Annotated in this window: 104 protein-coding genes and 1 tRNA gene (2 of these 105 running past the window's edge); 51 read left to right on the top strand and 54 right to left on the bottom strand. The window is 64.9% G+C overall.

The window, feature by feature from the left end; all coding sequences use genetic code 11:
• Positions 1-2,079: the 5' portion of a sodium-translocating pyrophosphatase gene (locus tag BLT03_RS01030; protein ID WP_092739435.1), read on the bottom strand. Its footprint begins 3 nt before the window's first position; the window shows 2,079 of its 2,082 coding nt (coding positions 1-2,079); its start codon is at positions 2,077-2,079; its stop codon lies beyond the left edge, outside the window.
• Positions 2,080-2,300: 221 nt separating this feature from the next.
• Between BLT03_RS01030 and ppa the strand changes: the two genes are divergently transcribed.
• The 4 genes from ppa (at position 2,301) to BLT03_RS01010 (ending at position 8,542) form a co-directional block, all read left to right on the top strand.
• Positions 2,301-2,828, top strand: coding sequence for an inorganic diphosphatase (ppa, locus tag BLT03_RS01025; RefSeq protein ID WP_092739433.1), 528 nt, complete (start codon positions 2,301-2,303; stop codon positions 2,826-2,828).
• Positions 2,829-3,034: 206 nt separating this feature from the next.
• The gene (gene imuA, locus BLT03_RS01020; protein WP_092739431.1) at positions 3,035-3,958 is read left to right on the top strand and encodes a translesion DNA synthesis-associated protein ImuA; all 924 of its coding nucleotides are present in this window, start codon (positions 3,035-3,037) and stop codon (positions 3,956-3,958) included.
• Positions 3,924-5,303 carry a DNA polymerase Y subunit UmuC family protein gene (locus tag BLT03_RS01015; protein ID WP_092739429.1) on the top strand — a complete coding sequence of 460 codons (1,380 nt, stop codon included), beginning with the start codon at positions 3,924-3,926 and terminating at the stop codon, positions 5,301-5,303. Before imuA ends, BLT03_RS01015 begins: the two co-directional genes overlap by 35 nt.
• Positions 5,300-8,542: an error-prone DNA polymerase gene (locus BLT03_RS01010; protein WP_092739427.1), complete on the top strand. Its 3,243-nt coding sequence runs from the start codon at positions 5,300-5,302 to the stop codon at positions 8,540-8,542. Before BLT03_RS01015 ends, BLT03_RS01010 begins: the two co-directional genes overlap by 4 nt.
• A gap of 153 nt (positions 8,543-8,695) precedes the next feature.
• Here the strand turns inward: BLT03_RS01010 and BLT03_RS01005 are convergent, their stop codons facing one another.
• Entirely contained in the window at positions 8,696-9,904 is a 1,209-nt protein-coding gene (locus BLT03_RS01005; RefSeq protein WP_092739425.1) for an FAD-dependent monooxygenase, read from the bottom strand.
• Positions 9,905-10,049: 145 nt separating this feature from the next.
• Positions 10,050-12,347, bottom strand: a complete 2,298-nt coding sequence (locus BLT03_RS01000) for an AsmA family protein (RefSeq protein WP_092740033.1) — start codon at positions 12,345-12,347, stop codon at positions 10,050-10,052.
• Between the two features lie 264 nt (positions 12,348-12,611).
• Between BLT03_RS01000 and BLT03_RS00995 the strand changes: the two genes are divergently transcribed.
• Together BLT03_RS00995 and BLT03_RS23675 are read left to right on the top strand one after the other, a co-directional pair.
• The gene (locus BLT03_RS00995) at positions 12,612-13,196 is read left to right on the top strand and encodes a hypothetical protein (protein WP_139160270.1); all 585 of its coding nucleotides are present in this window, start codon (positions 12,612-12,614) and stop codon (positions 13,194-13,196) included.
• 552 nt (positions 13,197-13,748) lie between these two features.
• Positions 13,749-14,261 carry a hypothetical protein gene (locus BLT03_RS23675; RefSeq protein WP_139160268.1) on the top strand — a complete coding sequence of 171 codons (513 nt, stop codon included), beginning with the start codon at positions 13,749-13,751 and terminating at the stop codon, positions 14,259-14,261.
• A gap of 119 nt (positions 14,262-14,380) precedes the next feature.
• Here the strand turns inward: BLT03_RS23675 and mobV are convergent, their stop codons facing one another.
• Both mobV and BLT03_RS23670 read right to left on the bottom strand, forming a co-directional pair.
• Entirely contained in the window at positions 14,381-15,376 is a 996-nt protein-coding gene (gene mobV, locus BLT03_RS00990; protein ID WP_092739421.1) for a MobV family relaxase, read from the bottom strand.
• Positions 15,377-15,757: 381 nt separating this feature from the next.
• The gene (locus BLT03_RS23670; protein WP_139160266.1) at positions 15,758-16,186 is read right to left on the bottom strand and encodes a hypothetical protein; all 429 of its coding nucleotides are present in this window, start codon (positions 16,184-16,186) and stop codon (positions 15,758-15,760) included.
• A gap of 161 nt (positions 16,187-16,347) precedes the next feature.
• On the opposite strand from BLT03_RS23670, the gene BLT03_RS00985 reads away from it, so the two are divergent.
• From BLT03_RS00985 to BLT03_RS23665, 3 genes are all read left to right on the top strand, one after another.
• The gene (locus tag BLT03_RS00985; protein ID WP_092739419.1) at positions 16,348-16,698 is read left to right on the top strand and encodes a helix-turn-helix domain-containing protein; all 351 of its coding nucleotides are present in this window, start codon (positions 16,348-16,350) and stop codon (positions 16,696-16,698) included.
• 71 nt (positions 16,699-16,769) lie between these two features.
• Positions 16,770-17,657 carry a peptidoglycan recognition protein family protein gene (locus BLT03_RS00980; protein WP_245711184.1) on the top strand — a complete coding sequence of 296 codons (888 nt, stop codon included), beginning with the start codon at positions 16,770-16,772 and terminating at the stop codon, positions 17,655-17,657.
• Positions 17,657-17,962 carry a hypothetical protein gene (locus BLT03_RS23665; RefSeq protein ID WP_139160265.1) on the top strand — a complete coding sequence of 102 codons (306 nt, stop codon included), beginning with the start codon at positions 17,657-17,659 and terminating at the stop codon, positions 17,960-17,962. Before BLT03_RS00980 ends, BLT03_RS23665 begins: the two co-directional genes overlap by 1 nt.
• A gap of 680 nt (positions 17,963-18,642) precedes the next feature.
• Here BLT03_RS23665 and BLT03_RS00975 read toward each other — a convergent pair.
• From BLT03_RS00975 to BLT03_RS00965, 3 genes are all read right to left on the bottom strand, one after another.
• Positions 18,643-19,956: a site-specific integrase gene (locus BLT03_RS00975; protein ID WP_139160263.1), complete on the bottom strand. Its 1,314-nt coding sequence runs from the start codon at positions 19,954-19,956 to the stop codon at positions 18,643-18,645.
• Between the two features lie 109 nt (positions 19,957-20,065).
• Positions 20,066-20,139 (bottom strand) — tRNA-Gly (locus tag BLT03_RS00970).
• A 32-nt stretch (positions 20,140-20,171) separates the two neighbouring features.
• A complete protein-coding gene (locus tag BLT03_RS00965) occupies positions 20,172-21,083 on the bottom strand; it encodes a pseudouridine synthase (protein ID WP_092739413.1) in 912 nt (303 codons plus the stop codon).
• Between the two features lie 107 nt (positions 21,084-21,190).
• Here BLT03_RS00965 and BLT03_RS00960 point away from each other — a divergent pair, with 107 nt between their 5' ends.
• Positions 21,191-22,243, top strand: a complete 1,053-nt coding sequence (locus BLT03_RS00960) for a sensor histidine kinase (protein WP_175537619.1) — start codon at positions 21,191-21,193, stop codon at positions 22,241-22,243.
• A 68-nt stretch (positions 22,244-22,311) separates the two neighbouring features.
• On the opposite strand, the gene BLT03_RS00955 is transcribed toward BLT03_RS00960, so the two are convergent.
• Together BLT03_RS00955 and BLT03_RS00950 are read right to left on the bottom strand one after the other, a co-directional pair.
• Positions 22,312-23,982 (bottom strand): rhodanese homology domain-containing protein, encoded by a 1,671-nt coding sequence (locus BLT03_RS00955; protein ID WP_092739409.1) that lies wholly within the window; start codon positions 23,980-23,982, stop codon positions 22,312-22,314.
• Positions 23,979-24,674, bottom strand: a complete 696-nt coding sequence (locus BLT03_RS00950; protein WP_092739407.1) for a cysteine dioxygenase family protein — start codon at positions 24,672-24,674, stop codon at positions 23,979-23,981. Before BLT03_RS00950 ends, BLT03_RS00955 begins: the two co-directional genes overlap by 4 nt.
• A gap of 198 nt (positions 24,675-24,872) precedes the next feature.
• On the opposite strand from BLT03_RS00950, the gene BLT03_RS00945 reads away from it, so the two are divergent.
• Positions 24,873-25,979, top strand: coding sequence for an LLM class flavin-dependent oxidoreductase (locus tag BLT03_RS00945; RefSeq protein WP_092739405.1), 1,107 nt, complete (start codon positions 24,873-24,875; stop codon positions 25,977-25,979).
• Between the two features lie 138 nt (positions 25,980-26,117).
• On the opposite strand, the gene BLT03_RS00940 is transcribed toward BLT03_RS00945, so the two are convergent.
• From BLT03_RS00940 to BLT03_RS00935, 3 genes are all read right to left on the bottom strand, one after another.
• On the bottom strand, positions 26,118-26,729 hold the full coding sequence (locus tag BLT03_RS00940) for a hypothetical protein (protein ID WP_092739403.1): 612 nt from the start codon (positions 26,727-26,729) through the stop codon (positions 26,118-26,120).
• Between the two features lie 425 nt (positions 26,730-27,154).
• Positions 27,155-27,607: a hypothetical protein gene (locus tag BLT03_RS23660; protein WP_139160261.1), complete on the bottom strand. Its 453-nt coding sequence runs from the start codon at positions 27,605-27,607 to the stop codon at positions 27,155-27,157.
• Between the two features lie 301 nt (positions 27,608-27,908).
• Entirely contained in the window at positions 27,909-28,871 is a 963-nt protein-coding gene (locus BLT03_RS00935) for a LysR family transcriptional regulator (RefSeq protein ID WP_092739401.1), read from the bottom strand.
• Positions 28,872-28,969: 98 nt separating this feature from the next.
• Here BLT03_RS00935 and BLT03_RS00930 point away from each other — a divergent pair, with 98 nt between their 5' ends.
• Positions 28,970-30,202 (top strand): MFS transporter, encoded by a 1,233-nt coding sequence (locus tag BLT03_RS00930; RefSeq protein WP_092739399.1) that lies wholly within the window; start codon positions 28,970-28,972, stop codon positions 30,200-30,202.
• 57 nt (positions 30,203-30,259) lie between these two features.
• Here the strand turns inward: BLT03_RS00930 and BLT03_RS00925 are convergent, their stop codons facing one another.
• A complete protein-coding gene (locus tag BLT03_RS00925) occupies positions 30,260-31,294 on the bottom strand; it encodes an ABC transporter substrate-binding protein (RefSeq protein WP_092739397.1) in 1,035 nt (344 codons plus the stop codon).
• Between the two features lie 257 nt (positions 31,295-31,551).
• Here BLT03_RS00925 and BLT03_RS00920 point away from each other — a divergent pair, with 257 nt between their 5' ends.
• From BLT03_RS00920 to BLT03_RS00900, 5 genes are all read left to right on the top strand, one after another.
• On the top strand, positions 31,552-32,367 hold the full coding sequence (locus tag BLT03_RS00920) for a class II aldolase/adducin family protein (RefSeq protein ID WP_092739395.1): 816 nt from the start codon (positions 31,552-31,554) through the stop codon (positions 32,365-32,367).
• Positions 32,364-33,521, top strand: a complete 1,158-nt coding sequence (locus tag BLT03_RS00915; RefSeq protein WP_092739393.1) for an acyl-CoA dehydrogenase family protein — start codon at positions 32,364-32,366, stop codon at positions 33,519-33,521. The genes BLT03_RS00920 and BLT03_RS00915 overlap by 4 nt, the downstream gene beginning before the upstream one ends.
• A gap of 120 nt (positions 33,522-33,641) precedes the next feature.
• A complete protein-coding gene (locus tag BLT03_RS00910; RefSeq protein WP_092739391.1) occupies positions 33,642-34,601 on the top strand; it encodes an ABC transporter substrate-binding protein in 960 nt (319 codons plus the stop codon).
• Between the two features lie 390 nt (positions 34,602-34,991).
• Positions 34,992-36,059, top strand: a complete 1,068-nt coding sequence (locus BLT03_RS00905; RefSeq protein ID WP_092739389.1) for a methionine ABC transporter ATP-binding protein — start codon at positions 34,992-34,994, stop codon at positions 36,057-36,059.
• Between the two features lie 3 nt (positions 36,060-36,062).
• Positions 36,063-36,728, top strand: coding sequence for a methionine ABC transporter permease (locus tag BLT03_RS00900; RefSeq protein WP_092739387.1), 666 nt, complete (start codon positions 36,063-36,065; stop codon positions 36,726-36,728).
• 66 nt (positions 36,729-36,794) lie between these two features.
• On the opposite strand, the gene BLT03_RS00895 is transcribed toward BLT03_RS00900, so the two are convergent.
• A complete protein-coding gene (locus BLT03_RS00895) occupies positions 36,795-37,589 on the bottom strand; it encodes a GNAT family N-acetyltransferase (RefSeq protein WP_092739385.1) in 795 nt (264 codons plus the stop codon).
• A gap of 128 nt (positions 37,590-37,717) precedes the next feature.
• Between BLT03_RS00895 and BLT03_RS00890 the strand changes: the two genes are divergently transcribed.
• The 7 genes from BLT03_RS00890 to BLT03_RS00860 all read left to right on the top strand — a co-directional run bounded on the left by BLT03_RS00890 (position 37,718) and on the right by BLT03_RS00860 (position 44,464).
• Complete coding sequence (locus BLT03_RS00890; RefSeq protein ID WP_092739383.1) at positions 37,718-38,515, top strand: MetQ/NlpA family ABC transporter substrate-binding protein; 798 nt, start codon at positions 37,718-37,720, stop codon at positions 38,513-38,515.
• 238 nt (positions 38,516-38,753) lie between these two features.
• Entirely contained in the window at positions 38,754-39,233 is a 480-nt protein-coding gene (locus BLT03_RS00885) for a rhodanese-like domain-containing protein (protein WP_092739381.1), read from the top strand.
• A 67-nt stretch (positions 39,234-39,300) separates the two neighbouring features.
• Positions 39,301-40,200, top strand: a complete 900-nt coding sequence (gene epsC / locus BLT03_RS00880) for a serine O-acetyltransferase EpsC (RefSeq protein ID WP_092739379.1) — start codon at positions 39,301-39,303, stop codon at positions 40,198-40,200.
• A 97-nt stretch (positions 40,201-40,297) separates the two neighbouring features.
• Positions 40,298-40,567, top strand: a complete 270-nt coding sequence (locus BLT03_RS00875) for a helix-turn-helix domain-containing protein (protein WP_092739378.1) — start codon at positions 40,298-40,300, stop codon at positions 40,565-40,567.
• Positions 40,568-40,627: 60 nt separating this feature from the next.
• Positions 40,628-41,560, top strand: coding sequence for a family 2A encapsulin nanocompartment shell protein (locus tag BLT03_RS00870; protein ID WP_092739376.1), 933 nt, complete (start codon positions 40,628-40,630; stop codon positions 41,558-41,560).
• A 16-nt stretch (positions 41,561-41,576) separates the two neighbouring features.
• Positions 41,577-43,640, top strand: a complete 2,064-nt coding sequence (locus BLT03_RS00865) for a family 2A encapsulin nanocompartment cargo protein cysteine desulfurase (protein ID WP_245711183.1) — start codon at positions 41,577-41,579, stop codon at positions 43,638-43,640.
• A 269-nt stretch (positions 43,641-43,909) separates the two neighbouring features.
• Positions 43,910-44,464 carry an NADPH-dependent FMN reductase gene (locus BLT03_RS00860; RefSeq protein ID WP_092739374.1) on the top strand — a complete coding sequence of 185 codons (555 nt, stop codon included), beginning with the start codon at positions 43,910-43,912 and terminating at the stop codon, positions 44,462-44,464.
• A 98-nt stretch (positions 44,465-44,562) separates the two neighbouring features.
• On the opposite strand, the gene BLT03_RS00855 is transcribed toward BLT03_RS00860, so the two are convergent.
• Positions 44,563-45,207 (bottom strand): FMN-dependent NADH-azoreductase, encoded by a 645-nt coding sequence (locus tag BLT03_RS00855; RefSeq protein ID WP_092739372.1) that lies wholly within the window; start codon positions 45,205-45,207, stop codon positions 44,563-44,565.
• A 132-nt stretch (positions 45,208-45,339) separates the two neighbouring features.
• Between BLT03_RS00855 and BLT03_RS00850 the strand changes: the two genes are divergently transcribed.
• The 7 genes from BLT03_RS00850 (at position 45,340) to BLT03_RS00820 (ending at position 51,972) form a co-directional block, all read left to right on the top strand.
• On the top strand, positions 45,340-46,323 hold the full coding sequence (locus BLT03_RS00850) for a LysR substrate-binding domain-containing protein (protein WP_092739370.1): 984 nt from the start codon (positions 45,340-45,342) through the stop codon (positions 46,321-46,323).
• A gap of 182 nt (positions 46,324-46,505) precedes the next feature.
• Positions 46,506-47,201 (top strand): RBBP9/YdeN family alpha/beta hydrolase, encoded by a 696-nt coding sequence (locus BLT03_RS00845; RefSeq protein ID WP_092739368.1) that lies wholly within the window; start codon positions 46,506-46,508, stop codon positions 47,199-47,201.
• 207 nt (positions 47,202-47,408) lie between these two features.
• The gene (locus BLT03_RS00840) at positions 47,409-48,419 is read left to right on the top strand and encodes a sulfate ABC transporter substrate-binding protein (RefSeq protein ID WP_092739366.1); all 1,011 of its coding nucleotides are present in this window, start codon (positions 47,409-47,411) and stop codon (positions 48,417-48,419) included.
• A 3-nt stretch (positions 48,420-48,422) separates the two neighbouring features.
• The gene (cysT, locus tag BLT03_RS00835; protein WP_092739364.1) at positions 48,423-49,310 is read left to right on the top strand and encodes a sulfate ABC transporter permease subunit CysT; all 888 of its coding nucleotides are present in this window, start codon (positions 48,423-48,425) and stop codon (positions 49,308-49,310) included.
• Entirely contained in the window at positions 49,307-50,251 is a 945-nt protein-coding gene (gene cysW / locus BLT03_RS00830; RefSeq protein WP_092739362.1) for a sulfate ABC transporter permease subunit CysW, read from the top strand. Before cysT ends, cysW begins: the two co-directional genes overlap by 4 nt.
• 13 nt (positions 50,252-50,264) lie before the next feature.
• Positions 50,265-51,389 carry a sulfate/molybdate ABC transporter ATP-binding protein gene (locus BLT03_RS00825; protein ID WP_092739360.1) on the top strand — a complete coding sequence of 375 codons (1,125 nt, stop codon included), beginning with the start codon at positions 50,265-50,267 and terminating at the stop codon, positions 51,387-51,389.
• A 49-nt stretch (positions 51,390-51,438) separates the two neighbouring features.
• Positions 51,439-51,972, top strand: coding sequence for a disulfide bond formation protein B (locus BLT03_RS00820; protein WP_092739358.1), 534 nt, complete (start codon positions 51,439-51,441; stop codon positions 51,970-51,972).
• Positions 51,973-52,034: 62 nt separating this feature from the next.
• Here BLT03_RS00820 and trhO read toward each other — a convergent pair whose 3' ends face one another.
• Together trhO and BLT03_RS00810 are read right to left on the bottom strand one after the other, a co-directional pair.
• On the bottom strand, positions 52,035-53,729 hold the full coding sequence (trhO, locus tag BLT03_RS25060) for an oxygen-dependent tRNA uridine(34) hydroxylase TrhO (protein WP_092739356.1): 1,695 nt from the start codon (positions 53,727-53,729) through the stop codon (positions 52,035-52,037).
• A gap of 63 nt (positions 53,730-53,792) precedes the next feature.
• A complete protein-coding gene (locus tag BLT03_RS00810; RefSeq protein ID WP_092739354.1) occupies positions 53,793-54,671 on the bottom strand; it encodes a LysR family transcriptional regulator in 879 nt (292 codons plus the stop codon).
• Between the two features lie 126 nt (positions 54,672-54,797).
• On the opposite strand from BLT03_RS00810, the gene bla reads away from it, so the two are divergent.
• On the top strand, positions 54,798-55,721 hold the full coding sequence (gene bla / locus BLT03_RS00805; RefSeq protein ID WP_092739352.1) for a class A beta-lactamase: 924 nt from the start codon (positions 54,798-54,800) through the stop codon (positions 55,719-55,721).
• A gap of 73 nt (positions 55,722-55,794) precedes the next feature.
• Here the strand turns inward: bla and argA are convergent, their stop codons facing one another.
• From argA to BLT03_RS00790, 3 genes are all read right to left on the bottom strand, one after another.
• Entirely contained in the window at positions 55,795-57,141 is a 1,347-nt protein-coding gene (argA, locus tag BLT03_RS00800) for an amino-acid N-acetyltransferase (protein ID WP_092739350.1), read from the bottom strand.
• A gap of 107 nt (positions 57,142-57,248) precedes the next feature.
• The gene (locus BLT03_RS00795; protein WP_092739348.1) at positions 57,249-59,231 is read right to left on the bottom strand and encodes an AAA family ATPase; all 1,983 of its coding nucleotides are present in this window, start codon (positions 59,229-59,231) and stop codon (positions 57,249-57,251) included.
• A gap of 17 nt (positions 59,232-59,248) precedes the next feature.
• Complete coding sequence (locus BLT03_RS00790) at positions 59,249-59,494, bottom strand: hypothetical protein (RefSeq protein WP_092739346.1); 246 nt, start codon at positions 59,492-59,494, stop codon at positions 59,249-59,251.
• Positions 59,495-59,830: 336 nt separating this feature from the next.
• Here BLT03_RS00790 and hrpA point away from each other — a divergent pair, with 336 nt between their 5' ends.
• Entirely contained in the window at positions 59,831-64,021 is a 4,191-nt protein-coding gene (hrpA, locus tag BLT03_RS00785; protein ID WP_245711181.1) for an ATP-dependent RNA helicase HrpA, read from the top strand.
• A gap of 306 nt (positions 64,022-64,327) precedes the next feature.
• On the opposite strand, the gene BLT03_RS23655 is transcribed toward hrpA, so the two are convergent.
• Entirely contained in the window at positions 64,328-64,936 is a 609-nt protein-coding gene (locus BLT03_RS23655) for a hypothetical protein (protein WP_139160259.1), read from the bottom strand.
• 144 nt (positions 64,937-65,080) lie between these two features.
• On the bottom strand, positions 65,081-65,755 hold the full coding sequence (gene lexA / locus BLT03_RS00780; protein ID WP_092739342.1) for a transcriptional repressor LexA: 675 nt from the start codon (positions 65,753-65,755) through the stop codon (positions 65,081-65,083).
• Between the two features lie 83 nt (positions 65,756-65,838).
• On the opposite strand from lexA, the gene BLT03_RS00775 reads away from it, so the two are divergent.
• Positions 65,839-66,816, top strand: a complete 978-nt coding sequence (locus tag BLT03_RS00775) for an asparaginase (RefSeq protein ID WP_092739340.1) — start codon at positions 65,839-65,841, stop codon at positions 66,814-66,816.
• Between the two features lie 77 nt (positions 66,817-66,893).
• On the opposite strand, the gene adk is transcribed toward BLT03_RS00775, so the two are convergent.
• The 6 genes from adk to BLT03_RS00745 form a co-directional block, all read right to left on the bottom strand.
• Complete coding sequence (gene adk / locus BLT03_RS00770) at positions 66,894-67,550, bottom strand: adenylate kinase (RefSeq protein WP_092739339.1); 657 nt, start codon at positions 67,548-67,550, stop codon at positions 66,894-66,896.
• 140 nt (positions 67,551-67,690) lie between these two features.
• Entirely contained in the window at positions 67,691-68,488 is a 798-nt protein-coding gene (kdsB, locus tag BLT03_RS00765) for a 3-deoxy-manno-octulosonate cytidylyltransferase (protein WP_092739337.1), read from the bottom strand.
• Positions 68,485-68,667: a Trm112 family protein gene (locus BLT03_RS00760; protein WP_092739335.1), complete on the bottom strand. Its 183-nt coding sequence runs from the start codon at positions 68,665-68,667 to the stop codon at positions 68,485-68,487. Before BLT03_RS00760 ends, kdsB begins: the two co-directional genes overlap by 4 nt.
• Before the next feature lie 20 nt (positions 68,668-68,687).
• Positions 68,688-69,770 (bottom strand): tetraacyldisaccharide 4'-kinase, encoded by a 1,083-nt coding sequence (lpxK, locus tag BLT03_RS00755; protein ID WP_092739333.1) that lies wholly within the window; start codon positions 69,768-69,770, stop codon positions 68,688-68,690.
• 5 nt (positions 69,771-69,775) lie between these two features.
• Positions 69,776-70,201: an ExbD/TolR family protein gene (locus tag BLT03_RS00750; protein ID WP_092739331.1), complete on the bottom strand. Its 426-nt coding sequence runs from the start codon at positions 70,199-70,201 to the stop codon at positions 69,776-69,778.
• A gap of 71 nt (positions 70,202-70,272) precedes the next feature.
• Positions 70,273-70,902 (bottom strand): MotA/TolQ/ExbB proton channel family protein, encoded by a 630-nt coding sequence (locus BLT03_RS00745; protein WP_092739329.1) that lies wholly within the window; start codon positions 70,900-70,902, stop codon positions 70,273-70,275.
• 93 nt (positions 70,903-70,995) lie between these two features.
• On the opposite strand from BLT03_RS00745, the gene BLT03_RS23650 reads away from it, so the two are divergent.
• The 3 genes from BLT03_RS23650 (at position 70,996) to BLT03_RS00735 (ending at position 73,320) form a co-directional block, all read left to right on the top strand.
• Positions 70,996-71,271 (top strand): hypothetical protein, encoded by a 276-nt coding sequence (locus BLT03_RS23650; protein WP_139160257.1) that lies wholly within the window; start codon positions 70,996-70,998, stop codon positions 71,269-71,271.
• A 16-nt stretch (positions 71,272-71,287) separates the two neighbouring features.
• A complete protein-coding gene (xseA, locus tag BLT03_RS00740) occupies positions 71,288-72,598 on the top strand; it encodes an exodeoxyribonuclease VII large subunit (RefSeq protein WP_245711180.1) in 1,311 nt (436 codons plus the stop codon).
• Positions 72,599-72,738: 140 nt separating this feature from the next.
• Positions 72,739-73,320, top strand: coding sequence for a Fe-Mn family superoxide dismutase (locus tag BLT03_RS00735; RefSeq protein WP_092739325.1), 582 nt, complete (start codon positions 72,739-72,741; stop codon positions 73,318-73,320).
• A gap of 89 nt (positions 73,321-73,409) precedes the next feature.
• Here the strand turns inward: BLT03_RS00735 and BLT03_RS00730 are convergent, their stop codons facing one another.
• On the bottom strand, positions 73,410-73,916 hold the full coding sequence (locus BLT03_RS00730) for a DUF192 domain-containing protein (protein WP_245711179.1): 507 nt from the start codon (positions 73,914-73,916) through the stop codon (positions 73,410-73,412).
• A 109-nt stretch (positions 73,917-74,025) separates the two neighbouring features.
• On the bottom strand, positions 74,026-74,253 hold the full coding sequence (locus tag BLT03_RS00725; RefSeq protein ID WP_092740027.1) for a hypothetical protein: 228 nt from the start codon (positions 74,251-74,253) through the stop codon (positions 74,026-74,028).
• A gap of 190 nt (positions 74,254-74,443) precedes the next feature.
• Here BLT03_RS00725 and icd point away from each other — a divergent pair, with 190 nt between their 5' ends.
• Positions 74,444-75,703 carry an NADP-dependent isocitrate dehydrogenase gene (gene icd, locus BLT03_RS00720; protein ID WP_092739323.1) on the top strand — a complete coding sequence of 420 codons (1,260 nt, stop codon included), beginning with the start codon at positions 74,444-74,446 and terminating at the stop codon, positions 75,701-75,703.
• Positions 75,704-75,812: 109 nt separating this feature from the next.
• Here the strand turns inward: icd and BLT03_RS00715 are convergent, their stop codons facing one another.
• From BLT03_RS00715 to BLT03_RS00670, 10 genes are all read right to left on the bottom strand, one after another.
• Positions 75,813-77,135, bottom strand: a complete 1,323-nt coding sequence (locus tag BLT03_RS00715; protein WP_092739321.1) for a S8 family serine peptidase — start codon at positions 77,133-77,135, stop codon at positions 75,813-75,815.
• Entirely contained in the window at positions 77,132-77,806 is a 675-nt protein-coding gene (locus tag BLT03_RS00710; RefSeq protein WP_092739319.1) for a hypothetical protein, read from the bottom strand. The genes BLT03_RS00715 and BLT03_RS00710 overlap by 4 nt, the downstream gene beginning before the upstream one ends.
• Before the next feature lie 9 nt (positions 77,807-77,815).
• Positions 77,816-78,394 carry an RNA polymerase sigma factor gene (locus tag BLT03_RS00705; RefSeq protein WP_092740025.1) on the bottom strand — a complete coding sequence of 193 codons (579 nt, stop codon included), beginning with the start codon at positions 78,392-78,394 and terminating at the stop codon, positions 77,816-77,818.
• Between the two features lie 83 nt (positions 78,395-78,477).
• On the bottom strand, positions 78,478-79,188 hold the full coding sequence (locus BLT03_RS00700; protein ID WP_139160255.1) for a TorF family putative porin: 711 nt from the start codon (positions 79,186-79,188) through the stop codon (positions 78,478-78,480).
• Positions 79,189-79,215: 27 nt separating this feature from the next.
• Positions 79,216-80,562 carry an enolase C-terminal domain-like protein gene (locus BLT03_RS00695; RefSeq protein ID WP_092739315.1) on the bottom strand — a complete coding sequence of 449 codons (1,347 nt, stop codon included), beginning with the start codon at positions 80,560-80,562 and terminating at the stop codon, positions 79,216-79,218.
• Positions 80,563-80,598: 36 nt separating this feature from the next.
• Complete coding sequence (locus tag BLT03_RS00690) at positions 80,599-81,558, bottom strand: 2-hydroxyacid dehydrogenase (RefSeq protein WP_092740023.1); 960 nt, start codon at positions 81,556-81,558, stop codon at positions 80,599-80,601.
• 81 nt (positions 81,559-81,639) lie between these two features.
• Positions 81,640-82,098, bottom strand: a complete 459-nt coding sequence (locus BLT03_RS00685) for a nuclear transport factor 2 family protein (RefSeq protein WP_092739313.1) — start codon at positions 82,096-82,098, stop codon at positions 81,640-81,642.
• A 112-nt stretch (positions 82,099-82,210) separates the two neighbouring features.
• Positions 82,211-83,122 (bottom strand): 5-dehydro-4-deoxyglucarate dehydratase, encoded by a 912-nt coding sequence (gene kdgD / locus BLT03_RS00680; RefSeq protein ID WP_092739311.1) that lies wholly within the window; start codon positions 83,120-83,122, stop codon positions 82,211-82,213.
• Positions 83,123-83,160: 38 nt separating this feature from the next.
• Positions 83,161-84,132: a Bug family tripartite tricarboxylate transporter substrate binding protein gene (locus tag BLT03_RS00675; protein ID WP_092739309.1), complete on the bottom strand. Its 972-nt coding sequence runs from the start codon at positions 84,130-84,132 to the stop codon at positions 83,161-83,163.
• Positions 84,133-84,285: 153 nt separating this feature from the next.
• Entirely contained in the window at positions 84,286-85,131 is an 846-nt protein-coding gene (locus BLT03_RS00670) for a FadR/GntR family transcriptional regulator (protein ID WP_092739307.1), read from the bottom strand.
• 65 nt (positions 85,132-85,196) lie between these two features.
• Between BLT03_RS00670 and BLT03_RS00665 the strand changes: the two genes are divergently transcribed.
• From BLT03_RS00665 to BLT03_RS00625, 9 genes are all read left to right on the top strand, one after another.
• Positions 85,197-86,009: an NAD-dependent epimerase/dehydratase family protein gene (locus BLT03_RS00665; RefSeq protein ID WP_092739305.1), complete on the top strand. Its 813-nt coding sequence runs from the start codon at positions 85,197-85,199 to the stop codon at positions 86,007-86,009.
• A complete protein-coding gene (locus BLT03_RS00660) occupies positions 86,006-86,944 on the top strand; it encodes an SMP-30/gluconolactonase/LRE family protein (RefSeq protein ID WP_092739303.1) in 939 nt (312 codons plus the stop codon). The genes BLT03_RS00665 and BLT03_RS00660 overlap by 4 nt, the downstream gene beginning before the upstream one ends.
• Positions 86,945-87,014: 70 nt before the next feature.
• Positions 87,015-87,986 (top strand): TRAP transporter substrate-binding protein, encoded by a 972-nt coding sequence (locus tag BLT03_RS00655; RefSeq protein ID WP_092739301.1) that lies wholly within the window; start codon positions 87,015-87,017, stop codon positions 87,984-87,986.
• Between the two features lie 104 nt (positions 87,987-88,090).
• Entirely contained in the window at positions 88,091-88,579 is a 489-nt protein-coding gene (locus tag BLT03_RS00650) for a TRAP transporter small permease (protein WP_092739299.1), read from the top strand.
• Between the two features lie 14 nt (positions 88,580-88,593).
• Entirely contained in the window at positions 88,594-89,889 is a 1,296-nt protein-coding gene (locus BLT03_RS00645; protein WP_092739297.1) for a TRAP transporter large permease, read from the top strand.
• Positions 89,890-89,912: 23 nt separating this feature from the next.
• Positions 89,913-91,010: a lactonase family protein gene (locus BLT03_RS00640; RefSeq protein WP_092740021.1), complete on the top strand. Its 1,098-nt coding sequence runs from the start codon at positions 89,913-89,915 to the stop codon at positions 91,008-91,010.
• 134 nt (positions 91,011-91,144) lie between these two features.
• Positions 91,145-92,206, top strand: a complete 1,062-nt coding sequence (locus tag BLT03_RS00635; RefSeq protein WP_092739295.1) for an SMP-30/gluconolactonase/LRE family protein — start codon at positions 91,145-91,147, stop codon at positions 92,204-92,206.
• 28 nt (positions 92,207-92,234) lie between these two features.
• Positions 92,235-93,227, top strand: coding sequence for a Bug family tripartite tricarboxylate transporter substrate binding protein (locus tag BLT03_RS00630; protein WP_092739292.1), 993 nt, complete (start codon positions 92,235-92,237; stop codon positions 93,225-93,227).
• Between the two features lie 306 nt (positions 93,228-93,533).
• Complete coding sequence (locus BLT03_RS00625; RefSeq protein ID WP_245711201.1) at positions 93,534-94,838, top strand: PQQ-dependent sugar dehydrogenase; 1,305 nt, start codon at positions 93,534-93,536, stop codon at positions 94,836-94,838.
• A gap of 18 nt (positions 94,839-94,856) precedes the next feature.
• On the opposite strand, the gene BLT03_RS00620 is transcribed toward BLT03_RS00625, so the two are convergent.
• The 7 genes from BLT03_RS00620 to BLT03_RS00590 form a co-directional block, all read right to left on the bottom strand.
• On the bottom strand, positions 94,857-95,294 hold the full coding sequence (locus BLT03_RS00620; protein ID WP_092739288.1) for a cupin domain-containing protein: 438 nt from the start codon (positions 95,292-95,294) through the stop codon (positions 94,857-94,859).
• Positions 95,295-95,320: 26 nt separating this feature from the next.
• Positions 95,321-96,364, bottom strand: coding sequence for a phytanoyl-CoA dioxygenase family protein (locus BLT03_RS00615; protein ID WP_092739286.1), 1,044 nt, complete (start codon positions 96,362-96,364; stop codon positions 95,321-95,323).
• A 140-nt stretch (positions 96,365-96,504) separates the two neighbouring features.
• Positions 96,505-97,818, bottom strand: coding sequence for a type II toxin-antitoxin system HipA family toxin (locus BLT03_RS00610; protein ID WP_092739284.1), 1,314 nt, complete (start codon positions 97,816-97,818; stop codon positions 96,505-96,507).
• Positions 97,819-97,840: 22 nt separating this feature from the next.
• Positions 97,841-98,149: a helix-turn-helix transcriptional regulator gene (locus BLT03_RS00605; RefSeq protein ID WP_092739282.1), complete on the bottom strand. Its 309-nt coding sequence runs from the start codon at positions 98,147-98,149 to the stop codon at positions 97,841-97,843.
• Between the two features lie 145 nt (positions 98,150-98,294).
• Positions 98,295-98,510 (bottom strand): YjfB family protein, encoded by a 216-nt coding sequence (locus tag BLT03_RS00600; RefSeq protein ID WP_092740019.1) that lies wholly within the window; start codon positions 98,508-98,510, stop codon positions 98,295-98,297.
• A 104-nt stretch (positions 98,511-98,614) separates the two neighbouring features.
• Positions 98,615-100,027, bottom strand: a complete 1,413-nt coding sequence (locus tag BLT03_RS00595) for a dihydrolipoyl dehydrogenase (RefSeq protein ID WP_092739280.1) — start codon at positions 100,025-100,027, stop codon at positions 98,615-98,617.
• A gap of 90 nt (positions 100,028-100,117) precedes the next feature.
• Entirely contained in the window at positions 100,118-100,705 is a 588-nt protein-coding gene (locus tag BLT03_RS00590; protein ID WP_092739278.1) for an IMPACT family protein, read from the bottom strand.
• Between the two features lie 195 nt (positions 100,706-100,900).
• On the opposite strand from BLT03_RS00590, the gene azu reads away from it, so the two are divergent.
• From azu to BLT03_RS00575, 3 genes are all read left to right on the top strand, one after another.
• Positions 100,901-101,362 carry an azurin gene (azu, locus tag BLT03_RS00585; protein ID WP_092739276.1) on the top strand — a complete coding sequence of 154 codons (462 nt, stop codon included), beginning with the start codon at positions 100,901-100,903 and terminating at the stop codon, positions 101,360-101,362.
• Positions 101,363-101,469: 107 nt separating this feature from the next.
• A complete protein-coding gene (locus BLT03_RS00580) occupies positions 101,470-101,682 on the top strand; it encodes a hypothetical protein (protein ID WP_092739274.1) in 213 nt (70 codons plus the stop codon).
• A 169-nt stretch (positions 101,683-101,851) separates the two neighbouring features.
• Positions 101,852-104,287: a YgiQ family radical SAM protein gene (locus BLT03_RS00575; RefSeq protein ID WP_092739272.1), complete on the top strand. Its 2,436-nt coding sequence runs from the start codon at positions 101,852-101,854 to the stop codon at positions 104,285-104,287.
• On the opposite strand, the gene BLT03_RS00570 is transcribed toward BLT03_RS00575, so the two are convergent.
• The 4 genes from BLT03_RS00570 to BLT03_RS00555 form a co-directional block, all read right to left on the bottom strand.
• The gene (locus tag BLT03_RS00570; protein WP_245711177.1) at positions 104,228-106,810 is read right to left on the bottom strand and encodes an EAL domain-containing protein; all 2,583 of its coding nucleotides are present in this window, start codon (positions 106,808-106,810) and stop codon (positions 104,228-104,230) included. The two genes, BLT03_RS00575 and BLT03_RS00570, sit on opposite strands and share 60 nt — an antisense overlap.
• 191 nt (positions 106,811-107,001) lie before the next feature.
• Positions 107,002-107,418, bottom strand: a complete 417-nt coding sequence (locus BLT03_RS00565) for a hypothetical protein (protein ID WP_092739270.1) — start codon at positions 107,416-107,418, stop codon at positions 107,002-107,004.
• Positions 107,419-107,589: 171 nt separating this feature from the next.
• Positions 107,590-108,339, bottom strand: coding sequence for a DUF1294 domain-containing protein (locus BLT03_RS00560; protein WP_092739268.1), 750 nt, complete (start codon positions 108,337-108,339; stop codon positions 107,590-107,592).
• 3 nt (positions 108,340-108,342) lie between these two features.
• Entirely contained in the window at positions 108,343-109,224 is an 882-nt protein-coding gene (locus tag BLT03_RS00555; RefSeq protein ID WP_092739266.1) for a CoA transferase, read from the bottom strand.
• A 211-nt stretch (positions 109,225-109,435) separates the two neighbouring features.
• Here BLT03_RS00555 and ygiD point away from each other — a divergent pair, with 211 nt between their 5' ends.
• Entirely contained in the window at positions 109,436-110,296 is an 861-nt protein-coding gene (gene ygiD, locus BLT03_RS00550; protein WP_175537618.1) for a 4,5-DOPA-extradiol-dioxygenase, read from the top strand.
• Between the two features lie 85 nt (positions 110,297-110,381).
• Here the strand turns inward: ygiD and BLT03_RS00545 are convergent, their stop codons facing one another.
• Positions 110,382-110,993: a nucleotidyltransferase family protein gene (locus BLT03_RS00545; RefSeq protein WP_092739264.1), complete on the bottom strand. Its 612-nt coding sequence runs from the start codon at positions 110,991-110,993 to the stop codon at positions 110,382-110,384.
• A gap of 95 nt (positions 110,994-111,088) precedes the next feature.
• Positions 111,089-112,213, bottom strand: the 3' portion of a protein-coding gene (locus BLT03_RS00540; protein ID WP_092739262.1) for an amino acid aminotransferase. It continues 72 nt past the right edge of the window; only the last 1,125 of its 1,197 coding nucleotides appear in the window; its start codon lies off the right edge, out of view — the gene reads right to left on this strand; the stop codon is at positions 111,089-111,091.

Below are 112,213 nucleotides of genomic sequence, written 5' to 3'. Positions count from 1 at the left end.
CCCCGCGTGAAACCGCACCACCAGCGGCACGATCAGCAGCGCCACGATGTTGATGATCTTGATGAGCGGGTTCACCGCCGGCCCGGCCGTGTCCTTGTAGGGGTCGCCCACGGTGTCGCCGGTGACGGCGGCCTTGTGCGCCTCGCTGCCCTTGCCGCCGTGGTGGCCGTCTTCGATGTATTTCTTGGCGTTGTCCCAGGCGCCGCCGCCGGTACACATGCTGATCGCCACGAACAGGCCGGTCACGATGGTGCCCATCAGCAGCCCGCCGAGCGCCCGCGGCCCGAGCAGCAGGCCCACGGCGATCGGAACCACCACCGGCAGCAGGCTGGGGATCACCATCTCCTTGATGGCGGCGGTGGTGAGCATGTCCACCGCCTTGCCGTATTCGGGCTTGGCGGTGCCTTCCATGATGCCGGGGATGGTGTTGAACTGGCGGCGCACCTCGACCACCACCGCCCCGGCGGCGCGGCCCACGGCCTCCATCGCCATGGCGCCGAACAGGTAGGGGATGAGCCCGCCGATGAACAGCCCCACGATCACCATCGGGTCGGACAGGTCGAAGCGGATGGCCTGCCCATAGGCCGAGAGCTTGTGCGTGTAGTCGGCGAACAGCACCAGCGCGGCCAGGCCCGCCGAGCCGATGGCATAGCCCTTGGTGACGGCCTTGGTGGTGTTGCCCACGGCATCGAGCGGGTCGGTGATCTCGCGCACGCTGGCGGGCATTTCGGCCATCTCGGCGATGCCGCCGGCGTTGTCGGTGATGGGGCCGTAGGCATCCAGCGCCACGACGATGCCCGCCATGCTGAGCATGGCCGTGGCCGCCACCGCCACGCCGTACAGCCCGCCGAGCGCGTAAGACACCAGGATGGCCACGCACACGCACAGCACCGGCCACGCGGTCGAGCGCATCGACACGCCCAGCCCCGCGATGATGTTGGTGCCGTGCCCCGTGGTGGAGGCCTGGGCGATGTGCCGCACGGGCGAATACTGCGTGCCCGTATAGAACTCGGTGATCCACACCAGCGCGGCCGTGAGCACCAGGCCCGTCGCGCAGGCGCCGAAGAGCCGCATCTGGCTGCCGCTGGCGGCGATGGCGTTGTCCGGCACCAGCCAGGCCGTCACGAACCAGAACGCGATGAGCGAGATCACGCCCGCAATCGCCAGGCCCTTGTACAGCGCGGGCATCACGTTCTTCATGCCGGGCGAGGCCTTCACGAAAAAGCAGCCCACGATGGACGCGATGATGGACACCGCCCCCAGCGCCAGCGGGTAGGTCACCGCGGCCACCGGCGCGGCGGTGACCATGAGCGCGCCCAGCACCATGGTGGCGATCAGCGTGACGGCATAGGTCTCGAACAGGTCGGCCGCCATGCCGGCGCAGTCCCCCACGTTGTCGCCCACGTTGTCGGCGATGACGGCAGGGTTGCGCGGGTCGTCCTCGGGAATGCCGGCTTCCACTTTGCCAACAAGGTCGGCCCCCACGTCAGCGCCTTTGGTGAAGATGCCGCCGCCCAGCCGCGCGAAGATCGAGATGAGTGACGAGCCGAAGGCAAAGCCGATCAGCGGGTTGAGCAGCGCCGCCAGGTCGGCCGTGGACGTGAACTGCCCGCGCCCCACCAGCAGCCAGCAAAAGCCGGTCACCCCCAGCAGCCCCAGGCCCACCACCAGCATGCCGGTGATCGCCCCGCCGCGAAACGCCACGTCGAGCGCCGGGCCCATGCCCTGCGTGGCGGCCTGGGCGGTGCGCACGTTGGCGCGCACCGACACGTTCATGCCGATGAAGCCGCAGGCGCCGGACAGCACCGCGCCCGCCACGAAGCCGCCGGCCGTCATGGCATCGAGGAACAGGCCGATCAGCACGGCCAGCACCACGCCGACGATGGCGATGGTGCGGTACTGCCGCGCCAGGTAGGCGGCCGCGCCGGCCTGGATGGCGCCGGCGATCTCTTGCATTCGGGGGTTGCCCGGGTCCTTGGACAGGATCCAGTGGCGGGCCCACAGGCCGTAGGCCACCGCGATCAATCCACAAACCAGGGCCAGGATCAGGGGAGGGTTCAACGCTGCCGGGTTCGCCATGCTCTTTCTCCTTGGGTGTCGATTGCACGGAAAGGAAACACAACGCATCGGTGGTGCTTCCGCTGCGTTGCTTCCTCGTGCCCCGGGGCCTGCGTGCGCGCAGGCAGGAGACGATTGGCCAACGGAGGCAATTTACTGCCAAGGGCCCGGGCGGGCAAGCACCGCCGGACGTGCGCCTAAAATCGCGCCACTCCCATCACCTCCTCAACCTTCAAAGATCCATGTCCCTCAACAACGTCACACCCGGCAAGAACACCCCTGAAACCTTCAATGTGGTCATCGAGATCCCCATGGACTCCGACCCCATCAAGTACGAGGTGGACAAGGAATCGGGCGCCATCTTCGTGGACCGTTTCATGACCACGGCCATGTACTACCCCTCCAACTACGGCTACGTGCCGCAAACGCTGAGCGGCGACGGCGACCCGGTGGACGTGCTCGTGATCACCCCTTACCCCCTGCTGCCCGGCGTGGTCGTGCCCTGCCGTGCGCTCGGCATCCTGAAGATGGAAGACGAAGCCGGCGTCGACGGCAAGGTGCTGGCCGTGCCCACCACCAAGGTCCTCAAGATGTACGAAAACTGGAAGACCGTGGACGACGTGAACCCGATGCGCCTGAAGGCCATCAGCCACTTCTTCGAACACTACAAGGACCTGGAAGAAGGCAAGTGGGTCAAGGTGCTGGGCTGGGAAGGCATCGATGCCGCCCACCAGGAAATCATCGAAGGCCTGGCCAACTACAAGAAGTGATTCGCAAGCGGTGAACTGACAGTCGCTGAGAAGCGCTGATCACCCTTGAGAGGCGACGCCTCTCCAAAAGCCTGCCGGCCTTCGTGCCCGCAGGCTTTTTTCATGGAGCGGTATCCATGGATGGGCATGGCCCGGGTGGTTTTGAATACTGTATATTTAAACAGTCATTCAAATTTCAGCATTCGATTCCAGCACTCGAGCCCGCCATGTCGCACCTTGCCCTTTCAACGCTTTCGTCCGGCGCCACTGCCCGGCGGGAGGGGGCTGCCCGACTGGATCTGCCCGGGGTCTGGCAGGGCGATGCACTGACGGCCCAGAGCGGCCGCGTGCAGCCCTCGGGCCATGCGCTGCTGGATGCCGCGCTGCCCGGCGGCGGCTGGCCGCTGGGGTCGTTGACCGAAGTGCTCCAGCCTCCCCAGGGCGGCGCCGAATGGCCGCTGGTGTTGCCGGCACTGGCAAAGGCTGCGGCACAGCGGGGCGGGCGCGTGGTGCTGGTGGCGCCGCCGTGCGAGCCGTTCGCACCCGCGCTGCAGGCGGCGGGCCTGCCGGCGGACCGGCTGTGCCGCGTGCGCCCCTTGCCCTCGCCACACGACAAATCGGCCGCATGGGCCAGCGAACAGGCCCTGCGCTGCCGCGATGTGCTGGCCGTGCTGGCCTGGCTGCCCCTGGCGCCGCCCGAGGCCCTGCGCCGCCTGCAACTGGCCGCGGCCCAGCAGGCCGCTCTGCTGTGGGTGTTTCGCCCGCAAGACCATCGCCAGCAAGCTTCGCCTGCGCCGCTGCGGCTTTGGGTGGTGCAGGGCCTTCCAACCGGGCAGGGCGCACGGCAATCCCGGGGGCTTCGGCTCGCCCAGGATCTGCAGGCGGAATCCTCGATGCCGAACGAGGGCAGGGCGCTCGGTACGCTGCAGGTGCACGTGCTCAAGCGGCGCGGCCCGCCGTTGATGCACCCGGTGCCCGTCTGCGCGCATGCGCCCGCGCTGTTCGCCGTGCTCGCCGCCGTGCGGGCCTTGAAGGCGCGCCGTTTTCCGTCCGATGCCTCCTCGCCAGCGGCGCAGGGCATGCCTCAGTCCGTGATGGCCTTTCAGGAGCCGGTCCATGCATTGGATCGCCGTGCCATCGTCGCTGGATGAACTGCCGCCCGGCGCCCCGGCCGCTTCGGCGGGCTGGTGGGCGCTGCGCTTCACGCCCCGGGCGGCATTGCTCGACGAAGCCTTGCTGCTGGAGGTCTCCAGCACCGAGCGCCTTTGGGGTGGCCGCGCCCGGCTGCTGGCGCTGATCCAGCAGCATCGGCCGGTGTTCGGTGAAGACGCCGAACCGAACGATCCTTCGCCGCCGCCCGCCGGGCCGCAGGCACTCGCCCAGGGCGCCACGGCCTTCGAAGCGCTGGCCTTGCTTCGGTTGGCCCAGGCTCGCGTTCGCCCACCGCGGCGGGTGCCGCACGATCTGCCGCTGCGCACCCTGACCGCCTTGCGCCCGCATGCCGCCAGCCTGGAGCGCATGGGCTGCCGCACACTGGGCGCGCTGCGCGCCCTGCCGCGCGCCGGCGTGGCGCGCCGGTTCGGTGCCGGCGTGCTGCAGGCGCTGGACCAGGCCTGGGGCGACGTGCCCCATCCCTTGCCCTGGATCGAACTGCCCGAGAGTTTTTCGCTGTCGGCCGAACTGCCCGCGCTCGCTACGTCGGCCAACACCTTGCTGTGGTCCACCAACCGGCTGCTCGGTGTGCTGCACGGCTGGCTGCAGGCGCGACAGCAGGGCGTGCTGTCGCTGGAGCTGTCCTGGCGCCACGACCTGCGCCGCATCGACGGTGTCGATTTGCCGCCTCAGCAAAGCCTGGCCGTGCGCACAGCCGAACCCACGCAGGACCTGGCCCATCTGCGCCGCCTGCTGGCCGAGCACCTGGGCCGCCAGTGCCTGGCCGCGCCGGTGAACCACATCACCCTGTGCAGCACCGAGACCGTGCCCCATGCCCAGGCCAGCGCCAGCCTGCTGCCGCCCAGCCCCGACGATGCGCGCCAGGCCCAGGGCGAACCCTGGCACCAGTGGGTGGAGCGGGTCTCGGCCCGGCTGGGAGCGCAGCAGGTGCAGGTGGCCGTGCTGCAGGCCGATCACCGGCCGGAATGCATGCTGCGCTGGGAGCCGGCTGCGGGCGGCGACCTCGGCAATGCCCGGACGGCTGCTGCCAACGGAGTTGGCGCCGTGGCGGCGGACGCCGCGCTGTGGCCCGGCTGGCTGATGCGCCCGCCCCAGCGGCTGGCTTTGCAGGGCAGCCGCCCGGTCTGGCACGGCCCTTTGACGCTGCTGGCCGGCCCCCACCGTTTCGACGGCGGCTGGTGGGATGCATCGCAGCACTTGGCGCGGCGCGATTACTTCGTGGCCCACAACGACACCGTGGGCACGGTCTGGATCTTTCGGCAATGGGCCGGCCCGCGCGAGGCCGGCCGGCACGACTGGTTCTTGCATGGGGTGTTCGGATGAGCAGCGCCCAGCCCCCAGCGCCCACTGGCCGTGTCGCAAAAAACGCCGCCCACGCGCTGCCGGACTATGCCGAGCTGCATTGCCTGACCAACTTCAGCTTTCAGCGCGGGGCTTCGCACCCTGTCGAACTGGTGCTTCGCGCGGCCGAACTGGGCTACACGGCGCTGGCGATCACCGACGAATGCTCGGTGGCCGGCGTGGTGCGGGCGCACACGGCGGCCAAGAAATGCGGCCTGACCCTCATCGTGGGCAGCGAGTTCGCCTGGGGCGACCTGCGCCTGGTGGCGCTGGCGCGCAATGCCGAAGGCTGGGGCAACCTGTGCGAGTTCATCACTGCCGCGCGGCAGGCGGCGCCCAAGGGCGAATACCGCCTGCACGCGGGTACCGACTTCGCGCTGCTGCGCGGCTGCGAGGTCCTGCTGGCGCCACGACGCGATCAACTAGATGCTACTGATTTGATAGCTATCAGAGCATGTTTTTCTAAGGCGCAGGGGCAATTGAATGCTATGGACATCGCCCCCTGGCTGGCGGTGGAGCAGCCACTGGCCCCCGACGACAGCCTGTGGCTGACCGCGCTGGAGCAAGTGGGCGATGCGCTGGGCCTGCCGCTCGTCGCTGCGGGCGATGTGCACATGCACGTGCGCGGCCGCAAGCGCCTGCAGGACGTGGTCACCGCCGTGCGCCTGGGGCGGCCCGTGGCGGACTGCGGCTTCGCGCTGCAGCCCAATGCCGAGCGCCACCTGCGCGCCCGAATGCGCCTGGCCGCCATCTACCCGCCCGCGCTGCTGGCGGCCACGCTCGCCGTGGCGTCGCGCTGCACGTTCAGCCTGGACGAGATCCGCTACCGCTACCCCAAGGAAACCGTGCCGGCCGGAATGACCCCGGGTGAAGCCCTGGCCTGGTACACCGAGCAGGGCGCCCAGGGCCGCTACCCGATGGGCGTGCCCGAGGCCGTGCGCACGCAGATCGCCAAGGAGCTCGACCTCATCGCGCACTGCCGGTACGAGATGTACTTTCTCACCGTGCACGACATCGTGCGATATGCCCGCAGCGAAGGCATCCTGTGCCAGGGCCGGGGCTCCGCCGCCAATTCGGCGGTGTGCTTCTGCCTGGGGATCACGGCGGTCGATCCGACCAAGACGCGGCTGCTGTTCGAGCGCTTCATCAGCAAGGAGCGCGACGAGCCGCCCGACATCGACGTGGACTTCGAGCACGACCGGCGCGAAGACGTCATCCAGTACATCTACTCCAAATACGGCCGCGAGCGGGCGGCGATCACGGCGGTGGTCATCAGCTACCGCACGCGCAGTGCGCTGCGCGACGTGGGCAAGGCGCTGGGCGTGGCGCCCGCCCTGATCGACGCCTTCGCCAAGGACCACCACTGGTTCGACGAGGCCATCGCCACCGACCGCCTGCAGGAACTGGCGGATTCCGTGGGCGCGCCGCTGGCGCCGCACATCGCCGAGCTGTGGCTCAAGCTGGCGCGCGATCTGAAGGGCTTTCCGCGCCACCTGAGCCAGCACGTCGGCGGCTTCGTGCTCACCGAAGGAAAGCTCACGCGGCTCGTGCCCGTGGAGCCCGCCAGCATGGCAGGCCGCTCCATCATCCAGTGGGACAAGGACGACTTGGACGACATGCACCTCATGAAGGTGGACGTGCTGGCGCTGGGAATGCTGAGTGCGCTGCGCCGCGCCTTCGACCTGCGCGCCGTGCTGCGCGACGAACGCTGGGAGCTGGCCAGCATCCCGCAGGACGATCCCGCCACCTACGACATGATCTGCGCGGCCGACACCGTGGGCGTGTTCCAGATCGAAAGCCGCGCGCAGATGAGCATGCTGCCGCGCCTGCGCCCGCGCGAGCTGTACGACCTGGTGGTCGAAGTCGCCATCGTGCGGCCCGGGCCGATCCAGGGCGGCATGGTGCATCCCTACCTGCAGGCGCGGGAGCGGCGGTTGCGGGGTGAGCCGCTGGTGCTGGAGCACGAAGATTTGACGGACGCCCTGGAACGCACGCTGGGTGTTCCCATCTTCCAGGAGCAGGTCATGCAGATCGCCATGATCGCTGCCCGCTTCACACCCGGCATGGCCGATGAGTTGCGCCGCTCCATGGCCGCATGGAAGCGGACCGGCGGCGTCCACCGTTTCGAAGAGCCGTTCATGGAGGGAATGGCCGCCAACCACTACAGCGAAGATTTCGCCAGGCGCATCTTCCAGCAGATCAAGGGCTTCGGCGAATACGGCTTTCCCGAAAGCCATGCCTACAGCTTCGCCTTGCTGGCCTACGCGAGCAGCTGGTTCAAGTGCTACGAACCCGCCTGCTTTCTGGCCGCGCTGCTCAACTCGCAGCCCATGGGGTTCTACACGCCCTCGCAACTGGTGCAGGACGCCGTGCGCCACGGCGTGCGCGTGCTGCCCATCGATGTGGTCCACAGCGACTGGGAGTCCACCCTGGAGGGCGAGCCGCAGCCCGTGCGCGGTGTGGCCGACCCGCAGCCCGCCGTCCGCCTGGGGTTGCGGCTGGTGGCAGGGCTGGGTGAGGCGGCGGCCGAACGGCTGGTCAAGGCTCGCGCGATTCAGGCGTTCGCCAACACCGAAGACCTCGCCCTGCGCGCCCGGCTGGACCGGCCCGCGCTGCAGGCCCTGGCGGCGGCCGATGCGCTGCGCTCTTTATCCGGCCACCGTCGCCAGCAGGCCTGGGACGCTGCGGCGCAGTGGCGTGCGCCGGCCCTGCTGCAGGACGCCGCGGTGAACGAGGCCCCGCTGGCCCTGGCCGAAGCGCCCGAAGGCGAAGAGATTCTGTTCGACTACGCCGCCACGGGCCTCACGCTGCGCCGGCATCCGCTCGCCCTGCTGCGCGGCCGGCTCGACCGCTGGCGCCTGCTCTCCGCCCTGGCGCTGCGCGACATGCCCAACGGGCGCCGCGTGCGAGCCTGCGGCATCGTCACCGTCCGGCAGCGGCCAGGGTCGGCTAAGGGCACCATGTTCATCACGCTGGAAGACGAGACGGGCCCCGTCAACGTCATCGTCTGGCCGTCGCTCGTGGAAACCTGGCGCAACGCACTGCTCCGATCGCGCCTGCTGGCAGTGGAGGGCCTGTGGCAGTCCAGCCCGAACCCCCCGGGAACGCCGCCAGGGCAGGGCGGCGCGGTGCGGCATCTGGTCGCGGAGCGCTGCAAGGACATGACCCCGCTGCTCGGCCGCCTGGCCCAGGCGCTGGACGGCAGCCGCGATTTCCATTGAGTTGCGAAAGAGAAAATCGGGCGGAACGGCGCGCTGTGCCACGGTGCCTGGTCCGGTCTTGCTGCTGCCAGTGCTGCCAATGCTGAGGCAGTGCGATGTGCCAGCAGCGACACGCGCTACCTATCTCCGTGCACCACCGCGGCGGCAATCCATTTACAAAGCGTAGCCCGACAGGTCCGGCTCATCGAGCTCGCGGTTCACCAGCTTCGCGAACGCATCGCGCACGCCCGGCAGGCTGGCCAGGTGCAGGGCGCCATGCAGCAGGTGAATGCCCAGGCGGCTGTGGGGATTCATCAGTCGCGGGCCGATCTTGGGCACGTTCTGGCCTTGCTCGACCATCGGTCGCATGGCCTTTTCATAGGCGGCGAAAGCCTCGTCGAGCCTGCCGCTGTCTCCAGTCCGTGCGATCTCGCCAGCGAGCACGTAGGCGCCGGTGAGCGCGAGCGTCGTGCCGATGTCTGCCAGCGGGGTGGCGCACCAGGCGGCGTCGCCCGTCAGCACCACGCGCCCTTGGTGCCAGCGCGGCAGGTGCACCTGCCGCAGCGCGTCGAAATAGAAGTCTTCGGTCGCCTCCATGCCGGCCAGCACGCGCGGTGCCTGCCATCCGGCATCGGCAAACTGTTCGCGCAGAAAGCGCTTTTGCGTGTCCGTGTCCCAGTCCTGTTCGCCTTTCGTGGGCCGCTGGATCGTCAGCATGGCGCGTGTGGTGCCGTGCCGGTCGGGCCGCAGGGAAACGCTGCGCCCGCCCGTCGTGTGATACCAGCGCCACATCCGGTCGTCGTCCGGCGCGCGGGGAATGGTGAAGTAGGCGAGCGTCAGGTCCATCCAGCGCGGCTCGTTCTTGCCGGCAAACACCAGCTCGCGCGTGGTCGAACCCACGCCCTCGGCGACGATCACCGCATCGAAGCGCTCGTGCGCCCCGCTGGCAAAGCGCACGGTCACTGCCCCGCCGGCCGGCATATCGTCGTCTTCGATGCCCACCACGTGGTCCCCGAACCGGTACTCGACCCGTCCGCGCACCGCGTCGTACAGCAGCCGCGCGAGGTCTCCGCGCAGGATTTCCATCTCGGCGGTGGGCCCGTCGCTGGCGAGCTCATCGGTCTTGAACTCGGCGACCGCCCGGCCGGCCTCGTCGATCCAGGCCGTGCCTTCCTCGCCCGTGCCCTGGTCCAGCGCCGCCCGTTCCAGTCCCATGCGGCGCAGCACCTCGCGGCCGACACCGCGCACGTCGATGTTCTGCCCGCCATCCCGGAACTCCGGCGCACGCTCGACCACGGTGACTTTGCAGCCGGCCTGAGACAGTGCCCAGGCAGCAGTGTTTCCGGCGACGCTCGCGCCCGTGACCAAGATGTGGCGTGGCATGGTTTCCTTGAATTTGAAAGCGGAAGATTCGCGGGCGCTCTGCAGCGGCCTCTGGGCGAAGGCGGTTCAGGTAAAAAGTGGCCCCAGCGCTTATCCAGAAAGCGGTGGCAGCTATTGAATCAATAGCAAACCACCGGGTTACGGATCAACGCGCTGGTGCCGGGGCCGGCGACGAGGCCGGGGGCTTCGGTGCGGCGCCGGCGGCGCCACCCTGCACCTTGTCGCCTGCACGGGCGAGCAGCACGGCGCAGTTCTCGTCGTCGTCCGCGGCTGGCACCGTGATGGGTGCCAGGGCCAGAGCCACCGGCGCGACCACGGCGGCCGCCACGGCAGCGCCTGCGCGCAGCAGCAGCGGGCCTGCTTCCAGGCCGACCTTGGGCTCGGCGAAGGGCCCGCGCACATACAGCGGCGTGCGCAGCGAGAAGAACTTCCATTGCAGCGACTCGGGCTTGATGCGCAGATCCAGGTGTTCGCGGCCCAGGTCGGCCGTGCCGGTGGCTTCCACCGTGGCCTCGTTGGTGCTCAGCTTCACCGAGCGCGTCTGCGCAATGCCGTCCTTCACCGAGAAGTCGGCCACGGCGCAACGCAGTTGCACTTCCTTGTCGTCGCCGAAAAGCTTGGAGACCACCACGCTGCCCACGTTGAGCGCTGCCAGGTCCAGCATCTGCTTGCTGAATCGGCCATCGCGGATGTACAGCCGCGCTTCGCCACTGGCACCGCCCAGCATGCTCGCCACCGATTGGCCGCTGCCGTTCAGCGCCACAGCGCCGTCGAGCCGGCCGAAGCTCTTTTCCATCAGTTCGACCTTGGGGAACAGGCCCGAAAGCCGCAGCCCTTCGACATTGCCGCGCAGTTGGGCCTTCAGCGGCTTGGCGCGGCTGTCCAGCACCACGGTGGAATCGATCTTGCCCTGCGCCACGCCGAACTGAAGGGGCGAAAGGGTCAGCATGGCGTTGTCCAGCACGGCGTGCACGCGCAGGTTTTCGATCGGCAGGCTTTCGTCGCGAATGATCTGCTGGCCGCTGAAAGTCAGGTCCAGGTCCATCGCATTCCAGCGGTCGGTGGCGAAGGCCACGTCCGGCAGCACCTTGCCTGGGCGTTTCGACGTGCCTTTCTCGGCCTTGCCTTCGCCCGTGGGGGCGCCCAGCACCGGGCCGAGATCGGCCAGGCGCAGCTTCTTGGACGTCATCGTGCCCTTGAGGCGTGGCCGTGGCTTGGCGGAGCTATAGGTCAGGTTGCCGTGCAGATCGCTCTCGCCCACGGTGCCGTCGAAGTCGCGGTATTCCCATACGGCGTTTTCGGGCTCCAGGCTGCCAACCAGACGGCCGCGCGTGCGAAACGGCGGCGTGTTGGGGAGCACGAGGCCGGTCAGGTCGTACAGGTCGGCCATGCTGTCGGCCTTGAGCATCACCTTCAGGTCCATGCCCGACAGCGCGGCCGGGTTGGACAGAATGCCTTCCACCTCGGCCTCCACCGTGCCGGCCTGGGCCTTGAACCGCAGCGGGTAGTCCACCACCCTTTCACGCAGGTCCATCACATGCCCGGCTTCGCCGCGGCCCTGGATGCGCGCCTTGGCGTAGCGCCCGCGCACATCGAACTTCACGCCATAAGGGCTTGCCTTTTGCCCGGCGGGCGTGTCGATGGTCGCGAGCTGGGCGGTAAAGGCCAGGTCTTTCACGGCGTCCGCATAGGCCAGTTGGCCATCGCGCACCACGATCCGGCCCACGCTCACGCTCCAGGGGTTGGGCTTGGCAGGTTCGCCGTCCTTGGCGGGACGGTCGAAGGTCCAGTTGTTGCTGCCGTCGGCCTTGCGCGCCAGCGCTACGTCGGGCACGGTCAGCTGCAGCGTGTCGATGGACACATGGCGCGACAGCAGCGGCAAAAGGTGGAGCGATGCGCTCACGCTGCCCAGCGTTGCCATGGGGTAGCCCGCTGTCGGAACGGTGTTTTCACCGCTGTTGGGCGCTGTTGCGGGCACTGCGGCAGGGGCCGATGCGGCAGATGCGCCCGATGCCGGCGCCTTTGCGGCCCGGGCCTGCACGGTCGCCGTGGAGGCATCGCCCGTTTGCACATCCAGCGCACCGAAGCGGCCGAAGTCCGCACGGTTGTCCATCACCAGCCGGTCTGCCTGCACCGTGACGCCCGGCACCCAGCGGCGCCAGCCTGTCTCGGCCGGCTGCGGCCAGCGCCAGTGGGCCGTCAGATCGCCCTCGATGGCAAAGCGCCGGCCCGTGGCCTCGCTGACCTGCTGGTTGATCCAGGGCTTGGCCCGGTTCCAGTCGAACCACGCCACGAACGCAATGACGAGCAGCAGGACGATCACCAGGCCGGCCACAGCCGCAATGGGAGCGCGGGAACGCCGCCGTGCAGGCGTGGACGAAGGGGGAACAGGCGGTGCATTTGGCACCGGGGCAGCGGAAGGAGGCGGTGTCTCTGGGGGCATGGTCATGGGTATTTTCTTCGGGCCATGCTAGCCCGTGCATGCGGGTTCACCCGCCCGCAAAGCCGCTTTGCCGCCGTTGTCCTACAGGGGCGGCAGTGCCATTGCGCGGGGTGGAATGAGGTGCACCAAGGCTGCCGAACGGACCCGGTGGCAGGGAGCGATGTGCTGCGGCGCCAAGTGGTTCGGCCGGCGGCGCGTCGCTTCGGATGTTGGACGCAAGTGATTGAAGGCATGTGCAACGATGCCTGCATCACGAGGTCATGCATGGATTATTTGAAAAAGCTGAGTCGCTCGCTGACTCCAAAAACCGTCTCTGCCGGAGAAGCTTCATCCTCCGAAACGGCCGAGCGGCAGGGACGCGCTGTGGGCCGATCCAGTTCCATGCGCATTCCGGATGCCCTGAGTTCGCTGCTGGCGCGCCGCAGCACTCGGCGCAGCCAATCCATGGACCTGGAAAGCCGCGAATCCCGCGAGGAACTGGCCAAGCTGGAGGCGATGCAACATGACAAGTACCCGTTAGAGGCCATGCTGGACGAGATCAACTTCGCATTGCTGCCCAACCCTCCGCAGGACACTCGCTCTTACGCCGAAATCAAGACGCAGCGGCGTGAGCGATATGACCTGAAAAAACTGCGCCAAGGTCCCTCACGGCAGGGCTCGGAAAAAATCCAGCAGCTACTGCAGGAGCTGCTGCAGCGCGCGGCTTCCTTGAAATCGGCCCGAACGTCGGCGTCGGACCTGTCGACCCGGCTGCCGACCCTCGAGGAGCATCCCAGCGGCTCCACTGCCGATGCGAAAAAACCCCCGCAAGACGACTTGCCAGCGAAATCCACTACGGGCAGGCTATAGAAAAAGGGGCTGAAAAGCCCCTTTTGCTGCGACCCAGAGACGCATCAGCATCTGTGGGTCAGGTATCGATTGGAGCGGGTGAAGGGAACAAAACTTTATTGGCCCTCAACCTCAATGAAATCAACAACTTATCTCACAAATTGCCTAATATTTGAGCAGAAATGTGTGGGTTAGATGTGTGAGTACTCATGGTAACGCACGTGCTTAGACAGAGCCCACAAACGCGAGCACAACTAAGCGAGTACAGCGACTCAACGTCATCAAGTACCGATTGACGACCTGGGCAATCTGTGGTAAACATATTAAAATGCGGCCAAAGATATAAAAGCCTAAGGATTAATATGAATAAATTTATGAGCAACGGAATTGCATCCGTATTGCAAAGCGAAAGCCGATTTTCTTCGGCCGAAAAATCTACGCCGGCGAGATCATCGCAGGATCAAGAGCGAGCGTATAGAGTCTCCGTCCGAAATAGCGCCTTAAATGAATTCAAGCAAAAATATCCAAAAGGCGTAAAAATGATGAAGGGCGCTGAATTTCTGAAGTAAATTGATGTCGATCTCTTGGATTTCTCCAAAAATTGGAGACGTTGTTCTTTTGTCCCAAGGTTTTGAGTCGGCAGGGCAAACAAAAGGGCCGCATTACGGATTAGTGATTGGGATATTTAAAATCCACGAAAAAGGTCACGATAAGTTCGTAATGATTGCGCCAGGAACTTCAATCAAGCCAGGCTATATCCTTGACAAGAAAAGTGAGCTATTAATTCCAAGCTCTCTCGGAATAATAGGAAAAGATACTAAATTTTATTTCACTGTTGACAATATAGTGATATATAAATTTCCTTCCGAAGATTTCGTAAAAAGCAATAGGCCGCAAAGCCAGCCCGATCAGCATAGTGCCACGGTCGGAAACTTAGCAGACCTCACGAAAATGCTCGGAGAAATTAAAAAAGACAACGGCGGAGACATACTCAATCTTTATTCGAAAGTATTTGCTGAATGGGAGATTGATATTGCCGATATCGCTGAAATTAGTGCGACCAAGCCTGCTGAATTTTTGAAATAAAATTCAACCACCTTCCTTTTATTTCGTTTCACTACATCTCTAAACAGAGCAGATCGTCAATTTGTACTTGAGCTTGTGGAAAAAACTTGTGAGCACTTGGGAAAGAAATCCCGATAAATTCACATTTTTACTTTACTGGGATTGATATTATTTTTTAAAAGCTGGTTTTCGATAAGTGCATTTGACAGACTTTTCTGCAAATCTTTATTGTCAATCTGTAGCTGATCCAGTTGCTGAATGGCTTTAGTATGCCTGTTGAGCTTTTTTTGCAAAGCTTCTTTCTCACTCTCCAGCTTATATTTTAATTTTTCAGCATCAGCTTCCGCACGCTTCCACTCACGCAGAATCTTCTTGGCTTGCTGAATAATTTTATTTTCATAGACTGTCGATGCAAACAGTCTGGCAACCTTTGCATATATTTTTGCTTCCTGTTCTTTCAAATAGACATCAGGATTCAAGATATTTTTTAGGGCAGGGGCTTCTAGCTTCACTGCCTTTTGCAAATTCTCATTGTTCACTTTTACAGGCTGCTTGATCTGCTCATAGAACTTCTGCACTTGCTGGTGTGTGGCTTTGGAGCCATTTAAACCACGCTGAAGACCAAAGTCTTTATTGTGGTTGGCATACCTAGTCTGTAGATCTCTGAGCTTCGCCTGACCACCAAGGAAGCTCTTGCAGTTGAGCTTTCCTTTGGCATCTATCGGCACAACATAGACTTCTATGTGTGGTGTCTTTTCATCTAGATGCAGATACATGCAGAGAATATTTTTCTCTCCATGCTCTTTTTTCATGAACTCAATTTGAGCTTCGCACCAATTTTTTAATCTTGCGTCCCGCTCATTTTTTGGACCTTCGTCAAAAAATTCGGGACTTGCAGTTAGTAAATACTCAATTGTCAGCACTGCATCTTTCCTGATTTTATTTCCAGCAGCCTGATAATTTTGCAGAAAATTATCAGCTACGGCTGAGTAATTTTCCTGCCCAAACAGCAATTTGTTTTTATGTTGTTTTGCAGGATCTGCATTTGGAGTAGGGTTGATTCTATAGGTGTGTTTTTCTCTGAATTTCAACCCAGCTATTGACTTATGCTTTTTTGTTCTTATTATGCTGTGCATGGAGGTTTTGCCTTCTCTTTCTTATTATCTTAGCTGTTATTTTGCAGTTGTAAATACCACACCCTTCAGGTGTAACTCACTACACCTTTTGCACGTTGTTTAAAAGGTCAACACTACGTGTTGGCTCGCCCCTCCGGGGAAATTCAAAATACCAAACATCCAACAGCCTTCCGCAAATAAAAAAAGCCGCCTACTGGCGACTTTATTTTAAATGCGGCGCTCTTTAAAAAGCCTGCTTTTCACCTTCCGGTGGTCTGGCTTCGCGGCGTTACTTTTTCATTTCATGTGTGGTGAGTAACACTTCAAATATTGACTTTCCTTGTCATTACTTCTGTGATGAATTGGTGTTACTTTTACGGGGTGTTTATTTTCAACTGAGTTTTATGCGACTGCTTCAATAAAAACTTTCCTGTCGCCTGGAATTTTCTTAATGTCAGAGTTTGCAAAACTACTGGCAAAAATTTTTCCGATTTGGAATGCCGCAAGTACAAATCCGATCAAAATAATCATGAGGGGAATGCTCATAAAAAGCATTGCCCAGTCCGATCCGCTCAATTTGTATTTACTCAAATAGAGCTGATCTTCTGAAATTTTAACTCCAACAATCAGCTTTCCACGAACCCAAAGCGTCACAGGTTTATGACTTTTCAGTGCATCAACCAAATAATTTTGCAAACCATTTGCGATAAATTTGTTCTGAATAATCCGACCTCCGATCTCAATAACTGAATATTGGTGTGCATGTTGCAGAACCTTGGCACTGCCAAGTGTGGTAAGTACACCCTCAAATTTTTCCATGATGCTCAGCAAAAGTAGTTAGTCGTCAGAACTTGCAGCAAGTCCTAGGCATCTGGACAAGGCAACCTAAATTGCTGCCAACGGCAACCAGATTGGTCGCTTTCTACCACTTTTGTACTTCATGTCAAGAGTGGTTGCTCTCAACCTAACGGGTTGACAAGGAGCAAACACCTATGAAAGATGACTTTGACAAAAAAATTGCTACAGATGTGGGAGCGTCAATTCGAGCTAGAAGGCTGTCAGCAGGCATGTCACAGGATCAGCTAGCTGAGAGGCTGGAGGTAGGCCCAGAGGCTGTATCACGCATGGAAAGAGGTGTTGTGATGCCTACCATTCCCAGGCTGGTAGAACTAGCCAATGTGCTCAACTGTCCAGTTGAAGCTTTCATTCCTACAGCCAGCGGCTCCACGCAGTCAGGAGCTCATGAGATAGCTCAATTGCTCCAAGCACTTGATAAAAATAATATGAAGTTTGTGGTTGAGATCGTGCAAAAATTAACTAGTCATTTAAAAAGGGAGCATTAGTTAAATTTATGTCAGGCTTAAAAATTTCTTCACCTATCGGGAGAACTACAGGTAACAAGCCCCATGAGGTGATGGCTGTTCAGAAGGCATTGAATTACCATCTGAAGTCGAAGATAGGATATGTGGCTGTTAGAGAAAATGGGCTAATTTCACAAGAAACTCTAGAAGCAATTTATATCTTCCAAACGATGAGTGGAATTTGCCCGGCAGATTCAGTAATTTTTCCAAACAGCATCACACATCGCACTTTAAATAAAAATATTGTGCGTGTAGCAAATCCTCTGGCTGCGCGTATGTCCACAGATCGGGGTGATGTCAGGCAAGCCATTATTAACAGGCTAGGAGTAATTGAGCGCAAGCAATGGAATGCTATCAATCCTGCTAAATTACCGGGAAATGACTGGGATTACAAGGCTATCGCCATTCACCATGCGGGTAATTCTTTCAGTTGTGGAGCTGCTGGAATCGATTCACTTAGGCAGGTTGAAAAAATCGATATGAGCAAGTTCGGTCAGGTGAGCTATCATTATGCAATAGATTGCTCAGGCACTATTTATGAAGCTCTTGATATCAGAGACAAGGGAGCTCATGTGGCGAAATCTAATACAGGAATAATTGGTTTAGTTTTCCTTGCTGATTTTAGTGCAAGAGGCGAAGCTGGGAAATATGGTCCAGGAATTCTCAATGTGGCAAAAAAAGAGGGGCTGAAATCTGCCGGTTCTGAATTTTTAAGTGTCCAAAAGGATAGGCTTGATGTCAGTCGTGATGAGCCTCCAGAGGTGCAATTGACTAGCGCGGAAAAGTTGGTAAGGACATTAGCCGAGTTTTTCCCTATAAAAAAATTAGGTGGTCATCGTGAATTTGCTGTAGCTACTGGAACTAGTCGCGCCTGCCCGGGAATTTATGGAATGATCATTGCAGAACAGCTTAGAAATAAATTTGGATTTGAAAGGCCATAATGAAAATTCGCGTCCGCTATATTCTTTTAATGGGCTTGCCACTGTTTTTTTTATCTTGGATTTTTATTGGTTTAGATGATTACGTTGGAGACCATGAGGTAGGTTCACATTGGAATCCTTTTATTAAGTCAAAGCCAACGTTTCAGATTATATTTAAAAATCCTATTGTTGATATCCTAGACATCAAACCAATTGAAGAAATCGACGAAAAAATAAAAATCGATTTTTTGGAATATTGTTCAATACGCTGGGGAATCAATGATTTTAAAAAGTGTTATGAGCGCACGGTGTCTTACTTAATTTAGTTTTTTTGCCGCGCTTTCCTTTTTTATTCGCTTTGCTCATCTTCTTCGAAGATCTATGCTTCGCAGTAGATATTTACTCTATATTTCATAATAGATTGCTGATCTGCTATTTTCAGAACCCTGCCGGGTCCTGAAAATAGCTTACCCTAACCCGAATTTAAAAAAATTCTTCGGGGTTGGCTATGTTTCTTGTATGTAGATAGAGCTATAAAAATCTCTATTGCCATAAATCCTGAGGGAGAAGGAAAATCTCTCGCCTTTTTACAATTCCTACTATTTTCAGTAGCTGTGCCCCGTTTGCTTAAGCTTGGGTGAGACTGTGCACAGTGTCCGCTTTAGTCTCTTCAGCCAGTTGTTGAGACTGCCTTGTGTCTGTAATCTTTTACTTCGGGGTATTTGGGGCTAAGTGCTGATTTTCATCAGGTAGTTGCTATTTTTTCCACTTCGTCTACTAAGCCAAACTGTCCTAAAGGAACTTACTGAATATGTAGAAGCCGGGAACCTGCAAGGGTTGACGTGCACCGCATATTGACACTAATTATTCAAACAGATAATTTGCAAATGTCAAGGCAACAAAAAAGCCACCTGATTAGGTGGCTTTTTAGCATCAGTGCAACCTTTCGGCATTACATCAACCCTTGCAATATACATTAAAGCAAAATATTTACTTTTGTCAAGGATTAGTCAAATACAGTAAATGCCTGGAGATAGTCAAATCCGGTAAAACCAATCTTCTCGTGCCAATCCAGCTTCTCAACAGCCTCTTTGAGTGTCTTCATAGGCAGTTCATGCAGGTAGTTGTAGTGAGTTGATTTGTCACTCACGTGACCCGAAAGGGTGTAAATAGTTGAATTATTGACGTTGCGTGCAACAAGCCGAGTAATAACAGTGTGCCTCAAGGAATAGAAGCAATTGTCATCTTGCTTCACTTCAACATCTTCAAGATACAGGGAAAAACTCCTGGACATATTTTTCTTGGTTCCATTGTGACCATTTTTCAAGTACCAAAACAGTTTTTCTTTTTTCTTAATTTTATCAACATACTCCAATAGTCCCATTTTAATCAATTGGGAATGAATGGGGATAGGGCGAACTCCAGCAGGCGTTTTGGCATCTTTTACTTGAAAGAAGTGAACTCCATCGTCCTGCCTGATATTTTTAACCTCAAGGGTTGTGATCTCTTCTGGGCGCATGCCGGTGTAGAGACAGATAAGAGGCCCCCAGTAATAGTCTGGCTTTTTGGCGTAGGTCTTGTAGTTAGTCCATTCAAAAATAGCCTGCAAGTCGTCTTCGTAGAACTGATCTCGGGACTTCAACTGCTTCTTGCTATTCTTGATATACATGCCCTCTACTGGATTGTTTTGGTCTGTTCTCAATCCATTTTTGATAGCATAGTCAAACAACCCACGCAGGCACCCCAAGAAGCCATTGATAGTGTGGGGCACCTTCTGCTCTGCCAGCATTTTATTTTTGAAGGTCTTAATATCTTCTTTTGAGTAGGAGTTGATATCTACGCTTGAAAAATAATTACGGAAAAACTCAAAGGATTTTTTGTATTTGTAGACCGTAGTACTTTTGAGGGTGGGGGTAAGCTCAGACAGGAAACCAGCCACCGCTTCATCGTAAGTGGTCATTTTGATGTTGTTAGCTGGTGCTGCTTGCAGTGGAGAGATGGCAGCTTGGGCTTTGCCCATAGCCTCCAGGATTTTCAATCCCCGCTCTTGCTCTTCAGCGGTATCAGCCTGAAAAATTCCATTTTTCAGGTCAATATTAATCAGCTCCCGGATATTATCCAGATTAATAAATGGCTTGGTCATTTCAACTCGCAGGTTCAGTACGGCAGCTTTTGCCCTTGCTACCTTATTTTCCCGAGTTTTGAGAGAAAAGCACATGCACTTCTGTTGTGTGCCAGCTACTGCACGTGGCAGCACCAGCCTGAAGAAGTAGACACCTGACTTTTTGTCCCGGATGAGACGGGGCATGGGGATCGGCACGTTGGAGGCTCCAACTGCCCAAATTTCTAGCAACTGTGTGAGTTCTAGGTGTGAGTTGCATTCTTCATCTCTTGGATAAAATCGTTATAAATCAACGACTTACAAGAGATGGAGCGGGTGAAGGGAATCGAACCCTCGTATGAAGCTTGGGAAGCTGCCGTTCTACCATTGAACTACACCCGCAGCGGTGCGAATTATAGGCACGGCGGCAGCGCTCATTCCAGCGGGTTCAACTCCCGCGCACTGTGAAAACTGCGGCCTTCTCCCGTGACCGGATCATCAAACGCCAGAGATCGCGCCAGCAACTGCAGCGGCCGCGAGAAGTCGCCTTCGGGCGGGTCGTTCACCTCGGGGTAGAACGCATCGCCGCGAAGGGGCAGCCCCAGCGCGGCCATGTGAACTCGCAACTGGTGGCGCTTGCCCGTCACGGGCGAAAGCCGGTAGCGGGCCCAGGCGCCCGCCACCTGCAGCACCTCGATGCGTGTGAGCGTATTGGGCTCGCCGGGCACTTCCTGCATGCGAAAGAACTGCGGGCTTTCCTCGATGCGGCTGGCGTGCTCGCGCGGGAACGCCAGGTCTTCGCGCCAGGGGGCGACGGCCTCGTAGGTCTTGGCGATGCGGCGGTCGCGGAACAGCGCCTGGTAAGCGCCGCGCGTGTCGCGCCGCACCGAGAACAGCACCAGCCCTGCGGTGTCGCGGTCGATGCGGTGCACGGGCGTGAGATCGGGCAGGCCCAGCCTGCGCTTGAGCCGCACCAGCAACGTGTGCTGCAGGTAGCGGCCCGTGGGCACCACGGGCAGAAAGTGCGGCTTGTCGGCCACGAGGATGTGGTCGTCCTGGTAGAGCACCGTTTCCTCGAACGGGATGGCGATCTCTTCCTCCAGCGACCGGTAGTAGTACAGCCGTATGCCGGGTGCAAACGGCCGCTCGGGCGTGGCCGCGACGCCGAATTCGTCCACCACTTCGCCAGCCTCCATGCGCTGCAGCCAGGCTTCGCGGCCGACGGCGGGGAGCCGCTCCTCCAGAAAGTCCAGCAGGCTGCCGTGCCCTGCGGACGGCAGCGCCACGCAACTGGGGCTCACCCCATCGCGCATGGGCAGGACACGGGGATCGTGGCGGTTGTGCATGGGGCGCAGATTGTAGTGAGCGAGTGCGAGACCGCCGCAGCATTCCGCGTGCCAATCCCGCTTGTTTTGCCGCCGAAACGAGGTCGATGCTGGCATCATCGCGCCCCATGAATCGCCATTACCTCTCAGCCATCGCCGCCGTGCTGGTCGCGCTCTTGCTGCGCTACCTGCTGAACCCGGTGCTGGGAAATCAGGGCCCCTATCTGATCCTGACCCTGCCGATCGTGGTTGCGGCGATGTACGGTGGGCTGGGCCCAGCGCTGCTGGCCACGGCGCTAGGGACGTTGATCGGCACCTATCTGTTCATCGAGCGTGGCGCAGGCCTGCACGACGTGCTGCAGCCTGAAAACGTCACGCGCATCCTGATTTTCGCGGCCATCGGCGTGGCCGTTGGCCTGATGGGCGTGCAACTGCGGCGCTCGCGAATGGCGCTGGCCGAGAAGATTCAGCAGTTGCATGCAAGCAACCGCGCCAAAGACAACGCCATGGCGGTTCTGAGCCATGAGATACGCAATCCTCTATCGGCCATCTATTCCGCGCACAGGGTGCTGGACCGTGCGCCGGACGATGAAAAACGGGTGGTCTGGGCCAACGAGATCATCGGCCGCCAGGTGGCGCAACTGAAGCGCATGGCCGACGACCTGCTGGACCTGTCCGGATTGATGCGGGGCAATGCCACCGCCAGCCTGCCGGTGGAGTTGCGGCAGGTGCTGCAGCAAGCGCTGGAGCAAAGCGCACCGCTCTACGCGAAGAAAGGGCACCGCCTGGATGCAGAACTGGGCGCAGTGGCTGCGGTCGTGACCGGGGACGCGCAGCGGCTGGTTCAGGTGTTTGCCAATTTGCTAACCAACGCGGCCAAGTACACGGACCCCGGCGGCACGATTGCACTGACCGTGGAGCCACGGGGCGCAAGCCAGGTGGCGGTATCGATCCAAGACAATGGCGTCGGCCTTCCGCCGGGCTCGGTGGGCGAATTGTTCGAGCCTTTCGTTCAGGCCCCCGGCGCTGCCTCCAACGCGGAAGGCGGGCTCGGCCTGGGGCTGGCGATCGTGCGGAAGATCGTGCAGGCCCACGGCGGGGAGGTGACGGCCGAGAGCCCCGGTTTGGGGCTGGGGAGCCGGTTCACCGTCAGTCTGCCTTTGGCGGCGCCCAGCCTTTGACTTTGGGTGTTTTCAGCCCTCTGCCGCCGTATTCATTGCGCAGGCAGCTATATTTTTTATAGCGACCCTCAGGCCACGGCAAATCCGTGCGTTCTGTCGCGCGCCAGTTGCTCCACCAGGCCGAACTCCCAGTCCAGATAGCCCTGCATGGCTTCGCGCGGAGCGTCGGTGCCTTCGTAGGGGCGGCGGTACCGGTCGATGCGGGGCGAGGCCAGGCGCGTTTCTCCGTGCTCCAGCGGCAGGCCTTCATCGATCCACGCCTGGGTGCCGCCTTGCAGCACGGCGGTGGGCGCACCGGTCAGCCGGGCGACGGCTTCGGCGGCGTAGCGCGCCAGGGCGCTGGTGCCGCAGGTGAGCACGTAGCGGCTGGCGGGCGGCACGGTGCGCAGGGCCTCATCCAACTGCGAGCGCAGGGCAAACCAGGCGCCGGGAATGTGACGCCGAACGTATTGGGCGCTGGCCGTGAAGTCCAGCACCGCCGTGTGGCCCTCGGGCTCTTCCTGCAGCCAGCGGGCCAGTTGCCGAGGGGCTACCCACGTCAAAGGCCCGTGCGGTTCGGGAGCGAGCGGCGCGGGCTGGCCGGTTTCCAGGGCGCCGTTGCCGATGTCCGTGCCGTCCAGCACCCACACGTCCCAGCCCATTTGCGCGAGCCAGGAGGCGGTCATGTTCGCGCGAGCACCGTCGTCGTCGGTCAGCACGATGCGGGCGCCGCGCACGGGTGCTGCGTGATCGGTTTCCTGCACGAGTTGGCCCCCGGGCGCACTGCGAAAACCGGGCAGATGCCCCGCCTCGTATTCCTCGGGGGTGCGAACGTCGAATCGGTAGGTGGTGCGGCCTACCTCGACGGCGAAACGGGCCAGATCGGCAGCGCTGGCACGCCGCACGCCGGCCCGGTCCGCCACCGCGCGGGCGCGGGTTGCCGCTGCGGCACGCTGCTCGGGCGCCACGGGCACGAAGCGCCGGTCCGCGCCATGCTCCAGCGTCTGACCCGCGAGCAGCCAACCGATGGTGCCGTTGCGCAGTGCAGCCACGGGGTTGGGCAGGCCCGCGTTCACCAGCGACTGCGTGCCGATGATGCTGCGCGTGCGGCCGGCGCAGTTCACGATGATGCGGGTGGCAGGGTCAGGCGCCAGTGCCTGGGCACGCAGCACCAGTTCGGCGCCGGGCACGCTGATGCCGCCCGGAATGTTCATGGTCTGGTATTCGTCGAAGCGGCGGGCGTCCAGCACAACCACGTCGGCGTTGGCTGCCAGCAGGGCCTGCACTTCCTCGGCCGGCAGCGAGGGCGTATGGCGCTCGCTTTCCACGAGTTCGCCGAAGGCCTTGCTGGGCACGTTCACGTCGATGAAGATTTCGCCGCCCGCATCTTTCCAGCCCTGCAGGCCGCCCGCCAGCAGCGACACGTCGGTGTAGCCCAGCGCGCGCAGAGCGTGGGCCGAGGGTTCGGCCAAGCCTTCGCCGTTGTCGTACACCACGATGGCCGTGGCCCGGCGGGGAATGCGGGTCCAGGCATCGAGCTCGATGCGCCCGGCGGGCAGGTTGGCGGCGAAGAGCGGGTGGCCCTGCGCGAACGGGGCCTCTTCGCGCACGTCGAGCAGGGCGATTTCCTGCCGGTCCAGAAGGGCCTGGCGGACCTGCCGGGTCGTGGTCGTGGCGATGGCGGGGGTGGTATCGGCAGCGTCGATAGCGCCGGTAGAGCCGCTAGAGCGATGAGGGGCAGCGGAGGAGATGGCGGTCATGGCGCGAGGTCGGCGGTGGTGGGCTTGGCGGTGGCGGCTTGGGCGGCGGCCGTGCTGGCGAGCGGCTGGTTCCAGATGTTGGGCAGGGTGGCGTTGCTGTAGCCCGAGACGAACGGCCGCACGGAGCCGTCCTCGCGGTACACCGAGCGCTGCACGGCCCCGATGTTCGCCCCGTACACGTGGATGCTGATCGACGTGGCGTCGGCGAGCAAATTGCTCACGCGGTGCACGTCGCCGAGGGTCGGGGAGACGGCTTCGGTATCGCCCGGCTGCAGCCGGTGGGGCGTGCCGCGCGGCTGCCACTGGCCGTTGTCGTCCTGGCCGTAGGCCTGCGATTGTTCGGCGCCGCGCAGCATGCCAACCAGGCCCCACACGGTGTGGTCATGGATCGGCGTGGACTGGCCCGGCCCCCAGACAAAGCTCACCACCGAAAAGCGGCCCAGCGCATCGGCATGCAGCAGGTACTGCTGGTAGTAGTCGGGATGGGGCTTGGCGCAGTCGGGCGGCAGCCAGTCGTCGTGCGCCACTAGGTCAGCCAGCAGCGCACTGCCGCGCGTGACGATCTCGGCTTCGGGCGGCCGGGGCTCCAGCAGGGCCGCCATCTGCTGCACGAAGTGGCGCAGGCGGGCGGTGTTGGGCGGAGCAGGGTGGACGGGCGTGATTTGCGAGGGTGTGGGGTGCAGGGCGGACATGCCGCCATTGCACCAGCGGAACGGGGTGCAGGGGGAGCGGGTTTTTCATATCCATGCATGTTTTTCTTCTTAACCACCCCACTCGGCGGGCTTGCAAGAAAACCGAATGACCACAGGCGTTTTTCTTCGTTGGCGCGGCCGGGTGCGGGCGGGATCATGGGCCGCTTCGCTGTTCCACGTCCCTTCAAGGAGTCTTCCATGGGTGTCCAGTTCATCGGCATGATCCAGCCGCACGAGGTGTCAGAAACCATCGCCCGACAGGGCCCGGCCGTGGACCCGGCCTATGTGCGGGCCTTCGCCCAGGCGCATGAGCACGCCGGCTTCGACCGCGTGCTGGTGCCGGCCAGCGGCTCCAGCCCCGACACCCTGCTGACCGTGGCCTACGCTGCCGCGGCCACGCAGAAGATCCATTTCCTGCTGGCGCACCGCCCGGGTTTCGTCGCGCCCACGCTGGCCGCGCGCCAACTGGCCACGCTGGACCACTACACCGGCGGCCGCGTGGCGGTGCACTACATCTCGGGCGGCTCCGATGCCGACCAGCAGCGCGACGGCGACTTTCTGGGGCACGACGAGCGCTACGCCCGCACCGACGAATACCTGACCCTTCTGCGCCGCGTGTGGACCGAGGACCAGCCCTTCGACCACCACGGCACCTACTACCAGGTGAAGGGCGCCACGTCGGAGGTCAAACCATTGCAGGCGCCCTACGTGCCCATCTACTTCGGCGGGGCCTCCGCGCCCGCGCTGCAGGTGGCCGGCAAGCACGCCGACGTGTATGCGCTCTGGGGCGAATCGCTGGCGCAGGCGGGCGACCTGGTGCGCCGCGTTCGGGCCGAGGGCGCGGCGCATGGCCGCCACATCGAATTCAGCATTTCGTTTCGCCCCATCCTGGGCCGCACCGAAGACGAAGCCTGGGCGCGCGCCGAGCGCATCCTGCAGGAAACCCGCAGCCGGGGCGTGCCGCAAGGCTACGCGCGCGGCACGGGCCCGCAGCAGAGCGAAGGCGCGCAGCGCCTGCTGGCCGACGCAGCCAAGGGCGACCGCGTGGACGAGCGGCTGTGGACTGCCATCGCGCGCGAGACCGGCGGGCGCTCCAACTCGACCTCGCTCGTGGGCACGCCCGAACAGGTGGCCGACGCACTGCTCAAGTACTACGACCTGGGCATCACCACTTTCCTGATTCGCGGTTTCGATCCGCTGGTGGACACGATCGAATACGGCCGCGAACTGCTGCCGCTGGTGCGGGCGAAGGTGGCCGAGCGGGATCGGGTGAATGCGAACCGGGCGGCGTTGAAGGTGGCCTGAGCGGGTGGGATAGCGTCTTCTGCTGTTTGGGCACCGTGTGTATGAAGGCGCAGGATAGGGTGTCCGAGAGAGGCTGCTATCGGCCAAAGCAGCCAGCCACCGCAAATGAAGGCGGCCGTTCAATGCCTTAGTTGGACATCATTTCAGCGCACGGACGAATGACCGAACCGCTTCAATGAACACAGGGAGTCGATCAAGGGGTTCGAACCAGAACACATCTTGTGCCGGGTATTGAGCTGCGACCTGCGGATTTGCCTGGAGATCGATGGATGTGAGCCGCTTGAGCTTCTTGATGTACTCGTCGTCTATCACTCCAAGGTTGTGCGCATACAGATGGCGATGAAGCACAAGCTCTTGAACAATCGGTAGTTCTGGAATGACCGTGATGTCAACGTTGACCGTCTTAATTAGCGCGACCGCTCCGTCATTGCCGTGCCAAGGCATGACGCGTTGAAAGATGTTCTTCTTATAGCTGGGGTCTTGGCGCAACTGGGATAGATTTAGGTACCCCTTCTTCTGTGCGTAATAGTCGCGCAGGGACGTTTCAACTGAAGAGGCGGCTCGAATGAGCGTGCCCATATCGAAGAACCTGTCCGAGTAGCTCTTGGTCCAGACATCGAAGTACGTGCTGCAATTCGGCGACCTGGCTTGGCCTTCGGCCGTAAGCACGCTGTTCTTCAATGCCGAGTTCAACGTCGGTCGAATCATGAAGTGCGTTTCTGCGACGCGTTCCAAATCAGGACTTTTCATCGTGCGAACAACCTTTCTTGTGACTCAATCTGCTAAATCACCGGGCGACGAGAGCATAGCTTTTTGATGAGCCGATGGGTTGGGAGGTTAGGCAGTGCTTTTTTAGATATGAAAATCCATGAGAGAGTATTTCTCTATGATTTCAAGGATGGCAGTGGATTTATAAAAATACGATACTCCGCTATGGCCCTGCGTATTTGGAATGTGACCTGCATTTACTCCGACAAGATAACCATGTCTAGAATTCGGAATGTTTTGCATCCCGCGAGGCGGGGCAAATACCGGGCTTCCCGATGATCCTTCGGAAGAAAACCTTCATAAGCCACGCACAAGCCTCGTGATTCCCCGTCCCATGAGTAGTTGTACCGCGGATCACTTGCAATATGACCACTGCGAATTATGGGACGCATTCCCAATTTGTCGTGCTATTGAGGAAATCCTGCATAGCACACAAGATCGAACGGCTCAACAGTCTTAAGTATTTCCTCGGTTGCTAGGTGTTCAATTCCGAAGTGCCAATGAAAACCGGTATTTTCATTTGGGTTGATTTTTGCCTCAATTAACGCTACATCGTTTTCTTCGTCATCATGCGTAAAGAATTTTGCATCTTTATGAAGAATCAGTGTATAGACCGAGTCATCGGCGCGACGGCCGGTCATGGAAAATTTTACTGGCTTGAAGTTCTTGTATTTTGCGCTGGAATTTTTATAGTTTAGATCGATGACGTGCCGATTTGTCACGATCCAAGGAGTTGCTTTGGCCACTTCGAGTATAAAGGCCGTCGCCGTACAAGTCTTTTTGGTCCCGCAATCATCTTGGAATTCGACATCAGCCTTGTAGGCGGAATATAGGGAGTGCTTTGGAGGTTCGTGGAACATTTGGATTAACTACCTGGCTTGGTGCATCCCGTATAAACTGCGTGGTGCGAGATATTCCAGACCGATCCAGCAGGGATGTAGGTGCAGCTTGGATATTCGATTAGAAAACTGTTTCAAGGCGCAAATATATAATTTCCGCAAAATCCGAAATGCATTGACTCGGCGGACTATAGCTTGCCATTAGGCTGTCCCCAAACACTCAGACAGTCCACGTTTTGCACTCTCGGGTAGTGGTTGGCGGCTGAACAGCAGTTTCGCTGTAGTGTTGCTCGTGGGCGGATTAGGGCTCACATCGGCCTTCCTATTGCCCGACCCCACCCGGCACCCGCATGCCGCTCAAAGTCGGCAACGTCGCACGCATCGCATCCAGAAACCGGCGCAGCCGCGCCGGATAGAACCTGGCATGCGGATAGACCAGGTACACCGGCAGCGGCGCCGCCTGCCACGCGGGCGCCAGGTGCCGCAGGCGGCCCTGGCGCAGGTCGGGTTCCACCGCCCAGGCGGACGCGATTGCCGCGCCCAGGCCGGCGAGGGCGGCGCTGCGCAGGGCGTACAGGCTGTCGGTGCTCATGCGCGGGTGGATGGCGAAGCGCTCTACGGCGCCGTCCGGCCTGCGGGTGAGCGACACCTCGCGCTGGTAATAGGTGCGCAGGGCCAGCCAGGGCAGGTCGCGCAGCGCGCCGGCATCTTCCGGCACCTTGCCGCCGGGCAACAGCTCCGGCGCTGCCACCACGATGCGGGGTACTTCGGCCAGATGGATCGCCACCACGGCCGGGTCGTCCACCTGGCCGACCTGGACCGCGCAGTCGATGCCTTCGGCGATGAAGTCGGGCCGGCGGTCATGCAGAAGCCATTCGACCGACACCTCGGGGTACTGCCGCAAATAGTCCACCAGCGGCGCGATGAGCTGCTCTTGCCCGAAGGCGTGCGGCACCAGCACGCGCAGCGTGCCGCGCGGTTCGTCGTGCGCGCCCCGCAGGTCGGCCTCCATCGCGCGCCAGTCGTCCAGCAGGTCCTTGGCGTGCGCGAAGCAGCGTTCGCCGTCTTCGGTGAGTTTCATCACATGGGTGGAGCGCTGCAGCAGCTTGAGCCCCAGCGACCGCTCAAGCGCCTGCAAGCGGCGGCTGACCGTGGGCTGGGTGGTGCCCAGTTGCTGGGCGGCGGCCGAAAGGTTGCCGGCTTCGACGATGCGCACGAAGGTCTGCATGAGTTCGATGCGGTCAACGCCGGCCAGGGAAGAGGTGGCAGAGGAGGCTTGCTTCATGCGCCAAGCGTATAGCAGATGTGCGCCTGAGCCCACTACCCAGCGCAATGCGGTTCGCACACACTCCGTTCCATCGCTTCCATTCAAGGGTCTTCCACATGTCTTCCATTCAAAACACGCATGCAGCCGCTGAACCGGGTGGTCCTTCTACCGGCGTGCCGGCACCGCTGTTGCTGCTGCTGGCCACCGCCGCGGGGTTGAGCGTGGCCTCGCTCTATTACAGCCAGCCCATGCTGGGCGTGCTGGGCCCGGACATCCACGCCAGCGAGCGCGCCGTGGGCCTAGTGCCCACGCTCACGCAACTGGGCTATGCGCTCGGCATCTTGTTTCTGGCCCCGCTGGGCGACCGCTACGACCGCCGCCGCATCATCCTGGCCAAGGCCGCTCTGCTGGCGCTGGCCTTGCTGATGAGCGGGTTCGCGCCGGGCATCGGCTGGCTGCTGGGTGCCAGCCTGGCCATCGGCCTGTCGGCCACGCTGGCCCAGGACGTGGTGCCGGCCGCTGCCACGCTGGCCCCGGTGGCCCACCGCGGCAAGGTGGTGGGCACGGTGATGACCGGGCTGCTGCTGGGCATTTTGCTGTCGCGGGTGGTGAGCGGTTTCGTGGCCGAGCACTTCGGCTGGCGCGCCGTGTACGTGGCCGCTGCCGTGTCGATCGCGCTGATCGGCGTGGCCGCCTGGAAGGGCCTGCCCAGCTTCGCGCCCACCACGCCGCTGCCGTACCGCGCGCTGATCGGCTCGATGGCCGCGCTGTGGCGCCGCCATGGCGCACTGCGCCGCGCCGCCTGGGCGCAGGGCTTGCTGTCGGTGGGCTTTAGCGCCTTCTGGTCCACCCTGGCCGTGATGCTGCATGGCTCGTTCCACCTGGGCAGCGCCGCCGCCGGGGCCTTCGGGCTGGCCGGTGCGGCTGGCGCCCTGGCTGCGCCGCTGGCCGGCCGCATCGCCGACCGCAGCGGCCCGGAGCGCGTGACCCGCCTGGGTGCCGCGCTGGCGGTGGTGTCGTTCGCGGCCATGGGCCTTGCCCACTGGCTGCCGCCCCAGGCGCAACTGGGCTTGATCGTGGCGAGTGCCGTCGGCTTCGACTTCGGCGTGCAGGCCACGCTGGTGGCGCACCAGACCATCGTGTACGGCATCGAGCCCGCCGCCCGCAGCCGCCTGAACGCGCTGCTGTTCACCGGCATGTTCGTGGGCATGTCGGCCGGCGCTGCGCTGGGCAGCCTGGCGCTGGCACAGTGGGGTTGGTTGGGTGTGGTGGGCCTGGCCACCGCAGCTTCGGCCAGCGCCCTGGCGGTGCGCTGCCTGCCGGCCCGGCCCGCCGTGGCGATCGCCTGATTTCAGCGCAAGGCGGGCGCACGCAGGCGGGCCAGCAAGAGTGCGGATCTCAAGGGGTCAGGCCGCAGCAGGGTCTGCGGCCGCCCAGGCCGGCGTGAAGCTGCGGTCCCACAGCGGCGCCACCTGGGTTTTGCCATCCAGCACGCCCAGTTGCAGGAAGGCATCGGCCACCGCCTGGTGGCCCTGCACCACGGCATCGGTCACGGGGCGCAGGTCGTAGTCGGTGCTGCGGTTGTTCCACAACTCGATCAGGTCGCCCACCGGCACCCGCGTCTCGGCTGCCTGGGCGCGGGCATAGTCCAGGTAATTGCCGTTGGCCCACACGTAGGCGCGGCGCAGGCGCTGCAGGTAGTCGGTCAGGGCCGCATGGCGCAGCGGGTCGGCCACCGCCCGGGGGTTGGCATAGATCGGAAAGTTGCCCGACAGGTACCCCACGCCGGTCTTGAGCACGCGGGCCCCGTAGCGCAGCCGGGCGATCTGGCCGTTGTAGCCGTAGATGGCCCAGGCATCCAGGTCGCCCCGGTCGAAGGCCGAAAGCCCGTCGGACGGCGTCAGGCTGACCGGGGTGATGTCCGCGAACGACAAGCCGGCTTCGGCCAGTTGCCGGCTCAGAAAGTAATGCGATGTGGTGGCCCGCACATAGCCCACGCGCTTGCCTTTCAGGTCGGCGATGCGCTGGATGGGCGCATCCTTTCGGGCCAGCGTGACCTGGTTGTTGAGGTCCTCGCGCGTCACGGCCACGAAGCGCACCTGGGCCTTTTGCCGCGCGGCGAACAGCGCCGGGATCTCGCTGCCCGAGCCCAGGTCCAGCGCATCGCCGTTGATGGCCTCGATGTGCAGCACCCCGTTGTTCAGCTCGCGCCATTCGATGCGGTAGGGCGTGTTGGCGAGCCCCGCCGCACTGATGAGCGGGCGCCACAGCCCTTTGTAGGTGCCGATGCGCAGCGTGACGCCGGACAGGTCGGGCGCCGCTGCCGCCTGTCGTGCCAGCGCCGGAAAGCCCAGCGCAGCGGCGGCGCCGGCCACCAGCGAGCGTTGTAGCAGCGTGCGGCGCTGCGGGGAAGAGGGGGCGGCAGGGGGGGTGGGGCGCATGGCGGGTCCTGGTATCGGGCGGATGAATGAAAGCGTGACTGACCGAAGGGATCACGGAAATTTCTCGCAAGCGTGCGGCCGGGCGTGAAGGCTGCCAACGACCGATCCGTAGCAAGCACATGCGGAAAACCGCAGTGCGGCCCGCAGCGCCCTTCATACCGAAACCGCATGTGTTCACGCGCTTTTCTTCGTTGGTGGCGGCGCGGCGCGCTCCTAAGGTGGCGCCATTCCGTTCACCCTTCGACCGAAAGCCAACGATGTCCGCCGTTCTCTCGCTTCCGTCTTCGGCCCTTCAGCGCCGCCCCGATCCGCAGCGCAAGGACTGGTTCGACGCGCCGCCCCCGCGACCGACGATCGAGGCCGAGCGCCGCCACCGGCAGGAGCAACTGGCCGTGGCGTTTCGCCTCTTCGCGCGGCACGGGTTCGACCATGGCCTGGCCGGCCACATCACGGCGCGCGACCCCGAGTGGGACGACCACTTCTGGGTGAACCCGCTGGGCCTGCATTTCTCGCGAATCCGCGTGTCCGACCTGTTGCTGGTGAACGCGCGGGGCGAGATCGCCATCGGCGAAGGCCCGCTCAACCGCGCTGCGTTCGCGATCCACGCGGCGCTGCACGAAGCCCGGCCTGACATCGTGGCTGCCGCGCACACGCATTCGACCTATGGTAAGGCCTGGTCCACGCTGGGCCGCACGCTCGATCCGCTCACGCAGGACGCTTGCATCTTCTATGAAGACCACGCGCTGTTCGACGACTTCACCGGCGTGGTGTGGGAGACGGACGAGGGCTTTCGCATCAGCGAAGCGCTGGGCGCCCGCAAGGCTGTCATCCTCAAGAACCACGGCATCCTCACGGCCGGGCCCAGCGTGGAGTCGGCCGCGTGGTGGTACATCGCGCTGGAGAACGCTTGCCACACACAGCTGCTGGCCGAAGCCGCCGGCACGCCGCAGCCGATCCGGCACGAGGTGGCGCGCCACACCCACGGGCAGATCGGCGGGCCGGTCGGGGCGCATTTCACGTTCAAGAGCCTGTTCGACACCGTGGTGCGCGAAGACCCAGAGGTGCTGCAGTGAATGCACCTTTGACCGCCGGCCAGCGCGCACGCACGCTGGCTGCAGAGTTCGGCGCGCGGGCGGCGCAGCACGACCGCGAGGCGAGCTTTCCGCACCAGAACTTCGCCGATCTGCAGCAAGCAGGCCTGCTGGCGCTGGCGGCGCCGCGTTCGCTGGGCGGGCAAGGCGCCGGCGCTGCGCAACTGGGCGAGGTGATCGGCGCGGTCGCGCAGGGCTGCCCCGCTACGGCGCTGGTGCTGACCATGCAATACCTGCAGCACCGCGGCATGGGGCGGCCAGGCACCGCATGGCCGCAGGAGCTGGCGCGCGAACTGGTGCACGAGGCGGTGCACGAGGCGGTGCACGGCGTGTCGCTCATCAACGCGCTGCGGGTCGAGCCCGAGCTGGGCTCGCCCGCGCGCGGCGGGCTGCCGTCCACGGTGGCTCGGCGCACGGCCGATGGCTGGCGCCTCACGGGCCACAAGGTGTATTGCACCGGCGCGCCGGCGCTGCGCTGGTACGTGGTGTGGGCGCGCACGGACGAGTCCGAGCCCCGCACGGGCACGTTCCTCGTGCGCTCCGATCTGCCGGGCGTTCGCATCGAACCCACCTGGGACCACCTGGGCCTGCGCGCCAGCGGCAGCCACGATGTGCTGCTGGACGGCGTGGAGGTTCCCGCCGCCCACGCGCTGGACGTGCGCTGGCCCCGGGACTGGGCGCGCGGCGAGCCCGCCATGCAGGCGGAAATGGCCGTCATGCTCGGCTCGCTCTATACCGGCGTGGCCCGCGCCGCGCGCCATTGGCTGGTGGTCTTTCTGCAAGACCGTCGCCCTGCCAGCCTGGGCGCACCGCTGGCCACGCTGCCACGCGCGCAAGAGGCGGTGGGCCGCATCGAAGGCCTGCTGTTCACCAACGACCGGCTGATCGCGGGCCTCGCGGCCGACCTCGACGCCGGCGCCCCCGTGCCCTCCGAAGACAGCGGGTTGGTCAAGGCCATCGCCACCCAGAACGCCATCGACGCGGTGCAGTCGGCCCTGGCTTTGACGAGCAACCACGGCCTGTCGCGCCGCAACCCGCTGGAGCGGCACCTGCGCGACGTGCTGTGCGGCCGGGTGCACACGCCGCAGGACGACAGCGTGCATGTGGCGGCCGGCCGGCGCGCGCTGGGCGTGTGACCGGCCGCACAGCGCCGTTGTTCTTCGCCTGGCCGTCCTTTTCAACGACTCGCGTTCCCTCTTTCTTCGCTCCTCCTTTCCCCATTCCCATTTCCCATTTCCGAATAACCGGAGTTCTCCATGTCCCTGCAACGGCGCCATTTCCACCGCTTCATGACCGCTTCCGTGGCCGCGGCTTCCTTTCTTTCGCCGGTGCTGGGCCACACGCAGCAGCGCACCGTGCTGCGCGCGGGGGACCAGAAGGGCGGGCTGCGCGCATTGCTGGACGCGGCGGGCGAGCTGAAGGGTCTGCCGTACGAGATCCAGTGGAGCGAGTTCCCTGCCGCCGCGCCGCTGGCCGAGGCGCTGAACGCCAACGCGGTGGACTTCGGCACCATCGGCGACGCGCCGCTGCTGTTCACGCTCGCAGCGGGCAGCCAGGTGCGGGCTTTCGCCGCGAACCGATCCGACCCCTACGGCACCGCCGTGCTGGTGCGGCCCGATTCGCCGTTGAAGACGGCCGCCGACCTCAAAGGCAAGCGCATCGCCACCAACCGGGGCTCCATCGGTCACTTCGTCGCGCTCAAGGCGCTGGCGTCCGCGGGCCTGAAGGCATCGGATGCGGACCTGCGCTTCATTCCGCCGCCGGAATCCAAGCTCGCGCTGACGCAGGGTTCGGTCGATGCCTGGGCCACGTGGGAGCCCTACACCGCGCTGGCCGAAACCAGCGGGCATGCGCGCGTGCTGGTCAACGGGCGGGGGCTGTCCAGCGGGCTCGGCTTTCTCGCGGCCACGCAGGAGGCGCTGGCCACCAAACGCGACGCCCTGCGCGACTTCAAGGAGCGCGTGGAGCGCGCGCAGCTCTGGTCGTACCGCAACGCGCGGCCGTTCGCCGACGCGCTGGCCCGCATCATCGGCATTCCGGTCGAGGCGGCGCAACTGCAATTTGAACGCCGCGCGACGAAATGGGTGGACATCGACGCCGCGGTGGTCGCCGACCAGCAGCGCACGGCCGACTTCTATCTGGCCGCCGGGCTGCTGCGGCAGCGGCTGGATGTCCAGAAGACCTTCGACACGGGCTTCAATGTGGGCAAGGCTTGAGAGTGCAGGGCTTATGACGGGCTTATGACGGGCTGGTGAGGGCAGGGCCTGCCGCGACGAGTCAGGAAGGGGTTGTGGTCAAAAACGGCTCCAGCGCAATATCCACTAGGGTAGGTAGCTATAAAAATAATAGCAATAGCGATTCTGCACTGTTTTGCTCGCCTGTATTTGAACGTTGAAACCGCCTCCAGCGCTTGTCCGCCAACGGACTTGCGCTATGCAAATCGGAGCGTTTTCAGCGGTCGCCGAAGCGTCTACATAACCGGAATGTCTTAGCACCCAATTTCAGGGTCGTTGGCGTTTGGGGTGCAACCCCGTACATTCCCGCATCCGCATTTTTCCTTTTCAGCGCCGCCGCGGCCTGCGGGCACCGGTGGCCATGGCATTTTCATGATCGATTTACGGGGTATCACCCAGATTTACCAGGGCGCGCAAGGGCCCGTCGAGGCGTTGCGCGGCATCGACCTGCACATCACGCCGGGCGAAGTGTTCGGCATCATCGGGCGCAGCGGGGCGGGCAAAAGTTCGCTGGTGCGCGTCATCAACCTGCTGAACCGGCCCACGCGCGGCGAAGTGATCGTGGCGGGGCGCGACCTCACCCAGCTCAACGACGCGCAACTGCGCGAGGCACGCCGCGACATCGGCATGGTGTTCCAGCACTTCAACCTGTTGTCGTCACGCACCGTGTTCGACAACGCCGCGCTGCCGCTGGAGCTGGCGGGCATGGACAAGGCGGCCATCCGCGGCCGTGTCGATCCGCTGCTCGAACTGGTGGGGCTTTCTTCGTTGCGCGACCGCTATCCGGCGCAGATCAGCGGTGGGCAGAAGCAGCGCGTGGGCATCGCCCGGGCGCTGGCCAGCCGGCCCAAGGTGCTGCTGTCGGACGAGGCCACTTCGGCGCTCGACCCGGAAACCACCCGCTCCATCCTCGCGCTGCTGCGCCAGGTGAACCAGGAACTGGGCCTGACGGTGGTGCTCATCACCCACCAGATGCAGGTCATCAAGCAGGTGGCCGACCGCGTGGCCGTGATCGACGCCGGCCGCATCGTGGAACAGGGCCCGGTGCTGGACGTGTTCACCCGGCCGCAGCAACCCATCACCAAGAGCCTGATCGACGAGATCGTGCCGCAGGAGCTTCCTGCCAGCGTGATGGACCATGTGCGCCACCTGTCGTCGCAGCTGATCGCGGCGGGGCAGGGCAACGTGGGCCAGCTGCTGCGCCTGTCGTACGCGGGCGAGCGCGCCTACCAGCCCATCCTGTCGCGCCTGATCCGCGAGCACGGGCTCGACCTGTCGATCCTGCACGGGCAGATCGACGAGATTCAGGGGCAGACGTTCGGATCGCTCGCGGTGTATGCCAGCGGCGACGGCACCCGGCTGGCCGCGGCGATCGCGCAGCTGCGGGCCGAAGGCGTCGTGGTGCAGGAAGTGCAAGCCAATCAAGAGAGCGGGGTCTGAGCGATGTTCGAGAACTTTTCGGAAATGATGCTGGAGCTGTTCGCCACCTCGCTGTGGGAGACGATCATCATGGTCGGCATCTCGGGCATCGTCGGTGCGCTGCTGGGCATTCCGCTGGGCGTGTTCCTGCGCCTGACCGACCGCGGCGGCGTGCTGGAGAACGGCCCCATGAACAAGACCGTGGGCTGGATCGTGAACGCCGTGCGCTCCACGCCGTTCATCATCCTGCTGGTGGCGATCATCCCCTTCACGCGCTTCATCACGGGCTCGTCCATCGGCACGGCGGCCGCCGTGGTGCCGCTGACGCTGGCGGCAGCGCCCTTCGTGGCGCGGCTGGTGGAAGCCTCGCTGCGCGAGGTGGACAACGGCCTCATCGAAGCGGCCCAGGCCATGGGCGCGACGACGGGGCAGATCGTCTGGAAGGTGCTGCTGCCCGAGGCGCTGCCCGGCATCGTCGCCGGCCTGACCATCACCTTCGTCAGCCTGACGGGCTACTCGGCCATGGCCGGTGCGATCGGTGGCGGCGGCCTGGGTGACCTGGGCATTCGCTACGGCTACCAGCGCTTCCTGCCCGATGTGATGCTGGCCGTGGTGGTCGTGCTGATCTTCTTCGTGCAGGCCGTGCAGAGCCTGGGCGACTGGGCGGTGCGCCGGCTGAGCCACCGCTGATCCGGCTGCACGGGCGCTCGCTGCGGAGACGGTGCAGGGACTGAACGGCGCCTTACCGGTGCCGCCTCAGCTCTGCGCCGGCACCCGGTAGTGGTAGCGATAAGCGTCGGCGAACTCCAGCGCGGCGTAGAGCCCGCGGGCCACGGCGTTCTCCTCGCGCACCTGCAGGTAAGCCGTCTCTGCGCCACCGTCCCGGCCCCACTGCATGAGCGCCTGGACCAGGGCGCGGCCATGTCCCTGGCCACGGTGCCCGGGTGCCACCACGATGTCGAACAGGCCCACCGCCCCGCGTTCCCGCACGGCCAGGCCGAAGCCGACGGCGTGCTCGCCCTGGCGCAAGGTGGCGAAGGCGCAGGGCAGGGCGATCGACTGCACCATGGCGTGGTGGATGGCGTGGTTCACCGCGGCCACACCGTTGGCCTCGGCGAAGCCGTCCAGCCATTCGGCGCCGGGCGCCTCTGTCAAATCGACACAAGCTTGAGATGGCGTGCGGCCGCTCGACAAGAACGACTGAACAGGCGGCTGCACGGGTGTTTGCAACGGCGCCTGCATCACCCAGGTGGGGTCGAAGACGGTGTAGCCGGCCGCTGCCAGTTCTGGCTCGGCATCGGCGCCCGCGAGTGGTGAAATCCTGAACACGGGCCGCAGGCGGTGGCGGGCGTAGAGCGCTTCGGCGGCCTCGCGCACGCCGGTGAATGGCGCGCCGGCTTCGAGCGCGTTCACCGAATTGGCCCGCTTGGTGAACCCGCCAGCCAGCCGGAACACCCAGCCCTGGTGGAACACCGTCTGGCGCGCAGGCCAGGCGTTGAAGGCGCGTTCTTCCAGCGCACGGATGGCGGACAGGTCAGGCGGATGGGACATGCAGGATTTATAGCAGCGCAGGCCGGTGCCGCCTTTATGTGCGCATGTTGTAAGGAAATGAAAACGTATTCTTATGGGTTTGATAAGGCAAACCCTAAGATGCGCCATCTCTTTTCAAAGGTGTTTCCGTGAACAAGCGTTTCCTGCTGCAATCGACCCTCGCCCTGGCACTCGCCGCCGGCCTCCAGACCGGCGCTCTGGCGCAGGACAAGCCGCTGAAGATCGGTGTGACCGCCGGCCCGCACGCGCAAATTTTCGAGCAGGTCAAGAAAGTGGCTGAGAAAGACGGCCTGAAGCTGCAGATCGTCGAGTTCAGCGATTACGTGCAGCCCAACGCCGCGCTGGCCTCCGGCGACCTCGACGCCAACAGCTACCAGCACAAGCCATACCTCGACGCCCAGGTGAAAGACCGTGGCTACAAGCTGGTATCGGTGGGCTACACCGTCAATTTCCCGATCGGCCTGTATTCCAAGAAGGTCAAGAAGCTTGAAGACCTGAAAGATGGCGCCAAGTTCGGCATTCCCAACGACCCCACCAACGGCGGCCGGGTGCTGCTGGTGCTGCAGGACAAGGGACTCATCAAGCTCAAGGAAGGCGCGGGCCTGAAGGCCACGCCGCTGGATGTGGTCTCCAACCCCAAGAAGCTCAAGTTCGTCGAACTCGACGCTGCGCAACTCGCCCGCTCGCTGGACGACCTCGATGCTGCCGCCATCAACACCAACTTCGCGCTGTCCGCGGGCCTGAGCCCCGCCAAGGACGCCATCGCGCAAGAGAACGCCAAGAGCCCCTATGTCAACCTGATCGCCGTGCGCGAGGCCGACAAGGACAAGCCCTGGGTCGCCAAGCTGGTGAAGGCCTACCAATCGGAAGAGATCCGCCAGTTCATCCAGACCGAATTCAAGGGCGCGGTGCTGCCGGGCTTCTGAGCCTTTTTTCTTCGCGGCGTCCATCAAAAAGCTGCCTGCGCCGGTCTCCGGTGCCGGCGGCTTTTTTCATGGCTCGGCGGTCTGCAAACGCGGGGAGGCTGGCGGCTTAGATGTTTTCCGACATAGGAACGGATTTTTTATTCGTTGAATGGAATCGGCGCCGGTTCTACATTGGGTTGGACGGCCACGCCCCGCGAGACGGGCGGCTCCAGCCACCACACCCACAGGAAGGTCCCCCATGTCCAACGCCGTGCAAGACACCGAATTACCGCCCGCGCTGCAATCCGCCCATGAGCAGGCGCAATCGTCGGGCCTTGCCTACGCCGGCGGCGTCCCGCCCGCCGTGGCCTGGAGCCTCTTTTCTTCGGGCCAGGCCCTGCTGGTGGATGTGCGCTCGGGCGAAGAGCGCAAGTTCGTCGGCCACGTGCCGGGCAGCCTGCACGTGGCCTGGGCCACCGGCACGGCGCTGAACCGCAACCCACGCTTCGCCCGCGAACTGGAAGCCGCCATCACCAAGGCCGCCACGCGCGATGCGCCCGTGCTGCTGCTGTGCCGCAGCGGCAAGCGGTCGGTGCTGGCGGCCGAGGCCGCGGCCAAGGCCGGTCTGCAGAACGTCTTCAACGTGACCGAAGGCTTCGAGGGCGAGATCGATGCGGCCCAGCAGCGCGGCGCATCGGACGGCTGGCGCTTCCATGGCCTGCCCTGGGTGCAGGACTGACTGACCCCATGCATCCGCACGCCTGCACCGCAGGCGGCTCCACCCCCTTTCCAGGCAGGAGGCCTTGATGGCTGTCTTCGAGATCGATCACATCGTGCAATCGCTGCACGCCGTGCGCCGCGAGTGGCGCGATTCGCAAAACCGCTCGCAGGAGCCCGGTGGGCGCGAGTTTCCGTCGCGCGATGCGCTGGCGCAGATGCTGGAGCAACTGAAGGGCGCGCTGTTTCCCATGCGCCTGGGCCCCCATGACCTGCGGCAGGAAAGCGAGGACTGGTACGTGGGCCACACGCTCGATCTGGCGCTGCACACGCTGCTCGGGCAGGTTCGGCTGGAGCTTCGCTACGACGCGCGCCAGCACGGCGGAGCCGACGGCGAGGCGATCGAAACCCGGGCGCTGGCCGCCGCGCAGGCGTTTGCCGCGTCGCTGCCGGGCATCCGCCGGCTGCTGGACAGCGACGTGCTCGCCGCCTACCAGGGCGACCCCGCCGCGCGCAGCGTGGACGAGGTGCTGCTGTGCTACCCCGGCGTGCTGGCCATGATCCACCACCGCATCGCGCACCGCCTGTACACGCTGGGCCTGCCGCTGCTCGCGCGCATCGTGGCGGAGCTGGCGCACGGGCAGACGGGCATCGACATTCACCCCGGCGCGCAGATCGGCGCGGGGTTCTTCATCGACCACGGCACGGGTGTCGTGATCGGCGAGACGGCGGTGATCGGCGAGCGCGTGCGGCTGTACCAGGCCGTCACGCTGGGCGCCAAGCGCTTTCCCACCGATGCCGAAGGGCACCTGCAAAAGGGCCTGCCGCGCCACCCGGTGGTGGAGGACGACGTGGTCATCTACGCCGGGGCGACGGTGCTGGGCCGCGTCACGCTGGGGCGCGGCGCTGTCATCGGCGGCAACGTGTGGGTCACGCACGACGTGCCCGCGGGCGGAAACGTGACCCAGGCGATTTCGCGCGAAGGGTAGGCCCGCGCACGGCGCGAGCGAGGGTGCAAAAAAGCGCCCGGGCAATCGTGCGCTTGGGCACTTGGGCGATGGGGATGAATAACAAAGGGAAAAAGCGATGTCGATATTGATCCGGAATTTCGGGGTGGCGGTGCGCCAGTCGCGCGAGGCGAACGGGTGGTCGCAGGAGCGGCTGGCCGAGCATTCGGACCTGAACCGCTCGTATGTGGGCGAGATCGAGCGGGGCGCGGCCATCGCCTCGCTGCTCACGGTCGAAAAACTCGCGGGCGCGCTGGGCGTGCGGCCTTCGGCGCTCGTCACGCGGGGTGAGGCGATCGGCCACGCGAATCTGGTGCGGGGACTGCAATTGACGGCTATAGCCTGTTGAGTGCGGCGTTGGAAGCTTTGACACTGCCCAGGCTTCTTCAACAACGCACGGAGTTCTTCAATGTCTGCAACTGTGGGCGGCACGACCGCCTTGGGTGACAACGCCGCAAGGCAATTGGCCAATGCCACCAAGACGGTCCCCCAACTCGAAACGATCAGCCCGCGCTGGCTCACGCACCTGCTGCAGTGGGTGCCCGTGGAAGCCGGCATCTACCGCCTGAACAAGGTCAAGAACCCCGAATCCATCCGCGTCACCTGCACGGCCAAGGAAGAAGAGAACCAGCTGCCGCGCACCTTCGTCGATTACGAAGAAAACCCGCGCGAGTTCTTCCTGAATGCCGTGAGCACGGTGCTGGACGTGCACACCCGCGTGTCCGACCTGTACAGCAGCCCGCACGACCAGATCAAGGAGCAGCTGCGCCTGACGATCGAGACGATCAAGGAGAACCAGGAAAGCGAGCTGATCAACAACCCCGACTACGGCCTGCTGGCCCAGGTGACCGACGCGCAGCGCATCTTTCCGCTGACCGGCGCGCCCACGCCGGACGACCTCGACGAGCTGCTGACCAAGGTCTGGAAAGAGCCCGCCTTCTTCCTCACCCACCCGCTCGCCATCGCCGCCTTCGGCCGCGAAGCCACGCGCCGCGGCACGCCGCCGCCCACGGTGAGCCTGTTCGGTTCGCAGTTCATCACGTGGCGGGGCATTCCGCTCATTCCGTCCGACAAGGTGCCGGTGGCCGATGGCAAAAGCAAGATCATCCTGCTGCGCGTGGGTGACAAGCGCCAGGGCGTGGTGGGGCTGTTCCAGCCGGGCCTGGCGGGCGAGCAGGGCCCGGGCCTGTCGGTGCGCTTCATGGGCATCAACAACCACGCCATCGCGTCGTACCTGATCTCGCAGTACTGCTCGCTCGCGGTGCTCACCAGCGACGCGCTGGCCGTGCTGGACGATGTCGAGGTGAACAAGTACCACGACTATCCGGACACCTACAAGTGAAGCGCAAGGAGCGGCCATGACCCTCGCTTCCTTCTCTCCGGGCGCCGATGCGTCCGGTGGCGCCCCCATCGATCCGGCGTTGATCGCACGCATGGCCAATGCCATGTTCTCGGCCTTGCCGGGCGAGGCGGCGGCGCCCGCCGGCGTGCACTCCGCCGGCGGATTTCCGTCGACGCCGCCGTCCTCCGTGCCGGGCCTCGGCGCCGTGCCGCCGGGTGTGCAGGCGCCCGGCAACATCGCGCCGCCGGGGTCGCCGCTGGCCAGCCCTGCCGGCTTCGGGCCGAGCGTGCCGGGCACGCCGATCCCGCAGGGGCAGATTCCGGGCGCCAACGTGCTGCCCGCTTCGCCCACGCAGGTGCTGTCGCTCGGCCACCGCGCGCCCGCGCTGCTGCCGCATGCCACGGCAGCCAACGGCCTGCCCGACACGGTGGTCAGCGCCTTGCCGGCTTACGAACCGCGCCTGGGCAGCGGCGTGCTGGGCGTGCCCGAGGCTTCGGGCGCTGTCGCCGGTCCGCCGGTGCAGGGGCCGTTGCCTTCGCCGTTGCCTTCGCCGTCGCCTGCGCAGGGGGCGGCTGCTGCGCATTCGCCGTACTACTTCGTGGGCGAGCGCACGGCTCCGGCCGCAACCGACCCCCTCGATGCGCTCGCGCGGCTGTCGCTCGCGCCGCCGGCAGCCCCCCAGGCTTCGGCCCCGCGGCTGGGCGGGAGCCTGCCGCAGGCTGCGCCCTCGGGCGCGCCGGCGTTCTATTTCGTCGATGCGGTCCAGCTGCCGAGCGGCTACGTCACCCCGGCCAAGCCCCATCCGCAGGGAGACCGCAACGGTGCGGCGCCCGCGGCGGGGCAGGGGCGCAACCCGCCGTTCGACGTGCATGCCGCCCGGCGTGACTTTCCGGTGCTGTCCGAGCGGGTGAACGGCCGGCAACTGGTGTGGTTCGACAACGCCGCCACCACGCACAAGCCGAAAGCGGTGATCGACCGCATCAGCCATTTCTACGAGCACGAAAACTCGAACATCCACCGCGCCGCGCATGAACTCGCCGCGCGCGCCACGGACGCCTACGAAGGCGCCCGCCAGCGCGTGAAGAACTTCATCAATGCGCCGGACGTGAACGAGGTGATCTTCGTGCGCGGCACCACCGAGGCCATCAACCTGGTGGCCAAGAGCTGGGGCAGCCAGCACGTGGGCGAGGGCGACGAGATCATCGTGAGCCACTTGGAGCACCACGCCAACATCGTGCCCTGGCAGCAACTGGCGGCCGCCAAGGGCGCCAGGCTGCGCGTGATTCCGGTGGACGACTCGGGCCAGGTGCGGCTCGACGAATACCAGAAGCTCTTGAACGACCGCACGAAGATCGTCGCCGTCACGCAGGTGTCCAACGCGCTGGGTACCGTGGTGCCGGTCAAGGAAATCGTGGCGATGGCGCACCGCGCGGGTGCCAAGGCGCTGGTGGATGGCGCCCAGTCGGTGTCGCACATGCGGGTGGACGTGCAGGACCTGGGGGCCGACTTCTTCGTGTTCTCGGGCCACAAGGTCTTCGGGCCCACCGGCATCGGCGTGGTGTGGGGCAAGCGCGAGGTGCTGGAAGACATGCCGCCGTGGCAGGGCGGCGGCAACATGATCGCCGACGTCACGTTCGAGAAGACGGTGTTCCAGCCGATTCCGAACAAGTTCGAAGCCGGCACCGGCAACATCGCCGACGCGGTGGGCCTGGGCGCTGCGATCGACTACGTGAACCGCATCGGCATCGAGAACATCGCCCGTTACGAGCACGACCTGCTGGTGTACGGCATGCAGCGCCTGGGCGCCATCGCGGGCGTGCGGCTGATCGGCACGGCGGACGACAAGGCCAGCGTGATGTCCTTCGTGCTGGCCGGCTACTCGACCGAGGCCGTCGGCAAGGCGCTGAACGAAGAGGGCATCGCGGTGCGCACGGGCCACCACTGTGCACAGCCGATCCTGCGGCGCTTCGGTGTGGAAACCACGGTGCGGCCGTCGCTCGCGTTCTACAACACGTTCGACGAAATCGACCGGCTGGTGCAGGTCGTGCAGCAGCTCGCCAGCCAGCGGCGCGCCGGGTAGGACAAGCGCGCGTTTGCGGTTCACTCCTCTCCGGGCGTCACTCGCGTGCCGCCTGGAGGGGGTTGGAGTCTTTTTGGCCTCCAGCGCAATATCCACTAGGGGAGTGTGCTATTAAATTGGTAGCAAATGCCTGGCATTTGCCCGCGCCGTGAAGGCCCTGCGCGCATCGCGCACCCCCCCGAAACGGCGCAGGCCGTGACTATCATGGCCCGCTGCGGCCGCACGCGGCCATGCCTTTTCTGGCTGTCTTTTCACCACAAGGAGTGCTCATGGACCAATACCAGATCGCCGTCATCGTCGGCAGTCTCCGCAAGGATTCGTTCAACCGCAAGCTGGCCACCGCGCTGGCCCGGCTCGCGCCACCGGACTTTCACTTCACCCAATTGCGCATCGACGATCTGCCGCTGTACAACCAGGACGACGACGGCCATCCGTCCCCCGCCGTGCTGCGGCTGAAGACCGAGATCGCCCAGTCCCAGGGCCTGCTGTTCGTCACGCCCGAGTACAACCGCTCGGTTCCCGGCGTGCTCAAGAACGCGCTGGACCATGCCTCGCGCCCTTACGGCCAGAGCGCCTGGGGCGGCAAGCCTGCCGGCGTGATCGGCGTGTCGATCGGCGCCATCGGCACGGCCATGGCGCAGCAGCACCTGCGCAACATCCTCGCCTACCTCGACGTGCCCACGCTGGGCCAGCCCGAAGCCTTCATCCAGGCCAAGGACGGCCTGTTCGATGAAGACGGCGGCATCGGCGAGGCCAGCCGCCAGTTCCTGCAGGGCTGGGTCGAGAAATACGCCGCCTGGGTCAAGCTGCACGCCAAGCTCTGATTTCAAAAACGACGAAGCCGGCGCAAGGCCGGCTTTGTGATTTTTGATCGAAGCGGCGGCCCCTGCACTGATGGCAGGGGCCGCCGTTGTCGTTTTGATCAGGCCGCTTCGGCGAGCGATTCCTGGCGCGACTGCGCCACATGCGCCTTGATGTCGGCGTCCGCGCTGTCCAGTGCCTTGCTCTTGGCGTCAGGGCCCATGGCCACGCCTTCGGCGCGCACGAAGCGCACATCGGTGATGCCGAAGAAGGCGAACACGGTCTGCAGGTAGCTTTCCTGGTGCTCCATGGCGCGACCGGCATCGCTCGTCGAATACACGCCGCCGCGGCTGGAGGCGACGATCACCGTCTTGCCCTTGGCCAGGCCCTGGGGACCGGCGGCGGTATAGGTGAACGTGCGGCCAGGCTGGGCGAGGCGGTCGATCCAGGCCTTGAGTTGGGTCGGAATGCCAAAGTTGTAGAAGGGTGCGCCCACCACGATCACGTCTGCCGCAAGGAACTGGCTCACGAGCTGTTCGGAGACGGCGTTCTCGCGGCGCTGCGCGTCCGTGAGACCTTCGGTCTGGCCCGTGCGGGGCGCCATCGCGTCCATGGTGAAGTGGTTGGGCGCCTGGGCCACCAGATCGAGGTGCTGCACTTGCGTGCCGGGATGGCTGGCCACCCAGGCCGCGACGGTGCGGGCGGTGAGTTGGCGCGAGACGGACTGGTCGCCGGTGATGGCGGAATCGATGTGCAGCAATTGCATGGAGGTTTTCCTTTGAACAGTGCCTCACACGGTGTGCGGCGTTGGATAGATTGTGCTGATGGCTACATTGATTGATAAGCCAAGCAATTTGCGATAGATTGTTCCGCTGATAGAACAATCGGGGTGCCTCCCATGCAAGATCTCAACGACATGCTGTACTTCGCCGAAGTGGTCGAGCGCGGCGGTTTCGCCGCTGCGGGCCGGGCGCTCGGCATTCCCAAATCGCGCCTGTCACGGCGCGTGTCGGATCTGGAGGCGCAGTTGGGGGTGCGGCTCTTGCAGCGCACCACGCGCAAGCTGTCACTTACAGAAGTGGGCAAGGCGTATCTGCGCCACTGCCAGGCGATGCGTGAGTCGGCGCAGGCGGCGGCCGACACCGTGGCCCAGGTGCAGGCCGAACCACGCGGCACCATCCGAGTGGCTTGCCCGGTCACGGTCGCGCAGACCCTGCTGGGGCAGGTGATGCCGGTGTTCCTCGCCCGCTACCCGCTGGTGCGGGTCGAACTGCAGGTGCACAACCGCGTCGTGAATCTGGTGGAAGAGGGCATCGACGTCGCGCTGCGTGTGCGGCCCACGCTGGACGACAGCGGCAGCATGGTGGTCAAGCGGCTGGATGACGGCGCCTCTTTGCTGGTGGCCAGCCCCGACCAACTGGCTCGGCAAGGGACTCCTGACACCGTGGAAGACTTGGCGCGGCTGGACAGCATGTCCATGTCTGCCATCGATGGCCGCGACTCGCGATTGCTGCTCGGGCCGGGCGGTCAAGAGGTGCTGTGGCAGCACAGCCCGCGCTATGTGGCCGACGATCTGCTCACTTTGAAGTTCGCTGCCGTGGCCGGTGTCGGCATGTGCTGGCTGCCCGACTACTTGTGCCAGAACGAGCTGCGCAACGGCCGACTGGTGCAATTGCTGCCGGAATGGTCGCCACCCCGCGGCTTGATGCACGCCGTGTTTCCGTCGCGCCGGGGCCTGTCGCCCGCCGTGCGCCAATTTCTGGATTTTCTGGGCGAAGCGATGAAAGGGGCGACGGAGCAATTCGCCCGGGAAGGCCCTGGAGGAGTGTGCAAAGGCGTCGAGGCGGAGGCTCCGCCAGCGACCGCCCCAGCCCTTCCTTAAGATCAATTAGCGATTAATTCAAAAGAATATATTCGTTTGGGTTTTAAAGGGCGAATCGCAGAATGGGTTGCATCCACCGTTGAGGAGCCCGTTCCCATGGCCCATGCACCGTTCCTGCGGACCTCCTGTCGGGTCCGAATTTCTTCCCGCACACACCCCTCGGCCGCAGCGCCGTTGCACCCATGAGCAACGTGCCGACGCCCATCACCCGCCGCGAACGTTCGGCGACGGGGCCTGATTCGACCCTCCAGCCGTCTACACCGGCCGCGCCTTCGGCCCTTGGTGCACATTCGGCGCCAGCGGCAGGGCCAGTGTCGGTCATCATCGTGCCCGGCTGGCGCGATTCCGGTCCGGGCCATTGGCAGAGCCTGTGGGCGGAGCGGGTGCCGGGCGCGCAGCGCGTCGTGCAGGACGACTGGGTCACTCCCTCACGTCTGTCCTGGGTGAGCGCGCTCGAACGCCTGGTGCTGGCCGCGCCGCACCCGGTCGTGCTGGTGGCCCACAGCCTGGGCTGCATCACGGCGACGCACATGGGTGACGAAGCGGCGGCACGGGTACGAGGCGCCTTGCTGGTCGCCCCGGCCGACCCCGAACGGCGCGCGGTGCTCAGCGATTTCGCGCCCGTGCCATATGCCGCGCTGCCTTACCGCAGCATTCTCGTGGCGAGCAGCAACGATCCGTATTGCCCCATCCGCCTTGCCGGCGCCTACGCGCGGGCTTGGGGAAGCGAGTTCGTCCGGCTACCTCAGGCAGGGCACGTGAACGTCGAGTCCGGCCATGGTGAGTGGCCTCTGGGCTGGGCGCTGCTGCACTCGCTGGTGGACGGCGCCGAGTGGGGCTTGGGCCAGGGCGGCGCAGAGGTGCGCTCAGCAGCTTGACGGTGTTGCTATATATTTAATAGCTATACACCCTAGTGCTGATTGCGCTGGAGGTCTTTTTGGCTCAAACCCTGCGCGCGCATCGGCTGAGTTTCGAGTTTTTCTATATTCTCGAAATCGATTAATTAACAAGAATATATTCTTTTGAGTTTTAAGCAGCGCCGCCCACAATCGGTTTCACTTTTTAGAAACCTGGGTGACGCACACATGACTTCCCGGACAAAACTCAAGACTTTCCTGGCTGCTCTGGCCCTTGCTGCTGGCGGCATGGCTTCGGCGCAAACGTCCACGCTGCTCAACGCTTCCTATGACGTGGCCCGCGAGTTCTACAAGGATTACAACCCCGCCTTCGCCGCGCACTACAAGAAGACCACCGGCAAGGACGTCAAGATCGACCAGGCGCACGGCGGCTCCAGCGCACAGGCCCGCGCGGTGAACGACGGCCTCGACGCCGACGTGGTCACCATGAACACCACCACCGACATCGATTTCCTCGCCAGCAGCGGCGTGGTCGCCAAGGACTGGGCCAAGCGCTTCCCGAATGACGCCTCGCCCACCACCTCGACCATGCTGTTCCTGGTGCGCAAGGGCAATCCCAAGAACATCAAGGACTGGGACGACCTCGCCAAGCCCGGCGTGCAAGTGGTCGTCGTGAACCCCAAGACCGGCGGCAACGGCCGCTACGCCTACCTGGCCGCATGGGGCAGCGTCCGCGAAAAGGGCGGCAATGACGCGCAGGCCGAAGAGTTCGTGGGCAAGCTGTTCAAGAACGTGCCCGTTCTGGGCAAGGGCGGCCGCGACGCCACCAGCATCTTCCTGCAGCGCAACACCGGCGACGTGCTCATCACGTTCGAATCCGAAGTGCTGTCGATCGAACGCGAATTCGGCAAGGGCAAGGTCGATGCGGTCTATCCCTCCAGCAGCGTGCTGGCGGAAAACCCGGTCGCGGTGGTCGAACGCACGGTCGCCAAGAAGGGCACCGGCGAACTGGCCAAGGCCTACCTGGACTACCTGTACTCCGACGAGGCCCAGGAGATCGCGGCCCGTCATGCCCTGCGCCCGCGCTCCGAAGCGGTGCTGAAGAAGCACGCCGACCTGTTCAAGCCCGTCAAGCTGTTCACCGTGTCCAAGTATTTCGGCTCGCTCGGGGAAGCGCAGAAGGTGCATTTCAACGACGGCGGCCAGTTCGACAAGCTCTACACGCCCGGCGCCAAGTAAGACATGGCCGCCGCGACCTCTGCCTTGTCCGGCGACGCCGTGGCGTCCGCGGGCGCGGCCCGGCGCAGTCCGAAGCGGGTGTTGCCCGGCTTCGGGCTCACGCTGGGCTACACCATCTTCTATCTGAGCATCATCGTGCTCATCCCCCTGTCGGCGCTGGTGTTCAAGACCTTCACGCTGACCTGGGACCAGTTCTGGACGGCCATCAGCGCACCGCGCGTGCTGGCGTCGTACCGCCTCACGTTCGGGGCCTCGTTCATTGCGGCCATGGTCAACCTGGTGTTCGGCCTGCTGATCGCCTGGGTGCTGGTGCGCTACCGGTTTCCGGGCAAGAAGATCGTCGATGCCCTGGTGGACCTGCCGTTCGCGCTGCCCACCGCGGTGGCGGGCATCTCGCTCACCGCGCTGCTCGCGGGCAACGGCTGGGTGGGGCAGTACCTGGAGCCGCTCGGCATCCAGCTGGCCTTCAAGCCTGCAGGCGTGGTGATCGCGCTCATCTTCATCGGGCTGCCCTTCGTGGTGCGCACGGTGCAGCCGGTGCTGGAAGACGCCGAGAAAGAACTGGAAGAAGCCGCCACCAGCCTGGGCGCCACGCGCTGGCAGATCTTCACCCGCGTCATCCTGCCGTCGATCACCCCGGCTCTGCTGACCGGCTTTGCCATGGCGTTCGCACGGGCGGTGGGTGAATACGGCTCGGTCATCTTCATCGCGGGCAACATGCCCATGATTTCCGAGATCACGCCCCTCATCATCATCGGCAAGCTGGAGCAGTACGACTACGCGGGCGCCACGGCGGTCGCGGTGGTGATGCTGGTCATCTCCTTCCTGCTGCTGCTCGTCATCAATGCATTGCAGGCCTGGCAGCGCCGCCATGCGGGAGCCCCGGCATGAGTTCGACCTCCACCAACGCCTCCAGCAGTTCGAATGCGAATCCCCGTGCGCCCGTGCGGCGCGCACAGGCCGGCACCACTGAAGCCGCCTGGGTCCGCTGGACGCTCATCGGCATCGCGCTGGTCTTTTTGCTGCTGTTCCTGGTGCTGCCGCTGGCCGCCGTGTTCACGGAAGCGCTGCGCAAGGGCTTCGGCGCGTATCTGGCCGGGCTGAAGGAGCCCGATGCGTGGTCGGCCATCCGGCTCACGCTGATCACCGCCGCCATCGCCGTGCCGCTGAACCTCGTGTTCGGCGTGGCGGCGGCCTGGGCCATCGCCAAGTACGAGTTCCGCGGCAAGGCTTTCCTGACCACGCTGGTGGACCTGCCGTTTTCGGTGTCGCCCGTGGTGGCCGGGCTGGTGTACGTGCTGATGTTCGGTGCCAACGGCTGGATCGGCCCGTGGCTGGCGGCGCATGACATCAAGATCATCTTCGCGGTGCCCGGCATCGTGCTGGCGACGATCTTCGTGACCTTCCCCTTCATTGCCCGCGAACTGATCCCGCTCATGCAGGCCCAGGGCAGCGACGAAGAACAGGCGGCCATCGTGCTGGGTGCGAGCGGCTGGCAGACCTTCTGGTACGTGACCCTGCCCAACATCAAATGGGGGCTGCTCTACGGCGTGATTCTCTGCAACGCACGGGCCATGGGCGAGTTTGGCGCGGTGTCGGTGGTGTCGGGCCACATCCGCGGGCAGACCAACACCATTCCGCTGCACGTGGAAATTCTCTACAACGAATACCAGTCGGTGGCGGCATTCGCAGCCGCCTCGCTGCTGGCGCTGCTGGCGCTGGTCACGCTGGTCATCAAGTCCATTGCCGAATGGCGCAACGAGCAAGAGCGCAAGGCGGCTGCCGCGCTGCCGCCCGAGCGCCCCGCACCCGCCGCCGTGGGCGCGCGCTGAACGAAAGCACACCATGAGCATTGAAATCCGCAACATCAGCAAGCAGTTCGGCAGTTTCCAGGCGCTGCGCGACGTGAGCCTGGACATACAGTCGGGCGAACTCATCGCGCTGCTCGGCCCCTCGGGCTGCGGCAAGACCACCCTGCTGCGCATCATCGCGGGGCTGGAAACGCCCGATGTGGGCAGCATTCATTTCTCGGGCGAGGACACCACCGACGTGCACGTGCGCGACCGCGGCGTGGGCTTCGTGTTCCAGCACTACGCGCTGTTCCGCCATATGACCGTTTTCGAAAACGTGGCGTTCGGCCTGCGCGTGAAGCCGCGCGGCGAACGCCCGAGCGATGCGCAGATCAAGCAGAAAGTGACCGACCTGCTCAAGCTGGTGCAGCTTGACTGGCTGGCCGACCGCTACCCCTCGCAACTGTCCGGCGGGCAGCGCCAGCGCATCGCCCTGGCGCGGGCCCTGGCTGTCGAACCCAAGGTGCTGTTGCTGGACGAGCCTTTCGGTGCGCTCGATGCGAAGGTGCGCAAGGAACTGCGCCGCTGGCTGCGCCGCCTGCACGACGAACTGCACGTGACCAGCATCTTCGTGACGCACGACCAGGAAGAAGCGCTCGAAGTGGCCGACCGCGTGGTGGTCATCAACCAGGGCCGCATCGAGCAAAGCGGCTCGCCCCAGGAGGTGTGGGACCAGCCAGCCAGCCCGTTCGTCTACGGCTTTCTCGGCGACGTGAACCTGTTTCGCGGCCGCGCCCACGAAGGGCTGGTGCACGTGGAAGGCATGGCCATCGATTCGCCGGAGCATGCGAGCGCCCAGAACGCCAGCGCATTCGCCTATGTGCGCCCGCACGACCTGGACGTGCAGCGCTACTCGCCCGGCGAGGGCGTGGATGCCGACGGCCGCCCGCGCGGCATCGTCGCGCAGCTCAGCCGTGCCATCGTCGTGGGGCCGATCGCTCGGCTGGAACTTATTCCCGATGCCGATCACAAACCAGCGGACAATGCGAGCCCCGACTCGGTGATCGAAGCGCAGATACCTGCGCAGCAGTACCGGGAGATGGGTTTCAGGGAGGGTGAAACGCTGGTGGTCACACCGCGCCGCGCCCGCGTTTTTCTGGACCACGCCGCCGGTATCTGATGCAGCCTTCGAGGGCTGCCGACCGCTGCGGCCTTCAAGGACAAGAACAATGGTGTTGAACTGGTTGGATGCCGCGCCCCGCCGCGTGCTGGGATTGATTGCCGCGGCGTGCGTGGCCATGCTGGCTTTCGGCATGTACCTGCAGCATGCCCTGGGACTTGAGCCCTGCCCGATGTGCATCGTGCAGCGCTATGCTCTCATTGGTGTAGCAGTGTTCGCAGCACTGGCAAGCGCCAGAGGCACAAAAGGCTGGTGGATGTCGTGGGCCTTCCTGGCCTTGCTCTCTTCGGGCTTCGGCGCCTTCGTGGCGGCCCGGCAAAGCTGGCTGCAGTGGTATCCGCCCGAGATCGCGACCTGCGGGCGCGACTTCTACGGAATGATCGAACACTTCCCCATCGGCCGCGCGATTCCCATGATCTTCCGCGGCTCCGGCGATTGCGCTGCGGTGGACTGGACCTTCCTCGGCGGCTCCATCGCCAACTGGTCGTTCATCTGCTTTGCGATCATGGCCATCGTGATGGTCGTGCTGCTCGCTCGCGGTGGCCGCGGCACCGCAAACCGCCGTCCCCTGGCCGCTGCCTGAAAACGGTTCGTTCTCAAGTCATGAAAAAGGCGCCCCGACCGGGCGCCTTTTTCATGGGCGCTTCAGGCCGCGCCGGCAGCAACCGATGCCGCAGCGCCGGGCGGAAACGTCGGGCCGCGCGTGCCAGGGACCCATGGCGGCGTCTTGTCCATGACCCGCGTGAACACGTCGCTGGCTTCCCAGGTGGCCAACCAGGCGCGCAGATGGGGCCAAGGCTCTGCCTGCCAGCGTTCGGCGTCGATGCCCGCGTATTGCCGCACGAACGGCATCAGGGCCACATCGGCCAGCGTGGGGTTCGGTCCGCACAAGTAAGCGTGTCGAGCCAGCCGTGCGTCCCACTGGGCCAGGCACGCCGATGCGATGGCATAGGGCGTCGGCGCATCTTGCTGCGTGTGTTCGTCTGGATACCGGCCGGGGTATTTGCAGCGGTCCAGGGCGTGTTTGAACACCCCGTCGCAGGTGGCGATCAGTGCGTCGGCATCCTCGGCCGTCGCGCCGTCCATGGCCAGCCATCCCAATGGGTCCTTGCCGGAAAGTGCCCAGCGCATGATCTCCAGGCTTTGCTCCAGTACCGCCCCATCGGGTAGCACCAGCACCGGCACGGTGGCCTTGGGCGATGCATCGCGCAAAGCCTGCGGCTTGTCGCGCAGCACGACCTCGCGCAGTTCGCAGGGCTGCCCGCTGGCCGCAATCGCCATGCGCGCCCGCATCGCGTACGGGCAACGGCGAAAGGAGTACAGCACCGGCAGGCTATCGGCCGGCGCCGCCGGTGATGGTTCGTCGGCCTCGGTGGGTTCGGCAGATTCCGCAGATTCGGTGGCCGGGGTGACGGACTGACGCGCACCGATGTGCGCCTGCCCGCGCTGGCGCGCCAGCGCCATCTGCTGCTCGCGCTCGGCCAGTGCGCGTTCCTGCTCCGGCGTGCGCGTGCCGTGGCAATAAGGGCAGCTCACGCCGGGCCGGTAGTGGGGCGAAGCCAGCTCGGCCTCGCCCAGCGGCATGCGGCACGACCGGCACAGCTGGTGCCGGCCGGTGGAAAGACCATGGCCGACCGACACCCGTTCATCGAAAACGAAACAGTCACCGTGCCAGCGGCTGTCTTCGGCGGGCACTTCCTCCAGGTACTGCAGGATGCCGCCGTCCAGGTGGAACACGTCGTCGAAGCCTTGCGATTTGAGCAGCGCGGTGGATTTTTCACACCGGATGCCGCCCGTGCAGAACATGGCCACTTTGGGGCGGTGCTCCAGCACGCCGCCCGGTGCGCGTTGCTGCTCGACCCACGCCGGAAACTCCGTGAAGCTGCGCGTGCGTGGGTTGATCGCCCGCGCGAAGCTGCCAATGCCGACCTCGTAGTCGTTGCGCACGTCGATCACCACCACCTCGGGATCGTCGATCAGTGCGTTCCACTGTGCCGGCGGCACATGGGTGCCGGCGTTGCGTGCGGGGTCGAGCCCCGTCACGCCCAGGGTGACGATCTCGCGCTTGAGGCGCACTCGCATGCGGTAGAACGGCATGCGGTCGCCCATGGCTTCCTTGTGCCGCAGGCCGGCCAGCCGCACGTCGGCGCGCAGCCAGGCGAGCACCGCTCGCACTCCCGCAGGCTCCCCCGCGATCGTGCCGTTGATGCCCTCGGGCGCCAACAGCAGCAGGCCCCGCACCCCGTGGGTTTCGCACAGGGATTGCAGCGGCGACTGCAGTTCGGCGCAGTCGGGCAGATCGACGAAATGGTAGAGGGCGGCGGTGAGGATCTCGGGCATGGGGTGGCGATGATAGCGGGGCGGATCGTGGCGAGGGCAGGCGGGAAAGCGGTGCTGGGAGTCTCAGGTGCGCGGCGGCGGAATGTCGTTGCAGGCGGCCAGCAGCCAGTCGCGAAATGCCTGCAGCGCACTGCTGGGCGGGCGGGATTTCAGGCGGGTGAGCCAATACGCGCCCAGGGCGATGTGGGTGGCGAAGGGCTGCACCAGCCGGCCCTGCTGCAGTTCGCGCTGAAAGAGCCGCACCGGCAGCAGCGCCACGCCCGCGCCTTGCGCCGCTGCTTCGGCCAAGGCCAGCGACGAATCGAACACCGTGCCGCGCACCAGCGGGCAGGGCACGCCGGCTGCACCGAACCAGGCCGCCCATTCGTCCGCGCGGTACGAGCGCAGCAGCGATTCGCGCGCCAGATCGGCCGGCACCCGCAGTCGGGGCGCGATGTGGGGCGCGCACATGGCGGACAGGGGCGCCTCCAGCAGGCGATCGGCCTCGGTGCCGTGCCAGGCACCATCGCCGAACCGGATGGCGCAGTCCAGTCCTTCGCCCGCGATGTCCACCCGGTTGTTGTGCGTGAGCAGGCGCAGGTCCACGAACGGGCAGGCCTGCTGAAACTCCCGCAGCCGCGGCAGCAGCCATCCGACGGCGAACGTGCCCACGGCGCCCACGGTCAGCACCTCGCGCGGGCGCGTGTCGCTGAATTGCTCCAGTGCCCCTGCAATGCGGCCGAAGGCGTCGGCCAGCACCGGCAGCAGCGCCAGGCCTTCGTCCGTCAACGCCAGGCCGCGTGGCAACCGGCGAAACAGGGGTTTACCCAGCCGCTCTTCGAGGTTGCGGATGTGCTGGCTCACCGCGGTCTGCGTCACGCACAGCTCCTGCGCGGCGCGGGTCAGGTTGAGATGCCGCGCGGACACTTCGAAAGCGCGCAGGGCGTTCAGGGGCAGATGCATGGCTTAGGAGGAGGGGGAAGGAGCGAGCAGTTTTTCTTGGGGCTCTTCCCGATTATTGTCGATGGTGCTGGCGGCGGTATGCCTCTATCGTTCAGGCCTTCACTCACGCATTCACCGAATCTCACCATGCAAAGACGCCAGTTTTCCTTTGATCTTTTCGCTGCCGTGGCCGCTGCGTCGACGGCCTCCTTGTGGGCGGGGCCTGTGCATTCAGCGGCACCCGCCGCTGAGCCCGGTCCTCGCCAGGCGGCATGGCTAGCGGCCATGCAACAGCTCGAATCCAGCCTGGAGGGGCGCGGCGCGCGGCTCGGCGTGGCCATGCTCGACACCGGTTCGGGCCTGTCGCTCGGCTGGCGCCAGGACGAGCGCTTTCCGATGGCCAGCACGTTCAAGCTGCTGCTCGCAGCCTGGATGCTGGAGCGCGTCGACCGTGGGCAGGAGGCGCTGGACCGCCGGGTGCATTTCGAACCCTCGGCGCTCGTGGCCTATTCGCCGGTGACCGAAAAGCACGTGGGCGCGGTCGGCATCACGGTGGGCGAGCTGTGCGATGCCACCGTCACCCTGAGCGACAACACCGCGGCCAATCTGCTGCTGGCCCGCCATGGCGGGCCACAGGGCTACACCGCTTTCGTGCGCGGCCTGGGTGATGCGGTGACCCGGCTCGACCGCACTGAACCCACGCTGAACGAAGCCACGCCAGGCGATCCTCGCGACACGACGACGCCGCTGGCGATGCTGCAGTCGCTGCGCAAGGTGGCGCTGGGCGATGCGCTGCAGCCGGCATCGCGCGCGCAGTTGGTCGAGTGGATCGTCGGCACCAAGACCGGCGACAAGCGGCTTCGCGCCGGTGTGCCGGGTTGGCGGGTGGGCGACAAGACGGGTACCGGCAACCAGGGTTCTTCCAACGACATCGGCGTGCTGTGGCCCCCGGGCGGCGACGCGCCCATCGTCGTCACTTGCTACATGACGCAGACCACGACAGCGCCTGAGAAACGGGACGCCACGATCGCCGAGGTGGCGCGCCAGGTGGCAAGGGCTGTTGCCGCGTAAACCGGCCGCTTGACCGGCAATGGTCCTGCGGGCGCAACGCTAAAGACTGAGAGGGCGACGTTGCCGCCCCTCGTTACAGCTTCTTGACCAGCACCTGGCTGCGGCGGTCCCAGTTGTATTTGCGCTTGCGGGCTTCGGGCAGCCATTCGGGGTCCACGGGCTGAAAGCCGCGCTTGATGAACCAGTGCATGGTGCGCGTGGTCAGCACGAAGAGGCTGGTCAGACCCATGCCCCGCGCCCGTTGCTCGATGCGCTTGAGCAGCTTTTCGCCATCGCCCGTGCCCTGGCTGTGCGGCGACACGGTCACGGCCGCCATCTCGGCCGTGCTGCCTTCGGGGTAGGGATAGAGCGCCGCGCAGCCGAAGATCACGCCATCGTGTTCGATGATGGTGTAGTTGGCAATGTCGCGCTCGATCTCGGTCCGGTCGCGCTTGACGAGGGTGCCGTCCTTCTCGAAGGGCTCGATGAGCTGCAGGATGCCGCCCACGTCGTCGGGCGTGGCCTCGCGCAGTTCTTCCAGCTTTTCATCGACCACCATGGTGCCGATGCCGTCGTGCACGTAAATCTCCAGCAGCAACGCACCGTCAACGGCGAACGGGATGATGTGGCTGCGTTCCACGCCGTTCTGGCAGGCTTTCACGCAGTGCTGCAGGTAGAACGCGGTGTCGGTGGGGCGCTGGCTGGGGGCCACGCGCGCCAGCATCTGCCGGGCCTGGGCCAACGGCAGTTCGGTGTCGATGGGGTTGTCGTCGCTCTCGGGCTCTTCGGGGTTCATGCGGATGCCTGGCACCTCGCACACGAACACCAGCTTGTCGGCCTTGAGCGCAATGGCCACCGAGGTCGCCACTTCTTCCATGGTCAGGTTGAAAGCCTCGCCGGTCGGCGAAAAGCCGAAGGGCGACAGCAGCACCAGCGCGTCCATGTCGAGCGACCGGCGGATGCCCGCCACGTCCACCTTGCGCACCAGCCCGGAGTGCTGGAAATCGACCCCGTCCACGATGCCCACGGGCCGCGCGGTCAAGAAGTTGCCCGAGATCACCCGCACCGTGGAGCCGGCCATCGGCGTATTGGGCAGGCCCTGGCTGAAGGCCGCTTCGATCTCGTAGCGCAACTGGCCCGCAGCTTCCTGCGCGCAGTCGAGCGCCACCGAGTCGGTCACGCGAATGCCATGCGAATACTTCTCGGCGTGGCCCTTGGCGGCAAGCTGCTCGTTCACCTGTGGGCGAAAGCCATGCACCAGCACGATCTTCACGCCCATCGCCTGAATCATGGCCAGGTCCTGCGCAATGGCCTGGAGCTTTCCGGCCGCGATGGCCTCGCCCGTGAGCCCGATCACGAAGGTCTGGTGGCGGAACTTGTGGATGTACGGCGCAACCGAGCGGAACCAGGGAACGAAGGTGAAATTGAAAACAGCGGACATTGGCAGCAGCGAGGGCGGGCAGGGGTGGAAAGACGGCGCAGGCCGGAATGATAAGTTGGGGGGCACCCCGGGCGGCCGGCCAAGGGATTTCGCGGGCGGTTTTCAGGTCATCGCCCGTCCCGCGCATCGGAACCCTCGCAAAAAACCGCCCACCGGGCCGCGAACGGCTCCAGCACCAGCCCTTCTTCGCCGCCCGGTTGCGGGTCCGGCGCGGCCAGGGCGATGGCGCAGTCCCGCATCAGCGCCACCATCTCCGGCGGCGTGATGGCACCGTGCTGCAGCAGCGCGTCCACCGTGCGCTTGATCGCGTCGCGGTGCGTGCCCAGCAGCGACTGGGCGCGTCGGTACTGCGTGCGCAGCAGGGCTTCGATGGCATCGTTGCTGGGCGCTGCATCGGTATTGATGTGGTTGTCCATCTCCACCGTGACATCGGTGCGGCTGATGCGGTCGCCGAAGCCCTGGTGGCGGATGTACCTTGCGGCCTGGGCCGTGACCTGCTGGTAGTCGTGCTCGGCGCCCGTGGTGCAGGCCATTTCGCCGAACACCAGCTCTTCCGCGACACGGCCCGCCAGTCCCACGCACATTCCGTCCAGCGCGTTCTGGCGCGTGGTGGCCTTGAGGCTGGCAAAGCTGTTGTAGCCGCCCTCGAAAGAAGCGATGTTGATCTTGATCTCCTGCGGCGCGTGGCCGAACAGCAGCGCATAGGCCAGCCCATGGCCCGCTTCGTGCACGGCAAGCAGGGTGCGAAAGTCGGCATGCGTGCGCTGCTTGAGGCGATGCAGATCCAGCGCAACCGCGAAGCGGGCCTGCAGCGGCTCGCCCTGCGGGCCCTGGCCGGACACGGTGAAATGCTGCAGTCCGCCGCACAGACCGAGAGACAGCGTCTGGTGCGGCGGCACCCGCTGCTCCAGCGCCCACAGCGCCGCATTCACGAGCGTCGCGCTCAAAATGGCATGCACCGACGAGAACAGTGGCCGCGTCCCTTGGGCGGGAAACACGGCGTTGTCATAGAGCGCCTGGAACACGTCGGCGCCGATGCCAAAGCGCACACCGGTCTGCCGTGCGATGTCGTCCACGTACCGGCTGCAGAGGTGGCGGATGAGCCGTTCGTAAGTGGCCTTGCTGAACGATGGATAGATCACGTGCCCGTTGCCCAGCCGCGCGATCTGCTCGGGCTTGAAGCGCGAGCTCAGGGCCTTTTTCACATCGATGAGCGAGAGCTTGCGGGTGAGCCGGTGAAAGATGTCGGCATCGGTATCGCAGTCTTCCACGCGCTGTGCGGTCTCGTGGTACATCTCGTCGAGATTGCCGCAGACGAACACCAGCAGGCGGCTGTAATCGGTCTCCCAGGCCTGCTGCGACTGCTGGAACTGCGCAAACAGCTGCCGCACTTTCGTGGGTGGCCACTGCATGATTTCCGCCAGCGGCTCGCGCAGCTTGAGCATGCCCTTGAGCTCTTGCGCGTCCCACACGTCCAACTGAAAGCGGTAGGGCGGCTTGTCGGCCCGGGGCGCTTCGTCGGCGTCTTCGCGCTCAGCCTCGTAAGAGGCGTCGGCCAGCTTGCGTTCGATGGCGCCCAGCGCGCTCAGGGGCGGCGGCAGGCGGCCATCGGACAGCAGCGCCCACACGTCCTGGTAGCGCTCGACGGGCGCATCGCGCCCTTGTGCGTCCACGGTGCGAAAGCGCTGGAATTCATCCAGCACGAGGATGCCGGGCGCGCCCTCGTCGATGCCCGAATCCGACAGCATGCCGGCGATGGACGAGCTGCGGTAGCTGGCACCGTGGCTGAATCCGTCCATCTGCACTTCCACGAACCGGTCGTAAAAGCCCAGCAGCTGGGCCAGCCGGCGGGTGAGCTGCGTCTTGCCCGTGCCGGTCAGGCCCCACAGGCAGACGATCACGGGCCGGGTGATGCACTGGGGCAGCACGTACCAGGCCCGCACGCTGTCGATGACCCGGTCGATCACTTCGTCGATGCCGAACAGTTCGGCCTTGAGCTGGGCCGCGGCGTCGGCGAGCCGCTGCTGGCGTTCGGCCAGTTCGAGGTGCAGCGGCGGCAGAGCCACTGCGGGAAGGGTTGTCATGTCCATATTGGTCTTCTTCGATGTCAATCCGTGGTGTCGCTGCGGCGCAGGGTGCGCTGCAGCGCCATGCGGTCGGCGCGGCGCTGCGCGCCCTGGCTGCGGATGTGCTTGCCGGCGGCGGCGCTGGAGCCGCGCGCTGCGAGCGCGCGGGCCACGGGGTTGCGCGGAGGTGCGCTGGTTTCAAGGTGCAGCACCATCGGCTGCTTCATGCGGCGCAAGGCCTTGACCCGGCCTTGCTGGAAGGCGCGGGAACGTTTCTGTGCACTCATTGCGTGCGATTCCTGAAAGCAAAAAGCCCCGGCTGGAGAGGCCAGGGCTTTCGTGCGGCGCGCCCTCTACCAAGAGGGTGGGGCAGCGCAGCAGCCTTGGCTGAACGGCGTGTGAGCGACACGGTTCAGCCGGGGCGAGGAACCGTGTTCAGTGGAGGGTGTTGAACAAATGAGGCATGGAAAAAAGCTCCGTAAAAGAGGGCGTCGCAAGGGTGCTCGTTGCGGCGCTGGTGAAGCGAAGGCGCGATTATCAAATCGGCCCGGCGTGCGTGGCAAGGCTGCGGTGCATCCCTTGTTGTGCACGGCCAACGGCGGGCTCGGATAATGCAGCCCTTCATGACCGAATCCGCGCCTTCTTCCTCCCCATCCGCCAACGCCGCCCCGGCCGCTTCCGCCAAGCCCGCAACGCGTGCCGCGCCGCTGCAGATCACCTTTCCGCCGTCCTTGCCGGTCTCGGCGCGGCGCGACGAAATCATGGCGGCGATGCGGGAACACCAGGTCATCATCGTGTGCGGCGAGACCGGCTCGGGCAAGACCACGCAGCTGCCCAAGATCGCGCTGGCGCTCGGCCGCGGCAAGTGCAATGCGGCGCCCGGGCAGAAGGGCCAGCTCATCGGGCACACGCAGCCGCGCCGCATCGCCGCCAGCAGCGTGGCCAAGCGCATCGCCGACGAACTGCAGACCCCGCTGGGCGACGTGGTGGGCTACAAGGTGCGCTTTCAGGACCGGCTCTCGCGCGACGCTTCGGTCAAGCTCATGACCGACGGCATCCTGCTGGCCGAGACGCAGACCGATCCGCTGCTCAAGGCCTACGACACGATCATCATCGACGAGGCACACGAGCGCAGCCTCAACATCGACTTCCTGCTGGGCTATCTGCGCCAGATCCTGCCTCGCAGGCCGGACCTGAAGGTGGTGGTCACCTCGGCCACCATCGATGCCGACCGCTTCGCCAAGCACTTCGCGCTGCCGCGTCCTTCGCAGGACCGCTCCAAGCCGGGCGAAAATCCCGCGGGCGGCGAGCTGGTGCCGGCGCCCATCATCTACGTGTCCGGCCGCACCTTTCCTGTGGAGCAGCGCTGGCGCCCGTTCGAGGATTCGCGCGACTACGGCCTGAACGAGGCCATCGCCGATGGCGTGGATGAGCTGTGGGCAGGCAATGCCGGCGGTGACATCCTCGTCTTCCTGCCGGGCGAGCGTGAGATCCGCGAGGCGGCCGACCACTTGCGCAAGCACCTCGCGCACCAGCCGGTCATGCGCAATGCCGAGGTGCTGCCCCTGTTCGCGCGGCTGTCGCAGGCCGAGCAGGACCGCATCTTCGACGGCCACACCGGCCGGCGCATCGTGCTGGCCACTAACGTGGCCGAAACCTCGCTCACCGTGCCCGGAGTCCGTTACGTCATCGACGCAGGTACCGCGCGCTTCAAGCGCTACAGTTTTAGGAGCAAGGTGGAGCAGTTGATGGTCGAGCCCGTCAGCCAGGCCGCCGCGAACCAGCGCGCAGGCCGCTGCGGCCGCGTGGCCAACGGCATCTGCATCCGTCTCTACGACGAGGCGGATTTCAACGGGCGGCCGCGCTTCACCGACCCAGAAATCCTGCGCTCGTCGCTGGCGGGCGTCATCCTGCGGATGAAGTCGCTCAACCTGGGCGACGTGGCGCAGTTCCCGTTCATCGAGGCCCCCTCGGGCCGCGCGATTGCCGATGGCTACCAGTTGCTGGGCGAGTTGGGTGCGGTGGACGAATCCAACGAACTCACGCCCATGGGCCAGGAACTGTCGCGCCTGCCGCTCGACCCGCGCGTGGGCCGCATGATTTTGGAGGCGCGCGAACGCCAGGCGCTGGACGAGGTACTCATCATCGCCAGCGCATTGAGCGTGCAGGACGTGCGCGACCGCCCGATGGAGGCGCAGCAGCAGGCCGACCAGGCGCATGCCAAGTTCGACGACGAGAAGAGTGAATTCAGCGGCTACCTCAAGCTCTGGAAATGGATCAACGAAGCCCGTGGCGGTGCACCCACCCTGCCGTCGGCCCGCATGCAAAAGCAGGCGGCCCGCAAGGGCGCGCCTTCGCAGGCCGTGCTGCCCGTGTCGCAGCGCATGGCCGCTGCCGCCGTGGCACCGCCGCCGGCCGCCGAAGCCGCCGTGGCGGCACCGACCCACAAGCTGAGCAACCGCCAATACGAAGCGCTGCTGCGCCAGAACTTCATCAGCGTGCGCCGGCTGCGCGAGTGGCGCGACATCCACACGCAATTGCTCACGGTCGTCACCGAGCACCGCTGGAGCATCAACGAGCGTCCCGCGAGCTATGAGCAGATCCACCTGTCCATGCTGGCCGGGCTGCTGGGCAACATCGGCGTGAAGAGCGACGAGGAAGACTGGTACCTGGGCGCGCGCGGCATCAAGTTCTACAAGCACCCGGGCGCCCACCTGTCCAAGAAGCCCGGGCGCTGGATCGTCGCGGCCGAGCTGGTGGAAACCACGCGTCTGTTCGGCCGGGGCATCGCCGCCATCGAGCCGCAGTGGATCGAGCAACTGGGCGGCCACCTGCTCAAGAAGCAACTGCTCGACCCGCACTGGGAAAAGAAGGCCGCCGAGGTCAATGCCCTGGAGCGCGCCACGCTCTACGGCATCGTCATCTACAACAACCGACGGGTGAACTTCGGCAAGGTGGACCCGTATGCCGCGCGCGAGATCTTCATCCGCGAAGCGCTGATCGGTGGGCAGTGGGACACCAAGCTGCCGTTCCTGGCGGCCAACCACAAGCTCATCGCCAAGGTGGAAGAGCTCGAACACAAGTCACGGCGCCAGGACGTGCTGGTGGACGACGAGCTGATCTATGCCTTCTACGACCAGCAACTGCCACCGGACGTGTGCAGCGGCTACAGCTTCGAAGCCTGGTACCGCGACGCGAGCGCCGCCAACCCCGATCTGCTCAAGCTGACGCGGGAAGAACTCATGCGCCACGAGGCGGCCGGCATCACCGGCAACGCCTTTCCCCGCACCGTGCGGCTGGGCGGCGTGGATTGCGTGGCCACCTACCTGCACGAGCCCGGCGACCCGCGCGACGGCATCACCGTGACCGTGCCGCTCTTCGTGCTCAACCAGGTCAGCGACGAGCGCTGCGAATGGCTGGTGCCCGGCATGCTGCAACCCAAGATCCAGGCGCTGCTCAAGAGCCTGCCGCAGCGCCCGCGCAGCCGGTTCGTGCCGCTGCCCGACAGCGCGGTGCGGCTGGCCGAGCTGCTCGGCACGCCGGAGCGCTTCGGCCATGGCAGCCTGGTCGACGTGCTGCTCAAGCAGGTGCGCGACGAGACCTCGCTGGACGTCAAGCGGGCCGATTTCAAGCTGGACATGCTCAGCCCGCACCTGTTCATGAACTTCCGTGTGGTGGACGAGCATGGGCGCCAGCTCGGCCACGGGCGCAACCTGGGGGCACTCAAGGCCGAGTGGGGCGCCAAGGCGCGGGGTGCATTCCAGGCACTGGCCGGGCTCAAGCTGGGGGGTGATGCCAAAGGCTTTGAAGAAAAAGAGCCTCCAGCGCATATGGGACTAAGGCAGTCTGCTATAAAAAAAGAAGCAGAGCAGCCTGCGCGGCGTGGTGCTGCGTCCGGGCAGGCAGCGGCCCCTGCTGCTGCACCGGCGTCTGCGGCGGGGTCCTCGGCCCGCCAGGCACCGGCAGGCCAGCGCTACACGGCCTGGACTTTCGGCGAGTTGCCCGAACTGATGGAAATCCGCAAAGGCGGCCAGACGCTGATCGGTTTTCCGGCGCTCATCGATGGGGGCGACGCGGTCACCATCGAGGTGTTCGACGAACCCGAGCTGGCGGCGGCCAAGCACCGCGCGGGGTTGCGCCGCTTGTTCGCGCTGCAGATCAAGGACGCGCTCAAATACCTGGAAAAGAACATTCCCGACCTGCAGAAGATGGCGGTGGCGTACATGCCGCTGGGCACGCAGGAAGAACTGCGCACCCAGATCATCGATGTGGCCCTGGACCGCGCCTTCCTGCTCGACCCGCTGCCCACCGACGAAGCGGCTTTCAAGCGCCGGGTGGAAGAGGGCCGTGGCCGGCTCACGCTGATCGCGAACGAAGTCGCCCGGCTGGCCGGCACCATCTTGCTGGAATACGCCGCCGCGGCCCGCAAGATCAAGGACACCAAGAACGCGCCAGACGCCGTGCAGGACGCGCAGCAGCAATTGCAGCGCCTCATGCCCAAGCAATTCCTGGCAGCCGCACCCTGGACGCAACTGGCGCACTTCGGCCGCTACCTCAAAGCCATCACGCTGCGGCTGGACAAGTACCGGGCCGACCCGGCCCGCGACGCCGCCAAGCTGGCCGAACTGCGCCCGCAGGAGCAACGCTACTGGCGCCTGGTGGCAGAACGCAAAGGGGCTGTGGACGCACGCATGCAAGAGTTGCGCTGGTTGCTGGAAGAACTGCGTGTCAGCTTTTTCGCGCAAGAGTTGCGGACCCCGCAGCCGGTGAGCGTGAAGCGGCTCGACAAGCTCTGGGCACAGTTGAATAGCTGAGGTAGACAGGCGCTGCCTTGGGATCACCGGCGGTGAGGCAGGGCCTGAAGTGCCACGGCCCTGAAGTGCCAAGGCCCAGGAGCACGAGTGCAGGCGGATTCAGATCGCGGCTTCAGGTGTCCATGGAAAGCGCGCTGCAAGGATTTAAAGCGGGGACGGCCCCACTTTTTCCTCGGCTGCCTCCGCTGCTCTTAGTTTCGCTGTCTGCGCTGCCTCAGCGCCTCCGCTCCATCCACTTCGCCAGGGCTTCGGGAAAGCGCAAGACATCGTTGCGGCCTTCCAACGCGCCAACCCGAAAGCCTCGGCTCAGTGCGGCGTCTGCATGGCCGCTTCGGCACGCACCAGGCGGTCCAGTTCGGCACAAACGTCGGCCATGCGGCCGGAAATAAGCACCCGCGCTGCTGCGCCCGGCCCACGGCGGTCCAGGACGCGCAAAGGACGCATGGACGCGGCGTTGCGCGGACGGCTGCAGGCCGTGAAGGCCGCACTGTCGTTGGCACTGGTGCTGGACCAAGTGCCTACGGGGGCTGGATGGGCCAGTTCAGGGCGATCCAGCCGGGGGCGGACCACCGCGAAGCGCCTGGGCAGGACGGGCGGGGCCGGTTGCGCACGGCCATCTAACGCCCCGTCCAGCAGCGAAAGTTGCGTTGCCTCGGCCGGTTGAGGCTGCGGCAACGCGCCCCGGGCGGCCGTTTCCGGGCCGTGGCTTGAATCCGGTTGCAAGCTTGCACCGTGCGTACGGATCGATGCCTGTCCGGCGGGGGCAGCACTCTTGATCGCCGACACGCCGGGCGCACGACCCGAGGCACCTGCGCGCTCCGGGCGAACGGGTCGGCAGGCGGGCGCACGCAACCAACGCGCCAGCGCATTGAGCGGTTGGGAGAAAGAAGACAAGGTGAGCAGGGCAAATCCCATGTGAAAACTCCAGCGAAGTGCGAGGGGGTTGAACACAGGCAGGATTGCCAAGTAAAAACACACTGCCGCAGGGTTGGCTGGCCATGGCTTGATTGATTGCCCATGACCGCCAGACGCCCGCCACCTGCGGCGGTGTGTATGGGGCTACATCAGCATGGTGTTGCGGATGAGGCCCACTGCGAGGCCTTCGATTTCGAAGGGCTCGCCGGGGTGCACGGTGATCACGGGGTAGTCGGGGTTTTCCGGCAGCAGCTCGATGGCGGTGGCCGTGCGGCGCAGGCGCTTGACGGTGACGTCGTCGCCCAGGCGGGCCACTATGATCTGGCCGTTGCGCGCTTCGCGGGTGGATTGCACCGCGAGCAGGTCGCCGTCCATGATGCCCGCGTCGCGCATGGACATGCCGCGCACCTTGAGCAGGTAATCGGGCTTGTGCTGAAACAGGCTGCCTTCCAGGCTGTAGGTCTGGTCGACGTGTTCCTGCGCGAGAATGGGCGACCCTGCAGCCACGCGGCCCACCAGAGGCAGCACCAGTTGCGACAGGCCCGGAATGGGCAGATGGAACTGCGTGCCGCGCGCGGCGTTGATTGAGCGCACCGCATCGCCCCGAAGCCGGATGCCCCGCGATGTGCCGCTGACCAGTTCGATCACGCCTTTGCGGGCCAGTGCCTGAAGGTGCTCTTCAGCAGCGTTGGCGGATTTGAAGCCGAATTCAGCCGCGATCTCTGCCCGGGTGGGAGGCGCGCCGGTGCGGGAAATGGCGGTCTGGATCAGATCGAGGATCTGCTGCTGGCGGGCGGTGAGCTTGGGACTGTCGAACATGTGTGACTCCGGTGCTGAACGGAAAGGCAGAGAAAGCCTGTTTTTTAATCCAGTCACTGTATTTTTAACCAGTTTTTTGGAGCGTGCAAGTGGGCACAGGAAAAATCGTGGTGCTCGGCACCGGCGGAACGATTGCCGGTACGGCAGCCGAGGCGGGGGACAACATCGGCTACAGGGCCGGACAGGTAGGCATTTCGCAGTTGCTGGAAGCCGTTCCTGGATCGGAAAAGGCTGCAGGCGGCCGGATTGAAGCCGAGCAGATCGCGCAGATCGACAGCAAGGACATGGATTTCGCCGTATGGCGGCAGTTGGGCCTGCGATGCGCTGAACTGCTGGCGGACGCTGACGTGCGGGGCATCGTCGTCACCCACGGTACCGACACGCTCGAAGAAACGGCGTGGTTCCTGCATTCCGTGCTGTCCGCGGACCGCCCCGTGGTGCTCGCCAGCGCCATGCGGCCCGCCACGGCCATGGCGCCGGACGGCCCGCAAAACCTGCTCGACGCGGTGACCGTGGCTGCAACGCCCGGGGCACGCGGTGTCCTGGCGGTCGCGGCCGGCACGATCCATGGCGCGCGTCACGTGCAGAAGGTGCATCCCTATCAGCTGGATGCGTTCAGTTCCGGGGAAGTGGGCCCGGTGGGATGGGTGGAGGAGGGCGCCGTGCGGCTGGCCTGCGGTTGGCCCGAACCGCTGGGCACGCCGGCTGCTCTGCAGGCGAGGTTGAAGTCGGTGGGCGACACCTTGCTCTGGCCTCGGGTGGACATTCTCATGAACCATGCCGGCGCGGACGGACGCATCGTCGATCTGCTGGTGCGCGACGGCGCGGACGGCATCGTCGTGGCCGCCACCGGCAACGGCACGGTGCACCAATCGCTGGGCGAGGCGTTGCAGCGCGCACACGCCAGCGGCGTGGATGTGCGCATCGCTACCCGTTGCCACAAAGGGCAGGTTTTGCCCAAGCCGGGCGATGTGCTGCCCCATTCGGAGGGCCTCAGCCCGGTGAAGGCACGCATCAGTCTGCTGCTCGAATTGCTGGCCCGGCCACGCCATCGGGGCTGAAACGACAACGCCCCGCGCATGGCGGGGCGTCAGGGGCTGTCATGGCGCTGCCAGCGCCAAATCAACCTGTATTGGAATCAGCCGGCGAGCGCTGCCAACGCGCGCTGGGTGATCTCTTCCACGCTGCCGGTGCCGCTGATGGCGCGGTACTTGGGTGCGCCGGCAGGGTCGGTCTTGGCCCAGCTGGAGTAATAGTCCACCAGCGGGCGGGTCTGGGCGCTGTACACGTCCAGGCGCTTTTTGACGGTGGCTTCCTTGTCGTCCTCGCGCTGGATCAGGTCTTCGCCGGTGACGTCGTCCTTGCCTTCCACCTTGGGCGGATTGAACTTGACGTGGTACGTGCGTCCGCTGGCAGGATGGGAGCGGCGGCCGCTCATGCGTTCGATGATGGCGTCGAACGGCACGTCGATTTCCAGCACGTAGTCGAGCTTGACACCGGCGGCCTTCATGGCGTCGGCCTGCGGGATCGTGCGGGGAAAACCGTCGAACAGGAAGCCGTGCGCGCAATCGGGCTCGGCGATGCGTTCCTTCACGAGATTGATGATGAGATCGTCGCTCACCAGCGCGCCCGCATCCATGACGGCCTTGGCCTGCTGCCCCAGCGGCGTGCCGGCCTTGACGGCAGCGCGCAGCATGTCACCGGTGGAGATTTGCGGAATGCCGTATTTTTGGCAGATGAATGCGGCCTGCGTGCCCTTTCCGGCGCCGGGTGCGCCCAAAAGAATCAGTCTCATGGATGTCCTCTAAGTGTTGAATTCGGCTGGCGCCACTGGCCACGGGCTTGCCTCCTGCCCGGGATGCGGCACTCTGATCGCGGGCAAGGATAGCACGCGGGTCCGCGCGCTTTCCTGACACCGTCGGGACTCGAAAATCCCTATCGGAGCAGGGCGCGGACGCGCTCCAGATCCTGCGGCGTGTCCACGCCCGGGCTGGGTGCCGCGGCCGTGATGTGCACAGCGATGCGATGGCCGTGCCACAGGGCGCGCAGCTGCTCCAGGGCCTCGACAGCCTCGGTGGGCGCGGGCGGCAGCGACGGAAACTGGCGCAGGAACGAGGCCCGGTAGCTGTACAGGCCGATGTGGCGCAGCGGCGCGTAGCCTGCCGGCACGCCAGGGACGCGCCCTTCGGCCCCGCCCGTCCACCAGGCCGTACCGGCGTGGTCGCGTGCGTGGGGAATGGGAGCGCGGCTGAAATAGTGCGCCAGCCCGCGAGCATCGAGCACGACCTTCACGATGTTGGGATTGGCGTAATCGGCCAGGGTGTCGATGGCGTGCGCGGCGGTGCCCATGCTGGCTTCGGGGCGGGCGGGCAGCAGTGCGGCCACGGCATCGATGAGCGCGGGATCGATCAGCGGCTCATCGCCCTGCACATTCACCACGATGTCATCGCCGTCGAGGCCGAGCTGCTCGCAGGCCTCTGCCAGGCGATCGCTGCCGCTGGGATGGTCGGCCCGCGTCAGGAGCGCCTGCACCCCGTGCGCCTGGCAGGCGGCGAGGATGCGGGCATCGTCTGCCGCCACCACCACGCATGCGGCGCGGCTCTGGGCCGCGCGCTGGGCGACGCGCACCACCATGGGCAGTCCGGCAATGTCGGCCAGCGGCTTGTCGGGCAGGCGCGTCGAGGCCAGCCGTGCGGGAATCAATACGGTGAAGGGCGCGACCGGCGCAGTCACGCCTCCAGCTCCTCGTCCGTCAGCGTGCGCGCCTCGTTTTCCAGGAGGACGGGAATGCCATCGCGCACGGGATAGGCCAGCCGTGCGCTGCGCGAGACGAGTTCTTGCCGTTCGCGGTCGAAGGTGAGCGAGCCTTTGGTGACGGGGCAGACCAGCAGTTCAAGCAGTTTGGGGTCCATGGCGGTAAGGGCTTTTTGGGTCAGTCGGACGGCGATGATAGCGAGCGGCGTACCGCAGCGGCTAGCAGCGCATCGTCCAGCAGCGTGAAAAAAGCGCTGTCGATGTCCACCCGAAGGGGCACGGCCAGCGCGTCCGGGTGACGGTGCCAGAGCTTGGCGGCGTCTTTTTCGGTGCAAATCAAGGCTGCGCCGTTGATTTCATTGCGCTGCCAGCTATCAAAATCATAGTGATCCGGCAGGGCGCTGGCGGACTGCAAGGCGAGTCCTTGCGCCTGCAGCATCGCAAAAAATTCCTGTGGCCGGGCGATGGCTGCCACCGCGTGCAATGGCTGATCGCGCAGCCGGGCCAGCGGCACCGTGCTGCCATCGGCCTGGACTGCATCGGTGCCGAGCGAGCGGCGCAGCGCAAACGCCGGCGCGCTGCCTTCAGGCCGGCCGCCGGCATGGAGCACGCAATCGACCGGCCGGGGCCAGGGCTCGCGCAGCGGGCCGGCGGGCAGCAAAAATCCATTGCCGACCCCGTCGTCGTTGAAGACGCACACCTCCACATCGCGCGTCAGTGCCAAATGCTGCAATCCGTCGTCGCACACGATCACGTCGACCGCGGGGTGCCGGGCCAAGAGCGCCCGAGCCGCCTGCGCCCGCTGGCGTGCCACGAACACCGGCACGCCGGTGCTGCGCGCGATCAATGAGGGTTCATCGCCCACTTCGGAGGCGTTGCTATCCTGGTGCACCTCGCGGCAGTCATCGGTGGAACGCCCGTAGCCGCGCGACACCACGCCGGGGCGCCAACCCTGTGCCGCCAGGTGCCGCACGATCGCCTGCGTCACCGGCGTCTTGCCAGCACCGCCGGCGATCATGTTGCCCACCACGATCACCGGCACGGGCATGCGCTCGGACCGCAGAATGCCAGCGCGGTACAACAGGTGCCGCAATGCCACCACTGCGCGGTATAGGCAGGACACCGGCCAGAGCGCCCAGGCCAGCAGTCCGCGGCGCTTCCAGGCGTTTTGCAGCCGCTTTGACAAGGTCTCTGGGGCGACCGGCGGCGAGGGCGAAGGGAAGGAAGGGGAAGAGGGCGGCTGCGGCCCTGCGCCAGCCATCGCGGCTATTTGCCGGCGCTGGCCGTCGATTGCGTGGCGAAGGTGATCTGGGACAAGCCCACGCGGCGCGCAGCTTCCATCACCGTCACGACGGCCTGGTGGGGAGAGTTGGCGTCGGCGCTGATGATCACGACGCTGTCCTTGCCCGCAGTGGCTGCGGCAGCCAGTGCTTGCGAAACGACTTCCACGCTTTTGCCATCCACGGCGGACTTGTTGATGGCATAGCGGCCGTCGGCCGCCACGGCGACGATGACTTCTTTGGGGTGGTCCCGCTGCTGTTCGGCATCCGCCACGGGCAGCGTCAACTGCAGTTCGGTGAACTTGCTGTAGGTGGTGGACAGCATCAGGAAGATGAGCACCACCAACAGGACATCGATGAACGGAATCAGGTTGATTTCCGGCGCTTCGGTGGGGCGTTGGCGAAAGTTCATAGTCGTTCAGCCGATCGATGTTGCAAGGACAGGGGCGTGAACTGTCGCAACGCAGGCCCTGGGCCTCAAGATCATTTGCGCAGGCGGCAAATGTGCCGCACGAACTGCTCGGAGGCGAGCTCGAGGGTCAGCAGGTAGCCGTCCACGCGGCTGCGGAAGTAGCGCCAGAAGATCAGTGCCGGAATCGCCACGATCAGGCCGAACGCGGTGTTGTACAGCGCGATCGAAATGCCCTGCGCCAGTTGGGCAGGGTTGCCGCCGCCCGATTGCCCGGCGCCTGCCTGGGAGCCGAAGATCTCGATCATGCCGATCACCGTGCCTAGCAGGCCGAGCAGCGGTGCGGCGGAGGCAATGGTTGCCAGCGCGCTGAGGTACTTTTCAAGGCGGTGCGCAACGGCCCGGCCGGAACTCTCCATGGCGGCGCGCACATCGGCTTCGTTGCTCTGCGGATTGCTGTTGAGCGTGCGCAGGCCGCTGGCCAGCACTTCGCCCAGCGCCGAGTTTTGCGCCAGTTGGTTCACCACATCGGGCGTAGGGAGGGAGCGGGAGGACACCGTGATGGCTTCATCCAGCAGTTTGGGAGGAGCGACCCGTGCGGTCTTGAGGGCGATGAAGCGCTCTACGACGAGTGCCAGCGCCAGAACGGAGCAGGCTATCAAGGGCCAGATCGGCCAGCCTGCGGCTTGTATGATCGACAGCAATTCTCTCTCCGCGCAGATGGAAGCAATCCGCGATTATGGCCCAGTTGGTGCGCCTGTCCACGCTGCGAAACGCCCATTCGCCATCACCCTGCCATGCCGCCCGACCCACTGCGCTCACCCACATTTTCTGTGGATAACTTTGTGGGCAACCGGGCTGCCATGGCCCGCCAAGCGGCGCCAAATCGTGAATTTGACAGATTGATGAAAAATAACGCACTGAAAAACCGTTTTGAATCAACGGCTTGCACGTATTTGCTGGCGATGCGCGGCCATGCCGCCGGTGATAGCCACTCAATTCGACTCCCAAGCCCGCTGTGGACTACTGCATTGCCGCAAAGGCCCGCCAGCCCTTGCGCCATGGGTATCTGACGCCATGAACCCTGCAATGGCGCCGCGAATCTGGGAAGTTGGCACGCTGTGCCGCGCCATTGCTGATGCTCTGGAGGCGCGGTTCAATCCTGTCGCGGTTCGGGGCGAGATCACCGGCTTTTCCCGGGCGTCCAGCGGGCATTGCTATTTCACGGTCAAGGATGGGCAAGGGCAAATCCGCTGCGCCATGTTCCGCCGTGCGGCCTTGCTGCTGGACTTCTCCCCGCGCGACGGCGAGTTGGTCGAACTGCGTGGCCGTTTGGGGGTTTACGAGGCGCGGGGCGACCTGCAACTCATCGTCGAGAGCATGCAGCGGGCGGGGCAAGGGGCGTTGTTCGAGCAGTTTCTGCGGCTCAAAACCCAGCTGGAGTCGGAAGGGCTGTTCGACAGTGCACGAAAGCGGCCGCTGCCGCTGATGCCGCGCGGCATTGGCCTGGTCACTTCGCCCGGCGCGGCGGCGCTGCACGATGTCGTGACGGCGCTACGGCGGCGGGTGCCGCACATTCCGGTCACGCTGGTGCCCGCCCTTGTGCAAGGGGCCATCGCTGCGGCATCGATGCGTGCTGCGCTGTCCAAGTTGTATGCCATGGCCGATGGCAGCGACGCGAATGGCGGGCCATCCGATTCCCCGCGTCCGCATCCACCCATCGACGTGATCCTGCTCGTACGGGGCGGTGGGTCCATCGAGGATTTGTGGGCGTTCAATGATGAACACCTTGCACGCACCATTGTTCAGAGCCCGGTGCCTGTGATCTGCGGGGTCGGGCACGAAACCGACTTCACCATCGCCGATTTTTGTGCCGATCTGCGCGCGCCCACGCCGACAGCCGCTGCCGAACTGGTGTCGCAGCCGCGGACCGTCTGGCTGGGGGCGATCGATCTGCTGGGCGAGCGGCTGTCGGACGCTGTGCAGTCTCAGTTCGATGTTCGCCACCAGCGCCTTGACCTCGTGGCCCAGCGCCTGGGACGGCCTTCCGGACTGGTGGCGCGCCAGCAGACGCGGCTGGCCAGGCTGGCCGAACGCATGCGCCACAGCGTGCTATTAAAAATGCAGCGCCTTGCGCAGCGCCAGCAAGCGCTGGAGGCCGAAATGCCTCAGGTGCTCAAACGCCATGCCGTTCGCCAGTCGGAGCGGCTGGAGCGCTCCGCCCTGCGCTTGCAATTGCTGGACCCGCAGCTCGTGTTGCAACGGGGCTATGCCCTGCTGACCGATGCGCAAGGTCAGCCGGTTACCCAAGTGGCCCAGGTCCGCCCTGGCGACGCCCTGCGGGCTGCGGTGACGGATGGCGAGATCGATTTGCAAGTGGCCCAGCGCCGCTTGCTGTGACGGGATAAGCCGCCTTTTTTGCAATTGGCTGCGGCCTACAGCAACCCCTGCTATTACTTTCTACAATCGCCGCTTGGACCGCGCCGGCCCCAGGGGGCAGCGGTTTCATTCCAAGAATTTCAACCACGAAGGACTGCACCATGGAACATACCCTGCCACCGTTGCCCTATGCGATCGACGCCCTGGCGCCCCATTACAGCCAGGAGACGCTGGAATACCACTACGGCAAGCACCACAACGCGTACGTGGTGAACCTGAACAACCTGCAAAAGGGCACCGAATTCGAAAGCATGACGCTCGAAGAGATCGTCAAGAAGTCGAGCGGCGGCATCTACAACAATGCAGCGCAAATCTGGAACCACACCTTCTTCTGGAACTGCATGGCACCCAGCGGCGGCGGAGAGCCCACCGGTGCACTGTCCGCTGCCATCAATGCCAAGTGGGGCAGCTACGCCGCCTTCAAGGAAGCTTTCGTGAAAAGCGCCGTGGGCAATTTCGGCTCCGGCTGGACCTGGCTGGTGAAGAAGGCTGACGGCAGCGTGGACATCGTGAACACCGGCGCCGCTGGCACCCCGCTGACCACGGCCGACAAGGCACTGTTGACGGTCGACGTGTGGGAACATGCGTACTACATCGACTATCGCAACCAGCGCCCCAAGTTCGTCGAAACCTTCTTCGACAAGCTGGTGAACTGGAAGTTTGCTGAAAGCAACTTTGCCTGATTGCTTGAACTGGCATCATAAAAAACGGCCCTCAGGGGCCGTTTTTTATGGGCTGCCATCAAAGGACAGCCGAGGTCGAGGCCGTTGCTTCAGCGGCGGGTGAATGGAGCGCCAGACAGCTTGGCCCCTGCCTTTACCCCCTTCTTGGCGAACCATCCCTGGTTCATCTCCAGCACGTAGCGCACCGGTTTTTCAGAGCAATGAGAGTCTTCCGTTTGAGGCTTCATGTCGGCAAGGTTGACGATGGTGCCGTCGTCCGCCACGAAGGCCGCAGTCAGAGGCAGGATCGTGTTTTTCATCCAGAAGCACTGCACGGCAGGTTCTTCGAACACGAAGAGCATGCCCTCCTGCTGGGGCATTTCCTTGCGGTGCATCAGGCCGATCTGCCGTTCCTGCGGCGCTACGGCCACTTGGGCATCGATGCGATGCATGCCAGCGCCGAGTTCCACGCGCTGCAAATTCAACTGGGGAGATTCCTGCGCATTGGCGGTGGTTCCAGCGGACAAGACCAACGCTGCAAAAACAGTCGCGAGGACTTTGTTGGGTGAGCAATTCGCTGCGCTAGAAAGGGATGATTTCATCATCTGGCGTTCCATAGATGCAATGGGAGATTGAAGGGTAGCAGCCCACAGCAAAAAGCCCGCTTGCGCGGGCTTTTTGAAGGACCGGCCACTGTGGTGGCTGGCTGTGCTGGCCAGTAAAGACTCAAGCAGCAGACTTGGTGTGCTTCTTGGTTGCCTTCTTGTGAGCCACTTTGTGTGCTGCAGGCTTCTTGGACTTGGCCTTGGCGTGTGCTTTGGGAGCCGGTGCAGCTGGCTCGGCGCTGGGGGCGGAAGTCACTGCAGGCGTTGCAGGTGCGGCTGGCGTTGCGCCTTGTGCAAAAGCACCAGCGGCGAACAGACCAGCAACCAGGATAGCGAGGAGTTTTTTCATATGTGCCAATTCCTTGATGAGGTTCGGATGAGAGCCGCGCGAAGTGCCGCGAAGCACCTCCACAACGGGGCCGCAGCGACGGCCGTTGACAAGAAAAATGCGATTTTTTTGTGACTTAGAATCATTGGCTGTATTGCGTTTGCCTGACCAGCTGAAGCCCCTTCATCGTTTCACCGGAGAGACCCGTTCCATGACCAGCTACCAGCACATCAAGGTGCCTTCCGAAGGCCAGAAGATCACCGTCAACGCTGACATGTCATTGAATGTGCCGGACCAGCCCATCATTCCGTACATCGAGGGCGATGGCACGGGTTTGGATATCACTCCCGTGATGCTGAAGGTCGTGGACGCAGCCGTGGCGAAAGCCTATGGCGGCCAGAAAAAGATCCACTGGATGGAAGTGTTTGCCGGCGAAAAGTCGACCAAGGTCTACGGCCCGGATGTGTGGCTGCCGGAAGAAACCCTGCACGCCGTGCGCGACTACGTGGTGTCGATCAAGGGGCCCCTCACCACGCCTGTGGGTGGCGGCATTCGCTCGCTGAACGTCGCACTGCGCCAGGAGCTGGACTTGTATGTGTGCCTTCGCCCCATCCAGTACTTCAAGGGTGTGCCTTCGCCTGTGAAGGAGCCCGAAAAAACCAACATGGTGATCTTCCGCGAGAACTCGGAAGACATCTATGCAGGCATCGAGTTCGAAGCCGAATCCGAGAAGGCCAAAAAGCTCATCAAGTTCTTGCAAGACGAGTTCGGCGTCAAGAAGATCCGCTTCCCCGAAACCTCCGGCATCGGCGTGAAGCCGGTGTCCAGGGAGGGCACGGAACGCCTGGTGCGCAAGGCCCTGCAGTACGCCATCGACAATGACAAGCCCAGCGTGACCATCGTGCACAAGGGCAACATCATGAAGTTCACCGAAGGTGCCTTCCGTGATTGGGCATACGGGCTGGCGGCCAAGGAGTTCGGCGCTGAACTGATCGATGGCGGCCCGTGGATGAAGTTCAAGAATCCGAAGACCGGCAAGGAAATCACGATCAAGGACAGCATTGCCGACGCCTTCCTGCAGCAGATTCTTTTGCGTCCGGCGGAGTACAGCGTGGTGGCCACGCTGAACCTGAACGGCGATTACATCTCCGACGCTCTGGCAGCGCAGGTAGGTGGCATCGGTATCGCCCCTGGCGCCAATATTTCCGATACCGTGGCGATGTTCGAAGCCACGCACGGCACGGCACCCAAGTACGCGGGCAAGGATTACGTGAACCCAGGCTCCGAGATCCTGTCGGCAGAGATGATGCTCCGCCACATGGGCTGGACGGAAGCCGCAGACCTGATCATCAGTTCCATCGAGAAGTCGATCGCCAGCAAGAAGGTCACCTATGACTTCGCCCGCCTCATGGAAGGTGCGACTCAGGTGAGTTGTTCTGGATTCGGCCAGGTCATGATCGACAACATGTGAGCCGCAAGGCAGGTGCCAAAGGCATCTGACGCGTGAAAAAACCCTTGAAGTCCCAGAAGGATTTCAAGGGTTTCTTTTTTGCCGATTGCCGAGTTGCCCGGCCTCGGCTTCAGCGCCCTGCGAGACGCTGGCCGTGATTCGGCAGCAATTCCAGCGCCCGTTCGGCGTTGACCATGAGCGGTTTGTCGGCATTCTTTTCGCTGTCCATCAACAAGCTTTTGATGGCATTGCCGTCGAGCTGCGGCGCACTGGCCTGCATCAGGGCGATCATTCCGCTCACGTGGGCGGCTGCCATCGACGAGCCGGTCGCGAAGTCGTAGCGGCCTTGCGGCTGCAGGGTGAGTACGTCCTTGCCTGGCGCTGCCAGAATGCCCTTGGCCATCAGGTTGGGGGTGTCTGCTGCGCCTACTACGATCACGCCCGGCACACCTGCGGGAAACCCGGTGCGTTCACCGCTGGAGGGAAGCGCTGCGACCACGGCCCGGCCCTGTTTCACCAGTTGGCCCAGAAGGGTGCTGAGCAAGGGATCTTCGGGGCCGCCCAAGCTCAGGTTGATGGTGCGTGCATCGGATGACATGACGGCCACCAGCGCTTTCGCCAAGGTGAACGAGTTGCAGCGTGCGCCTGCGGTGGCTTGGCCCGCCGGATACCAGCATGCCTTGTACAGGCTTATCTTGGCCTCTGGCGCGATGCCGACGATGCCTTGCAGGTTGTTGCCGACCGCAGCGATGATGCCTGCCACCTGGGTGCCGTGCTGATCCTGCTGGAACGTGGCCGCGTTTTCGTCCACCAGGTTATAGACCGCATCGATCTGCCCACGCAGTTCCGGATGCTCCGTCTGCGCGCCGGTGTCGATCACCGCGACATGCGCGCCTTTTCCCGTGCTGAACTTGTGCGCACGCGCGATTTGCATTTCCCCGAAGCCCTGCTGCAAGGGCATGTAGGGATCGTTGTAAGCCACCGCGGGGGTCTGCGGCTCCGGGGTTGCGTTGACCGAAAAGTCTTGCAGTGGTTGAGCGAGCTGTACGCGGTCATCGCGCGACAGGTCTTGCAACAACGCTTCGCGCGAAGCACTGGCGTTGATCTCGAACACCACGCAATGGGCGTTCATCGGCGGAATGGGCCATGCTGCCACCTCCCGCAGGCCGTAGTCCGTGGCGAGGGACTGCACGGCCCTGGAGGCGCGATTGCCCATGGTGTAGCGGGGCGGCGCACCGTAGCTCGACAGGCTGGTGCCAGCGCGGCCCGGAACATGCTCTAGCGGATTCGGAACGGCGACGATGATGTAACGCGCGCTGTCCGCTCTCATGCGTGCTTCGCCAGATAGCTGCACTGCGGCAGAGCTTGCGCCGGGAGCACCCGGCGAGCTGGCGGCGCAGCCGGAAAGCACTCCAGCGAGCAGCAGCGCTGCAGCGGAATAACGTGCGTTCATGGCGCGCCTTCGATGGGTTCCACCATTTGCATGCCGGGTGTGCTGCGAAGCCGCTCCAGGGCTTGTGCATTCGCTCGGCCTGCATCCTTGGTGGAGACGGCGTAAGCACCCATGGCGTTCGGGCCACTCACGACCTGCAGGTCCAGCGACTGCAGCAAGGCCTTCCAGTCGGCCAGCGTGATACGCCCGTCAGGAACGACACGGATGGCATTGGGCGTGCCTGCGTCTGCGACACGCGCAGCGGGTGGGGTGCTCAACGTCTGGAAGGTGGAGGGCTCCTCGTCGGCCAAGCGATGGCCCATGAAGGCGAGCGCTACGGCCTGCAGTACAGCAAAGGTAGCCAGTGCATACGTCAATCTGCCAGCAGGGCGCCGTTCCACAGCGGCCGGTTTTGGCAGCGGCTGGTCCAGCAACGCACCCATTTCGATGCGATCCAGCAGCTTGTTGAGACCCGCCTGGTCATCGGGCATGTTGACAGGTGGCAAGGCCATGGCACTCTGGACTTGCTGCTGCATCTGGAGTTCGGTTCGGCACTCGGCACATTGCACCAAGTGCTTTTCGACATCGGCACGTTGCTGATCGCTGGCACTGCCGTTGACGATCCACGGCAACGTCTCCTGGGTGAGAACGTGCGAGCGGTCTTGTTGCGAGCCTGGGAAACGGTAAGGCATATTTCAGTCCTATTGAGCGGTACTGCGTGTGGCCAAGGCAGGCAGCAAATTGCGCAGCTTCAGGCGGGCATGGAACATGCGCGCCTTCACCGTGCCAACGGGTGATTGGGTGATGACCGCGATCTCTTCCAGCGAATGCCCGCCGGTGTAGGCCAGCTCCAGCACGAGGCGCTGGTCGACCGAAAGTTTTTCCATGCCTTTGTCGAGCCAGTTGCGCAACTCTCTGGCGTCACCGGGGTCGGTCGAGAGATCTTGCTGGGCTTCAACTTCGTCGTCGGTCAAATTCAGGGTGTGCGCGCCGCCATCCTGACGCAATGCCTTCAACCCGCAGCGATAGGCGATTCCCATGATCCAGGTGGACACCTTTGACTCTTCGCGGAAATTGCCCGCTTTCTGCCAAACGATCCAGAAGCAATCGTTGATGATCTCTTCGATCAGATCGGCCCTTCGGGTGAGTCGGGTCAGAAATTGGCACAGCCGGCGGTGGTAAGCCCGGTACAAAGAGGCCAACGCTGCGCGATCACCGGCCGCTATGCCATGCAGCAAGTCGAGATCGGTCGAGTCGTCAGGAAAGGATGGGGCGGCCATGGTGCGAGGGGGCGAATTGGCGTCTTGCAGCTTTTGATATTGCACCGTAAGTGCCCATCGTGCACCAAAAGGTTGCTATCGCTTCAAAAAGAACGCGCCCACATGAAGGACCAGTTACCCGCCGTGTTTCCCGGGTACACCGAATTCGCTCGATCATCGGTCGTCAGATAGCTCAGCGTGGCACGCCACGGGCCCTGGCGCCAAGCAACCCCGACGCTACCGTAGGCATAACGCCCATGTGGCCTGACTTGTGACAGGCCGATGGTGCCGGTCAATGAAAACTGGTCGTCCAATGGCAGCCGCCCGCCCAGATCGAGCGCCCACCGCATCGGCCGCGCCGCATCCAAAGTGTGCGGATACCGAAAGACCGAAGCGCCAGCCACGATCAAATCTCGGTAGCTGAAGCTCAGGCCCGTTTCCAGGCGGTCCAGCAATTGGGCGGCTGGGTTGTCCGGATAAGCGTAGTACTGCGTGACGGCCTGGTACTGCCAGTCATTGGACAGCACTCCGTCATAGGCGAGGCGGACGATCGCCCGGCCGAAGCGGCGGCCGTTCGTCTGCATGCCCAGCACGGCTCCGGCCGACCAACCCGTGGCGTCATAAAGAGTCACGAGTCCTTGAACGATCGGTCGGCGAATCGGCGTCTGAAATCCCCGTTCGGTGAGGTCGCTGCTCACCGCGATTTCCCCGGTCACGTCGCGGGTCTGTGCACCACAACTGGCTGTTGCTCCCAGCAGAATCAAAGGCAGCAGGTTGCGGGCGGGGCTGTCAATCCAGGTGGGGGAGGAGGGCATGACAGCAGTTTAGGCCAGCTCAGCCGTTCATCGGACCAGGCACGGGCGTTTCGGATCGAATGCCCAGCCGGCATGCAAATATTGCATCGCGATGCTGTCGTCGCGCGAGCCCAGGCCATGCTGCAAGTACAGCTGGTGAGCGCGCTCCACGGCAGCCATGTCCAGTTGAACACCCAGGCCCGGGGTTTTCGGCACGGTGACATGGCCGTCCACGATCTGCAAAGGTGCCTGGGTCAGGCCTTGCCCGTCTTGCCAGATCCAGTGGGTATCGATGGCGGTGACCTTGCCGGGCGCGGCCGCGGCCACGTGCGTGAACATGGCCAGGGACACGTCGAAGTGGTTGTTGGAGTGCGATCCCCAGGTCAAACCCCAGTCGCGGCAGGTCTGCGCCACGCGCACCGAGCCCGCCATGGTCCAGAAATGCGGATCGGCCAGCGGAATATCGACCGACTGCAGCGACAGGGCGTGCACCATCTGCCGCCAGTCGGTGGCCACCATGTTGGTGGCGGTAAGCAGGCCCGTGGCCCGCCGGAACTCGGCCATCACCTCGCGGCCCGAAAAGCCGTCTTCCGCGCCACAGGGGTCTTCGGCATAGGCCAGCACGTCGTGCAGATCGCGGCACAGGCGCACAGCGTCTTTCAGCAGCCAACCGCCGTTGGGGTCGAGCGTGACGCGTGCCTTCGGGAAGCGCTCGTGCAGCGCACGGATGGCCAGCACTTCGTCTTCTCCGCGCAGCACGCCGCCCTTGAGCTTGAAATCGTTGAAGCCATAGCGCGCATGGGCGGCCTCGGCCTGGCGAACGATGGTCTCCGGCGTGAGGGCTTCCAGGTGGCGCACACGGCTCCAATCGCCTTCTGGTGCATCGACGTCATCGGCACGCACGTAGGGAAGATCGGTCTTGGCCGAATCACCGACGAAGAAGAGGTAGCCCAGCATCTCCACGCGATCGCGTTGTTGGCCTTCGCCGAGTAGCGCAGCCACCGGCACGCCCAGGTGCTGCCCCAGCAGATCGAGCAAGGCCGATTCGACCGCGGTGACGGCATGGATGGCGATGCGCAGGTCAAAGGTCTGCAGGCCGCGCCCACCCGTGTCGCGCCCTGCCAGCGCGGACTGCACCTGTTGCAGCAATGCAAGATGGTTGCCGACGGGCAGGCCGACCAGCAACGGCCTCGTGTCCTCCAGCGCCTGACGAATCTTCTCGCCACCCGGCACTTCGCCCACCCCGGTGCGCCCGGCACTGTCGGTCAGGATGAAGAGATTGCGCGTGAAGAACGGTGCATGCGCGCCGCTCAGGTTGAGCAGCATGCCGTCGCGCCCGGCGACCGGAATGACCCGCACTTCTGTAATGACAGGGGTGGAAATGGCAGTAGGCATGGTGATGGGCTTCGGAAGAAATCGGAGCGGGATGGATTACGTACCGGGCACCGGGGCGCGAACCGCTCCCGTGCCGTAGAAGGCGTGCAGGTTGTCCAGCACCATGTCGGCCATGGCGCGGCGGGTTTCGTGCGTGGCGCTGGCGGTGTGCGGAGTCAACACCACGTTGTCCAGTGCCTGCAGCGCGGCGGGGACGGCAGGTTCGTTCTCGAACACATCCAGCCCTGCGCCGGCAATGCGGCGATCTGCCAGCGCTTCGATCAGCGCGGCCTCATCGACCACGCTGCCGCGCGCGACGTTGATCAGAAAACCATTGGGGCCCAGTGCATCGAGCACCGTGCGATCGACGAGATGGCGGGTTTCCGCGCCTCCAGCCACCGTGAGCACCAGGTAGTCGGCCCATCGGGCCAGTTCCACCAGAGACGCGAAGTAGTGCAGGGCGGATTCGGCGCTGGGGCGGCGGTTGTGATAGCCCACCTCCATGCGAAAGCCCGAGGCACGCTCGGCCACGGCCTGGCCGATGCGGCCCATGCCCACGATGCCCAGGCGCTTGCCGGACACCCGGGTCTGCGGTGAAAACCGGGCATGGGTCCAATCGCCGCGCCGAACGAACCGGTCGCTGGCGCTGATGCCGCGCGACACGTCCAGCAACAGGGCGAAGGCCATGTCGGCCACGCAGTCGTTCAGCACGCCCGGGGTGTACCCCACCTGAATGCCGCGCGACTTGGCTGTGGCGATGTCCAACGCGTCGAAGCCCACGCCGAAACTGCTGATGAACTTGAGATTCGGCAAGGCATCGATCACCTCGCGCTTCAGGCCGATGGAGGCCGAGGTCACGACGCCGGTGAACTCCGCGCCCCGCTCGACCAAAAAGAGGGATGGGTCCGGCTGGTCCGCAAGACAGGTCACGTCGAACTGCGCGGCGAGATCGTCTTCGAGGGCCGGCAGCGGCAGGCGGGCGATTTGCAGGATTCGGGGCCGGGGTGTGGTGCTCATGGCGGGAGATGCGGCTGCGTGGACGGCGATCAAAGCCGATGGCGAAGGCCGGATGCGCATCCGGCCTTCGAGGGAAAGGCGTCAGGGTGCGGTGCGAACGGCCTGGCGGGCCAGCAGCTTCCAGTCGGCGCCTTGCTTTTGCCAGACGCCCAAAATCTTGATCTGCACCTTGCCGGGCTTGCCCGAATCGTTGGTGTCGGCCGTGAGGGTGTGGCGCACGATGGCCGCGTCACCCACCACCTTGATTGTCTGGTCGCTGATGACGATGGTGACGAAGTCGGATTTGCCGGCGATCAGGTCGCTGATGAAGCTGGTCTTGGTGTCCACGCGGCCACCGGAATGGCCGTAGCTCAGATCGTCCGCCACGAGTTGGCCGAGGGCCGCCGGGGTGGGATCGATCATGGCGATTCTCAGGCGCTCGGCAGCGGTGGCGACCGCCTGCTCCGATGAAGCGCTGGAACCCGTGGAGGTGGCCGCGCAACCGCTCATGGCCAAAATGGTGACGGCGGTGGCCGCCGCGAGGAATAGTTTCTTGTACATCGCTTGTCTCCGTTGTGGTGTTATGGATGCTCTTTGACTGGCGCGTGCCCATCGCCCCATCACCGGCGCCCGTGCACGGCCGGGCGCCGGCTTTCCGCCGGCGATGTCTTCCTTATTGCGGGCCGAGCTTGTCGATCAGCGCCTTGAGCTCTTCGATCTCACCGGGCTTCAGATCGGTGAGCGGTGCGCGCACCGGGCCGGCGTCGTGGCCGACGATCTTCGCTCCTGCCTTGACGATGCTGACCGCATAGCCAGCCATGCGGTTGCGCAGTTCGAGGTAGGGCATGAAAAACTCGCGCAGCAGATGGTGCTGGGTCGCCAGATCGTCATCGGCCACGGCCTTGTAGAAGTCCATTGCCGTCTTCGGAATGAAGTTGAACACGGCAGACGAATACACCGGCGTGCCCAGTGCCTTGTACGCAGCGGCATACACCTCGGCCGTCGGCAAGCCGCCCAGGTAGGCGAAGCGGTCACCCATCTTCATGTAGATGGAGTTCATCAACTCGATGTCGCCCACGCCGTCCTTGAAGCCCACCAGGTTGGCATTGCGCTCGGCCAGGCGTGCCAGCGTTTCGGGCGCGAACCGGCTCTGGCCGCGGTTGTAGACGATCACGCCGAACTTCACGCTCTTGCAGACTTCCTCCACGTGCGCGGCCAGGCCTTCCTGGCCGGCTTCGGTCAGGTAGTGGGGCAGCAGCAGAATGCCGTGCGCGCCGGCCTTCTCGGCGGCCCGTGCGCACTGGATGGCGAAGCGGGTCGGGCCGCCGGCGCCCGCGATGATCGGCACCTTGCCGCGGCAGGTGTCCACCGCAGTCTTGATGATTCCGGGGTACTCGTCCGCCGTGAGCGAGAAGAACTCACCCGTGCCCCCCGCTGCGAAGAGCGCGCTGGCACCGTAGGGCGCCAGCCACTCCAGACGCTCGGCATAGCCCTTGGCGTTGAATTGGCCCTGGGCATCGAAGTCCGTGAGCGGGAACGACAGCAGGCCGGAGCCCATGATGGTCTTGAGTTCTTGAGGTTGCATGGCGGTACGGTATTGAAGTGGGAAAAAGGTCAGGGAAATCAGTCGAGGCGGATCTGCGCATCCGACACCACGCTGGCCCAGCGTGCACGTTCCTTCTCGAAGAACTTGTCTTGCTCGGCGGCTGCCATGGTCACGACCTCTGCGCCCTGTCCAGCCAGCCGCGAGCGGATTTCAGGCGTGCGGATGACGGAGATGAGCGCGGTGTTCAGGCGCTGCACGATCGGGTCGGGCGTTCCGCGCGGCACGAGAATGCCTTGCCAGGTGCCGGATTCGAAGCCAGGGATGCCCTGTTCGGCGATGGTGGGCACGTCGGCCAGCAGCGGCATGCGCGTGCCTTTGGACAGGGCCAGCACCTTGAGCTTGCCGCTCTGCACATGGGGCAGGGTGGCCAGCATGCCGTTCATCAGTATCTGCGTCTGACCGGCCATGGTGTCCTGAATGGCCGTCACGCCGCCCTTATAGGGCACGTATTGCCACCGAGCGCCGCTGGCGCGCTCGAGCGCGACGCCTGCCAGGTGGGGGGCGCTGCCCGTGGCGGTCACGGCGAAGTTCAGATCGGTCTTCTTCGAAAGGGCGATCAGTTCCTTCAGATTGTTGGCCGGCACCGAAGGGTGCACTACCAGCATGTGCGGCGAATACGCCAGCATGGTGGCGCCGCGAAGGTCCTTGGAGGGGTTGAAAGGCAGCTTGGTATATACCGAAGGGCTGATCGCCAGCGCACCCACGTCGCACAGCAGCATGGTGTAGCCGTCCGGCGCGGCCTTGGCCACGAAGTCGGCGCCCAGGTTGCCGTTGGCGCCGGGCTTGTTTTCGACGATGACGTTCTGTTTCAGAAGGTCCGACAGCGGCTGGCTGATGGCGCGCGCGATGATGTCCGAACTGCCGCCCGGAGGGTAGGGCACGATGAGGCGCAGAGTTTTCGTGGGCCAATTGGCGGTCTGGCCCATGGCGGTGGTGCTGGCGAGAGCGGCGGCACCATAAACCATGGCGTGGCGGCGGTTCAAAGTCATCACATGTCTCCTTGCTTTGGGTGAAAAATTTCTTGTTGTACGTCATCATACAACTGAAAAATAGCAAGGCACAAGCGCCAAACCCCGCCTTTCCACACCTCTTCGGGTTAACGAGGGGGCGTCGCCCGGTACTGCTCAGGGCGCAGGCGTCGCTCAGGCGCCGGGCGAGAGGATCACGGTGCCTGCAACGCCGGCATCCGAAGGCGCTGCAGCTGGCGCCTTGGCGGCCTCTTGCGCCAGGCGCAGGCGCTCGCGGCTGTTGGTGAGGTGAATGCGCATCGCCGCACGCGCGGACTCCGGGTCCTTGCGGGCGATGGCCGAATAAATCTCTTCGTGTTCGCGATTCACCCGGCTCAGGTATTCGTGGCCGCGCACCGCATTGCGGATGCCCGAAATGCGCGTGCGCGGAATCAGCGTGGTGCCGAGGTGATTCATGATGTCGGCGAAATACGGGTTGCCTGTCGCCTCGGCGATCTGCAGGTGAAAGCGGAAGTCGTGCCCCACCGTATCGCCGCCCATCGCCACGTTGTGCTCGAAGTCGTCCAGCGCCTGGCGCATGGCCTGCAGGTGCGTATCGCTGCGGCGCATGGCGGCCAAGCCTGCCGATTCGGTTTCCAGGCTGATGCGCAATTCCAGCACGGCCAGCACATCGACCGAGGCGCTCAATTCGGAAGGGTCCAGCCGGAAGACGCCTCCTGCGCGGGGTGGCAGGACGAAGGTGCCGATGCCGTGCCGCGTCTCCACCAGGCCGGCCGCCTGCAGTTTGGACAGGGCCTCCCGCACGACGGTGCGGCTCACGTCATGGGCCCGCATGATTTCCGACTCGGTAGGCAGTTTGTCGCCCGGCGTCAGCAACCGGTCGCGAATTTTTCCGGAGAAATCTTCCACCACCGCGTTGGCCAATCCGCGAGCGCGGCGAACGGGCGGCGCGGGCATGGATAGGGCCTGGGATTCGCTGGGCGAGGTGAATGCGGGTAATCCCTTTATCGATGTGGCCATGGCGGTGATGATAATCGCTCAGCGTTGTATGACAACATATGACAAATACTAGCCAGAGGAGCTTCATGAGCCAGCCGTCCCGTTTACCCCGTCTTCTTTTGACCGGCGCCGCAGGCGGCCTCGGCCAGGTGCTTCGCGAGAGGCTCCGCCCCTATGCCGAGGTGCTGCGCCTGTCCGATATTTCGGCACTGGCGCCCGCACGCGGCCCTGACGAAGAAGTGGTGCCCTGCGATCTGGCCGACAAATCAGCCGTGGATGCTTTGGTGGCTGGCTGCGATGCCATCGTGCACCTGGGCGGTGTTTCGGTCGAGCGGCCTTTCGAGCAGATTCTGGAAGCCAACATCAAGGGCGTGTTCCACATCTACGAAGGCGCCCGCTGCCACGGTGTGAAGCGCGTGGTGTTCGCCAGTTCCAACCACGTGACCGGCTTCTATCGCCAGGACGAGCGCATCGACGCCAACGCACGCCGCCGGCCCGACGGGTATTACGGCCTGTCCAAGTCGTTCGGCGAAGACATGGCAAGCTTCTATTTCGACCGCTACGGCATCGAAACCGTGAGCCTGCGCATTGGCTCGTCGTTCCCCGAGCCGCGCGATCGCCGCATGATGAGTTCGTGGCTGAGCTACGACGACCTTACGCAACTCGTCGAAAAGGCATTGTTCACCCCGGACGTGGGCCATACCGTGGTCTATGGCGCATCTGCCAATCGCGATCTCTGGTGGGACAACCACGTGGCCGCGCACCTGGACTTTCAGCCCAAGGACAGCTCGGAACCCTTCCGTGCCAAGGTCGAGGCGCAGCCCGCACCGGCCCCGACCGATCCAGCCGCCATCTACCAGGGCGGGGCTTTCACGGCCCAAGGCCCTTTCGAAGGATGAGTGCCATGGAAGCCAGCGCAGAACTGGTGCTGGACGCGCGCTGCGCCACGGGCGAGAGCCCGGTATGGCGCCCCGCGGAGCAGGCGCTGTACTGGGCCGACATTCCACAGGGCGTGCTGCACCGCTGGTCGGCGCAGTCCGGCGAACAGGCGCAGTGGAAGGCGCCCGAAATGATTGCCTGCATCGCTCCCGCAGCCGGCCAATCCGGCCGCTGGATCGCGGGCCTGGAAAACGGCTGGTTCCAACTGGATTTGCCGCAAGACGGTGCCGCTTCGGGCGCGCTGCAGGCCCGGCGCCTCGCCACCGCCGACCACGCCCGGCCGGGCATGCGCTTCAACGACGGCCGTTGCGACCGCCAGGGCCGCTTCATCGCCGGCACCATGCTGCAAGACATGGGCGCTGCCGCCCGAGTGGGCAAGGTGTACCGCTTCGGTGCCGAGGAAATGGCCGATGGCGCAGGTACCGACCTGGGCCTGGGCGAGCTGATCGTGCCCAACGGCATCGCCTTCAGCCCCGACGGCCGCACCATGTACCTGTCGGACTCGCACCCCCAGGTGCAGGCGATCTGGGCCTTCGATTACGACACCGACACCGGCACGCCGAGCAACCACCGCCTGTTCGCCGACATGAACCCGCTGCCCGGCCGCCCCGATGGCGCGGCGATCGACGTGGATGGCGGCTACTGGATCTGCGGAAATGACGCGGGCCTGGTGCACCGCTTCACGCCCGATGGCCGGCTGGACCGCTCTCTGGCGGTGCCGGTGAAAAAACCCGCCATGTGCGCCTTCGGCGGCCCGCAACTGGACACCCTGTACGTGACCTCCATCCGCCCTGGCGGCGTGGACCTGTCGGACCAGCCTTTGGCCGGCGGTCTGTTCGCATTGCGCCCCGGCACGCAAGGGATGCCCGAGCCAGAATGGATTCCCCACGCTTGAGTTCGGCGCGGCTCCTCATCGTTTTCTCCCCCAGACGTATTTCCAACAGCAAAAGAGACGAGGCAGACAAATGAAATTCATCAAGACCACCCTGGCGGCCCTGGCCGCGCTGACGCTGAGCTTCGGCGCCGCGCAGGCCACTGAGTTGCGCTCCGCGGACATCCACCCCGACGACTACCCCACCGTGACGGCGGTCAAGTTCATGGGCGAGCGGCTGAAGGCCCTGTCCGGCGGCAAGCACACGATCAAGGTATTCAACAACGGCGCCCTGGGCAGCGAGAAGGACACCATCGAGCAGGCCAAGATCGGCGCGCTGCAGATGGTGCGCATCAACATCGGCGCGATGAACAACATCTGCCCCGAGACCGTGGTGCCCACGATGCCGTTCCTGTTCCGCTCGGTCGAGCATCTGCACAAGGTGCTGGACGGCCCCATCGGTGAAGAGATCCTGAAGGCGTGCGAAAAGCAGGGCTTCGTGGGCCTGGCCTATTACGACAGCGGCGCCCGCTCGATGTTCACTGCCAAGCGCCCCGTGCGCACCTTCGCCGACATGAAGGGCCTGAAAGTGCGCGTGCAGCAGTCCGACCTGTGGGTGTCGATGCTTGAAGCCATGGGCGCAAACGCCACCCCGATGCCGATGGGCGAGGTGTACACCGGCCTCAAGACCGGCCTGATCGACGCCGCCGAGAACAACTACCCCACCTACGAAAGCTCGCGCTCTTTCGAAGTGGCCAAGTACTACACCAAGACCGAGCACTCGATGGCGCCCGAAATGCTGCTGTATTCCAAGCGCGCGTGGGACCGCCTGTCGCCCGAAGAGCAAGGCTGGATCCGCCAGGCCGCCAAGGAATCGGTGCCTTACATGCGCAAGCAGTGGGCCGAGCGCGAGATCAAGTCGCTGGCGACGGTGAAGGCCGGCGGTGCCGAGATCATCGAAATCGACAAGGCCGCCTTCCAGGCCGCGATGAAGCCCGTGTATGACAAGTTCATTCCGGACGCCAAGCTCAAGGACCTGGTCAAGCGCGTTCAGGACACCCAATAAGCCCTCCACTGCCCACTTCCTGAAGTGGGCTTTTTTTGCTCTTAAATTAATAGCATGGTGCCCTGGTGGATATTGCGCCAGGGGCCTTTTTCTCTCATAACAACATGTATACCCAAATTTGCCGCACGCTTGCCCGTGTCTGCATGTGGCTGGGCATCTTCGGCTTGGTCGCAGTGATCTGCGCCGTGAGCTGGCAGGTGTTCGGCCGCTATGTGCTCAACAACACCCCCACCTGGGCGGAAAGCCTGGCCCTGCTGCTGGTGATCTACGTCACCATGTTCGGCGTGGCGGTGGGCGTGCGTGACGCGGGCCACATCGGCCTCGAATCGTTTCTGGTGCTGGCGCCCGACTGGCTGCGCCTGAAGATGGAATACCTCATCCACGTGCTGGTGCTCGTGTTCGGTGCCGTGATGGCCTACAGCTGCGCGTCGCTCGCGGAATCGGTCTGGGACTACCGGCTGCCCACGCTGTGGATCTCCGAAGGTTGGAAATACGTGCCGGCCTCGATCGCCGGGGTCCTGATCGTGATGTTCTCGATCGAACACATCATCGCGCTGGCCCAGGGCCGCGAAGTCGAACCCGCCTGGGGCTGAGAAGAGAAGACATCATGACCGTGCCACTTTTGATCCTGAGCGTGTCGTTCACGCTGTTCCTGCTGCTGGGCGTGCCCGTGGCGTTTTCCATCGGCCTGTCGGCCCTGGCCACCCTTCTGTACGAAGGCCTGCCCCTGGAGGTCGGCTTTCAGCAGATGACCTCGGGCATGGGCATTTTCTCGTTCCTGGCCATCCCGTTCTTTATCTTCGCGGGCGAGCTGATGCTGTATGGCGGCATCGCGGACCGCATCGTCGCCTTCGCGCGCAACCTGGTGGGCCACGTGCGCGGCGGGCTGGGCATGTCCAACGTGGTGGCCTGCACGCTGTTCGGCGGTGTTTCGGGCTCCCCGGTGGCCGACGTGTCGGCCATGGGCGCCGTGATGATTCCGATGATGAAGAAAGAGGGCTACCACGCCGACTACGCCGTCAACGTGACGACGCACGCGGCGCTGGTCGGGGCGCTCATGCCCACCAGCCACAACCTCATCATCTATTCGCTGGCAGCGGGCGGCAAAGTGTCGATCGCGGCGCTGATCCTCGCGGCGCTGGTTCCTGCGCTGGTGCTCACCATCAGCAACCTGGCGGCGGCGTACTTCGTGGCCGTGAAGCGCGGCTACCCGGCCGGCACGTTCCCCGGCTGGCAGATCGTGGGGCGCTCGTTCGCCGCGGCGCTGCCAGGACTGTTCATCGTCGTGCTGATCCTGGGCGGGATTCTCTCGGGCATCTTCACCGCGACCGAATCGGCCGCCGTGGCCGTGCTGTACGCGCTCGCCCTCACGGTGTTCCTGTACCGCACGCTGAAGTGGGAGCACTTCATCAAGGCGGCGTCCAAGGCGGTTCGCACCACCGGCGTGATCCTGCTGCTGATCGGCATCTCCAGCACCTTCGGCTACCTGATCAGCCTGTACGGCGTGGCCGAGCTCACGGGCCAGATGCTGTCGCAGGTGACCAGCACGCCGTGGGTGATCTTCCTGCTGATCAACATCATCCTGTTCGTGCTCGGCACGTTCCTCGACATGGCCGCCACCATCTTGCTGTGCACGCCGATCTTCCTGCCCATCGCGCAGCACTACGGCATGAGCTCGGTGCAGTTCGGCATCGTGATGCTGATCAACTGCGCGCTCGGCCTGAACACACCGCCCGTGGGTACGACCCAGTTCGTGGGCTGCGCGATCGGCGGGGTGTCGGTGGGCACGGTGATGCGCACCATCTGGCCGTTCTACGGCGCGCTGATCTTCGCGCTGGCGCTGGTGACCTTCGTGCCTGCGTTCTCGACCTGGCTGCCCAGCATGTTCATGGTGGTCAAGTGACCCAAACAGGAGTGCGATCCATGATGGTCCGTTCATCGTTTCAGCGTTGGGTGCGCCTTGCGCCTCTGGCAGGCGCGGCGCTCCTGGCCGCCAGCGGCGCGGCCTCTGCGGCCACCTGGGTCTATGTGTCGAACGCCGACAGCCAGGACGTATCGGTGTTCGAGCTGGACCGCGCCGCGGCCCGGCTTCAGCCGGTGGAGACCCTGCCAGTGGGCGGGCAGGCCATGCCCATGGCCGTGTCGCCCAACAAGCGCCAGTTGTACGTGGCCCTGCGCTCGCAGCCCTTTCGGGTGGTGACGCTGGGCATCGACCCGGCCAGCGGCCGCTTGAAAAAGCTGGGCGAAGCGCCGCTGGCCGACAGCATGGCCAACATCGACACCGATGGCACGGGCCGCTGGCTGTTCGCGGCCTCGTACCCGGGGCACAAGATCACCGTCAACAGCATCGACAAGGACGGGGTGGTGGGTGCGGTGCAGCAGCTCATTCCCACGGCGCCCAACGCGCACGCCATCCATGCCGACGCGGCCAACCGCTACGTCTTCGCCACCAGCCTGGGCGGCGACCACCTCTCTAGCTGGCGCTTCGACGCCGCCACCGGCAAGCTCACCGCCAACGAGCCGGCGCTGACCGCCATCGCGCCCGAAAAGGCCGGTCCGCGCCACTTCGTCTGGGACAAGGCGCAGCGCCACATGTACGTGCTGGACGAGCTCGATGCGGGCCTGCATGTGCTCGACTACGACGCCGAGCGCGGCACCCTGCGCGAAGTGCAGCGCACCACCACATTGCCGCCGGGCTTCGCCGGCAAGCCGTGGGCGGCCGACCTGCACCTGTCGCCCGACGGCCGCACGCTCTATGCCTCGGAGCGCACCTCCAGCACGCTGTCCACCTTCCGCGTCGATGCGGCTACGGGGCAACTGGAGCCACTGGGCCAGGTGCCAACCGAAAAGACGCCTCGTGGCTTCGCCATCGATTCTTCGGGGCGCTTCCTGATCGCGGCCGGGCAAGACTCCCACAGCGTGTCGCTGCATCCCATCGACCCGGCAACAGGCATTCCGGGCACCCCCACGCGCGTGACGGCGGGCAAGAACCCGAACTGGGTCGAGATCGTTGATCTGCCCTGAGTGACGAGCGTTGCACTGCCGCCTTTTCAGGGCGCGTAGTGCACGCTGCGAGCCAAACGGTCGCGACACGGCCACGCTCGTGACCCTGGCTGGCCAACGTGGAAAAAAACAAGATCACTACCGGAGACAAATCCATGGACATGGAAAAACCGAAACACATTGCCGGGCTTCAGTCCCCCGCATCGCGCCGCCGCTTCATGGCCGGGGCACTGGCCGCCACGGCCACCGGGCTGGCGCAGGCGCAGTCGTTCGATTTCAAGCCGCAGCAGCGGTATCCCGATCCGTCGGTGCAGGTGCTGGACCCGTCGTTCGCCAAGTACCGCCTGTTCAGCAGCAGCGTGGAGCAGATCGCCACCGGTTTTCGCTGGGTCGAAGGCCCGGTGTGGTTCGGCGATGGGCGCTATCTGCTGTTTTCCGACATTCCCAACAACCGCATCCTGCGCTGGGACGAGGCCACCGGTCAGACCGGCGTGTTCCGCCAGCCCTCCAATTTCTCCAACGGCCTGGGCCGTGACCGCCAGGGCCGGCTGCTCGCCTGCGAGCACCTGACCCGCCGCGTGACCCGCACGGAATACGACGGCAGCATCACCGTGCTGGCCGACCGGTTCGAAGGCAAGCGGTTGAACTCGCCCAACGACATCGTTTGCCCGAGCGACGGCTCGGTCTGGTTCACCGATCCGCCGTTCGGCATCGGCGGCCACTGGGAGGGCGAAAAAGCGGTCTCCGAACTGCCGCATGCCCTGTACCGCATCGACCCGTCAGGTCGGCTGGACAGGGTGCTGGAGGCGCGCTTTCCGAACGGGCTGGCCTTCACGCCGGACGAAAAGCAGCTCTACCTGGTGGCCCGCACGGCCGAAGGCCGCCGCCAGGTGGTGCGCTACGACGTCACGGCCCGCCAGGGGCTGGCCAATCCCACCGTGCTGATCGAGGGCGGCGCTGGCGCGCTGGACGGATTCAAGGTGGACGAAGACGGCAACCTGTGGTGCGGCTGGGGCAGCACTGGCGCCGCCGATTCGGTGGCGGCCGACCTGGACGGCGTGATGGTGTTCAACCCTGCGGGCAAGGCCATCGGCCATATCCGCCTGCCCGAGCGTTGCCCGAACCTCGTCTTCGGCGGCCCCAAGCGCAACCGGCTGTTCATGGCCAGCAGCCATTCGATTTATTCGCTCTACGTGGAAACGCGTGGCGCGGTCTAGTTTTTCAAAACCACAGGAGACAACGCACATGCAACGTAGAACCTTCATCGCCGTCGCAGCCGCTGCGGCCGCTGGCAGTGCCATCGGCCTGCCCGCCTTCGCGCAGGGCGGCTGGCCCACCGGCAAGACGATCACGTACCTCGTGCCGTTCGCAGCAGGTGGCACCACTGACACGCTCGGCCGGCTCATCAGCCAGCAACTGGGCACGGCCCTGGGCACCACGGTGGTGGTGGACAACAAGGGGGGTGCAGGCGGCAGCGTCGGCTCGGAAATCGCGGCGCGTGCGGCACCGGACGGCTACACGCTGCTGGGCGGCACCATCAGCTCGCACGCCATCAATGTGAGCCTGTACCCCAAGCTGGGCTACGACCCTGTGAAGTCGTTCGCGCCGGTGACGCTCATCGGCACCAACCCGGTGGTGCTGGTCGTCGCCGCAAGCAGCCCCTACAAAACCTTGAAGGACGTGCTGGAGGCGGCCCGCACCAAGTCGGGCGGCCTGTCATCGGCGTCTGCCGGCACCGGCACCTCGCAGCATCTGGCGCTGGAACTGCTGGCCTACAAGTCGGGCGTCAAGTTCACCCATGTGCCCTACAAGGGCAGCGGCCCGGCCATTCAGGACGTGATCAGCGGCCAGGTGGACATGATGTTCGACACCACCGTGGTGGCTGGGCCGCACATCCAGAGCGGCAAGCTGCGCGCCATCGCCGTCACCTCGGCCAAGCGCCTGGGCTCGATGCCCGACGTGCCGACGGTGGCCGAATCGGGCATCAAGGGCCTGAACGACTTCGAAGTGCAATCGTGGCAGGCCATCTTCGTGCCCGCCGGCACGCCGGAGCCCGTCGTCACGCGCCTGCACAACGAGATTCGCAAGATCCTGGCGCAGCCTGACATGCAGACCCGCCTCAAGAGCTTCGGCATGGAGCCTGCCGACATGACGACCGCGCAGATCTCCACCTTCCAGAAGGCCGAAGTGGCCAAGTGGGCGCAGGTCATCAAGGCGGCAGACATCAAGGTGGATTGAGGACGGATCGAGGGCCATCCGCCGTAAGTTAGCGGCGGTGGTCTGGTGGCTTTGTTCCATGAATGCGCAGGCCGGGTAGTACCCAGCCTGCGCATTTGCGTTTCTGGCTGACAGGGGCGGCCACGCTCGCGCTGCACACTGCCGGCATCGCGGCGCGCCGCCACGACGTTCCCATCACAGCCAGCGCATCCAGCTCGGCATAAAGGCAGGTTCCCCATGCATGCACCACGCTCATTCAACTCCGCGCGCGCCGCATCTTCGGTGCCCCGCTGGTCCGCCGTGGCTCTGGGCTGCGCCCTGGCTGCCATGCTGGCGGGTTGCGGAGACACGGCGCAATTGCCGCCCGAAGCCGGCATCGGCGCGTCGCCCACGCTGCCCGAGCCCAACAAAACCTTGATCCCCACCGTTCACATCGCGCCGGCCAAGGGCTGGCCCGACGGCATGTTGCCCACGCCCATGGCCGGCACGCAGGTCACCGCGCTGGCGAAGGGACTGGACCACCCGCGCTGGGTGTACGTGCTGCCCAATGGCGATGTGCTGGTGGCGGAGAGCAACACGCCCGCCAAACCCAAGGAAGACCAGGGGCTCGTGAAGAACGTGCGCAACTGGGTCATGGGCAAGGTCATGGGCCGCGCAGGCTCTGGCGCGCCGTCGGCCGACCGCATCACCTTGCTGCGCGATACCGACGGCGATGGCGTGGCGGAAACGCGCAGCGTCTTCCTGCAGGGGCTGCATTCGCCATTTGGCATGGCGCTGGTGGGCAACGATTTCTACGTGGCCAACACCGACGCAGTGGTGCGCTTTCCGTACACCGCGGGCCAGACGGCCATCACCACCGCAGCCACGAAGGTGGTGGACCTGCCGGGCCTGCCGTTCAACCACCACTGGACGAAGAACCTTATCGCCAGTCCGGACGGGCGCAAGCTCTACGTCACGGTCGGCTCCAACAGCAACGTGGCGGAAAACGGCATCGAAGCCGAAGAAGGCCGCGCCGCGATCTGGGAGGTGGACCGTGCGAGCGGCGCCCACCGTATCTTCGCCAGCGGCCTGCGCAACCCCAACGGCATGGGCTGGGCACCAGGCACCGGCGCGTTGTGGACGGTGGTGAACGAGCGCGATGAGATCGGCAGCGATCTCGTGCCCGATTACCTCACCTCGGTGAAAGACGGCGCCTTCTACGGCTGGCCCTACAGCTACTACGGCCAGCACGTCGACGTGCGCGTGCAGCCGCCCCAGCCGGAGAAGGTGGCGAAAGCCGTGGTGCCCGACTACGCGCTCGGAAGCCATGTGGCGCCGTTGGGGCTGGTCTTCACGGGCCCGCCATCGGCGACCGGCAAGGGTTTGCCGCCGCAACTCGCGAACGGCGCCTTCGTCGGCCTGCACGGCTCGTGGAACCGCAAGCCGCGCAGCGGCTACAAGGTGGTCTTCGTGCCGTTCGACAACGGCCAGCCCAAGGGCATGCCGGTCGATGTGCTGACCGGATTCCTCAGCCAGGACGGCGATGCCTACGGGCGCCCGGTGGGCGTTGCGGTCGATCAGCGCGGTGGATTGCTGGTGGCCGACGATGTGGGCAACACCGTCTGGCGGGTGAGCGCGCAGGCCGCGAAATAACGGTGCACCCGTTCGGCATCAGCCATCCACCGAATCCACCAGATCGGTCTGGAACGTGCCGGGCATGACGACTTCCAGCATCTCGATGTCCTCGCTGTGGCCCAGTTCACGGTGGCGGATGCCGGGCGGCTGATAAACGCACGAACCCGCCTCCAGCCGCACGGCGCCCTGGCCCTCGTACTCGAATTCGATCCAGCCTTTGAGGATGTAGACCAGTTGGAACGTGGTGTGGTGCCGATGCGGCTGGCTCGAAAACTCGGCGCCCGCGGCGGAACGGATCACATGCGCCACCACCTGGCCGCCGGTGGCTTGCTGAATGCCGAGGTCCCGGTACTCGAAGAACGAACGCAGGCCGCGCTCGAACGTGGCGTCGGCCGCGTGCGTGGCGACGAAGGCCGTTGCGGGATGGGCGGGGGGACCCGTGGTGTCGATGTCGGTGCGGGTGGTGGTGTCCATCGCGGTTCGTCTCCTTTGGCGTGCGGTCAACGCCAGTTGGGGTGGATCGTCAGTTCGGCTGGGAACATGTTGATGTACTGCACCAGCCGGGGCAGGGTGCCGCGGTTCGGGCTGGCCCCGTGGGGCAGGGCTTGGTGCCAGATGACCAGGTCACCCGCACCCGCACCGATGGGCCGTGCGCCCAGCGCCGAGAAGTCCTGGCGGCGCGGGTCTTCGCCGGGCGGCAGGCTGGCCAGCCAGTCGCCCACCGTGCGGTGAAAGCCCGGCACGACGGTGAGCGCGCCTTGTTCGGGCGGGGTATCGGTCAGGTACAGGATGCCCTGCGTGCTGAACGGAATGGGCTGCGCGAGGCTCACGTCCCAGTGCAGGCCTTGCCCGCCATACGGGTGGCCCGGACGCTCGGGCACGTTGAAGCCGCAGCGGTCGGTGGTGCGCCACAGGTCGGCCGTGCCCCACAACTGCGCAAACGCTTTGTGAATGCGCAGCGACCGACGGTTGCGCTCGAAAGCCGGGTGCTGGAAGCGCTGAACCATGATGTTGCGCGGCGCCTTGGCATACCAGGACTCCACCTCCTGCGGCAACGCGCCCACGCTGTCCCAGACGGCCTGCGCGGCTGCGGCGCTGTCGGCGGCAGCCACTGCCTGGCGCACGACGACGAATCCGTGCTCGTCCCAGAAGGCCAGGTCGTCGGCATCGAGCACCGGCGCTGCGGCATCGATCTGCGCGTGCAGTTGCGCGACGGTTTCCGGTACCGGGCCGCCGTCCACCAGGGCCTGGATGCGGGCGACCGTGCTGGCATCGGGCTGGCCGGCCGTGCGCACGATCCACTCTTCGAAAGTGGCGAAATCCGGGGCCTCGCGCAGCGCGTACTGCATCGTTTGCTCCAGGCCCACGCCGAGGGCGCCGAGCACGATCTGCGTGCGGTGCGACTCGTTATCGCCATCGACATTGCGGCCCGCTCGCGCCGCCATCCAACGGGACCAGCAGCGCTTGAGATAGGGCACCTGCAGGGCGCCGCGTTCCGAGGCGTCGCAGAGAGAATCGGTGGAGGTCAGGGTGGGAAGCGACATGCTGTGATGGTCGACAGAGCGAAAGAGGGGAAACGCCGAATGGCGTGGGACGTTTTTAGCGCTTTCCTTTTTATCAGGCACTGCCGCGCCATCCAACCGTTCAATCCCGAGGTCGGAGGACGAAACTGGACCGACGACTTTCAGGCGTGCGCCAGGGCCACGCCGCCGGCCAGGCGCTCGTGTACCGCACGCTGCATGGCGGGTGGTGCCTGCAGCAGATGCTTCGGCCATTCGCGCTTCGCCAGCTGTACTTGTTCGCGCAGCAGCGCCAGGTGGCGGGGTGCCCGCAGCAGGCCTGCGGACTTGATCAATGCCTCCATGTCGTCCCACGAGAAAGCCCGCAGCGTGCGGTCGATGGCCCGGTTCACCGCGTATTGGTTTTCGGGCGTGCCTTCGAAGAAAGCGGCCACGCAGACGGGGTCGTACAGCGGCGCCAGTTGGGGTGCGTGCCCGTCCGGATAGACGAGCGCCCAGTTCTTCAGGTGCGCGTCGGTGTTGCCCATCAGGATGAAGGCGAGCATGCGGGACAGGAATTCGCGGGTGTCCTGGACCGGTTGGTGGCTCAGGCGGTCGAGCACGCGCAGCATGGTGGCGTAGTCCTGGACGATGCCCTTGCCGTACTTCTGCCGCGGTGCGTAGCCGAGCACCTGGTTGAATTCCTCCATGTGCACCCGCTCGCCACCGGGCAGGTGATCGAAGCGCTGCACGGCCAGGATGTCGTCGAATGGCACGGCTTCCGGCAGTTCGGCATCGGCACGGGTGACGATGCTCGCCTCGGCGCAGTGCAGTCCCAGCGCTTTGCACAACTGGTAGCCGGCATATTCGTTTGCCACCAGGTCGGGGTGGGCGGTGGTGGGCAGTTTCAGGATCACGCTGCCGGCGGCGCCCTTGCGCTGCACGCGGTAGCGCCGGCCTTCCTGGACAGCGCTGAATTTGGTGACCACGCCGGGCAGGGACGCTGCGTCTTCCACCGGGTATTCGACGAAGCCGGGCTCCAGCACATCCAGACCCTGGGTGGTGTGCCAATGGCGGACCACGTCGGGCACGCCTTCCTGCGCGGGCACGGGTTCGACTTCCAGCGCCCCCATCAGGTCGCGGCCGGCGGCGGCCAGCAGTTCGAACTCGTCGTCCGGGCTGCAGCGGCGCTCCCGGGCCAGGCGCTCGCGGTTATGCCCTTCGGGCAGCAGATTCTGAAAGTACACCGGCCAGCGTCCATCGGTGCGCACCAGCCGGCTGTCGCGCGCCGAGGCCAGGATCTGCCGTGTGGCGGCTTCGGTATCGCCGCGGTAGCTGAGCGAAAGGGTGGGGCGCCCGGGGTCGTCGATGTAGCTTTCGTCGAACGACACCCGCAGGATGTCCCCGTATTGGGACAGGTAGCCGATCGGCAGGCGGCCACCGCCTTGGCTCGCCGGGCGGTGCAGGTACAGGCGCAGGTAGCGGATGGATGTGCTCATGGCGGCTCAGCCGGTCAGCACGTCAACTCTCTGTGCGAAGGCGGTCGATGACCGAGGGGGGGGCATCCACGCCCTCGGGTTGCCCCAGGAATTTGCCGCCCGCCTGGATGAAGGCCTGCAGGCTGGGCCGCAGGCTGCTGGGGACGGCGATGATGTCCATGCCCAGAACCCGTGCCATTTCGGCCAGGGTCGAATAGCGGGGGTCCAGGTCGCCAGCTTCCGTGCGCTGCACGGTCATGCGCGACAGGCCGGCCTGTTCCGCCAACTGGGCCTGCGTGAGATGGCCGGCTTTGCGGGCAAGTGCCAGACTCTGGATCAGATCGTTGTTCATGATCTTATTTATACTCTTTTTTAAGAAAAAGTATATTTTAAGTATCATTTATTTCGATGGATCGAATTTTTCACCGCTCAGGCGGTTAGCGGTTCCGTCTGTATCGCTCCGAAACCGCCGTTTTCGCCCCTTCGGGCGAAGAACCTCAAGCGAAGGTGTTGACCTGGGTGCCCAGAGCACCGGAGGTCGCCAGGCCCGGCTGAGGCATCGACTGCTTCATGGAGTCGATCAGCAGGGCGGCCGAGGCTTCTTGCGTATCCAGGGCTTTTTTCAGCACCCGGATGTTCAGCGCATCGGAGTTCTTCTGGCTGGCCATGGCCGTGGCGGTGTTGACGACGGACTGGGAAAGCGAGACATCCATGGAAAGCTCCTGCAAGGCCCCCAAGGGCGGGGCGGGGTGAGGGAAAAGATCCCTTCTTTTCGGCAGCCGAGCCCGGAACTGAAGCCCGGGGCTGCTGAGTATCTTCAATCGAGCGCGCTGGCTCCATAGGCGGAGCAGGCGGACAGGTCCGAATCGCTGGCCCGGGGCAGGTGCGACGCCGCATCGCGCAGCGCCGTGCGCAGACCTTCTTCCAGGACCGGGTGGTAGAACGGCATGCGCAGCATGTCCTGCACGGTGAGCGACCGGTCGATGGCGAGCGCCATCAAATGCGCCATGTGCTCGCCGCTGGGCGCGCACATTTCCGCACCCAGGATCCGGCCGGTGCCTTGCTCCGCATAGACCTTCAGGCGCCCGTGGTTGTGCTGAGCGGCACGCGCGCGGCCCTGGCGGGAAAAGTCCACCGAACCGGTCACGAAGTCGCCTTTTTTCAAGTCCTTCCAGCGGCTGCCGACCACCGCCGCATTCGGCTGGGTGAACACGATGGAAAGGGGCGTGCGCCGGCGAAAGCCCTGCGGCTCGGCCGCGACCGCATTCAGGGCGGCGATATGCCCTTCGTCCGAGGCTTCGTGCAAGAGAGGCCGGCGGTCGTCGGCGTCGCCGGCCATGAACACGGGCAGGTTGCCGATCTGCATGCTGCGCGCATCCACGGGCGGCTTGCCATGCTCGTCCAGCTCCACGCCCAGCGTGTCCAGGCCCAGGTGTTCGAGGTTGGGGCGCCGGCCCAGGGCAGCAAGCACCTGGTCCACGACCACCGTTGCACTGCCGTTGCTCACTTCGATCCCGCCGGGCACTTCGCGCAGTCGGGCCTCGTCGCCCACGTTGACGACGAACTCTTCTTTCAAGAGCGCCTGCAGCGTTTCGTTGATGTCGGGGTCGGACACGCCTGCCAGGGACGGGCCGGTCGAAAACGCCGCCACTTCCACCCCCAGCCGCGAAAGCGCCTGCGCCAGTTCGGCGCCCAGGGGCCCCAGCCCGATGACGGCGATGCGCGGTCCCAGCGTGGGTTGCTCGAACAGGGTGTCGGTGGTCAGAATGCGATCGCCGAAGGCCAGCCATTCTTCCGGAATGATGGGCCGGGAACCGGTGGCGATGATGATGCTGCGCGCCTCGTAGGTCTGGCCGCCGACCTCCACCGTGTTCGGGCCCTGCAGTCGCGCACGGCCCGAAATGCCTTGCTTGCCGACCGCCGAAGCCTTCTCGGTGCCCGCTACGAAGTCGTCGCGCAATGCACGCACCCGCCGCAGAACGGCCGGCATATCGACCGTGAGGCCATCCTTGCCGCGAATGCCGAAGGTCTCGAACGCAAGCCGGCGGTGGTAGGCATTGGCTGCCTCGATCAGCATCTTGGAAGGCATGCAGCCCACGCGTGCGCAAGTGGTGCCCCAGGGCCCGTCGTTGACGATCAGTACACGGTCGGTGCGCTTGCGCACTTCGCGCAATGCAGCCAGTCCGGCCGATCCTGCGCCGATGATGATGGCGTCCAGGGGTTGGCTCATGGGTCGGTCTCCTCGGCTATTGGGAAGGCCCGAGTGTCCCCCGCGCCGGACGGCAGGGGCTGTAGGTGCAGGGCACTTTCGGCTGAGCAGCTAGGGAGCGGTCCAGCCGATGCGCCCCTGGCAGGCATCGTTCAGCCGTTGCACGAACCCCTCAGCCGCCGGCTGCGGCAGCTGAATTTGCAGGGTGACTTGCGACCCGTGTGCGACCTCGCCCAGCGTGGCGCCCGCAGCGTCGATCTCGCGGCGGACCAGGCCCTCCAGCGCGTAGGGCACCTCGCAACGCAGTGCCACCATGCGCTGCAGCGGCACCTTGTCCGCCTGCAGCAAGGCCTGCGCGATGGCGTCGGTATAGGCCCGGACCAATCCTCCCGCACCCAGCTTGACGCCCCCGAAGTAGCGCACCACCGTGGCCAGCACGCCTTCCAGATCCTGGTGGCGCAGCACCTCCAGCATCGGCCTGCCGGCCGTGCCGCCGGGCTCGCCGTCGTCCACCGCAGCCGATTGGCCACCCGCCAGCAAGGCCCAGCAGATGTGGGCTGCGCCCGGGTGCGCCTTCCACATCGCGTCGACCGTCGCCTGGGCCGAGGCACGGTCGGCCATGGGCTGCACGCAGCCGATGAAACGGCTCTTCTTGATGACGAGTTCGCTGTGGACGGGGTTTCGCACGGTGCTGGGCATGGGGCGACGGAGCTTACTGCACGCACGCACCTCGCCCGGTACGCAGGCGGCCCGTTTGCCAAGAGAAGTGGCGCCGATGGTCTGGTGCATTCGCAAACGCTTGACGCACCTCAAGGCCTGGGCGGCAAGCCCTGCGTACGCTTCCATCCATCGAGCCATTACGGGCTCAAGTCCAAATTTTTAAGGAGAAAAACCATGGCCATCGCCACAAACCGCCTGAAATTCGCCGCACTCGCTCTGGTGCTGGCATCCGGCCCCACCTGGGCCGCTGACTGCACGGCCGAAATCGAGGGCAACGATGCGATGCAATTCAACAAAGCGACGCTCGCCGTGCCACAAAGCTGCAAGCAGTTCACCGTCAAGCTCAAGCACGTGGGCAAGCTGCCCAAGACCGCCATGGGCCACAACTGGGTGCTGACCAAAGCTGCCGACCTGCAGCCCGTGGCCACGGACGGGATCGCCGCCGGGGTTGCCAAGAACTACGTGAAGGATGGCGATGCCCGCGTGATCGCGCACACCAAGATCGTGGGCGGCGGCGAGAGCGATTCGGTGACGTTTTCCACCCAGGCGCTCAAAGCCGGCGAGTCGTATGCCTACTTCTGCTCGTTCCCCGGCCACTCCGCGCTGATGAAGGGCACGCTGACGCTGGCCAAATAAATAGCCAATAAGCAACACCCGGCAAGCGGCTGCAGGTTGGCCGAGTTTGAAGCCGTGCCTGACGCGAAACCGTCATGCCGCTGCCATACGCTGGCGGTACCCCGTGCATGAAAGGAACCGCCATGCTTGCCGCCGCGCTGACCCACGTTCTGAACGCCATGGCCTTGCCGCCCGCCACCGACGGCATCGACCTGACACCCCGCGGTGAGGGCGCCTGGCAACTGGCGGGCCCTGCGTGGGGCCTGGAGTTGCACTCTCCCTATGGCGACCCTCCGGCCCCGGATCTGGACCAGCGCGTGCGGGCTTCCGGAGAGTGGTGAGGCGGGCAGGGGATGAGTGCAAAAGGCGGGCTGTCATAGCGGACAGCACCGCACTTGAAGACGCCGCCCTCGGAGGAAATACGGTCGCGGGCCGGGCAAGCCTTGGCCCTTTTTTCGACATGGAAGGCCCGAGCGCCTAAAATCGCGGCTCCCCCACGCCCTGCCTTCCATGAACGCCCCCGTTGACGTTTCTTTTTTCGCGCGCGCCGCGAAGCCGCTGACCAGCTATCGCCCGTATTGGGCGAAACGCTTCGGCACGGCCCCGTTCCTGCCCATGAGCCGCACCGAGATGGAGCGCCTCGGCTGGGACAGCTGCGACGTGATCCTCGTCACCGGCGATGCCTATGTGGACCACCCCAGCTTCGGCATGGCGGTGATCGGCCGCACGCTGGAGGCGCAGGGCTTTCGCGTGGGCATCATCGCTCAGCCCGACTGGCAGAGCGCCGACGCCTTCAAGGCGCTGGGCCGCCCGAACCTGTTCTGGGGCGTGACGGCCGGCAATATGGATTCGATGATCAACCGGTACACCGCCGACCGGAAGATCCGCAGCGACGACGCCTACACCCCCGGCGACGTGGGCGGCAAGCGCCCCGACCGCGCGGCCATCGTGTACAGCCAGCGCTGTCGCGAAGCCTACAAAGATGTGCCCATCATCCTGGGCGGCATCGAAGGCAGCCTGCGCCGCATCGCCCACTACGACTACTGGAGCGACAAGGTACGCCGCTCCATCGTGGTGGACGCCAAATGCGATCTGCTGCTGTACGGCAATGCTGAGCGTGCGCTGGTCGAGGTGGCCCACCGCCTGGCCGCCCGCGAGCCGGTGGAGCAGATCACCGACGTGCGCGGCACCGCGTTCGTCCGCCGGCCCGACGACGAGACCGGCCAGGGCTGGTTCGAGATCGACTCCACCAGCGTGGATGAGCCCGGCCGCGTCGAGGCGCACGTCAACCCCTACATGACGACCAGCGAGCAGGCCGCCGCGCAAGGCACGACCTGCAGCAAGGAAGATGCTCCTGATTCGATAGCTGCCACCGCAGGTGACACTGGCGCTGGCGGCCAAAATGGCTCAAGGTCTGCTGTCGAGGCCAACCCCGCCATCCAGCCCATGCTGTTCGTGGCGAACCCGGCCCTCAAGGCCAAGCTCAAGGTACCGCCGCGCGATCGCAGCGTGATCCGGCTGCCCAGCTACGAGCAGGTTCGGAGCGACCCGGTGCTGTATGCCCACGCCAACCGTGTGCTGCACCTGGAAACCAACCCCGGCAACGCCCGCGCCCTGGTGCAGGCCCACGGCGAAGGCGTGACGGCACGCGACGTGTGGATCAACCCGCCGCCCATCCCGCTCACCACGGCCGAGATGGACTACGTGTTCGACCTGCACTACGCCCGCGGACCGCACCCAAGCTATGCCGACGAGAACGGCAGCCACGACGGCGCGACCAAGATCCCCGCGTGGGAAATGATTCGTTTCAGCGTGAACATCATGCGCGGCTGCTTCGGCGGCTGTACCTTCTGCTCGATCACCGAGCACGAGGGCCGCATCATCCAGAGCCGCTCGGAGGATTCGATCATTCAGGAGATCGAGGACATCCGCGACAAGGTGAGCGGCTTCACCGGCACCATCTCCGACCTGGGCGGGCCCACCGCCAACATGTACCGCCTGGGCTGCAAGAGCCCCGAGATCGAGGCCGCCTGCCGCAAGCCCAGTTGCGTGTACCCCGGCATCTGCCAGAACCTCACCACCGACCACGGCCCGCTGATCAAGATCTACCGCCGCGGCCGTGCGCTCAAGGGCATCAAGAAGATCCTGATCGGCTCGGGACTGCGCTACGACCTGGCCGTGAAGTCGCCCGAATATGTGAAAGAACTGGTGCAGCACCACGTGGGCGGCTACCTCAAGATCGCGCCCGAGCACACCGAGCAGGGCCCGCTCACCAAGATGATGAAGCCGGGCATCGGCAGCTATGACAAGTTCAAGCAGATGTTCGAGAAGTTCAGCGAAGAGGCGGGCAAGAAGCAGTTTCTGATCCCGTACTTCATTGCCGCGCATCCGGGCACCAGCGACGAGGACATGATGCACCTCGCCATCTGGCTCAAGAAGAACGGTTTCCGCGCCGACCAGGTGCAGACCTTCTACCCGAGCCCGATGGCCACGGCCACGGCCATGTACCACAGCAACAAGAACCCGCTGCGCAAGATCACGCGCGACAGCGAGACGGTGGACATCGTGCGCGGCGACAAGCGCCGGCGCCTGCACAAGGCTTTCCTGCGTTACCACGATCCCAACAACTGGCCGCTGCTGCGCGATGCGCTGAAGGCCATGGGGCGCGCCGACCTCATCGGCAATGGCAAGCATCACCTGATCCCGACGTTCCAGCCGATGACGGATGGCAGCTACCAGAGCGCGCGCCGCAAGAACAGCACCGTCGCTCCTGTGGCGGCGGCATCCCGCAAGATCGTGCCCGGCAAGGGCACGGTGGCCAAGGCGGCACAACCCGTGGCCGGCCGCATGCTGACCCAGCACACCGGCCTGCCTCCGCGCGCTGGCCTAGCCGGCAAGCCCACCGGCGGGGTCCCGTCCGGCAAAGCGTTCCGAAAGGGGCGCTGACCGCTCTGGCGGCTCGTCCCCAGGCAATGGGGGCGGCGCATGCGGCATGGGTTCCGGCCGGGCGATGGCGTGGCCCTGGGCGTAGTCCACGCCCATGGCACGCAAGCCTTCCAGGATGGCCGGGGTTTCGGCGAACTCGGCGATCGTCCGCTTGCCCATCACGTGGCCGATGTGGTTGATCATCTCCACCATGGCGCGATTGGCGGGGTCTTCCAGCATGTCGCGCACCAATGCACCGTCGATCTTCAAATAGTCCACGGGCAGGTGGCGCAGGTACGTGAACGACGACATGCCCGAGCCGAAATCGTCCAGCGCGAAGTGGCAGCCTTGCTGCTTCAGTTCGCGAATCAGGTGAATGGCGTTGGGCAGGTAGGCGATGGCGGCGGTTTCGGTCACCTCGAAGCACAGCTGGTCGGCCGGCACGCGGTGGTAGGCCATCTGCTCGCGCAGATAGGCCAGCAGGCTCTCGTCGCCCACGCTCATGCCGGACAGGTTGATGGCACACAGCGTGATGGGCCTGGCGTCCGGCTGCAGCCGGCGCGCCGCCAGCGCGGCGAACGTGTGCTCGACCACCCAGCGGTCCAGCGCCTGCGCCAGGCCGAACCGCTCCGCCGCCGGCACGAACTCCCCGGGCGAGATGGCCTGTCCGCCGTCGCCTTGCATCCGTAGAAGTACTTCCACATGCAGGCTGCCATCGGCCGGCGTTCGCAGCGGGGCGATCTCCTGCATGTACAGCTGAAAGCGGTTTTGCTCCAGCGCCTGCCGGATGCGCTGCACCCAGTGCATGTCGTCCAGGTGGCGCGACATCGCGGCGTCTTGCGACTGGTAGACATACACCGTGTTGCGCCCACGCTCCTTGGCGCCGTAGCAGGCCATGTCCGCCACGCGCAGCACCTCCTGCAGGCTGGTGAGGTCGGCCGTCAGGTGCACCAGGCCGATGCTCAGGCCCGTGCGCAGCGTGCGTGGGCCCCAGGCCAGCCGCAGTTCCTGCGCGTGGTGGCGAATCTGCTCGGCGATCTGCTCGGCCACCTGCGGCGGGCAGCCCTGCAGCAGCACGCCGAACTCGTCGCCGCCCAGCCGCGCCAGCGTGTCGCCTTCGCGCAGGCCCCGCTGCAGCATGCGGCAGACCTCGAGCAGCATCTCGTCGCCCGCCGGGTGGCCGCAGGTGTCGTTGATCACCTTGAACTGGTCCAGATCGATGTACAGCAGCGCGCCGGCCACTTCGGACGACCGGGGCCGCGCCAGCAGCTGTGCGAGCCGGCGCTCGAACTCACGGCGGTTCACCAGTCCGGTCAGCGTGTCGTGGCTGGCCTGCCAGGCGAGTTGCTCCAGGTATTGCTGCTCGCGCGTCACGTCGTGCAGCACCAGCACGGCGCCGGCCAGCTGCCCCTGGTTCATCAGCGGCGAGCCCACCAGCGTGACGGGCACGGTGCTGGCGTCGGGCCGCACGATGCGGTGCGGGCGCTCGTCGTGTTGTGCCGAGCTGCCGTGCAGTGCGCGCTCCAGCAGCTGTGCGGTGCTTTGCAGGCTGGCGGGCACACCGGCGAGTGCGCCGCCAATGCCATCGCTGCCATCGCCATCGCTCTGCAGTTCGCGCTGGCCGACGTGCAGCAGTTCGGCCAGGGGCATGCCGATGCTGGCTTCGCGGGTGCGGGCCAGCAGGCTTTCCGCTGCGGGGTTCATGTAGCGCACGTTGCCGTGCAAATCCGTGGTGACGATGCCGTCGCCGATGGCGGCCAGCGTGGTGCGCGCCTGCTCACGCTCGGCCTCCAGCGTGGCCTCGACCTGCCGGCGCTGGCCCATCAGCTGGCGTGTGTGGGCCACCGTGAGCGCGATCAGCGCGGCGACCGTGGCCACGTTCAGCCACAGCAGCCAGCCCATGATGCGCCGCGAGCTTTCCCCCATGGATGCGCTGAAATCGGTGGCCGCCGGCGTCACGCCCACGTCGATCTCGTCCACCTGCCGCTGCCAGCGCTGCGCCATCTCCGGCGTGACCCCGCCGGCCATGTAGCCCGCGCGGATCTCGCGCGACAGTGCGTCCAGCCGCAGCAGGTATTCGTCGCCCTGCATCCAGTGCTGGATCGGCTCGCGCAGGACTTCGTAGTCGCGAAACAGGTGCAGCATCCAGATCAGCCCGGTGACGTCGCTGGGGTGGTTGCCGCCGCGCAGAAAAGCGTCGCGGGCGCCTGCCAGATCAGGGTCCGGCGCTTCGATCATCAGGCGCGCCTCGCGGTCGGCCATGGGGATCTGCAGCGCCTGGTGGAACTGCTCGTACATCCGGCCCTCGCCGGCGGCCACGTACTGGCCGAGATGGTGGATGGCGTCTTTCTGGCCCTTGGTCCATTGGCTTTCGCCAGCCACGAAGGCACGCACCGTGGACAGCACGTACAGGCTGCCGGAGGCCACGATGGCCTGAAGGATCAGGATGGCGATGAAAGGCCCGGTGAGGCCGGACGTCCAGGGGCGCCGACGTGGACCTTGCGGTGTGCGCGGCGCATCCATGCGGTCACCGGGGGCCGGCATGGCGGCTGAAGGTGAGCCGCCGGAGAATGGCCGCAGCAGGCGCTACCTCTGCGCAGGGAAAGCATCCGGCAGACGAAGCGGGAAGACAGGCCATGGCCGCACTATATCGGCAGGGGCGGCAAAGGCCAATGCGGCCAAACCCCCGAACGCCGTGCGGCGCGGGGGCAGGGCGCCCCCGCATCGGCCGAGTCTCAAGGGATGGGTTGCGGGATCAGGTCTTCGATGATGAGCCGGCGGTAGTAGAACGCGGCTTCGGCGCCGTGCGGCTCCAGAGCCGCCTGCAGGGTTTCGGCATCGTCATCGTCGCCGGCCTTCACCAGCAGGCCGTGGTGCCCGGCGGAGGCCAGGTCCGAGATGCGGCGCACGATGACGCCTTCGGCGCCCACCGAGGGCAATGGGGTGTCGGCATTGCCCAGCGTGCGCACGATGTGCTGAAGGATCGCATCGGGCGTGGCGTGGGCGATGTCGCTGCGCTCGCCGCTGGCCGAAAGCGCCTCGGCGGCATCCCTCGCGTGGGCCTCGTCGGGGAAGAGGGCGAAGACATAGCCGGTGGGGTAGAAGGTTCCGGCCGAGGACGTCATGTCCGGGTCGAGGACGAAGGGCTTCATGGATTTCCTCTCGCTGTGGATTCAGCGCCCATTGGGCCTTTGCCCTGGTGGCCGCGCTGTAGGGCAGGGCTAGGCCGGGGTGTCGGACGCATCCCAGTCGATCAAGTGCGGCTCAGCCAGGTCATTGATCAAAAAGGCCTCCAGCGCAATCAATACGGCGGTGTATTGCTATTAAAAGTGTAGCAACAGGGCGCCTTGCCAGAAAAGCACGGCCACCAGCGCAACGCAGTGCACAACCACCGTGCCCCAGTACGCAGAGCGGAACGATGCCTTGCTCGACTTGTGCCGCAGCCATTGCTGCGCCCACCACGCGGCCGGCCAACCGCCCAGCACGGCCAGCAGGTGCAGGCGCTTTTCGCTGGTGCGCCGCCCGCCGTTCTGCGCCGCGGCCTTGTCGGTCGCATACACGGCGAATGTGACCAGATTGAGGCCGGCCAGGGCCCCGAGCCACCACATCGGCAGCCGGTGCGACCACGCGCCCCACGCCAGCAGGGCGAGCCATCCGGCCATCAGCATCAAAGCCAGTGTTCCGCCCCGAGGTGCGGGTCTTTCCGCGGTGCGCGGGCGGCCAGAAGCGGTTGGCGTGCGGCGGCCTGTGTCACGGCGCGGGCCCTCTTGGGATGGCTTGCCGGCCCTGGCCTGCGATGGCCTGTGACCGGACGATGGCTGCGAGGGGGCGCGCGGCAGATCGGGCCGCGCACGTGGCTGCGCCGTCGAAGCCGCGGCACGCACGGCCATGGCCCGCGGCCCTTTGCCGCCCACGTGAATCTCCTCGTACACGACGGCCATGCCGGCCGTGGGCACTGCAAAACCTTGCAGGTCGCGCGCGTGGAAGAACACATCAACGCCGGTGTCGCCGCTGCGGATGAAGCCAAAACCGCGCGTGGCGTCCCAGCGCAGGACCGTGCCTTGCTTCTGCACGGGTCAGTCCAGCGTGTGCAGAGGAACGTCCTCGCGCACGGCGAGGCTGTCGAGTGCGGCACGGGTCTGTTTTTGCAAAAACGCCGCGATGCCTGCATGGGTGTCTGGCAACCGAGGGTCGGTGCCAGGGGGCAGGCCGGCCGCCGAAATCAGTCGCGCGAAGAAATGCGGCTCCAGCGCCGCCACCGCCACCCGCCCGTCCACGTACGCATAGACGCGATAGCCCGCATGCGCACCGCCCACGTCGCCAGCGGGCAGGGTCAGGCCCCAGTCGCGCGGCTGGGCAAGCCACGCCGCGGCGTCCGACAAGGCGATGTCGATGCAGGCGCCCTGGCCCGACGCGGCGCGCGCCAGTTGCACTTGCAACACCGCTTCGCTGGCCATCAGCGCACCGCCCATGTCGGCGTAGAGGGTCGGGGGCAGGGCGGTGCCGGTGACCAAGCCCACGTCCGCCAGATAGGTGAGGTCATGCCCGGGCTCTTCGGCGCGGGCGCCGGGCGCGCCGACGATGCGCACCATCGACAACTGCGGGTAGCGCGCCTGCAGCGCCTCCCAGCTCAGCCCGAGCTTGGCCAGCGCCGAGGGGCGAAAGGAAGTGATGAGCACATCGGCGCGCTCCAATTCGGCCTGCAGCAGGGCCTGGCCGTCGTCTGTCTTGAGATGCGCCTGCAGCACCCGGACCTGTTCGTGCATCGCCGCGTAGGCCGGCGGGCTGTACAGCGCCATCGGGTCCGCGCTGACGTGGCCTTCCGGGGGCAGCGGTTCGAGCTTGGTGCACGCGGCTCCCAGACGCTGGCAGCGCAGCAGGGCGGCGGGACCCGGCAGGTTCAAAGCCAGGCTCAGGATGCGCACACCCCGCAGGGGCAGCAGATTCGAAGACGTCATGGGCGGCGAATGAAAAGGTAAGGACGGTCGATGAAGGGATGAAACAATGCGCAAGCCAGCAGGGCTGATCGCGCGGCGATCCGCAGGAACTTCGCACCGCGGTGCTGCTCCGTCTGTGCGGTTATACAAAATTAAACACCTTCACTTCCGTATGCAGCGCAGAACGTCCGTGGCCGCCCTGGCGGGTTTGGCCAGCCTTCCAGGAGTCTTCATGAGCCCTTTGTCCAGCGCTGCCAAGGCCAACGGGCTGCAATCGCTCAAGCCGTCGCCCCGCATGCCGGTGCTGTTCGTCGGCCACGGAAGCCCGATGAACGCCATCGAAGACAACGAGTGGCGCCGCGCCTGGCAGTCCATGGGCACCGAACTGCGGGCGCGAGGCACACCGCCGCAGTTGATCCTTTGTATCTCCGCGCACTGGCTGACGCGGGGTGGTTGGCAGATCACCGGCATGGCGTCGCCCCGCACGATTCACGACTTCGGCGGCTTTCCGCAAGCATTGTTCGACCAGCAATACCCGGCGCCGGGCGCACCGGTGGTTGCCGCTCGACTGGCGGGCGAGCTGAAATCGCCGGTCACCGGCAAGCCGTTGGCGGTGGATGCGAGCGAGTGGGGGCTCGACCACGGGGCCTGGTCCGTGCTGAAGCCGATGCTTCCGGCCGCCGACATTCCCGTGCTGCAGCTCAGCATGGACTACAGCCGCCCGCCGGCCGAGCACTATGCGCTGGGGCGCCAGTTGCGCGCGCTGCGCGAGCGCGGCGTGCTCATCGTGGGCAGCGGCAATATCGTGCACAACCTGCGGGTGACCCGCCGCGGCACCGCGCCCCACGAGGCATACGACTGGGCGACGGAGTTCGACACGGTGGTGCAAAACCAGATCAAGCAGGGCGATCTGGATGCGCTTCAGCACTTTCAGCGGCTGGGGCCGCTCGCGCAGCAAGCCCACCCGAGCCACGAGCACTACCTGCCGCTGCTGTACGCCGCCGCCGCGGTCGACGCCCGCGAAATGCCGAGGTTCTTCAACACCGGCTACCAGTCGGCCTCTATCTCGATGCGCTCGGTGTTGTGGGGGTAGCGGCAGTTTGCTATTATTTTTATAGCTACTCACCGGCGTTTTATATGCGCTGGAGGCCTCCAGGACCAATGATCGCCAGCGCGGCTCAGGCAGGCTTGCCTGTCGCCTCTTGAATCACGAGCCAGTTCCAGCGGTCGCGGTAGCTCTGTGCCTTGGCCTGGAAGAGCGGCAGATGCGGGCACTGTGGATTGGGCCGCAGGATGCCGGCATACAGTTCCTCCAGCCCGTACGGGGCATGAAGGACCGGCGTCTCGTCCGTGGCGCCGGGCTGCAGTCCCACGCAGGTGCAGGGCACCAGAAATCGCTCGATGCCATGGCGGGATGACCGCAGTTCGCTGTAGGGGTGGCCGAACCACTGCTCGTACCAGACGTGCACGCGGGCTTGGTTCTTGGCTTCCACGGTGATCGGCAGATCCGCGAAGAGGGCGGTCACCCGTGCCTGCACCTGTTGCTCAGCGGGCTCGGAAAGATCCGAGGCGTCGAAATAGAACAGGTCGTAGTCCTTGATGTGGGCCGTGGGCGGCAAGCCTGCCTGCAGGTTCCACACTGTCTGGAACAGGCAGCCCGCCACCAGCCACGCATCGGGCAATGCCAGAAGCGGCAAACGCTCCAGAATGGCCGCGTTGTACGGGTTCTGGAGCGTTTCGCTCACGAAGCGGCGCTGCAACGCCGCACCGGGATTCAATGGGTCATCCATTCACGTCTCGCGGGCCCAAGGCATCGAAAACCGTGGCCTGGGCCGGCGCTATGCGGCTCAGGCCGGGGCGGGTGGCGAAGCGGTAAGGGCGAGCGTCAGACCACCTTCGCAATCGATTGGCAGACGTAGTCGATGTTCTTGCTGTTGAGCGCAGCCACGCACATGCGGCCGGTGTCAGTGCCGTACACGCCGAACTCGCTGCGCAGGCGCACCATCTGGTCCTTGGACAGACCGGAGTAGCTGAACATGCCGATCTGGCTGGTGATGAACGACATGTCCTGCTTCACACCGGCAGCCTTCAGGCCGTCGACGAGCTTCTGGCGCATGGCCTTGATGCGCACGCGCATTTCGCCCAGTTCCTTTTCCCACAGCGCGCGCAACTCGGGGTTGCCGAGCACGGCCGCGACGACGGCGCCGCCATGGATGGGTGGGTTGGAGTAGTTGGTGCGAATGGCGATCTTGAGCTGGCTCAGCACGCGGCTGGCTTCTTCCTTGTCGGCGCACAGCACCGACAGGCCGCCCACGCGCTCACCGTACAGGCTGAAGCTCTTGCTGAACGAGGTGGAGACGAAGAAGTTGAGTCCGGCGGCCACGAATTTGCCGATCACCGCCCCGTCTTCGGCGATGCCGTGGCCGAAGCCCTGGTAGGCCATGTCCAGGAAAGGCGTCAGGCCCTTGGCCTTGACCACAGCGATGACCTGGTCCCACTGCTCGGCCGTGATGTCGTAGCCGGTCGGGTTGTGGCAGCAGGCATGCAGCACGACGATGGTGCCGGCTGCGGCCGCGTTCAGGCTGGCGAGCATGCCTTCGAAGTTCACGCCGCGCTTGGCCGCGTCGTAGTAGGCGTAGGAATCAACCACGAAGCCGGCGTTGGTGAACAGCGCGCGGTGGTTTTCCCAGCTCGGATCGGAAATCAGCACTTTCGCGTCGGGGCTGACCTTCTTCAGGAAGTCTGCGCCGATCTTGAGACCGCCCGTGCCGCCGATGGCCTGCACCGTGGCCACGCGGCCGGAGGTGACGGGCTCGCTGTCCGCACCGAACACCAGCGCCTTCACCGCGTTGTCATAGGCCACGATGCCGTCGATGGGCAGGTAGCCGCGCGCGGCCGGCTTTTCCATCATGGTCTTTTCGGCGGCCTGCACGCATTGCAGCAGGGGCAGCTTGCCGTTGTCGTCGAAATACACACCCACGCCCAGATTGACCTTGTTCGGGTTGGTGTC

The organism is Paracidovorax valerianellae (assembly GCF_900102625.1).
Lineage (GTDB): Bacteria > Pseudomonadota > Gammaproteobacteria > Burkholderiales > Burkholderiaceae_C > Paracidovorax > Paracidovorax valerianellae.
Note: the sequence above shows the minus strand (reverse complement) of the source record. Positions and strands in the feature narration are given on the sequence as shown.

What these genes read in the sequence shown, in the direction of transcription:
- ppa (WP_092739433.1), top strand. Translation starts at nt 2,301, where the DNA reads ATGTCCCTCAACAACGTCACACCCGGCAAGAACACCCCTGAAACCTTC.
- imuA (WP_092739431.1), top strand. Translation starts at nt 3,035, where the DNA reads ATGTCGCACCTTGCCCTTTCAACGCTTTCGTCCGGCGCCACTGCCCGG.
- BLT03_RS01015 (WP_092739429.1), top strand. Translation starts at nt 3,924, where the DNA reads ATGCATTGGATCGCCGTGCCATCGTCGCTGGATGAACTGCCGCCCGGC.
- BLT03_RS01010 (WP_092739427.1), top strand. Translation starts at nt 5,300, where the DNA reads ATGAGCAGCGCCCAGCCCCCAGCGCCCACTGGCCGTGTCGCAAAAAAC.
- BLT03_RS01005 (WP_092739425.1), bottom strand. Translation starts at nt 9,904, where the DNA reads ATGCCACGCCACATCTTGGTCACGGGCGCGAGCGTCGCCGGAAACACT.
- BLT03_RS01000 (WP_092740033.1), bottom strand. Translation starts at nt 12,347, where the DNA reads ATGCCCCCAGAGACACCGCCTCCTTCCGCTGCCCCGGTGCCAAATGCA.
- BLT03_RS00995 (WP_139160270.1), top strand. Translation starts at nt 12,612, where the DNA reads ATGGATTATTTGAAAAAGCTGAGTCGCTCGCTGACTCCAAAAACCGTC.
- BLT03_RS23675 (WP_139160268.1), top strand. Translation starts at nt 13,749, where the DNA reads ATGTCGATCTCTTGGATTTCTCCAAAAATTGGAGACGTTGTTCTTTTG.
- mobV (WP_092739421.1), bottom strand. Translation starts at nt 15,376, where the DNA reads ATGCACAGCATAATAAGAACAAAAAAGCATAAGTCAATAGCTGGGTTG.
- BLT03_RS00985 (WP_092739419.1), top strand. Translation starts at nt 16,348, where the DNA reads ATGAAAGATGACTTTGACAAAAAAATTGCTACAGATGTGGGAGCGTCA.
- BLT03_RS00980 (WP_245711184.1), top strand. Translation starts at nt 16,770, where the DNA reads ATGGCTGTTCAGAAGGCATTGAATTACCATCTGAAGTCGAAGATAGGA.
- BLT03_RS23665 (WP_139160265.1), top strand. Translation starts at nt 17,657, where the DNA reads ATGAAAATTCGCGTCCGCTATATTCTTTTAATGGGCTTGCCACTGTTT.
- BLT03_RS00965 (WP_092739413.1), bottom strand. Translation starts at nt 21,083, where the DNA reads ATGCACAACCGCCACGATCCCCGTGTCCTGCCCATGCGCGATGGGGTG.
- BLT03_RS00960 (WP_175537619.1), top strand. Translation starts at nt 21,191, where the DNA reads ATGAATCGCCATTACCTCTCAGCCATCGCCGCCGTGCTGGTCGCGCTC.
- BLT03_RS00955 (WP_092739409.1), bottom strand. Translation starts at nt 23,982, where the DNA reads ATGACCGCCATCTCCTCCGCTGCCCCTCATCGCTCTAGCGGCTCTACC.
- BLT03_RS00950 (WP_092739407.1), bottom strand. Translation starts at nt 24,674, where the DNA reads ATGTCCGCCCTGCACCCCACACCCTCGCAAATCACGCCCGTCCACCCT.
- BLT03_RS00945 (WP_092739405.1), top strand. Translation starts at nt 24,873, where the DNA reads ATGGGTGTCCAGTTCATCGGCATGATCCAGCCGCACGAGGTGTCAGAA.
- BLT03_RS00940 (WP_092739403.1), bottom strand. Translation starts at nt 26,729, where the DNA reads ATGAAAAGTCCTGATTTGGAACGCGTCGCAGAAACGCACTTCATGATT.
- BLT03_RS23660 (WP_139160261.1), bottom strand. Translation starts at nt 27,607, where the DNA reads ATGTTCCACGAACCTCCAAAGCACTCCCTATATTCCGCCTACAAGGCT.
- BLT03_RS00935 (WP_092739401.1), bottom strand. Translation starts at nt 28,871, where the DNA reads ATGAAGCAAGCCTCCTCTGCCACCTCTTCCCTGGCCGGCGTTGACCGC.
- BLT03_RS00930 (WP_092739399.1), top strand. Translation starts at nt 28,970, where the DNA reads ATGTCTTCCATTCAAAACACGCATGCAGCCGCTGAACCGGGTGGTCCT.
- BLT03_RS00925 (WP_092739397.1), bottom strand. Translation starts at nt 31,294, where the DNA reads ATGCGCCCCACCCCCCCTGCCGCCCCCTCTTCCCCGCAGCGCCGCACG.
- BLT03_RS00920 (WP_092739395.1), top strand. Translation starts at nt 31,552, where the DNA reads ATGTCCGCCGTTCTCTCGCTTCCGTCTTCGGCCCTTCAGCGCCGCCCC.
- BLT03_RS00910 (WP_092739391.1), top strand. Translation starts at nt 33,642, where the DNA reads ATGTCCCTGCAACGGCGCCATTTCCACCGCTTCATGACCGCTTCCGTG.
- BLT03_RS00905 (WP_092739389.1), top strand. Translation starts at nt 34,992, where the DNA reads ATGATCGATTTACGGGGTATCACCCAGATTTACCAGGGCGCGCAAGGG.
- BLT03_RS00900 (WP_092739387.1), top strand. Translation starts at nt 36,063, where the DNA reads ATGTTCGAGAACTTTTCGGAAATGATGCTGGAGCTGTTCGCCACCTCG.
- BLT03_RS00895 (WP_092739385.1), bottom strand. Translation starts at nt 37,589, where the DNA reads ATGTCCCATCCGCCTGACCTGTCCGCCATCCGTGCGCTGGAAGAACGC.
- BLT03_RS00885 (WP_092739381.1), top strand. Translation starts at nt 38,754, where the DNA reads ATGTCCAACGCCGTGCAAGACACCGAATTACCGCCCGCGCTGCAATCC.
- epsC (WP_092739379.1), top strand. Translation starts at nt 39,301, where the DNA reads ATGGCTGTCTTCGAGATCGATCACATCGTGCAATCGCTGCACGCCGTG.
- BLT03_RS00875 (WP_092739378.1), top strand. Translation starts at nt 40,298, where the DNA reads ATGTCGATATTGATCCGGAATTTCGGGGTGGCGGTGCGCCAGTCGCGC.
- BLT03_RS00870 (WP_092739376.1), top strand. Translation starts at nt 40,628, where the DNA reads ATGTCTGCAACTGTGGGCGGCACGACCGCCTTGGGTGACAACGCCGCA.
- BLT03_RS00865 (WP_245711183.1), top strand. Translation starts at nt 41,577, where the DNA reads ATGACCCTCGCTTCCTTCTCTCCGGGCGCCGATGCGTCCGGTGGCGCC.
- BLT03_RS00860 (WP_092739374.1), top strand. Translation starts at nt 43,910, where the DNA reads ATGGACCAATACCAGATCGCCGTCATCGTCGGCAGTCTCCGCAAGGAT.
- BLT03_RS00855 (WP_092739372.1), bottom strand. Translation starts at nt 45,207, where the DNA reads ATGCAATTGCTGCACATCGATTCCGCCATCACCGGCGACCAGTCCGTC.
- BLT03_RS00850 (WP_092739370.1), top strand. Translation starts at nt 45,340, where the DNA reads ATGCAAGATCTCAACGACATGCTGTACTTCGCCGAAGTGGTCGAGCGC.
- BLT03_RS00845 (WP_092739368.1), top strand. Translation starts at nt 46,506, where the DNA reads ATGAGCAACGTGCCGACGCCCATCACCCGCCGCGAACGTTCGGCGACG.
- BLT03_RS00840 (WP_092739366.1), top strand. Translation starts at nt 47,409, where the DNA reads ATGACTTCCCGGACAAAACTCAAGACTTTCCTGGCTGCTCTGGCCCTT.
- cysT (WP_092739364.1), top strand. Translation starts at nt 48,423, where the DNA reads ATGGCCGCCGCGACCTCTGCCTTGTCCGGCGACGCCGTGGCGTCCGCG.
- cysW (WP_092739362.1), top strand. Translation starts at nt 49,307, where the DNA reads ATGAGTTCGACCTCCACCAACGCCTCCAGCAGTTCGAATGCGAATCCC.
- BLT03_RS00825 (WP_092739360.1), top strand. Translation starts at nt 50,265, where the DNA reads ATGAGCATTGAAATCCGCAACATCAGCAAGCAGTTCGGCAGTTTCCAG.
- BLT03_RS00820 (WP_092739358.1), top strand. Translation starts at nt 51,439, where the DNA reads ATGGTGTTGAACTGGTTGGATGCCGCGCCCCGCCGCGTGCTGGGATTG.
- trhO (WP_092739356.1), bottom strand. Translation starts at nt 53,729, where the DNA reads ATGCCCGAGATCCTCACCGCCGCCCTCTACCATTTCGTCGATCTGCCC.
- BLT03_RS00810 (WP_092739354.1), bottom strand. Translation starts at nt 54,671, where the DNA reads ATGCATCTGCCCCTGAACGCCCTGCGCGCTTTCGAAGTGTCCGCGCGG.
- bla (WP_092739352.1), top strand. Translation starts at nt 54,798, where the DNA reads ATGCAAAGACGCCAGTTTTCCTTTGATCTTTTCGCTGCCGTGGCCGCT.
- argA (WP_092739350.1), bottom strand. Translation starts at nt 57,141, where the DNA reads ATGTCCGCTGTTTTCAATTTCACCTTCGTTCCCTGGTTCCGCTCGGTT.
- BLT03_RS00795 (WP_092739348.1), bottom strand. Translation starts at nt 59,231, where the DNA reads ATGGACATGACAACCCTTCCCGCAGTGGCTCTGCCGCCGCTGCACCTC.
- BLT03_RS00790 (WP_092739346.1), bottom strand. Translation starts at nt 59,494, where the DNA reads ATGAGTGCACAGAAACGTTCCCGCGCCTTCCAGCAAGGCCGGGTCAAG.
- hrpA (WP_245711181.1), top strand. Translation starts at nt 59,831, where the DNA reads ATGACCGAATCCGCGCCTTCTTCCTCCCCATCCGCCAACGCCGCCCCG.
- BLT03_RS23655 (WP_139160259.1), bottom strand. Translation starts at nt 64,936, where the DNA reads ATGGGATTTGCCCTGCTCACCTTGTCTTCTTTCTCCCAACCGCTCAAT.
- lexA (WP_092739342.1), bottom strand. Translation starts at nt 65,755, where the DNA reads ATGTTCGACAGTCCCAAGCTCACCGCCCGCCAGCAGCAGATCCTCGAT.
- adk (WP_092739339.1), bottom strand. Translation starts at nt 67,550, where the DNA reads ATGAGACTGATTCTTTTGGGCGCACCCGGCGCCGGAAAGGGCACGCAG.
- BLT03_RS00760 (WP_092739335.1), bottom strand. Translation starts at nt 68,667, where the DNA reads ATGGACCCCAAACTGCTTGAACTGCTGGTCTGCCCCGTCACCAAAGGC.
- lpxK (WP_092739333.1), bottom strand. Translation starts at nt 69,770, where the DNA reads ATGGCTGGCGCAGGGCCGCAGCCGCCCTCTTCCCCTTCCTTCCCTTCG.
- BLT03_RS00750 (WP_092739331.1), bottom strand. Translation starts at nt 70,201, where the DNA reads ATGAACTTTCGCCAACGCCCCACCGAAGCGCCGGAAATCAACCTGATT.
- BLT03_RS23650 (WP_139160257.1), top strand. Translation starts at nt 70,996, where the DNA reads ATGCCGCCCGACCCACTGCGCTCACCCACATTTTCTGTGGATAACTTT.
- xseA (WP_245711180.1), top strand. Translation starts at nt 71,288, where the DNA reads ATGGCGCCGCGAATCTGGGAAGTTGGCACGCTGTGCCGCGCCATTGCT.
- BLT03_RS00735 (WP_092739325.1), top strand. Translation starts at nt 72,739, where the DNA reads ATGGAACATACCCTGCCACCGTTGCCCTATGCGATCGACGCCCTGGCG.
- BLT03_RS00730 (WP_245711179.1), bottom strand. Translation starts at nt 73,916, where the DNA reads ATGGAACGCCAGATGATGAAATCATCCCTTTCTAGCGCAGCGAATTGC.
- BLT03_RS00725 (WP_092740027.1), bottom strand. Translation starts at nt 74,253, where the DNA reads ATGAAAAAACTCCTCGCTATCCTGGTTGCTGGTCTGTTCGCCGCTGGT.
- icd (WP_092739323.1), top strand. Translation starts at nt 74,444, where the DNA reads ATGACCAGCTACCAGCACATCAAGGTGCCTTCCGAAGGCCAGAAGATC.
- BLT03_RS00715 (WP_092739321.1), bottom strand. Translation starts at nt 77,135, where the DNA reads ATGAACGCACGTTATTCCGCTGCAGCGCTGCTGCTCGCTGGAGTGCTT.
- BLT03_RS00710 (WP_092739319.1), bottom strand. Translation starts at nt 77,806, where the DNA reads ATGCCTTACCGTTTCCCAGGCTCGCAACAAGACCGCTCGCACGTTCTC.
- BLT03_RS00705 (WP_092740025.1), bottom strand. Translation starts at nt 78,394, where the DNA reads ATGGCCGCCCCATCCTTTCCTGACGACTCGACCGATCTCGACTTGCTG.
- BLT03_RS00700 (WP_139160255.1), bottom strand. Translation starts at nt 79,188, where the DNA reads ATGCCCTCCTCCCCCACCTGGATTGACAGCCCCGCCCGCAACCTGCTG.
- BLT03_RS00695 (WP_092739315.1), bottom strand. Translation starts at nt 80,562, where the DNA reads ATGCCTACTGCCATTTCCACCCCTGTCATTACAGAAGTGCGGGTCATT.
- BLT03_RS00690 (WP_092740023.1), bottom strand. Translation starts at nt 81,558, where the DNA reads ATGAGCACCACACCCCGGCCCCGAATCCTGCAAATCGCCCGCCTGCCG.
- BLT03_RS00685 (WP_092739313.1), bottom strand. Translation starts at nt 82,098, where the DNA reads ATGTACAAGAAACTATTCCTCGCGGCGGCCACCGCCGTCACCATTTTG.
- kdgD (WP_092739311.1), bottom strand. Translation starts at nt 83,122, where the DNA reads ATGCAACCTCAAGAACTCAAGACCATCATGGGCTCCGGCCTGCTGTCG.
- BLT03_RS00675 (WP_092739309.1), bottom strand. Translation starts at nt 84,132, where the DNA reads ATGACTTTGAACCGCCGCCACGCCATGGTTTATGGTGCCGCCGCTCTC.
- BLT03_RS00670 (WP_092739307.1), bottom strand. Translation starts at nt 85,131, where the DNA reads ATGGCCACATCGATAAAGGGATTACCCGCATTCACCTCGCCCAGCGAA.
- BLT03_RS00665 (WP_092739305.1), top strand. Translation starts at nt 85,197, where the DNA reads ATGAGCCAGCCGTCCCGTTTACCCCGTCTTCTTTTGACCGGCGCCGCA.
- BLT03_RS00660 (WP_092739303.1), top strand. Translation starts at nt 86,006, where the DNA reads ATGAGTGCCATGGAAGCCAGCGCAGAACTGGTGCTGGACGCGCGCTGC.
- BLT03_RS00655 (WP_092739301.1), top strand. Translation starts at nt 87,015, where the DNA reads ATGAAATTCATCAAGACCACCCTGGCGGCCCTGGCCGCGCTGACGCTG.
- BLT03_RS00650 (WP_092739299.1), top strand. Translation starts at nt 88,091, where the DNA reads ATGTATACCCAAATTTGCCGCACGCTTGCCCGTGTCTGCATGTGGCTG.
- BLT03_RS00645 (WP_092739297.1), top strand. Translation starts at nt 88,594, where the DNA reads ATGACCGTGCCACTTTTGATCCTGAGCGTGTCGTTCACGCTGTTCCTG.
- BLT03_RS00640 (WP_092740021.1), top strand. Translation starts at nt 89,913, where the DNA reads ATGGTCCGTTCATCGTTTCAGCGTTGGGTGCGCCTTGCGCCTCTGGCA.
- BLT03_RS00635 (WP_092739295.1), top strand. Translation starts at nt 91,145, where the DNA reads ATGGACATGGAAAAACCGAAACACATTGCCGGGCTTCAGTCCCCCGCA.
- BLT03_RS00630 (WP_092739292.1), top strand. Translation starts at nt 92,235, where the DNA reads ATGCAACGTAGAACCTTCATCGCCGTCGCAGCCGCTGCGGCCGCTGGC.
- BLT03_RS00625 (WP_245711201.1), top strand. Translation starts at nt 93,534, where the DNA reads ATGCTGGCGGGTTGCGGAGACACGGCGCAATTGCCGCCCGAAGCCGGC.
- BLT03_RS00620 (WP_092739288.1), bottom strand. Translation starts at nt 95,294, where the DNA reads ATGGACACCACCACCCGCACCGACATCGACACCACGGGTCCCCCCGCC.
- BLT03_RS00615 (WP_092739286.1), bottom strand. Translation starts at nt 96,364, where the DNA reads ATGTCGCTTCCCACCCTGACCTCCACCGATTCTCTCTGCGACGCCTCG.
- BLT03_RS00610 (WP_092739284.1), bottom strand. Translation starts at nt 97,818, where the DNA reads ATGAGCACATCCATCCGCTACCTGCGCCTGTACCTGCACCGCCCGGCG.
- BLT03_RS00605 (WP_092739282.1), bottom strand. Translation starts at nt 98,149, where the DNA reads ATGAACAACGATCTGATCCAGAGTCTGGCACTTGCCCGCAAAGCCGGC.
- BLT03_RS00600 (WP_092740019.1), bottom strand. Translation starts at nt 98,510, where the DNA reads ATGGATGTCTCGCTTTCCCAGTCCGTCGTCAACACCGCCACGGCCATG.
- BLT03_RS00595 (WP_092739280.1), bottom strand. Translation starts at nt 100,027, where the DNA reads ATGAGCCAACCCCTGGACGCCATCATCATCGGCGCAGGATCGGCCGGA.
- BLT03_RS00590 (WP_092739278.1), bottom strand. Translation starts at nt 100,705, where the DNA reads ATGCCCAGCACCGTGCGAAACCCCGTCCACAGCGAACTCGTCATCAAG.
- azu (WP_092739276.1), top strand. Translation starts at nt 100,901, where the DNA reads ATGGCCATCGCCACAAACCGCCTGAAATTCGCCGCACTCGCTCTGGTG.
- BLT03_RS00580 (WP_092739274.1), top strand. Translation starts at nt 101,470, where the DNA reads ATGAAAGGAACCGCCATGCTTGCCGCCGCGCTGACCCACGTTCTGAAC.
- BLT03_RS00575 (WP_092739272.1), top strand. Translation starts at nt 101,852, where the DNA reads ATGAACGCCCCCGTTGACGTTTCTTTTTTCGCGCGCGCCGCGAAGCCG.
- BLT03_RS00570 (WP_245711177.1), bottom strand. Translation starts at nt 106,810, where the DNA reads ATGCCGGCCCCCGGTGACCGCATGGATGCGCCGCGCACACCGCAAGGT.
- BLT03_RS00565 (WP_092739270.1), bottom strand. Translation starts at nt 107,418, where the DNA reads ATGAAGCCCTTCGTCCTCGACCCGGACATGACGTCCTCGGCCGGAACC.
- BLT03_RS00555 (WP_092739266.1), bottom strand. Translation starts at nt 109,224, where the DNA reads ATGACGTCTTCGAATCTGCTGCCCCTGCGGGGTGTGCGCATCCTGAGC.
- ygiD (WP_175537618.1), top strand. Translation starts at nt 109,436, where the DNA reads ATGAGCCCTTTGTCCAGCGCTGCCAAGGCCAACGGGCTGCAATCGCTC.
- BLT03_RS00545 (WP_092739264.1), bottom strand. Translation starts at nt 110,993, where the DNA reads ATGGATGACCCATTGAATCCCGGTGCGGCGTTGCAGCGCCGCTTCGTG.